Genomic DNA, 96,490 nt, shown 5'->3' with positions numbered 1-96,490 from the left:
AGCATGCCGAGCGACCCGGTCAGCATCGCCGCCACATCCGAGAGCATGTCGCCGAACAGGTTGTCGGTGACGATGACGTCGAACTGCTTGGGCTGGCGCACCAGCTGCATGCCGCCGGCGTCCGCCAGCATGTGCTCGAGCCCAACGTCGGCATATTTCGCCTTGTGGGTTTCGGTGACCACCTGGTTCCACAACACGCCCGATTTCATGACGTTGCGCTTTTCCATCGAGCAGACGCGGTTGTTGCGGCTGCGCGCCAGTTCGAAGGCAACGCCGGCGATGCGCTCGATCTCGTAGGTGTCATAGACTTGGGTGTCGATGCCGCGCTTCTGGCCGTTGCCGAGATCGATGATTTCCTTCGGTTCGCCGAAATAGACGCCGCCGGTCAGCTCGCGCACGATCAGGATGTCGAGGCCCTCGACCAGTTCCGGTTTCAGCGACGAGGCGGCGGAAAGGGCCGGGTAGCAGATCGCCGGGCGCAGGTTGGCGAACAGCTGCAGGTCCTTGCGCAGCCGTAAGAGACCGGCTTCCGGGCGGACGTCATAGGGCACGGCATCCCACTTCGGACCGCCGACGGCGCCAAACAGCACGGCGTCGGCGGTCAGCGCCTTGGCCATGTCCCCTTCCGAAATCGCCTGGCCGTGGGCGTCATAGGCCGAGCCGCCGACAAGGCCTTCGTCCGTCACGAAGCCGCTGCCAAGCTCGGCATTCATGTAGGCGATGATTTTGCGGACTTCCGCCATGGCTTCCGGGCCGATGCCGTCGCCGGGAAGGATGAAAAGCTTACGATCGGCCATTTCGGCGCTCCTGTTGTTTCAGACTTGAGATTTGATTCATGCCGCGAGCTTGGGCCAGGGCCGCTGCTGCGGGCGCAGGGTTTCGAAGGACCGCGCGAGGCGCAGGACGCCGATATCGTCAAACTGCTGGCCGATGATCTGCAGCCCGATCGGCAAACCGCCGGCCGTATAGCCGCAATTGATCGAGATTGCAGGCTGTCCGCCCATGTTCACGGCGACCGTAAACGCGATGTGCTCGAACGGTTTCTGCGGGTCATTGATCGGCGAGGCCCATTCGGCGGGATAGGAAGCCGCCGGTGCCGTCGGCGAGAGGATGAAATCAAAGCCGGTCAGCGCCGCGTGGATGGCATTGCGCATGGCGTCGATCTGGGCGAAGCCGGTATAGACGTCGCGACCGGAAAAATCCTTGGCCGTCTCGATCCAGTTGAAGATGTAGGGCAGTATCTGCGCCTGCTGTTCCGGCGCCAGGCGCGACACGTCTTCCCAACCGCGCGCCCGCCAGAAGCGATCGAGACCGTCGATCATCTCGCGGGTCAGGAAAGGCGCGACAGGCTCGATGATCGCACCGGCGTCGGCGAAGAGCTTTGCCGCGTGGCTGACTGCCTGCGCTGTTTCCTCGCAGACCGCCTGGCCGAAGCCGGCATCGAGCCAGAGGCCGATCTTCAAGCCCTTCACGTCGCCGTCGAGATCGAGCCAGGGAATATCGGCATAGGGCAAGGACATCGTGTCGCGCGCATCCGGCTTCGACAGCACCGACATGTAAAGCGCCGTGTCGGCCACGGTGCGGGTCATCGGGCCGGCCACGCGGCCGATGAAGGGCGGATTGATCGGGATCCGGCCCGCCGACGGTTTCAGACCAACGACGCCGCACCAGCCGGCCGGCAGACGAACGGAACCGCCGATATCGGTGCCGATATGCAGCGGGCCGTAACCGGCGGCCGCAGCGGCCCCTGCACCGGCGCTCGAGCCGCCTGGATTGGTCGACAGGTCCCATGGATTGCGGGCCAGCTTGTGGAAGCTGGAAAGGCCGGACGAGAGCATGCCGTAGTCCGGCATGGTGGTTTTGGCCAGGATGATACCGCCCGCCTCGCGGGTGCGCGCCGCCGGCGGCGCGTCTTCGGAGGCCGGTACCAGCGGCACGGCGGCGCAGCCGAGCGGCACGGCTGTTCCCTTCGTCGCGATGTTCTCCTTGATCGTCACCGGCACGCCATCGATCGCGCCCAGAGGTTCGTTTTTGGCCCAACGCGCTTCCGATGCTTTTGCGCCTTCACGCGCCTCGTCCGGATCGTAGGCCCACAGCGCATTGAGCTTCGGCTCTAAGGCATCGATGCGCGCGATGACGGCATCAACGACATCAACGGGAGAGAGCTTTCTGAGGCGGTAAGCCTCGACAAGATCGACGGCGGAGAAATCGGCGAGATCGGACATGGGGAAAAATTCCTGCAACAAGAGCAATTCGAGGGAATTGCAGAATTTCAAAGAGTTCTAGGCAAAGTGACAACGGGCAGACCAAGTCGGCGTCACCGGCTTGGCCTCAGGCGTTTGGGCCAGACAGAGATCCTGCCTGCGCGGACAGACGGCGGCATAGGCGCAGCCGGCTGCGGTCGTTGCGGTATGGACCGGCGTTTGCGGTGGCGTATTCGACCGGACCCGCTTGCGGCGTCCGGAGAAGGGCTTCGGCACGGCGGCCACCAGCGCCTGCGTATAGGGGTGACGCGGGTTGTCGAACACCTCGCTTGTCGGTCCCTCTTCGACGATCCGGCCGAGATGCATGACCGCGACCCGGTCGGTGATGGCGCGGACCACGCCCAGATCGTGGCTGATGAACAGATAGGAGAGGCCGAGCCTCTCCTGCAGATCCATCATCAGGTTCAGGACCTGCGCCTGGATCGAGACGTCGAGCGCCGAAACCGGTTCGTCGGCAACGATCAACGCCGGCCGGGTGATGAGCGCGCGCGCAATGGCGATGCGCTGGCGCTGGCCGCCGGAGAACTCATGCGGATATTTGTCGGCCGACGCCAGTGGCAAGCCAACCGCTTCGAGCACCTCCGCGACGCGACGGTTGCGCTCGGCGGCGCTGGTTCCCCGCTCCAGCGAAACGATCGGCTCGGAAATGATCGTCCGGACCGTATGGCGCGGATCAAGCGAGCCGTAGGGGTCCTGGAAGATCGCCTGAAATCCCCTGCGCGCCTCGCGCAGTCCCGCCCGATCCAGCGCGTAAATATCCTTGCCGGCAATGGCAACCTCGCCCGACTGCGGGCGCTCCAGACCCATGACGGCACGCGCAAGGGTTGATTTGCCGGAACCGCTTTCCCCGACGATGCCGAGGCTCTTGCCGGCGGCAAGCTCGATGCTGACGCCGTGCAGGACGCGCAAGCTGGCCTGTTTCGAAAAGATCGAAGGGCGCGGCAACGGGTATTCGCGCACCAGGTCGGTGGTCCTCAGGATGACATCGCTCATGGTGCCACCATCCTTTCGCGTGGATGAAAGCAGGCGGCGCGATGCTCCACATTCCTGTCGGTGTCGATCAGGTCCAGCGGCGGTATCGCCCGCTGACAGTCCGGCTGGACAAAGGCGCAGCGCTCGGCAAAAGAGCAATGGGCCGGCCGCGCAAAGGGATCGGGAACGATGCCCGGGATGGCGTTCAGCCTTGGTCGTCCTTCCACCTGGCGCGGCGCGAGCGCGGCTCCATGCGGCGAGGCGGCAAAAAGGCCCCGCGCATAGGGATGCGCCATCCGCGCGAACACGTCATCGGTGCGGCCGGTCTCGATGATGCGTCCGGCATACATGACCGCAATGCGCTCGGTCATTTCGGAGACGACGCCGAGATCGTGGGTGATCAGCATAAGCGCCGTGCCGGTGTCTTCGATCAGGTCGTCGAGCAGATCGAGGATCTGCGCCTGCACCGTCACGTCGAGCGCGGTCGTCGGCTCGTCGGCAATCAACAGGTCCGGTTGGCAGGCGATCGCCATGGCGATCATCACGCGCTGCCTCTGGCCGCCGGAGAGCTGGTGCGGGTAAAGATCCAGATTGAAGCGCGGCGCCGGCAGACCGACCCGGTCCAGAAGCGCACGCGCCCTCTTCTCGGCATCGGCCCTGGTTTCGCCGAGATGAAGGCGCCGGCCTTCGGCGATCTGCGCACCGATCGACTTGACCGGATTGAGCGCCGTCATCGGCTCCTGAAAGATCATCGCGATGCGCCGGCCGCGATAGCTGCAGTACTCGGCTTCCGGCAGGCCCGCGAGGTTCCGGCCGTCGAACAGCAACTCGCCGCGAACCCGCATGCGTTGCGGCAGAAGGCCCATCACGGCAAGCGCCGTCATGGATTTGCCGCTGCCGGATTCTCCGACGATACCGAGGCGTTCGCCGCGATCGAGCTCGAGATCGACATCGCAAACGATATCGACCTGGCTCGTGCCCGCTGACAGCTCGACCGACATTCCGGCCATTCGTAGCAATGGTGCTGTCATCTTTGTCGCCTCACGCGCGGGTCGAGAATGTCGCGCAGGCCATCGCCGAGAAGGTTGAGGCCGAGCACGGCGAAGGTGATTGCAAGTCCCGGGAAGATGGCAAGCCACGGCGCCTGATAGATGAAGGTCTGGGCGTCGCTCAGCATCTTGCCCCAGCTCGGCATCGGCGGCTGGGTGCCGAGGCCGACATAGGAGAGCCCGGCTTCGGCAACGATTGCCAGCGCGAACTGGATCGTCACCTGAACCAGCAGCACGTGGTTGATATTGGGCAGGATGTGCAGAAACGTGATCGCCACGTCGCCGCGGCCGGCGCAGCGGGCCGCCTGCACATATTCGCGTTTCCACAGCCCCATCGACGCGCCGCGCGTCACGCGGGCAAAAACCGGAATATTGAAGATGCCGATGGCAATCATGGCATTGGTCGCGCCGGGGCCGAAGATGGCGGTGATGATGACCGCCGTCAGCAGCGCCGGAAAGGCGAAGGCAAGGTCGCTCATGCGCATCACCAGGCCGTCGACCCAGCCGCCGCGCGCCGCAGCCCAGGCACCGAGCGGTACGCCGATGCCGGCGCCGACCAGCACCGCGACGATCGAAACTGCGATCGAGTTGCGCGCGCCGACCATGATCATCGAAAGGATATCGCGCCCGAAATTGTCGGTGCCGAACCAATGGGCAAGGCTCGGCCCCTGAAGCTTGTCGCGGAAATTCATCGCCGTCGGCGAGAAGGGCGTCCAGACCAAGGAAACCAGGGCCATCGCCACGAGGATGGCGGTGACCGTCACGCCGAACATCAGGCTTCGGCTGCCAAGCAGTTTCGAGAAAAGACCGGGCTCTGAAGCGATCGCTGGGTTGCTCATCAGTGGCCTCCCCGCGACAGGCGCGGATCCAGATAGCCGTATACCAGATCGACGAGGAAATTGATGGTTATCACGGAGGCAGCCAGCAGCGTCACCAGCGTCTGGACCGTCACCAGGTCGCGCTGAGCGATCGCCTGGAAGACCAGCCGGCCGATGCCCGGCAGGTTGAAGACGTTCTCGATGATGATCGTGCCGGCAAGCAGGAAGGAAAACTGCAGGCCGATGATCGTGACGACGGGGATGAGCGCGTTCGGCACCGCATGCTTCCAGAGAGCGCCGGCGCGGGTGAGGCCCTTGGCGCGGGCGGTGCGGATGAAATCCTCCCCGAGCGTTTCGATCACCGCGGAACGGGTGACGCGCCCGAGAATGGCGGCGAGCGGCAGGCCGAGCGCAAAGGCTGGAAGGATGAGGGAGTGCAGGCCGCTCCAGATGCCGCCTTCCCAGCCGGCAAAGCCGGAGGCCGGGAACCAGGCGAGTTTCAGCGCGAAAAGCAGAATGAAGAGCAGGGCAAGCCAGAAATTCGGGATGGCGACGCCCACCTGGGCGATACCCATGACGACGGTGTCGCCAGCCTTGCCGCGATTGGCCGCGGCATAGACGCCGATCGCGATGGCGACGACGACGGAGATCGCCATGGAGAGCAGAGCGAGAGGCAACGTCACCAGGATGCGTGGCCCGAGCAGTTCGCGGATCGGTACCGAATAGGTAAGGCTCATGCCGAAATCGCCGACGACGAAGCCGCCGATCCAGTGGAGATAGCGAATCCAGATCGGTTGATCGAGGCCGAGTTGCCGGTGCAGTGCCGCAATCGCGTCCGGGTCGGCATTCATGCCGAGCATCAGCACCGCCGGGTCTCCGGGCAGCACCTGCATCAGCAGAAAGACGATGACTGAGGCGACCAGTGTCGTCAGAACGAGCGACACGAGGCGACCGCCAATAAAGGAAATCACATCAACCTCCCGGAATGAGCGAGCGCTGACCGCCACCGGGTGCGGCGATCAACGGCAGATCTGCCTCCGCCCCTACGGCAAGGGGGCGGAGGCCAGAGCGGGATGAGGAAAAGTGTATGCGGTTTTCCGCCCGCATCCCGCTCCAACGAATTGATCAATTTTCCCAGTAGGTCTGGGTCTGGTCGTCGGCCGGCACCGGCATGTTCTTCCAGAGGCCCTTCACCTTCTTGTTCCAGACGCCGATCTTCGGCAGCGCATAGAGGAAGACGTTCGGCTCGTCGGCCGCCAGCTTGCGCTGGAGTTGGCCAGCGAGGTCCGTCTGCTCGGCTTCCGTCGAGGCGAGCGTGAAGGACTTGTAGAGCGCCTTGTATTCCGGGTTCTGGTAGTTGAAGTAGTATTTGTCGCGAGCATAGATATCGAGGTCGCGAGCCTCGGCGTGAGCGATGATCGTCGCGTCGAAATCCGAGTTCTTGAACACCTGGTCGAGCCATTGCGCGAATTCGATCGGAACAAGGTTCACCTTGATGCCGACTTCGCTGAGCATGGCGGCGATGATCTCGCCACCGCGGCGCGCATAGGCCGGCGGCGGCAGCATGATGGTCATCTCCATGCCTTCGGCACCCGCCTCCTGCAGCAATTGCTGCGCCTTGCCCGGGTCATAGGGATAGGTTTCGTTCAGATCGACATAACCGGGCTCCACCGGCGAATAGTGCGAGCCGATCGTCGTGCCGAAACCCGAATAGGTGCCTTCGACCAGAGCCTTCCGGTCGATCGCATGGGCGAGCGCCTGGCGGACCCTGACGTCGTTAAATGGCTTGCGGGCATTGTTGAGGGAGAGCACCACCTTGCCGGAGGTGCTGCCGACCTCGACCTGAAGGTTGGGATCGCTCTGGAACTGGCTGACGAGTTCGGCGGCCTGGAACATCGGGAACGCATCGACGTTGCCGGCGAGAACGGCCGCAGCGGCAGCGGACGGATCGCTGATGAACTTGAAGGTGACTTCGGTGAGCTTGGCCGGTTCGCCCCAGTAGTCGGCGTTCTTTTCCAGCACGACCTTGTCGCCCTTCGCCCACTCCTTGAACGTGAAGGGGCCGGTACCAACAGGCTTGGTCTTGTTGTTGGCCGCCGATGACGGCGCGATCATGACCGCGTCACCCCAGGCCATGTTGAACAGGAAGTTGGATGCTGGGCGCTTCAGGGTCACGACCGCGGTGGCCGGATCCGGGCACTCGGTCTTTTCGATCGGCTCGAAGAGGCCCTTCTGCGCATTGGTCGAGTCGGCCGATACGGCGCGTTCATAGGAGAACTTGACGATCGAGCAGTCGAAGGGCGTGCCGTCGTGGAACTTGACGCCCTGACGAAGCTTGAAGCTGTAAGTCTTCTGGTCGCCGGAGACGGTCCAGCTCTCGGCCAAGAGTGGCTTCACGGTGCCATCCTCCACCACGCGCACCAGACCTTCGAACAGGTTCCCATAGGTGATGTAGCGGATCGGCGCGGCGGCACCCGCGGTTGGATCGAGGCCCGGCGGCTCCAGCACCTGGCCGACGGTAATCGTATCCTTGGCCATGGCCGTCGTCAGCGATGCGGCAATGAAGCACGAGGCAAGCGCCCATTTCGTCAAGTTAAGCATGGTTCCCCCGCTTTGCGGTTTGGTTGTTTATGGTCCTGCTGCATGTTTCCTTTAATCGTATTCGATTGGAGGACAAAAACATGCAGCACTTCAAAGTGTTACAGCGACCTTAGCGCGTCTTAAAAGACGCGCGGCGCTGTCGTCATCAGATCGAACGTCCGCCGTCGACGTCCAGTGCAACGCCGGTGATCATCGACGCCTGCGGCGATGCGACGAAGGCCGCCGCCTCGGCGAGATCCTCGGGCTTCAGCAAACGTCCCAAGGGAATGGAGTCGCGGAACTTCTTGCGAATTTCCTCGCTGTCCTCACCCATGAAGGTCGCCAAAAGCGGCGTTTCGCCGGCCACCGGATTGAGCGCGACGACGCGAATGTTGAAGGGCGCGAGTTCGATCGCCAGCGCCTTGGTCGCGGAGACGACCCAGCCCTTGGTCGCATTGTACCAGGCGAGGTTCGGCCGCGGCCGGTTGGCGCCGGTGGACGCGATGTTGACGATCACGCCGGACTTGTTCTCCTTCATGTGCGGCAGCAGCGCGCGCGTCATGAGATAGACGCCGCGCACATTGACGCCGAGGATCCGGTCGAACTCGTCCGGCTCGACAAGTTCGGCGTTCTGCGGCTTGTGGCCGATGCCGGCATTGTTGATCAGGACATCGATGCGCCCGAATTTTTTCAGGCCGGCCGCGACGGCGGCTTCCACATCCGCCTGCTTGGCGATATCGGCGACGACGGCAAACGCATTGCTGCCGAGTTCCTTGGCCACCCGCTCCGCCCCGGCGACATCGCGGTCGACGACGACCACCTTTGCACCGCCGTCGATGAAACGCTTCGCAATACCCTCGCCGAAGCCGGAGCCCGCGCCGGTGATGAGAGCGATCTTACCTTCTAGTGACATTTGTTCCTCCCGACGCTGAACTAGCCGTGGTAGACAGAAATGGTTTTCATGCTGGCGAAGCCGTAGAGGGCCTCGAAACCCTTCTCACGACCATGGCCCGATTTCTTGACGCCGCCGAAGGGCAGCTCGACGCCGCCGCCGGCGCCATAGTTGTTGACGAAAACCTGACCGGCGTGGATGGCGCGCGCCATGCGCAGCTGCCTGCCGCCGTCGTTGGTCCAGACGCCGCAAACGAGACCATAGGCGGTGCCGTTTGCGAGACGAACGGCCTCTTCCTCGCCGTCGAACGGCATGATCACCTGAACCGGGCCGAAGATTTCTTCCTGAACCGTCCGATGCTCGTGCGGCACGTCGCGCAGCAGCGTCGGCGCGACATAGGCGCCCGCGGCGGGTGCGTCGGCGACGATCTCACCCTGCGCCGCAATCTTCAAGCCATCCTTCGCCGCATCAGCAAGGAAGCCCTCGACGATCGCCTTTTGCCTGTGCGAGACGACGGGGCCGAGCGACAGATCGGCATCGGCCGGACCGACCTTGAGCGCACGGTATTTTTCGCTCATTCGCGCCACGACCTCTTCGTAGATGGCGCGCTCGATGAGGATTCGCGACGAGGCCGAACAGGTCTGGCCGGCGTTCTGGATCCCGGCGTTCACCAGGAAGGGAACGGCCCGGTCGAGGTCCGCATCGGCAAAGACGATCTGCGCCGACTTGCCGCCGAGCTCAAGCGTCACCGGCACCGCATTCTTCGCCGCCGCCGCCTGCACCATTTCTCCGGTTCGAACCGAGCCGGTGAACGAGATGTGGTTGACATCAGGGTGTTCGGAAAGTGCGGCACCCGCTTCCGAGCCAAATCCGGTGACGACGTTCAACGCACCGGGCGGCAGGCCCTCTTCTTCGGCGATACGCGCAAACTCCAGGATGGTCAGGCACGCCTCTTCGGCCGGCTTGACCACCGCCGCATTGCCCATCGCGAGCGCCGCGCCGAGGCTGCGGCCAAGGATCTGCATCGGATAGTTCCACGGGATGATATGCCCCGTGACCCCATGCGGCTCGTAGACCGTCAGCACGGTGAAGCCGTTCTGGTAGGGGATGGTGTCGCCATGCACCTTGTCGGCGGCGCCGCCATAGAATTCGAGATAGCGGGCAAGCGCGACGACGTCGGCCCGCGCCTGCGTCAGGGGTTTGCCGACGTCCTGCGCTTCGAGTTCCGTCAAGAGGTCGATGTTGCGCAGCACTGCCCCCGAGATCCGGCTCAGCACCCGCCCGCGCTCGGTTGCGGTCATCTGCCCCCAGTCGCCGGAGAGTGCCGAACGTGCCGAGCGCACGGCCAGATCGATGTCGTCCCGGGTACCCCGGGCAATGCGCGCGAATACCTCGCCGTTGGAGGGGTCCCGCACGGCGATGTGCTCGCCGCCGACTGCGTCCTGCCATTTGTTCGCGATGAAATTGCCGTAGGTCTTCACATCATGCCTCATTGTCGGTCTGGCGCTGCGGGATCAGCGTTTTCAATCTCATTGCCGTCGCGTGGATATGCGCACGCGCCAGCTTCTCGGCCTGATCAAGGTCCCTGGCCGCAATCGCCTCGACAATCATCCGGTGTTCGGCAACCGCGGCGCTGGCGCGTTCGCTGGAAAGCGAAAAGGCCGGAGCAAAGACCTGCGAGGTCATCCGCAGAAGCGGCCCGAGCGACGCCAGCGAGGCATTGCGCGAGGCACTGACGATTGCCTCGTGAAAGATGACGTTCGACTGGGTGTAGGCGCCGGGATCCCAGCGCTCGACGATCTTTTGCTGCCGCTCGATCTGTTTTGCGAGTTCCTTGATTTCGGATGCGGTTGCGCGCTCGGCGGCGTTGCGTGCCGCCACGCCGTCCATCGCCTCGCGCACGGCATAGGCGTCCAGAAGCTTCGGCAGGTCGGCGGTGGCCACCCTGACGCCGCTGCCGGGCTTGTTGACAACGAGCCCGTCGCGCTCCAGCACCCGCAAGGCTTCGCGAAGCGGCGTGCGACTGATGCCGAACTCTGCGGCGATCCGCTCCTGGCGCAACGTTGCCCCAGGCGCATAGACGCCGGCATAGATGCGCTCGCGAAGCGCCTGGGCAACTTCGTCAAGAAGGCGCGATTGACTTCGCCATTCGAAGGTCTGGTTCATTGATCCCTCCCAAGATCGACGCAAATTGTATCCAGGATACAGGCGATGTCAATTGCATTGATGCGCCGGCACACCGCACCGCGTGATCGAGGCCGGAAGAGAAGAGTCCGACTGCGACATCGCCGCCGGCCGGACCAAGACCGGCACCGGTCATCCGACGGGTTGGCAAGAAATCAATCTAGGGAGCGGTCGATGCGTCCTGGAGATCTTGCCGGAAGATCTCATCAATCCTCTGCCGGTCTGCGCGTGGCTCCGAACGAGCTGTGCGGTCGAGGTCGACGCCCATGACGGCTGGCGAGACATTTCACTGGTGCTTGAAGACTGCGCTCCGGAGCGCCTGACTGCGCAGGCGCTCGCACCTTTCGATCTCGGCGATGGTGACCTCGCGCCCTATCCAAACGAGGCATGGACGGGCATGCTGAGGACACCGCCCATCAAAGTGAAAACGCCATCGAAGATGGTTTGCGCGTTGTCTCAGCAGGGCGTCCAGCAAGATGCTCCACACCTATTCGACAAATCAGGACAACCAGTCGTCCATCGGCTGCGCTTCGCCACTCGCCGACTGCGTTTGATCCAGAGAGTAAGCATGAATGTAGTCGATCCGCATTTCCGCCCCATCGCCGAAGTCTGCGTTCGGCGCCCCCGCCGTTCCTCCCACGGCGAGATTGACCACCATGTACATGGGTCCGTGCATGTCGGCGGGCGTATCGGCCCGCGCCACGGCGACGTCGTCGAAATACCAGACGATCTCATCCTCTTCCCATAGTACGCCGTAGGTGTGAAACCCTTCGGTATTGGCTACCTTGACTGCGGTCGTCTCGCTTGTCTGTTCGCCCGTCTCATTGCTGTGCACCGTCACGTTGACCGTGTTCGGCTGCTGCCCCCGCATCTCGACAACATCGAGTTCGGGGGGCCAGGTGCCATCTGCCGGCAACAGCCAGAACGCCGGCCAGGTGCCCGTTTCGGCCGGCATGTCCGCTCTGATTTCGAAATAGCCGTAAGTCTGCGCAAAGGTCGAGAAAGTCGTCAGCATGCCGGACGTGTATTCGTACCCGTCGATCTCTGGTTTCAGTGCATCCGGCGTCGGCTCTGCCTTGATCGTCAGCACGCCATCTTCGACCGAAAACGGATTGATTGCGGCTGTCCCCGCATGGGCGGGATTGATGTACCACTGCAGTTCGCCGTTGCTGGCCAAGGTTCCGCCCCTTTCAGGCGCCCACCAGAACTTCGCATCCCATACGCCCTGATCGCCATCATGAAGGGAGAGGCTGTCAAACTCGTCGGCAAAACTCAGCGCAAGGCTGGAGCGATCGAGACTAAGCTGGAATTGCTCGGGTGCCAGATCAGCTACGGTCGTGTTTGCAAACAACAGGCTCTCGCCATCGCCGAGGTTCAGCCTCAAATCCGCGCCTTCCTGTGTCGCAAGGCTGGTGACCTGCTGGAAGCTCGTCAGATCGTAACCATTCAGCCGGACCGTATCGGAACCGTCGAAGTCGACGATCAGATCGCTGCCGCCACCTCGCCCGACGACGAAGATGTCCGCGCCGCCGCCACCGACCAGAATGTCGTTGCCGCCGCGACCGTCGATCGTCTGGCTACCTGAAGCGCCCGAGATAATGTTGTCGGCATTGTTGCCGAAAGCGTGTCGGCCGCTGCCGGTGACCGTCAAGTTCTCAAAATTCTCGGGTAGGGTATAGCTCATCCAGGTGTTGATGGTGTCGACACCTGCTCCAGCCGTCTCCATGGCGCGGTTGATGCTCGAATAGAGATAGTAAACGTCATCACCTCTACCGCCCGCCATGGTGACATTGACGGAGCTATCGCCCCATATCGAGTCGTTTGCCTGAGTGCCGTAAAGCACTGGCCCCGAACCCGTCGCGGAGAACCACGCCGTAGATGCTCCACTGTAAAAAAGCGGGGTGCCCACGGCGTTGACAATCGATTTTGGCATGGTCAGCTCCTTCGGTTTCCTCCCGAAGGCAAGCTAACATCGTCCGGCAGACGCTGGCACCGCCTCGATTTATGGGTTTTTGATGTGACTTGCGGTGCTGAAGAAAGCAGGCGATGTGGCGACTATCTCAACGGTTTGCCGGCGGCAAATGATACGATCCCGGCCGCGTCGTTGCCTGCCAATCTGTCATTCAGCTCCGACGTTCGTCCATTTTTCCAACCAATCGAGGAAAATTCCTGCCATTCCGAATTCGACAGGCTTTGAAATGTCGTAAGCGCCGACGACGGGTGCCACGGACGCCGCCAAGGCGACAAGCTGACCCGATCTCAGTTCGTGTTCGATAAACAGCGGGCTCGCCTGCCCCACTCCCAATCCCGAAATACAGGCGTCAATCGACGCCTCGTCGGTGTCGAATGCGATGCTGCCGCCTCGCGGCTCGAACGTGAGGCCCGCGGAATTGCACCAGCACCGCCAAGACCATGCGTCTGCCGTGTCCAGCAGGATGGGCAATTCGAGGATGTCACTGGCCTCGAGCTGGCCCCTGCTTCCGGCTATCAATTTCGGCGAGCAAACCGCCATCGTCCTGTCCAGCAAGAACGCCGACGCCACGTCCGCAGCATCAGCGCTTCGTCGATATGTTATCGTTAGGTCGGGTCTCTCAAGCGAGCCAAGCGCCAGCGATTGGAGAACAAGATCGGCGGTCGGGTTCTCCTGCCGGAATGAGCCGATGCGCGGGATCAACCATCGACGGGCGAGCGTTATTGGAGCCTGGATAACGAGCCGCGACCGTTGCGTGTTCAAACCACGCGCGCCCGTCTCGAGCATCGCGAGAGCCGCATTCACGTACGTTAGGAAACGCTGCCCGGCATCCGTCAGCGTGATGGCGTTGTGGGACCGGTGAAACAAGCTCACCCCAAGCGTATCTTCCAATTGCTTCACTTGCCGGCTCACGGCCCCGGGAGTGAAGTGCATTTCCGCAGCCGCCAATGTCAGGCTGCCGCGCCTGCTTGCGGTTGAGAACGCGACGAGGGTGTTCAACGGAGGGTTTTTCAGGCTTTCGGCTTGCGTTTTTTTCATGCTCGCTTGAGAAACTTTCGATTGCTTTAAAGTGGACTATTAATATCAACAATCGCATAAAGCAAAGCGCTGTAAAGGCTGAGATCCCCGACTTGGGAATCGAGCCGGTCCCGCAACGGCTTGCTGAGATGATCATTATTCATGCCTGGCATATGCCGGGACCACACATCGATGGAGACCCTGATGCTACACGCCAGCTTGTGCCGCGCCGCGGCCGCAGGACATGCCATAGCTGCCTTCCTTGCCTGGAATGCATGCGTGCTGCCTGCCTACGCCCAATCGCCTTCAACGCTGAACGTCATTGACGACCGTGGCGTGATCGTTGCGGTGCCGGCCGACGCGAAGCGGGTGGCGTCGGTATCATATTTCGCTGCGGATGTGGCGCTCGCTCTTGGCATCAAGCCAGTCGCCGCCACCTACATGGTCGAGGGCCGCAATCCTGACTTCCTGGGCGGCTACCTGGAGGGCGTCAAACAGATTGGTCAGCGCGCCGCTCCAAATCTCGAGCTGCTCGCAGAGGCCAAGCCCGACATAACCGTTGCCATCCGGCGCTACACGGAAGGCAATGCCGTCCAGTATCAGAAAGTAGCACCGTATCTGGCCTACAACCTCGAACTATACGCTGACAGCGACCGCACGATCGGCCAATTGGCAACGATCCTTGGCAAGCCGGAACGCGGTCAGGAACTGAACATGCAGTTCAAGGCAGACCTTGAAGCCTACGCAGCGAAAGCTCCAAAGGATGTGCATCCGCGTTTCGTCGTGATGTGGGGTGGAGAGACGCCGTGGGTCTTTCGTTCGGAGAACATGACAGCCGCCATTCTCGTTGCGCTCGGAGGTGACAACATCGGCGGCCAGAATCCGACACCATCGGTACCCGACAACTGGGGCCTGGAAATGAGCCTCGAAACGATGCTGGAAAAGGATCCCGAGGTTATCTTCGTCTACGACTATGGTCCGGACCGTCCTCAGGAGAACAATCCGATCTGGCAACAGCTGAGCGCCGTAAAGAACGGCCGCGTCCACTATGTCGGCGATCATTGGGTTGAAGCGCATGGGCCGATCGCCCGCGAACTCGTGCTGAAGGAAGCCGCACATCTGCTTCATCCCGACACGTTCCCGGCAGTGGACGTCAAGGCCGAGGCCCGCAAGCTGATACCGGAATCGGTCAAGTAGCACCAAGTTGCCGGCCTCCCGGGGGGCCGGCCCAATCCGGACCATCGAAGTGTCAGACAGCACCCCTACCCTTCACGAAGCGCGGCGCATCGCCGAGTTGGCGCTACCACTTTCATTCATCCAACTCGCTCAGGTCGCCATTTCGACGACCGACATGGTGATGCTCGGCTGGTCCGGTGGCACTGCGATTGCGGTCGGCGCGCTCGGCTATACCTTGTTCAACCTGCTGCGGACCATGGGGTTCGGGATGCTCATCGGAGCATCCAACCTGGTGGCACAAGACAGGAGCGAGGAGGTGAGCGGGGAGCATCTTGCCGCCGCCCTGATCATGGCGTCGATCGCGGCCGTTGCTGCAGCGGTCGTGCTCGCCTTGGCAGGGTCCACGCTGGAATGGTTCGGGCAAGACCCGGACATTTCGGCGCAAGTCCGCGATTACCTGATTTTCATTGCGCCCGGCTACATCCCTTTGTTCTGGTTCTACGCCTACCGGGGTGTGGTGGTGGGACGGCGCAAAGCCAACGTCCTGCTCGCGATTACATTGGGAACCGTCGTCATCAATGCGGTCTTCGACTACGGCTTCCTGTTCGGTGCTTTCGGTCTGCCTATGCTTGGCATACCCGGCGTTGCTGCCTCCAGCTCAATTTCCTTCCTTCTGCAATTTGCCGCGGTCGCAGTCGCGACGCATCGAACGACCCGGTTTGCGCCGGTGAAGTCGCGTGCCGAGGTTGTCGGGTCTTTCCGCAGGTTGCTCGCGATCGGCTTGCCGACCGCCGGGTCTTACGGATCGGAAGCGGGCTTTACACTTGCGATCGCGCTGATGATGGGCGCATTTGGCGCTTCAGCACTTGCGGCGCACGCGGTGGTCAATCAGATCATGTATGTCGTCTTCATGCTGTCGATCGGGATGTCGCATGCGACATCCGTGGGCGTCAGCGAGGCGCTCGGCAGCAAGGACAGGAATGGAACCCTGCGCGTTGGGCGTAGCGGCTTCTGCCTTGGACTGGCTGTCGTCGGCCTCTTCTCGGTGCTGTTCTGCCTGTTTCCCGAGCCGATCCTGCGAATGTTTTCACTCGATCCGGCGTCAGCCGCCCAAACTTATGGAATAGCCCTTATCCTCATAGCGATGGCCGCGGTCATTCAAGTGTTCGATTTCGTCCAGAATATCGGCGTTGGCGCGGTGCGCAGCGTCGGCCGAGCGGGCCATGGGTTCTGGATAACGATTGCCTGCTATTGGTCGTTCGGCCTGCCGCTGGCCTGGGTGCTTGGCACGCAGACGGAGCTTGGCGCCTATGGCGTCTGGCTCGGGATGGGCGCAGGCTTGATCGCCGCCGGGGTCGGCATGGTTTTTCTCTTCGAGCAGACGGCTGCCAGGCTCGAATTTTCCCGGTCCATGTCATGAGACGGCACTCGCGTTCCGCGTCGATACTTCTATCCATTCTGGCAGGCGCACTCGTCATATTCGTTCTCGGGCTGCTCTACGGGGCCAAGCCCATGACCCTTGCCAAGGCTGTCGGCGCGCTCCTGTCTCCAAATCAGGGCACCGACGGAATCATCGTCTGGACGCTTCGGATGCCACGCAGCCTGGCGGCTTTCCTCGCGGGGGCGGCACTGGCGACCGCCGGCTTCCTGCTTCAATCGGCGACGCGAAACCCGCTTGCAGCGCCTGACCTGACGGGTGTCTCGGCTGGAGCCGTCACCGCGATCGTTACAACCTTCATATTCTTTCCCGCCGTATCGTCGGCCTACTATCCGCCAATCGGCATGGCAGGCGGCATCGGTGCGGCAGCACTGACGCTTTTTGCATCGAACGGCGGACGGGGCTCGCCACTCCACCTTGCACTTTCCGGCGTTACGGTCGCGCTTTTCCTGAGCGCAATCACGACCTATGTGCTGCTCCGCGGCGGCCCGCAATCCCCATCGGTGCTGTTCTGGCTTTCCGGCGGGTTCCAGGGTCGCTCCTGGCCACAGGTCGTTTACATGCTGCCCTGGATCGTCATCGGCCTCCTCGGCGCGCTTGTCAGCCACCGGGTGATCGGCCTGTTCGGTCTTGGCGACGAGGCGGCGGCAGGCATGGGCGTCAACACCGCCGTCTGGAAACCGATCGTGCTGATCTGCGCCATCATTCTGGTTGCCGGCGTAACGCCTGTCGCCGGCCCGATCGCATTCATCGGCCTCGCTGCTCCCCACCTCGTTCGTCTTCTGCGACCGGCAGACACGCTCTGGGCGATCCTGCTCAACATCGCACTCGGTGGAACCCTGCTGGTGACGGCGGACGCATTGGCACGCTCCGTCGCGGCTCCGCGCGAAATCCCGGTGGGCATCTTCACGGCGTTGATCGGCGGCCCGGTGTTCATCTATCTGATCCAGCGACGGCGTCTGGGAATGGCGCCGGGGCCACGCCGATGACCTCAAGCACCAACAATGCAACACGGGCGACGCCAACGCGCGCCATCCTCGCCCTTACACTTCTGGCCATGGGCCTGATATTGGTCGCGGTGCTCCTGGGCGTCGTTGATATCCCGATGACCGAGGTGATTGCGGCACTGACCGGCAACGGCTCCGAGCAGTCAGACCTGATCATCCTGACGATCCGCCTTCCCCGCATTCTGACAGGAATACTGGCCGGCATTCATTTCGCGGTCGCCGGGACGCTGCTGCAGTCCATCACCCGCAACCCGCTCGCCGACCCAACGATCATCGGCATATCGCAGGGCGCTACCCTTGCGGTGACCGTGTTCCTGTTCTTTGCCGTCTATCGCTTCAACTCAGATGCCAACACGCTTTACACACTGCCCGTTTCCTGGCTGCCATTCGTAGGCTGTGTCGGCGGGCTGATGAGCGGCCTTGTCATCTACAGTCTTGCAATCGCCAAACGCATGGCCGCGCTGCAACTGACGCTGTGCGGAATCGCCATTGGCGCATTCCTGCATGCCATTGCCATGGGCATCGTCGTCGGCTGGGGCAGCTCGCGTTTCGAGATCGTCATGCAGTGGCTTTCAGGCAGTCTCTATGCGCGCGGCTGGGAACACGTGCTCTTCCTGCTGCCGTTTACTGTGGCCGGCCTTGCCGTCCTGCCGGCGCTCTATCGGCCGGTGCTGATGTTGCGTTTCGATGAGGATGTCGCGCGATCCTTCGGTCTTTCGTACCGGCTGTACTTCAGCCTGACGCTTGGCGTCGCCTCGATCCTGGCCGCCAGCGCCGTGGGTGCCGTTGGGCCGCTGATCTTCGTCGGCCTCGTCGTGCCGCACCTGGCGCGCTTCGTCGCCGGCAGACATTTCGCACTGGTCATTCCGTTTGCCGCGCTGATCGGAGCGGCGCTTGTGACTGGAGCGGATCTGGCGGGCCGACTGGTCGGCGGCCCCGAAGAAATCCCGATCGGAGTGGTCACAGCCTTTGCTGGTGCGCCGTTCCTGTTTTTCCTGCTCCGCCGATATCGATGAGGCCGCCATGCCGTTGAGAGCCGACGAGATTACAATCAAATACGGAGCGATGACCGCGCTGGACGGATTATCGATCGAGGTGCGCCCGGGCGAGATAACGTCGCTGATCGGTCCGAACGGCTCCGGCAAGAGTACGGCGCTGCATGCTTTGGCCGGCCTTGCGCGCTGTACGCGCGGCACAGTCAGCCTTGATACCAGGCCGATCGAAACCTGGAGGCGGCGCGACCTTGCCAAGCGGCTCTCCTTCCTGCCGCAGAACCCGACATCTCCCGAGAACATGTCCGTCGAGCAGCTCGTTCGCCAGGGCCGGTTCGCGCATCTCGGTTTGTTCCAGAGCTTTTCGCGGAAGGATCTCGCAGTCGTCGACTGGGCGCTTGAACAGACCGGTCTCGTCGCGCTCTCCGACCGTGATCTCGCCAGTCTTTCGGGAGGAGAACGTCAACGGGCCTGGATCGCAGCTGCATTGGCGCAGGAGGCGGAAATCCTCCTGCTGGACGAACCGACGTCATTCCTCGATATCGGCCATCAGGTCGAAGTCCTGGAACTGCTTGATCGGCTGAGCACCGAGCGGGGCATCGCGGTCGTGCTTGCTATCCACGACCTGAATCATGCGATGGCCGTTGCCGACAACGTCATATTGCTCTCCAAGGGCAAGCTCATTTTTGAAGGTCGGAGCCAGGAACTGGCCAACACCAGCTACCTTCAGACAACCTTCGCGGTTCACGGAAATTTCGAAGCCAGCGCCTCGGGCGAGCCATATTTCCGAGTACCGCTCGCCAGCACGCCGACGTGACCACCCGGTCATGGAATGATGTTGTGGCACGGACGGTCGCTTTTTGCGACCGACCGATCGAGTACAGTGCCCCTTGTTGCCGGGCCTGTTGAGCGTGGCGATGCCGCAAACGGAGAACGTCACACGCCTCTGCCGGCGAAGGCCGAAAACTCGGCCTTGCCTTTGCCCGTCAGGCTGGCTCCTCGGTCTCCAGCCCAATCAGGTCACATTGACCCCGCTCTAAGACTTGACCCTGAGGGCTTTCGGATCGTAGGCCGGTAAGAGGTGCGGGGTCACAGAAAACCGGTCGCCTGCAAGCTCGACTTCGAACCGACCGGCCTCCATGAACGCCTTGTCAACGCCCGTGGAATGTTCGATGAGGCCAAGGGCGACGGCGCGGCCGAGCGTGTGACCGTAGGCGGCCGAGCGGACTTCGCCGACCGGCTTGCCGTCGCGAAGAACCAGCTCACCGCCCCATAGCATGGGCGATGGATCATCCACCGTGAACTGCACGATGCGCCGCGTGGGCGCTCCGTTCTCCCTGGCGGCGATCAATGCGTCGCGGCCGATGAAACCGCCCGGCTTGTCGAGGGAGAGCGCGAAGGCAAGGCCCGCCTCGTAAGGGGTGATATCCGGTGTCAGCTCGCGGCTCCAGGCGCGATAGCCCTTTTCGAGCCGGAGCGCCTCGAGCGCGTAGTAGCCGCAATCGGTCAGCCCGAAATCACGCCCGGCCTCGTGCAGCGCCTCATAGACGCCAACGGCGAACTCCGTCGGCACGATCAGTTCCCAGCCGAGTTCGCCGACATAGGTCATGCGGTTGGCATAGGCCGTGGCATAGCCTATATCGATCTCCCTGATCGTCGCGAAGGGAAAGGCCGCATTGGAGAGATCGGCCGACGTCAGCCGGGAGAGGATATCCCGTGAACTCGGCCCCATGAGCGCCAGAACCGCGTAGGCCGACGTGACGTCGGTGAGCGTCACATGCGCTTCGGCCGGCAGGTTCTTGCGGATCCAGTCGGCGTCGTGCACCGGCTGCGCCGAACCGGTGATGAGGAGGAAGCGATCCACGGCAAGCCGCAGCACGGTGAGGTCGCTTTCATAACCACCGCGGGCATTGAGCAGGCCGGTATAGACGGAACGACCGATGGCAACGTCGATATCGGCGGCGCAGATACGGTTGAGCGCGGCTGCGGCATCGCGCCCCTGGACGAGAAGCTTGGCAAAGGAGGTCTGGTCGAAGATGCCGGCCGCCTCGCGCGTTGCCTTCATCTCGCGTTTTACCGCCTCGTGCCAGTTCTGCCGGCCAAAGGCATAGTCCGTGACCGGCTTCTCTCCCTCGGCCGCAAACCAGTTGGCACGCTCCCAGCCCATTTTCGAGCCGAAGCAGGCGCCCTTTGCGGCCAGCCGATCATAGAGCGGCGAGCGGCGGAACGGCCGCGCCGTATCCAGCTCGCGGTTTGGCCAGGGCATGGCATAGTGCAGCCCCAGCGTCTCCTTGACGCGGTCATGCAGCCAGCGCGGATTGTTGTTGAAGTTTGCGAAGCGACGGATATCGACCGGCCAGAGGTCCATGGTCGGCGCGCCGTTGACGATCCATTCCGCCAGTGCGCGCCCGGCGCCGCCGGCGCTGGCGATGCCCATCGAATTGAAACCGGCGCCGACGTAGAAATTCTTCAGTTCCGGTGCCTCGCCGAGCATGAAGTTGTTGTCGGGCGTGAAGCTTTCAGGGCCGTTATAAAACTTCTTCACCTCGGCCGTCGCCAGTTGTGGCACCCGCTGCAGGGCACTCTGCATCAGGACTTCGAACTGGTCCCAGTCATCGGGCAGCAAGGCGAATTCGAAATCATCGGGAATGCCCGCCATGCCCCACGGTTTTGCCTCCGGTTCGAAGCCGCCCATGACGAGGCCACCGACCTCTTCCTTGAAGTAGATGTAGCCGTCCGGATCGCGCATGACCGGTAGGTCAGGATGCACGCCTTCGATCCTGCCGGTCACGATGTACATATGCTCCGCCGAATGCAGCGGCACCGACACGCCGCACATCAGCCCGACCTTGCGCGCCCATTGGCCGGCGCAATTGACGACGATCTCGGCGGCGATTGTCCCTTGATCCGTTTCCACGCCGGTAACCGCGCCATCGGCAACGGTGATGCCGGTGACGCGCACGCGTTCGATGATGCGCGCACCGCGGCTGCGCGCGCCCTTTGCCAATGATTGCGTCAGATCGGTCGGGTTGGCCTTGCCGTCACCGGGCAGCCAGACGGCGCCCACCAGGTCATCGATCGCCATCACCGGCCAGAGGTCCTGGGCCTCCTTCGGCGAAATCACCTCGATGGCAACGCCCTGCGCGCGGGCGGACGCCGCCGTGCGCTTCAGCACCGTCATGCGATCGACCGATCGCGCCACGGAAACGGAGCCGCAGTTCTTCCAGCCGGTGGCGAGCCCGGTTTCGGCCTCCAGTTCGCTGTAGAGCTGCGTCGAATATTTGATGAGGCTGGTCATGTTCGCGTGGCTGCGCAGCTGGCCGACAAGACCGGCTGCGTGCCAGGTGGTGCCGCCGCTCAATTGCCCCTGCTCCAAAAGCACGACGTCCGTCCAGCCGAGCCTGGTCAGGTGATAGGCGACCGAACAGCCGATAATGCCGCCGCCGACGATGACGACCTGTGCCTGCGTTGGAAAATTCTGAGCCATGAAACAACCTCCCGAAGCCATGGAAGGCCACACCATAGCAAGGGAAGAGCAAATAACAAGACAAAAAGTTACAAAATATTACATTACGCCGCAACGATCAGGCCGGGACCTCTGCGCTCCAGCGCCTCGCAGATCGCCTGCGGCGGTCGCGCATCGACGATTACCCCCGTTGCCAATTCGAAACGCGGAATGCGCAGCGGCGTCAGCCGGCCGAATTTCGAGCTATCGAGAATGAAGTAGGTCTTGGCCGCCATCGCGATCATGCGGGAGCGCTGCTCGGCCCCGTTGCGGGTAAAGTCCGTCACCTCGCCGTCTGGCGACAATCCGCCACCGCCGAGGAAGGCCACATCCACCCGGAAATGGCCGATCGCCTCGAGCGCATCAATGCCGACGGCCGCCTCTTCCGCCGGATCGATCTCGCCACCAAGCATATGCACGCGGACGAGCGGCTGGCGGCACATCTGCAGCGCGATGGAGAGGGAAGTCGTACAAATCGTTAGGTTTTTCCGCTCCACCAGCGCATGAGCCACCGCAAGCGTCGTCGTGCCGGAATCGAGAAAGACGACCATGCCGTCGCGCACGAGACCGGCTGCAGCCCTGCCGATCGACGCCTTCGCCGCCGCATTCTCCCCACGCCTCTCTGTGAAGGCGGCTTCGGTCGCCTCGAACAGCGTCGCGCCGCCGTGAACGAGATCGAGCTGGCCGCGCTCCGCCAGATGCTTCAAGTCGCGGCGGATCGTCTGCCGCGACACATCGAAGAAATCCGCAAGCTCGGTGATGCTGACCGTACCGTCTGCGGCCAGACGGCGAAGGATCTCGCCATGACGGCGGGGGGCAAGGGCTCGGGCGTTTTGAGTATCTGACATGCGGATATCTGCGTTCATTTTTGGCATTTTGACAAGACACGCCGCAAAACGCGCCGCCGCAATCCAATTTCGTCTTCATTTTCCCGACTTGAAGCGCATCAATTCACCGATGCGCGCACAATGACATACCGATGGATGTCTATTTATGTTGCATAATGTAACTATTCTTTGCATCATGTTTCGAGCAATCATTGACGCAAAAGGAGGCAGAGCAGTGCAACAGGCATGCACACAAGGCCGCCGCTTCACATTCTACCTGCTCGACGGCTTCACGCAGCACGCATTCACTGCCGCGCTCGAGGCGCTTCGCCTTGCCAACGATGTCCTGGGCAGGCCGCACTATAGCTGGCTTATCCTCACGCGCGATGGCCAACCTGCGCGGTCGAGCTGCGGAATGCGCATGGTGGCAGACGCAGCACTCACCTCGGAGCAGGACGGACTGCATCAACCGGGGCGTCCTCACATGATCGTGGTCTGCGGCGGCCGTGCCGTCCCTCCCGCCGACGGAAAGGCCGAAGGCTGGCTGCGGCTGTCCCGGCGGAGCCGGGTTCCCGTCGCCGGGCTCGCAGGCGGCCTCTACAGCCTGGCGCGGGCCGGCGTGCTCGATGGGCGTCGTTGCGCCGTGCATTGGGAACACTTTCCAGATTTCTCCGAGCGGTTCTTCGCGACGAAAGCCCGTCAGACGGCATTCGAGATCGACGGCGAGCTTTTTACCTGCGCCGGCGGCAATGCACCATTCGACATGTTCCTGCGCGTTGTCGAAGACGATCTCGGCCGGGACGTGGCAAATCGCGTTTGCGAAGTGGCTCTGTCGGAACGGGTCCGCAAGGCCGGAGAGCGCCAGCGGCTGCCCCTTCAGACCCGCGTCGGCATCGACAACCGGTTGCTGATCGGCATCATCGAGCAGATGGAGGCGAACCTCACCGAACCGTTGAAACTTGCCGACATGTCTACCCCGACAGGATTGTCGCGTCGTCAAATCGAGCGCCTATTCCGCCGCGAGATGGGGCGGTCCCCCAAGCGCTACTATCTCCAGATGCGGCTGGAACGGGCGCACCTGCTTCTCGTCAATTCGTCGCTTCCCGTCTTCGAGATCGCCGTGGCATGCGGATTTTCCTCGGCTTCCCATTTCTCCCGGACCTACCGGGACACCTACGGCTGTACGCCGCAGCGCACGCGCCTGGCGGAACACGAGCACCGCCAGCCTCCGCGCTCGATCTCGACAGAAGGTGATAGCGTATTGCCAGACAGGAAGGTCGCCTAGGCGACCTTCCTGGTTTCCATCTCAAGACGGCCGGGCGTGAAGGATTGCACGCTGACTGCCACCCTGTGCCGATGCCGGTGGGGCTACCGCCACGCCTGCGTGCGCGCGAGCAGTCCGCGGGAGACCACCGCGTGGATGAGTTTGGCGACGACATTGGTGTAGAAGATCATCATGCCCATGGCGGCAGCCGGTGCGATGTCGCCCGCGTCGTCCATGTTGAGCACGGCAACCGAGGCAAGCTTGGTGTCCGCGGCATAGAGAAAGACCACGGCGGAAACCGTCGTCATGGCGTTGACGAAGAGATAGATCCCGATGTTGAGGATCGCCGGCAGGCAGACCGGCAAAGTGACGCGGAAGAACAGCCGGTGAAAGGGTTGCTTGAGCGATGCCCCAACGGATTCGAATTCCGGATCCATCTGCTTCAGCGCGGTCAGGGCCGTCAGGTGCGCAACCGTATAGAAGTGTGTCACCGTGCAGACGACGAGGATCGTCATCGTGCCGTAGATGGAGTTGAGCGGATTGGCTGGGTTGTTGAAGAAGAAGATATAGGCAAGGCCGAGCACCATGCCCGGCACGGCCATCGGCATCATGGCGAGGAAATGAAAGACGCTCCGGCCGAAGCGGAACCCATCGGCCTTCTCGACCATATAGGCGCCGGCAAAGACGATCACCGAGCCGAAGAATGCGGTCAGCAAGGCGAGCTTGATCGAGTTGGCATAGGCCGCCCACCCGCCGCCATCCATCAGATCGAAGGCAAAATTCTTCGTCGTCAGCGTCAGGTCGTATGGCCAGAACTTCACCAGCGCCGCGATCTGGCACATGGCGATCATGCCGAGAATGAACAGGCTGACGAGGCATGCGAAGGCAAAGCAGAAGCCGTCCATGCGCACATTGCGCTTGGGCGCATAAGGCACCGCGCGCGCCGAGAGCAGCGCCACCTGGCGCTTCTGCATCCGGCGGTCGACGGCGAAGGCAAGCACCGCCGGCACCAGGAGAATGACGGAGACGACCGCTCCCATCTCGAAATTCTGCTGGCCGATCACCTGCTTGTAGATATCGACGGCCAGCATGCCGTATTGGCCGCCGATCACCTTGGGCAATCCAAAATCGGTGATGACCAAGGTGAAGACGACGAAGGCGGCCGACACGAGGCCGTAACGCGCGCCCGGCACCGTCACGGTGGTGAAGGTGCGCCATTTGCTGGCCCTCAGCGACGCCGCGGCCTCGTAGTGGCGCGCATCGGCGACGGACAGGGCCGTCAAGATGATGAGGAAGGCATGCGGCAGCGTGAAGAACACCGAGCCGATGACGATGCCGATCGGACCGTAGATGGAGTAGCCCATCAGCCAATCCCTAAAGACACCCTGATTGCCGAAGAGATAGACGAGCGCAATACCGGGCAAGAGCGACGGCACGAGGATCGGTATCGTGAGGATACCCCGGAAGAGCCCCTTGAGCGGCATGCAACTGCGCGTCAAGGCATAGGCGAGCGCAAAAGCGATCGAGACCGTCACCACGGTGCTGATCGACGCCATCAGCACTGAATTGTAGATCGAGCGGGCGAGCGCCGGCGTCGAGAAATAGGTCTTGAAGTTTTCGATGCCGAGGCTGCTTGCCGGGCGCAGCACGACCCGCCGAAATGCGGCGGAATCGTATTCGCGCCAGGCCGTGCCCTTCTCCAGAGTGGAGCCGACGAGAAACGCGGCATCGTCCGTGACGCCACGAATGCGATAATGGACGGGGCTGCGGAAATTGAACTGCGGGAAGAATTTCGTAACGGCCAGGCGTCCGTCCGAATTGGTGGCGAGATCCTTTTTCGCGACGACGCCGAGTTCTTTGTTGAGCGCATCCGCCGTGACGGCCGTTGCCCAGTTCGCGCCCGTCTCGTCGCTCACCTGAAACTCGAAGGCGCTCAGATCGAAGCGGTAAGTCGAAAGCGACTTGGACAGCATGACGAAGAGCGGCGCGCCCAAAGCGACGATCAGGTAAAGCCCGATAACGGCCATGAAACCGAGTTTGACGAGATCGTCTCGGGAAGCCTGCTGCCGCAGCCTTCTTGCCGGTGGTGCATAGTCGATCGCGATGCTCATCGTCAGATACCCCTCGGATAGAGCAACAGGCGCTCGCGCGGTATCTCGACCTGGATGACGCCGCCTGTTTCGATGCGCAGCCGGCGCACTGCATTAACTGAAAAGTCGGCGACGAGCGTCCGGTCACCGAGCCGCGGCGCGGTCAGTCGCGTACGCCAGAACATGCCGAGGAACTCCATCACATGCACTTCGGCATCGATCAGGTTCTGCGGCGTTGCCGGCCGGTCTAGCGAGTGGACCGCATGCGCCTCGGCACCGTGCGGAATGATGTCGACGGGACGGACGACGGCCGTGGTCGCGGCCCCCGCCGCGAAGCCGTCCGTTGGGCAACAGAAGGCAGAATGGCCGATCTCGACCTGACCGTCCGGCAGAACCCTTGCCGGAAACTGGTTGGTCTCGCCGATGAAGTCGGCAACGAACAAGGTCTTCGGATGACGGTAGATTTCGGTGGGCGATCCGACCTGTTCGATGACGCCGTGATTCATCACGACGATCCGGTCCGCCATGGCGAGCGCCTCCTCCTGATCGTGCGTCACCATGATGGTGGTGACGCCAAGCTTCCGTTGCAGCGCCTTGATCTCATGGCGGAGATGGACGCGCACCTTGGCATCAAGGGCAGACAGCGGTTCGTCGAGCAGAAGCAGGCCGGGGGAGATCGCAATGGCGCGGGCGAGAGCGATACGCTGCTGCTGTCCGCCGGAAAGCTGGGCGGGGTATTTCTTGCCGTGCGCCGAAAGTCCGACCGTCTCCAGAAGTTCGGCGACGCGCGCTGCGACCTCTGCCTTCGAACGGCCGGTGTTTTCCAGGCCGAAGGCAATGTTCTGCTCGATGGTGAGATTGGGAAAGAGCGCGTAGGACTGGAAGACGATGCCGTAGTCACGCTTCGATGCAGGCAAGATCGAAATATCGCGGCCACCTTGCCAGATAACGCCCCGTGTCTGCAGATCAAGGCCGGCGATCGCCCGCAAAAGGGTCGTCTTGCCGCAGCCCGAGGGGCCGAGAAAACAGACGAACTCCCCCTTGCCGATGCCGAGCGAAATGTCGCGCAACGCAACGAAATCGCCATAGCTCTTCCAGAGATCGCGGATTTCGAGATAGGGGGATGACGGGGTGGTCCCCTGGTCAGCGGCGCGGTGAATGCTCGTGGGTGTCGGTTCGATCGACATGGCATGTCTCATCTGCAAGCTCCGCTGGCTGTCAGGGATTTCTACAGCGCCGCGCGTCCTATCAGACGCGCAAAGGTCGCTGTAGCACTTTGAATTTCCGCATGTTTTCATCCTTAAATCGGATAGGATTTCATGAAACATGCGGGAGAGAACGCGACGGGCGGAGCGCGCATGCGCCCCGCCCAGGCCGATCGGAGGTCAGCTCTTCGGTTCCGACTTCGCGTCGTAACGCTTCTGCCATTCCTTCAGGATGGTCGCGCGATTGTTCGCGGCCCATTCGAAGTCGTTGTCGATCATCTTTGCGGCAATGTCAGAGGGCAGATGCTGAACGGTCTTGGCGATGCCGGGATAGGCCACCACGGCATAGCCGACATTGTACATTTCGTTGGCTTCCCTGGTGACCGACCAGTCGACCAGGGTCTTGGCGGCCTCGAGGTTGGCCGTGCCGGCAATGATCGCCGTCGCCTCGGCCTCCCAGCCCGACCCTTCGGCAGGGAAGATGATGTCGATCGGCGCGCCGGCGCTCTTGGCCTTGGCGCCTGGAAATTCGAATGACACGCCGATGACGGCCTCGCCGGCGCCGGCCATCTTGCAGGGCTTCGAGCCGGAATGCGTATAGGCGGAGATGTTCTCGTGAAGCCTGTCCATGAAGGACCAGGCCTTCTCTTCGCCCCACATCTGCATCCAGCCGGATACGTCGAGGAATCCGGTGCCCGACGAGCTCGGGTTCGGCATGACGATGTGGCCCTTGTATTCGGGCTTCGTCAGGTCTTCCCAGGTTTGAGGGGCCGTCAGCCCGAGCTTTGCGGCCTCGACCGTGTTGTAGCAGAGTGCTGCCACATAGGCGTCCATGCCGACCCAGCTCGGCGGCGTGTCACGGTCGACGAATTTCTTGTCGAGCGCCTCGACGCCCTTCGGCTGATAGGCTTCCAGCATGCCCTCCGTTTTCAGGAGAAGCAGGGACGTGGCAGCGAGCCCCCAGACAACGTCCGCCTGCGGGTTGTCCTTTTCGGCAAGCAGTTTCGCCGTCATGACGCCGGTTGAATCGCGGACCCAATTGATCGTGATATCGGGATGCGCCTTCTCGAAGGTCGCCTTGTAACGATCAAGGTCGACAGCCTCGACGGCAGTGTAAACGGTGAGCTCGGTCTGTGCGGATGCGATGACGGGAAGAGCCACGGACATGGCGCCGGCAAGCATAAAAAACATGTGTCTGTTCATGCTGAATATCTCCTCTGGAGGCCTGGAAAAAATCCGGGAAGCAAGGCTGGCAATCTGTCGCTGCCCTTGTCTCGCATGCTTCAGGAGGCATTCTGCGTGGACGTATTCAATTAGTAAAATTTATTATTCTTATCATTGTCAAAGTAAAAACTATGGGTCTGGCGAAGCCTCACCGGGACGCAAGTCGCCCACACCGCTACAGCGCCGCGCGTCAAATATGACGCGCAAAGGACGCTGTACCGCTTTAAACTTGCCGCATAATTTCCTCCTTAAATCGATTCCGATTTAAGGAATTATGCAGTAGCGTTCCCCTCCACTTGAGACGTCCGGATGGAGGCTGTACTCGAAATAATCCATGGGGAGCAGCGTCTCACAGCCGTCAAGCCAGCGTTCCCTGCGTGCAACGCGGCAAATGCCCAGTTCAAGCAACTGTCCTTCGCTCAAGTCGTCGTTCTCTCCCCGAGTTGCCAGGCTACCTCCCCATATTTTCCAATGGGTGGCCAAAATGCCCAGCCTTCCGAGAAGCCGTAGCAGACCGTTGGTTGTGGTGTGTTCGCCTAGGGGCTTGGCGATCTCTGCCTCGAACTGCCGTCTCGTCAGACCGATGTCGGCGATCAAATGGGGATCTTGCTTCAGCTTTCGCTCAAGGTCGCAGCGAACGCGTTTCCGCTCGTCCCAGGTGGCGATAATGCTCCGCAGGGTCGCCAGGCTGCAGTGCCGACGCGACACTTCCGCCGGGCCTACGAGCGTTCCCGGCCGCGATGCCTGATGCGGCGCCGACGCAAGGGTAGGAGTATCGTCCATGGCAACCTCCATAGGGTTTGAGGGGCCCGGGGGCCCCGACCTGAAAGAGGATGAAGTCTGGAGGATACGAACGGCGTCGTACTTAAGCCCTCCCAAAAAGTTCTCAAAAACTTCCAAAGGGTCTATAGATGCGCCGTATGCAGGGATCGCGCTTTGCCTTTGGTCCGTTCGTGCTTGATCCGGATGCGGGAACGCTCCTTCGGAACGATGATCCCGTTGCCATCGGCCACCGCGGGCTGAGGCTGCTTGCGGCATTCGTCGGACGGCCCGGCGAAATCCTTGGAAAGGCCGAATTGATGGACGCGGCGTGGCCGGGCACGGCCGTCGAGGAAGGCAACCTCACCGTCCAAATCGCGCAGCTGCGCAAGCTGCTTGGCCCGGCCGCCGACGGCGGTGAATGGATCTCCACGGTTCCGCGCGTCGGCTACCGCTTCACCAGGGCCATCGAACAGCTCGGGGGTGCGAAGCGAAAACCTCTGCCGCTGCCCAGCAAACCATCGATAGCCGTGCTGCCCTTCGTGAATGTCAGCAATGATCCCGAGCAGGAATCCTTCGCGGATGGGTTGACCGAAGACCTGATCACCGACCTGTCCAGGATCTCCGGCGTGTTCGTCATCGCCCGCAACTCGGCCTTTGCCTACAAGGGAAAGCCAATGGACGTGCGCGGGATCGCTGAGGACCTTGGCGTGCGCTACCTGCTGGAGGGCAGCGCGCGCCGCGCCGCGGGGCGCGTGCGCATCAACGCCCAACTGGTCGACGCCGTGAGTGGCGATCATCTATGGACGGAACGCTTCGATCGCAGCCTGGAAGATATCTTTGCCGTGCAGGACGAAGTCACCGGCAAGATCGTGGAGGCACTGCTCGGCCGGCTGCGCGCGCCGCCGCCGCGCCATCGGCCCAAAAATCTCGAGGCCTACGATCTCTGCGTGCGGGCGCGCAAGCTGATGGATGATACGCCGCAGGCGGCGCGGGAAGCGCATCTGATGCTCACGCGCGCAGTTTCGCTCGATCCTGATTACGCCGAGGCCTATCGCTGGCTTGCGATGAACCACTGGATGGGATGGGTCCATTCCGGCGGGCCGACGGAACCTGGCCGCAGTGCTGCTCTGGAGCTGGCGCGCAAGGCTGTCGCGATCGATCCCCACGATGCCGGCAGTCGCTGGATCCTGGCGTACCTGCTTGCCTATGAGCGCAGCTTCGTCGAGGCGGATCAGGAATTTGCCACGGCGATCGAGCTCGACCCGAACGAGGCCGACACCTGGGCGGCACTATCCGACATCGCAGTCCTGGCCGGGCGGGTCGAGGAAGGCCTCGAGCACATTTGCAAGGCGTTCCGGCTGAACCCGTTTCCAGCAAGTTGGTACTATCTGACGCTCGGCCAGGCGCAATATGCGGCCGGCCAATACGAAGCCGCTGTCGAGACACTGCGCAGGGACGAGACTTATCGCACAAGCTCGAGGCGTTTCCTCGCGGCAAGCCTTGCCCAACTGGGCCGGCTCGACGAGGCGCACGCAGAGGTCGAACTGTTTCTCGTCGGCAACCCGAATTTCACAATCCACCACTGGGCAACGACCGAGCCATTCCGCGACGCTGCGACCCTTGCGCATTTCGTTGATGGCTACCGCAAGGCCGGTCTGCCGGAGTGACGCCCCGGCGTGACACGTAACTTCGGCCTCGCACCGGTCGCGACCTACTCCTCAAAGCGGCTCGTGGCGTCACGGTCGCGGTCGTATCGTCTCGTGATCGGAAACGGCGGCAACCAGGACTCGCGGCGCACGATCCAGCTTTCGTAGGTTGGCACCAGTTGGTCGGGGGCATCCAGGGAGCCCACATTCACTTCGATTTCGTCTGCGGTGCGTGCGAAAATGGACGAGCCGCAGCGGGGACAGAAAAACCGCCCGGCGTAGTCGCGTGTTTCGCCGTCGATCGTCACCGCATCCTGAGGGAATATCGCGGAAGCGTGAAAAAGCGCCCCGTGATGCTTGCGGCAGTCGAGACAGTGGCAAAGGCCGACCCGGTATGGGCGTCCCGACGCCACAATTCGGACATTGCCGCACAGGCAACCGCCAGTGAATCGGTCCATGCCGTGGCTCCTTCAAAATCAAGCGGACGGAATGTTTACAACCAACAACATTCTCATCGCAATTGCCGCTGCCGGCAGGAATGGACGTCTCCCGCGACGGGCGTTGGTGATCATCCCTTCCGGGCGAACAGAGCCTATCAGATGATACTCCTGCAACATCGCTTGCGTAGCACATAAGGCTCCCACTTCCGCACGCATGGATATGCCCGCATCGAACGCGCCGTCTGTAGGCTTAAACGCTTCAGACGCGTCACTCCTCGGCGCAATTGATGACGAAACGAACAGGGCCTGCATCCGCGGGCCACAGATGCTGACAAAGCGTCTTGCAGCTTGCGTCAAGAAAAAGGGAGCTGCCGATCGACAGCTCCCAGGAAGGGTGATTTGGCAGGGGATGCTCAGATCACCAGGGCCCAGATCACCAGGGCAGGGAAAACGTCTTGACGTTGGTGAAGCTTTTCATCGCCTCGATCACGCCCTCCTTGTAGCCATTGCCCGAATCCTTGATGCCGCCAAAGGGGGACATTTCGATGCGATAGCCGGGCACCTCCCAGATGTTCACCGTACCGACCCTGAGGCCGGCGATGTATTTCTGCATGCGGCGGAAGTCGTTGGTGCAGACCCCGGACGACAGGCCGAAGGCGGTCGAGTTGGAGAGCGCGATCAGAGCATCGTCATCGTCGGGTGCCCGCACGATCGGAATGATCGGCGCGAAGGTTTCCTCCATCACCAGTTCGCTCGAATGCGGCACACGATCGACCACGATCGGCGGGAGAAGAGCGCCGCGGCGGCCCGGATCGTAGAGGATGTCCGCCCCCTGCTCGGCCGCCTGATGCACCCGACGCTCGAAGGTTTCGGCAGCACGGGCATGCACGACCGTGCCCAGTTCCGTCGCGCGATCCATCGGGTCGCCGAAGCGCAGCTTCCTGGCCCGTTCCAGCACGAGCGGCACGAAACGATCGGCGACGCTCTCCTGGCACAGAATGCGCTTGACCGCCGTGCAGCGCTGGCCCGAGTTCTTCGTTGCGCCTGCGACCGCGAGGTCGGCCGCCTTTGCCAGGTCGTCGTCCGACAGGTCGTTGAGGATGATCAGCGGGTCGTTGCCGCCGAGTTCGAGGATCTGGCGCTTGTAGTGCGCGTTCGCCGCGATCAGCTTGCCCACCGGCACGCTGCCGGTAAAGGTGATGAGGTCGAAGTTCGGATTGGTCATCATTTCCATGCCGATATCCGCCGGCCAGCCGGTCACCACCGACAGCATTTCCGGCGGCAATCCCGCCTCGTAGAGAATGTCGGCGAAGACGAGCGCCGTCATCGGCGTCAGCTCCGTCGGCTTCAGCACCACGCAGTTGTTGGTCGCAATGGCCGGCGCCACCTTGTGTGCCACCATATTGAGCGGGTGGTTGAAGGGTGTGATCGCCGAGATGGCGGTCAGCGGCTCGCGCATCGTGAAGATCTTGCGCGCCTTGCCGTGCGGGGTGAGGTCGCAGGAGAAGATCTCGCCGTCATCGCGAATGCACATCTGGCCCGACAGCGTCAGCACGTCGAAGGCGCGGCCGACCTCGTAGAGCGAGTCCTGCTTCGATATGCCGAGCTCCAGCGTGATGATATCGGAGATCTCCTCCTTGCGGGCGACCAGCATCTCGGCCGCCTTCAGCAGGATGCGCTGGCGCTCGTATCGCGTCAGCTTCGGCTGATAGGCCGCTGCGATCTCGAAGGCTGTGCGGGCGTGCTCGGCATTGCCGGCTGGAACGGTACCGATGACGGCATCGTTCCAGGGGTAGTGCACCTCGATCACCCCCTCGGCATCGACCTTCCTGCCGGCAATGCGCATGGGCTCATGGCGCAGTGCGAATGTCGTTTCCACCTTGGTCATCGTCCGTTCCTTAATTTACCGGCTGCGCCGCCGCGACGAGCGCATAGTAGAAGGCGTCGAAGTTGCGCAGCGTGGCGGCGGAACCGAGCTCGGGCAGCTTGCGGTTCGCGATGAAGGGCACCTGCTGCTCCGTGAGGCCGCCGTGCGAGCGCAAGGGCTCGTTCAGCGCGGCAAGATCGTGGCGATGCTCGCTTGTGCCGAGCGTCTTGTTCTCCGAGGAGATGAGGACGATATCGCCGATGCGGTCATCCGGCAGTTCGAAACGAATGCAGGCCTCGGGCCGCGAAAGAACAAGGTCGATGCCGTCGATCGCCGCCAGCCGTTCGATGATATCCTCCTTGTCGGCGCGCTCCGGAAGGTAAGCCGTCGCGAACGATCCAAGCGCGCCGTGGTGGACGACGTAGGGGTCGGTGATCGGCAGGATGACGCGCGCCGCGTCCTTTCCGAGCCATTCATCGAGCACGTCCTGCACGTAGATCACATCCGGCGAACCGTCAGCCTTGTGCTTCGGCTTCATGCCGTGATCGGCCGTCACGATGATCGCAGCACCAAGCGCATCGAGTTCGGTCAGGTACTTGTCGAACATCTCGTAGAAGGCGTTCGCTGCTGGAACGCCCGGGGCATATTTGTGCTGCACGTAGTCCGTGGTCGTCAGGTACATGACGTCAGGAGCGAACTCCTTCAGCAGTTTCACGCCGGCTGCAAAGACGAATTCCGAGAGTTCCGCCGAATAGACTTCCGGTACCGGCAGGCCAAGCCACTCCGAAGCGTTCTCGATACCGTTCTCCGCCTTGGTCGACTTGTCGGACTTTTCGGACGAGAAGCAGACCGCCCTGCCCTCATCGAACTTGAGGCCGTGACCGAGAAGTGCGCGGAGCTTGTCCTTGGCGGTGACGACCGCGACCTTTGCGCCGGCATCGTAGAAGGCCTTGAAGATGGTCGGCGCGCGCAGGAAGCGGGGGTCGTTCATCATCACTTCGTTGCCGGTCTGCGGTTCGTAGAGGTAGTTGCCGCAGATGCCGTGAATGGCCGGCGGACGGCCGGTCGCGATGGAAAGGTTGTTGGGGTTCGTGAAGCTCGGGATGACGCTGAGCGCCGTGCGCTCCGTCCCGGTCTGGCGAATGCGGGCAAGCGTCGGCATCAGCCCGGCCTTGATGGCCTCGTCGAGATAGGCCGGCTCGCAGCCGTCGAGGCAGATGGCGATGGCGGTGACGTTCGGCCAGGGATAGGTGCGCCGATTGGCGGTGACGGCGACGTTGATCTTGGACATCTGGTTCATCGGAAAAATCCTATCGTTCGTTCAAGCGGCGAGACGGCTGCGTTCGGCAAGGGCGATCGCTGGAGGGGCGGCATTGGCGACCCCCATTTCGGTCAGAGAACTGCGGGCGGCTTCGACCACGCGGCGCATCACATGTTCATCCATGCGGCCGATGCAGCCGACGCGGAAGCTGTCGACGACCGTCAGCTTGCCGGGGTAGATGATGAAACCCTTCTCCTTCATCAGCTCGTAGAAGCGGTCGAAGGCGAAGGCCGGATCGGCGGGGCTGAAGAAGGTGACGATGATCGGCGACAACCAGCGGTCGGCAAGCAGCGTCTCGAAGCCTGCCTCTCGCATGCCGGCGACCATGACGTCCCGGTTGCGCGCATACCGCGCCCCGCGGGCGGCAACGCCGCCTTCCTCGCGATGCAGTCGAAGCGCCTCCAGGAACGCGGCGACGACATGGGTCGGCGGCGTGAAACGCCACTGGCCGGTCTTGTTCATGTAGTCCCACTGCGCGTGCACGTCGAGGCTGAGCGAATGGCTGCGACCCTTGGCGGCCTCCAGTTCGCTTCTGCGGGCGATGACGAAGCCGAAGCCAGGCACGCCTTCTATGCATTTGTTGGCGGAGGAAACGATCGCCTCGTAACGGAAGTCGGCGAGCCCGGCCGCAACGGCACCGAAGGCACTCATCGAGTCGACCAGCAGCTTGCGACCGCTGTTATAGACGACCTCGGAGATTTCCTTGAGCGGATTGAGGATGCCGGAACTGGTCTCGCAGTGAACGACGACGACATGGGTGATGGCCGGGTCTGCGTCGAGCGCGGCGGCGACCTCGGGGCCGCGCGGCGGCATGTAATCGCCCTTGTCGATCGTCACGTGGTCGCGTCCGAGGTAGGCGAGCGTCTGAGCGATACGCTTGCCATAGGCGCCGTTGATCAGCACCAGCACTTTGCCGTCGCGGGGAACGAAGCTGCCGAGCATCGCCTCGACCGAGAACGAACCGCTGCCCTGCATCGGGACGCAATCGAACTCGCCCTTGGCATCGCCGGCAATGTCGAGAAGCTGGCGACGCAGTTGCGCCGTCATCGCACGGAAATCACCATCCCACGATCCCCAGTCCCTCAGCATGGCTTCCTTGACTTCGTAGGCCGTCGTCAGCGGGCCGGGCGTCAGCAGATAGGGCTCGCCAAGTCTCGGCGATTCCAGCGGTGCGATGGTTCTGTCAGAAGCGGTATTTGGCATTGTCCGTCCTCACGTTGGCGTCTCCGGGACTGACAATGCGGCGGGCAGACATATATGTAAAATCGTTCTTTTGTATAAATCTATAAATTACACTTATATATCTACGCCGCGGGAACGAGGCGGCTTTCGAGCAGGTCTCCGGTCTCGCGAAGACGGGGATAAGCCATCGTCGTGACCAGCGAATTGAGTTCCTTCAGCGCACGCATGATCTCCAAGTGCATGTCGCTCGACTGGATGCTGGCGGCAATGCCTTGCCTCAGCCGCTCGAGATGGCTTTGACTGCTTTCCTGCACCAGCCGGCGGACATGTTCCTTCTGGCGCACCATCTCGCGGGCAATCACCGGTTCGGGCGAGACGAGCAGATTGGCGGCAAGTTTGACGTTCGAAAACACCGCGGCGTGCAGCGTCGTCAGCTCGTGCCAGCCCGCCGTCGAAAAGGCGCCGGCGCCTTCAAGCCGCTCCTCCGCCATCCGCAACAGGCTCTTCGACACGACGTCACCGGCATATTCCAGATGAATGGCCGCCTCGGTGAGTTCGATGCCGCGCCGGGATTGCTCCTCCGTCAGCACGCCCCGATTGACCGCGGCGATAAAAAGCTTGATCTCGCTATGGGCGCGATGGATGTCCCCATCGATGCGGCGCAGCGCATTGACCGTCTCCGGCGTCGGCGACGCGATCACCCCCATGACCGGTTCGAGCAAACGCGTGATCAGGTTGCCCATATGCAGGACTTCGCGTGCGGCGGCCGCCAATGCCTGCGCCGGCTTGTCGATCAGAGACCGCTCGAGCGCACTCACATGGGCTGCAAGACTGGCTTCCTTGTCCCCGACGTTTTCGGGGGTGAGAAGGCGAATGAAGCGCGCCATCAGGCCACACGACACCAGACCCAAGAGCGCCAATGCCGCATTGAACAGCACATGCAGATTGACGAGCTTGGCGGCGACCGTCGCGCCAGGCAGCCATGCAAAAGAGACCTGCATGGAAAACAGCGCAAAGACAGCAGCACTGAACAGCGTCCGAAAGTGAAGATTGCCGAGCGGCAGGCGCCTGCCCTCCACCGGCAGGCCACGGGTCAGCCACAGGGCGATCAGCCCGCCACCAAGATTGACGCCGAGGATCAAGGGAATGCCGACGTCGAGCGGCAGCAGACCCTTTGCGGCAAAGGTCAGGATCAAAAGGATGGCCGCAACGCTGGAATGCAGCCCCCAGGTGAAGACGGCAGCAACGATCATCACCGTCAGAGGGTCCTTGCTGAGCATGTCGATCGCTGCCGGCAGCAGCGGGCTTTGACCAAGCGGCAGCGTCGCATGGCCGATCATCTGCAGCGATAGAAGCAATAGGCCGATCCCGAGAACGGCACGCCCGGCCTCGACCGGCTTGCGAGCGCGCGCCTTGAGGTGCAGGAGGCCGCCTGCAGCAATCAGCAGCGGCGCCAGCCAGTGCAAATCGAAACTCAAGATCTTGACGACGAGGGCCGAACCCAGGTCCGCGCCGAGAAGGACCGCCAGGCCGACATCCAGCGCCAGCGCTCCGCTCACGGCAAAGCTCGCGGCCAGCATGGCGACCGCCGTCGAACTCTGAAGGGCAATCGCAATCAAACAGCCATAGGCAGCCGCGCGCGGCCTGCCACCAGCGCCGCCGACGGCACGCGTGACCACATCGCCGCAGGCAGCTTCGACGCCCTTCTTGACCAGGCTGACGGCGTAAAGCAGCAGGACTGTTGCAGCAGTGAGTTCGAGGGCGACGACCGAAAGATTCATAGGCGCGCTCCGGAAAGGTTTGGCTCCGGAAACTATCTTTTGCCCCTTTACATAAATCAAATCGTTCGTTCTGATGGTTTCATCGACAGAACTTATCTGTGGGGATGTTACCGTGCGCTATGTCCAGCTCCGCGCCTTTCACAATGTGGCCATCCATGGCGGCTTTTCACGGGCAGCCGAAGCCCTCTTCCTGACGCAGCCCGCTGTCTCCGACCAGGTGCGCAAACTCGAGGAGGAATATGACGTCCTGCTCTTCAATCGGAACAAGAAACAGGTCACGCTGACCCAGGCCGGCCAGCAGCTTCTGGAAGTCACCCGGCGCATGTTCGACGTCGAGCAGCAGGCACTCGATCTTCTCTCTGAATCGCGCGCATTGAGGGCCGGAAAGCTTAGGATCGTCGCGGATGCTGCGCACCATCTGCTGCACATTCTTGCCGCCTTCCGACGGACCTACCCGACGGTGCAGGTGTCGATCGACGCGGGCAACACGGAGACGGTCATCACCAGCCTGCACGCCTATGAGGCGGATATCGGCGTTCTCGGTGAAATCCCGCAGGTGGGCGACTTCGACGTCCTGAAGTTGAATTCCACGCCGATCGTCGCTTTCGCAAGCCGCGACTATCCCCTGGCGACGTGTCAGAGCGTCACCTTCGCCGAGCTTGCAAAACACCCGCTCGTCATGCGCGAGCGAGGCTCCAAAACCCGCCAGAAGCTCGAGGCGATGGCCGAGCAGTGCGGCGTCACGCTGACGCCGCTCATCGAGGCCGAGGGCCGCGAGGCCGTTCGCGAGATCGTCGCCGCCGGCGGCGGCGTCGGTTTCGTCTCCTCCGCGGAGTTCGGCCAGGACACCCGCCTCGTTCCGATCAAGATCGACGCCCCGGAAATGCTGATGGACGAGGCGCTCATCTGCCTGCGCGAACGCAGCAACGGCAAACTCGTCCATGCATTCTATGAAATAGCGCGCAAACTCACGCAAAGCGCGGCCGGTGATGTCAAGCCTACGGGAGACGCAGCCCTTGGTTGACACTCGGTGCGTACCGGCACGGTCGCTGCCGATTCTATGCCGACCTTGCTGCACGCAAGCGGCGCGCTCGTCTTTTCCACCGCCGGCAGATAGCGCTCTTGCCCAATCGAGGAGAAGTTCAACGAGCCGATGTTTTCGACCGGGCGGATGAAACCGAGGTTGATCTGGCCGTTCTCCACTCACTGGCGGCTAACACGCCGGGAACGACATCGACCGGAATGCCGTCCGCCTGCAACCGGGCGATCTCTTCGCCGGCGCATCCGGAAATCATCGCATCGCCGGATTTAAGCCGGACGACCCGTTTTCCGGCGCGCGCCAACGACACCATCATGTCGTTGATGTCCTCCTGTCGGCAGCTCGTGCGGTCGCCGACGAGAAGACGCTTGGCCTCGCGCCGGGCAAGCTCCAGGACTTCATCGGAGACCAAGTCGTCGAAAAGGATGACGTCAGCTGCCTGCATGGCCCGCACCGCCTTCAGCGTCAGATGCTCCGCCTCGCCGGGGCCGGCGCCGACGAGCGTGACGCGGCCGGTGGCAGTCCGGTTCGCCGCAAGGCGATCCATTTCCGCCACCAGCCGCGTCTCTACACCCTCCTCCGGTGTCTCCCGAAAGGCATGATCGACAAAGCGCTCCCAAAAAGCGCGCCGCCCGACACCGGGCTTGAGGCTTGCATTGACCTTGTCGCGGATCGCCTGCGCCAGCGACGCCCAATCCTTCAGAGCCGGTGGCAGCAGCGTCTCGATGCGGCGACGGATCGCCTGGGCCAGGATGGGAGCGGCGCCATCGGTCGATATGGACACGACGACAGGCGAGCGATTGACGATCGAGCCGAACTGAAACTGGCAATAGGCCGGTTTGTCGATGACGTTGACCGGCACGCCGGCCTTTTGGGCTGCCTCGAAGAAGGCTTGGGCATCGCTCTCAGCCTCGCAATCGGCGATCGCAAGCGCCGCGCCGATGAGCGTGTTCTTGGTCCAGGCTTCGCCGTGATGCACGAACCTGCCGCCCGGGTGACAGGAGCCGCCCTCGAGCAGGCGGGTGCAGACCTCTCCGAGTTCCTCAAACGGCGCATAGACATGCACCTCGGCGCCGCAGGCCGCCAACAGTTCCGCCTTCCAGGCAGCGGCGTCGGAGCCACCGGCCACGACGACGCGGCGGCCGTCGAGCGCCCAGAACACTGGCAGCTTTGCCAGTGGCATCATGCGCGGCGGCTCCGCGCGTAGGCGCCTTTCATTCCGCGGCGGCAGCAAGGCATCCATCGACGATCCCCCTGATCTCGGCGCGGCAGGAGCCGCAATTGGTTCCGGCATTGAGTGCCTGGCCGACCGCCTCGACCGTGCGGCAGCCGTTGCGCACGGCAGCAACGATCTGGTTGATCCCGACATTGAAGCAGGAGCAGACGGTTGCGCCCGGATCAGGCTTATCCGCTCCCGGCCGGCCGGCCACGAGCGCGAAGCGCAGACGCAGATCCGATTGCGAGATATCGAGCTGCTCGACCGCCCAGTTGCGGGCGACCGCGACGGGCTCCGGCGCGAGATACAGGGCCAGCAGAAGCCGATCGCTGTCGAAGAATGCAAGCCGGCGATGGCCCGATGGCCCGTCCGCGTAGCCGATCGGGTCGATATCGCCAGGCAGGTCGAAGGTGCGCCGGCACCAGGTGACCCAATCCTCAGGTGCCCTCTCCGCCGCCAGCTCGAGCCGCCAACCTCCCCGTGCCTTGGCGAGCGCCCAATAGGTGCAATCGAGGGCTTTAGGCTTTGCGGCACTCACCGCAAATCCATAGGTGGTGGCTGCGAAGCGGCGGGCGGAAACAGCAACGTTCTTGGAGGCCGGCTGCCCCGAAACGGGATCGGTGATCGGCGGCACCAAAGCATCGATGCGCGCCTTGGCCGCGAACTGGTCGTTCCAGTGCATCGGCACGAAGAGGTTGCCGCGCGCCTGGCGTTCGGTAATCAGTGCCCGAACGATCGCCTCCCCATAAGGGCTTTCCAATACCACGAGATCGGCGGGCGATAGATCAAGCTCCATCGCATCGCGCGGGTGGATCTCGACGAAGGGCTCGCCGATATGGGCGGAGAGCCGCGCGCTCTTTCCCGTCCGGGTCATCGTGTGCCAGTGGTCGCGGACACGCCCGGTGTTGAGGGTGAAAGGGAAGGCGTCGCTGACGCGGTCGTCAACGCGACTGGTGGTCGCGATGAAGCGTGCGCGCCCGTCCGCATGGAAGAAGCTGCCGTCAGCGAAGAAGCGTGTCGTCGCGCTCGCCGCACCCCGCGGCTGCGGCCATTGGAACGGTATCAGCGCATCATAGCCGGCATTATCGATCGAGGCATGGGCACCGATATCGAAATCGCGCCGCCCATCGTTCTCGAAGCCGGAAAGACCGGCATGTTCGGCAAAGATTTCGGATGCCGACGCATAGGCAAATGCGCCGGCAAAACCCATGCGGCGGCCGACTTCGGCAAGCTGCCACCAATCCGCTCTGGCGTCCCCAGGTGCCGAGAGAAAACCACGCTGGCGAGAAATGCGGCGCTCGGAGTTGGTGACCGTGCCATCCTTTTCACCCCAGCCGAGCGAAGGCAGCAGCACATGCGCATGGCGCGTCGTATCGGTCTTCTTCAGGACATCGGAGACGACGACGAAGGGACAGGCCTTGAGCGCTGCCTCGACGGCATCGGCATCCGGCATCGACACCACCGGATTGGTCGCCATGATCCAGATCGCCTTGATGCGCCCGTCGGCAACGGCGCGAAACATGTCGACGGCCTTGAGGCCCGGCTTGGCGGCGAGCGACGGCGCGCCCCAGAAGCGCCGGACCTGATCGCGGTGCCCGGCCTTTTCGATATCCATATGGGCGGCGAGCATATTGGCAAGCCCGCCTACCTCGCGACCGCCCATGGCGTTGGGCTGGCCGGTCAGCGAGAACGGCCCCATGCCGGGACGACCGATGCGGCCGGTGGCCAGATGGCAATTGATGATGGCATTGACCTTGTCGGTCCCGGCCACCGACTGGTTGACCCCCTGGCTGTAGCAGGTGACGACCTTTTCCGTCGTTTCGAACAGTCGAAAGAAGGCCGCTATTTCCGTCGCCTCGAGCCCCGTCGCCTGCGCCAAAGCGGTCTCATCGAGCGCACTTGCTGCGGCGAAGGCTTCGGCGAAGCCGCTGGTATGGGCGGAAATATAGCCCTGATCGACGGCCGGGCTCGCGGCCAGGTGCGCGAACAGCCCATTGAACAGCGCAACATCACCATCCGGTCGGATCGCCAGATGCAGATCGGCGATGTCGGCGGTCATTGTCCGGCGCGGATCGATGACGACGACCCGCATCTGCGGCCGAGCTGCCTTAGCCGCAGCCAGACGCTGGTAGAGAATCGGATGGCACCAGGCGAGGTTGGAGCCGGTCAGGATGACGAGATCCGCCAACTCCAGATCCTCGTAGCAGCCGGGCACGGTATCGGCACCGAAGGCGCGGCGATGACCGGCCACGGAAGAGGACATGCACAGGCGCGAGTTCGTGTCGATGTTGGCCGAGCCGATGAAGCCCTTCATCAGCTTGTTGGCGACGTAGTAATCCTCGGTCAGCAACTGGCCGGAGACGTAGAAGGCAACAGAATCGGGCCCATGTTGGGCGATCGCGCTTGAGAAACGCTCGGCAACATGATCGAGCGCCTCATCCCAATCCGCCCGTTCGCCGGCGATCTCGGGATAGAGCAGCCGTCCGTCGAGATCGAGCGTCTCTGCAAGCGCCGACCCCTTGGAGCAAAGCCGGCCGAAGTTGGCGGGGTGATCCGGATCGCCTTTCACGCCGACGCCGCCGTCATCGCCAACCGTCGCGATCACGCCGCAGCCGACACCGCAATAGGGACAGGTGGTTTTGACTTCGGTTGCCATGACTATTCCGCCGCGATCATCAGGCTTTCAAGCGCGATGAAGAGTGCGCCGCCGTCGTTGCGCACGGGGATCGTGCGCACGGCGCCCTCGTCCGCGCCCAGCGCCTTGCCGGTTTCGAGCGAGATCACCCAGTTGTGCAGCGGGCAGGTGACGGCCGTGCCGTGGACGATGCCCTGTGACAGCGGCCCGCCCTTGTGCGGGCAGTGATCCTCGATGGCGAAAACCTCGTTTTCGGCCGTGCGGAAGACGGCGATCTTGCCTTGAGGCGTTCGCACGCAGCGTGCGCCGCGGAGCGGAATGTCCGAAATGTCACCGATTGTGATCCAGTTCATGTCCATCATCTCACTCCGCTGCCTGGGAAAAACCGACCGTCGCCATTGGTCGGAACTCGTGCTTGTCCTTGCCGGAGACACGCTCCGACCAGGGGTCGACCTGGGCGAATTTCTGGCTGAAGACGAAGCGATCGAAGAACGCCTTGCGACGTCCCGCATCGTCCATGATCTGGCGGCGGATTTCCTCGAGGCCGACGCGCTTGGCCCACTTGTAGATCCGCTCGAGATAGCGGGCCTGCTCGCGATACATCTGCGTCAGCGCGACGATATGCTCGAGCGCCTCGTCCTCGGTCCTGACCAGACCGAGAACCTCGGTGCCCTTGATGTCGAGCCCGGCGGCACCGGCAAAGTGGATCTCGAAGCCGCTATCGACGCAGATGACGCCGATATCCTTGCAGGTGGCCTCGGCGCAGTTTCTGGGACAGCCGGAGACGGCCATTTTCAGTTTGGCCGGGGTCCAGGAACCCCACATGAACTTCTCGATGCGGATGCCGAGCCCGGTCGAATCCTGCGTGCCGAAGCGGCACCAGTCGGAACCGACGCAGGTCTTCACCGTACGCAGACCCTTGGCGTAGGCCTGGCCCGACACGAAGCCGGCCTTGCCGAGATCGGCCCAGACGGCGGGCAGGTCTTCCTTCTCGATGCCGAGCAGGTCGATGCGCTGACCGCCCGTAACCTTGACCATCGGGATTTCGAACTTGTCGACCACGTCAGCGATCGCGCGCAATTCCCCGGAGTTGGTGACCCCACCCCACATGCGCGGGACGACGGAATAGGTACCGTCCTTCTGGATATTGGCGTGCACACGCTCGTTGATGAAGCGCGACTGGTAGTCGTCGGCATATTCGTCCGGCCAATCGCAGACGAGATAATAGTTGAGCGCCGGGCGGCACTTGGCGCAGCCGCAAGAAGTCTTCCATTCCAGCTCCTGCATCACGGCGGGAATGGTCTTCAGCCCCTTGGCCTTGATCAGTCGGCGGACGTCGTCGTGGCCGAGTTCGGTACAGTTGCACATCGGCTGGACGGCAGCGGGATTGTAGGCTTCGCCGAGCGTCAAGGACATCACCTGCTCAACGAGACCCGTGCAGGATCCGCAGGAGGCGGATGCCTTGGTATGGGCGCGCACCTCGTCGAGCGATGTCAGTCCCTTGCCCGTGATCGTCGCGACGATCTTGCCCTTGCATACGCCGTTGCAGCCGCAGATTTCCGCATCATCCGGCAAGGCTGCAACGGCCGCCGTAGGGTCCAGCGGGGATCCTCCCTGATAGGCCTGGCCGAAGATCAGGGTTTCGCGCATGGCGGTGATATCTGCCCCCCTCTTCATCAGATCGAAGAACCAGGAGCCGTCCGATGTTTCGCCGTAGAGGACGGCGCCGATGATGCGGTTTTCCCTCAGCACCAGGCGCTTGTAGACGCCGGCGGTCGCATCGCGGAGCACGATTTCCTCGCGACCTTCGCCATCGGCAAAGTCGCCGGCGGAGAAGAGATTGATGCCGGTGACCTTGAGCTTTGTATTGGTGACCGAGCCATGATATTCCGCATCACCGCCGGCCAGCCGGTCGGCAAGCACCCTGGCGCTTTCATAGAGCGGCGCCACCAGGCCGTAGCAGGTGCCGCGATGTTCGGCGCATTCGCCGAGCGCATAGACCGCCGCATCCGACGTCATCATGCCGTCGTCGACGACGATGCCGCGGTTGACCGCGATACCGGCTTCCTTCGCCAGGCCTGACGCCGGACGAATGCCGACGGCCATGACGACCATCGACCCCTCGATGATCCGGCCGTCTTCGAGCTCGATGCCCTCGACCTTCGTTTCGCCGAGGATCCGTTTGGTGTTGGCCTTGGTGACGATCTCGATGCCACGTTCGGTCAGCGCTTTTTCCAGGAGATAGGCGGCGGCCGGATCGAGCTGACGCTCCATGATCGTCGGCATCAGGTGGATGACGGTGACCTCCATGCCCTGGCGCTTGAGGCCATAGGCCGCCTCGAGCCCGAGCAGGCCGGCGCCGATGACGATGGCACGGCCGCCGCCCCTGCTGCCGGTAAGCATTTTTTCGACGTCGTCGAGGTCGCGGTAGGCAAGCACGCCGGGTAGCTGATGGCCGGGCACGGGAATGATGAAGGGACTGGAGCCGGTGGCGATCACCAGCTTGTCGTAGCTGGCGGTGATGCCGTTTTCCGAGGTTACCGTGCAGGCCGTCCGGTCGATCTGAGCGACCTTGGCGCCCTTGTGCAAGGTGACGCCATTTGCGGCGTACCAGGCGTCGTCATGGATGACGATGTCCGCGTATTCCTTCTCGCCAGACAGCACCGGCGACAGCATGATGCGGTCGTAATTGACGCGCGGCTCGGCGTTGAAGATCGTGACCTCATAGCGACCCGGGGCCTTTTCGAACAGCTCTTCGAGCATGCGCCCCGGCGCCATGCCATTGCCGATGATGACCAGTTTTTCGCTTGTGCTTTGAGCCATGGGGATCACTCCGCAGCTTCGACGAAACGGTGGCGCTCGTAGAGGAACTTGAGCACCGCTTCGCGGCATTTGAGGTAGGTTCGGTCGGCCGCAAGCTCGATGCGCCGGCGCGGGCGGGCAAGCGGCACGTCGAGGATCTCGCCGATGCGCGCCGAAGGCCCGTTGGTCATCATGACGATGCGGTCGGAAAGCAGCACCGCCTCGTCGACATCATGGGTGATCATCAGCACCGTGTTGCCGAGCTCGGCGTGGATCTGCATCACCTGGTCCTGCAGATGGGCGCGGGTCAGCGCATCGAGTGCGCCGAACGGCTCGTCGAGCAGCAGCACCTTCGGTTCCATGGCCAACGCCCGGGCGATGCCGACGCGCTGCTTCATGCCGCCGGAAACCTCGGACGGACGCTTGTCGGCGGCATGGGCCATCTGCACCAGCTCGAGATTGCGCATGGTCCAGTCATGGCGCTCAGGCTTACCCTTGGTCGCGCCGAACACCTTGTCGACGCCGAGGCGAACGTTCTCGTAGACCGTCAGCCAGGGCAGCAGCGAATGGTTCTGGAAGACGACGGCGCGGTCCGGTCCCGGCTCGTCGGCAACCCTGCCATCGAGCAGGACCACGCCGGTGGTGGCCGGCGTCAGGCCAGCGACAATATTGAGCAGCGTCGACTTTCCGCAGCCGGAATGGCCGATGATCGAGATGAATTCGCCCTTGTCGACGGAAAGCGAGACCTGCTTCAGGACCTCCGTCCTGACGCCGCCGCGTTCAAAACTCTTGTCGATAAGCTCAAGCGAAAGATAGCTCTTGGTCATGATCTTTGCCTTTCTCACGCGGTTGCCGTGCCGCGGGTGACGATGCGGCCGATGAGGGCGATGAGACGATCGAGGAGGAAGCCGACGATGCCGACGTAGATCAGCGCGACGATGATGTCGCTGATCAACGAGGAGTTCCATGCGTCCCAGATGAAGAAGCCGATGCCGACGCCACCGATCAGCATTTCGGCGGCAACGATGGCGAGCCATGAGAGGCCGATGCCGATGCGAAGGCCGGTGAAGATGTAAGGGGCCGCCGCCGGCAGCATGATCTTGCCGAAATATTCGAAGGCATTGAGCCGCAGCACCTTGGCGACGTTCTGGTAGTCCTGCGGAATGTTGCGGATGCCGACGGCGGTGTTGATGATGATCGGCCAGATCGCGGTGATGAAGATCACGAAGATCGCCGAGGGGGTGCCGTCCTGGAAGGCGGCAAGCGACAGCGGCAACCAGGCGAGTGGCGGCACCGTGCGCAGCACCTGGAAGATCGGATCGAGCCCGCGCATGGCAAGGGCGCTCTGGCCGACGAGTGCGCCAAGCGCGATACCGACGACGGCAGCAAGCGCATAGCCGATCGCAACACGCTGCAGGCTGGCCGAGATATGCCAGAACAGACCCTGATCGACCCCTTGTCCGACATAGAATGGGTGCGCAATGAGCTCCCAGCTTTCTTCGAGAACGCTTGTCGGCGCCGGCAAGCTCGAGTCTGGCGCCGAACAGATCACCTGCCAGGCGACCAGGATGAAGCTCAGGGTGACCACGAGCGGGACGAGATTGATCAAAGCCGTCGCGAGCGCCGCCGGCAGCCGGCCACTGGCGCCGGGTCTGGCGGCGCGGGTAAAGGCGATGACACGGGCCGCGTGCCGTGGGGCAGCATCCTGCGGAAGCTTGAGGTTGGTGACGGACATACCGTTCTCCTAAAGGTTCAAGTCGGGCGGCGGCGGGGTTCGGCCGCCGCCACGAAGGCTCAGGCGACGCGCGAGATGCTCAGGCTCTTCAGGTAAGCCTGCGGATCTGCCGGGTCGAACACCTTGCCGTCGAAGAATTTTTCGATGCCGCGCGAGGTCGAGGACGGGATGTCGGAGACGCCGAGCTCCTTGGCCGCCTCGCGCCAGATGTCTTCGCGATTGACCGTGGCAACGAGCGCCTTGATGTCGGTGTCGGGCGCAAACTTGCCCCAGCGGATGTTCTCCGTCAGGAACCAGCTGTCATGGCTCTGGAAGGGATAGGAGGCGTGGTCGCGCCAGAACTTCATGAAATGCGGGCTGGCCTCGACGATCTTGCCGTTGCCGTAGTCGTATTCACCCTTCAGCCGGTCGACGATGTCCTTCGGCGGTACGTTGAACCAGCTGCGCTTGCCGACGATCTTCGCCAACTCTTCCTTGTTGGCCATGTCGTCGCACCATTGCGCCGCTTCCTGGATGGCCATGGTGAGCGCCTTGGCGGCGCGCGGGTTTTTCTCCACCCAGTCGGCACGCATTGCGAAGGATTTTTCCGGATGCTCGTTCCAGATCTCGGCGGTGTTGACGGCGGTGTAGCCGATCTTCTGGTTGACGAGCTGCTCGTTCCAAGGCTCGCCGACGCAGAAACAGTCCATGGTGCCGACCTTCATGTTGGCGACCATCTGCGGCGGCGGAACAACAATCGTCTCGACATCCGAGTCCGGATCAATGCCGCCCGCGGCAAGCCAGTAACGCAGCCAGAGGTCGTGTGTGCCACCGGGGAAGGTCATCGCCACCTTGGCCGCAGCGCCTTCCGCCTTCTTCCTCGCAAAGGCCTCCTTCAACGCGGAAGCATCGAGCCCGACTTTCAGATCGGCATAGGCGCCACCGACCGAGATCGCCTGCGCGTCGAGATTGAGGCGCGCAAGGATCGCCATCGGCAGCGGCTGGTTGTTCTGCGTCACCTTGCCGGTCGAGATCAGGTAGGGCATCGGCGTGAGAATATGGGCGCCATCGATGCCGGCACCGGCCGAACCGAGCACGAGGTTGTCGCGTGTCGTGCCCCAGGAAGCCTGCTTGACCACATCGACTTCGGTCATGCCGTACTTGTCGAACAGGCCCTTCTCCTTGGCGACGATCAGTGGTGCGGAATCGGTGAGCGCGATAAAGCCGAGCACGGCCTTGGTCGTTTCCGGACCCGCAGCCTGAGCGAACGCGCCGGAAGGGAATGCCGCCTTGACCGCACCGAACAGGGCGGCCGTGGCTGTGGTCTTCAGCAGGCTGCGGCGGGTCAGGCCGCCGGTCGAAAACTTGGTCATGCGCAGGTTCCTCTGCTGCTGCCGGGCAAAGCCGGACATAAAAAAACGCCGCTTGGAGATTGCGTCCGGGATCAGGAGGAATCCTCGGGAAACAAAAACCTTGCGACGTCAGTGTCTCTGGCAAACGCGATCTGGCGTTTGAACTCGCTTCAATCGCCGTTGATCGAAGCGATTTCTTAGAAGCAAGGGTCGTGCCAGTTTCAGAGGAGTAGCTTTAATATATTGAGATTAAAGGATAAAAATACAACTTGATGAAGCCGCCCATAAAAATGGCTATTATAGAATCTGCTGAATTATTGTGCGCCGCACACAATCGGCCTGGCGACTCTGCCCAAACAAGCAGCGGCCGACGCCTTCAGTTGTCGGCGTCAAAAGCGACTGCACCGCCCGTCGCACGCACGGGAAACGCCTCGACATAGGCCTTGATGGCGGCAGGGTCGAAAACATGCCCGTCCACGAAGCCATCGTCGGCAGATGCGCCCTCGATCCTGATGTCAGCACCCACTGGAGCCACGCCATTCCCGAGCGCGAGCCGATAGAGGTCCGGGCGATAGGCCGAAGCCGCGGTCGTCATCCCGTCCGGGCTGAGGCCAACCTGCCCCCAGCGCGCCATCTGGCTGTAGATCCACAGTGCGTGGCTGGGTCGGGGATAGTTGGCGAAACGGCGATGGAAGACAAAGTAATCGTCGATGACCCGGCGCTGCCCGTGAGCGTCGATGGTGAACTCGCCGGAAAGCACGCGGCGGATGATTTCGACCGGGGCGCCGACATAGCGCTGGTCGGCGAGCGCGTCGGACAGGGCAGCACGGTTCTGCGGATCGTCGCACCACTGCGCTGCCGCATCCAACGCCACGATCAATCGTGAAACGGTTTCCGGATTGGCCTCGGCCCATTCAGGGCGCATGCCGACGACCTTTTCGGGCGCCGACGGCCAGATATCCTGCTTGGCGGCCACGATACGCCCGACGCCGCGCTCGGATGCAACCATGTTCCAGGGCGCACCGACGCAGAAACCATCGATCGCGCCGGCGGCGAGCGCGTCGGAGGTCATCGGCGGCGGCACCACCACAAGCTTGACGTTGCGGTCGGGATCGATGCCGCCAGCCGCCAGCCAATAGCGGAATTCGTAATTGTGCGAGGAGAAAGGATAGGTCACGCCCAAGGTCGGCGGCCCTTCGCCGTGTGCCTTCATGCGCCGAAGCACGGCAGCAAGCACTCGGGCGTTGGCAAGCGCGTCCTCAGCGCCCCCGAGCGCCCCTTCCTCGGCCATGCGGGCATAGAGCCGGTTGGACAGCGTGATGGCATTGCCGCCGCGCCCGAGCGAGAAGGGCGTAATTGCAGGCGAAGGGTTGGAGCCGAGACCGAGCATCGCCGCAACGGGCATGGGCGCGAGCATATGGGCAATATCGAACTGACGGAAAGCCAACCGATCGCGAACATTGGCCCAGGAAACATCCTTGACCAGATCGAGTGTCAGGCCTTCCTTGCGAGCAAAGCCGAACTCGCAAGCGGCCACCAGCACCGATGCGTCCACCAGCGGGATAAAGCCGGCGCGCAGCGTGCGGGCATCCTCGCTGCGCAGCTTTTGCGGCGCCGGCAAGCCGTCACCGGTCGAAGCCTGGCCGCTGCCGATATCGCCGAAATTGGCCATGATGTTCACTCCGCTCACTCCTTGCGACAAGGCCGATGCACCGCGCGCGCCATCACATCAGCAGGCCGGCAGCCGTCACCACGCTTTGCGCGATTTCAGACATCTTCTTCTTTTCGTTCATCGCCGTCTGGCGCAGCAGGGCAAAGGCTTCCTCTTCCGAGAGACCGCGGATCTTCATCAGGATACCCTTGGCGCGCTCGACGACCTTGCGCTCCTCGAGCGCGGACCTGGCGTCGGCCAGTTCTCTTTGCAGCCGGCTGAAGGCGTTGAACCGACTGACGGCCATGTCGAGGATCGGCTTGACGCGCTCCTTCTTCAGGCCGTCAACGATATAGGCCGACACGCCCGCTTCCACCGCCGCCTCGATCGACGCCGTGTCGGACCGATCCACGAACATCGCGATCGGCCGGCCGACAGTGCGCGTCAACTGGAAGAGATGCTCCATCATGTCGCGATTGGGGTTTTCGATATCGATGACAATGACATCGGGCCTGAGGCTGTCGATGATGCGCGCGACGCCCTGCACCTCATGAATGACCGTGACCTTGCGATGCCCGGCCTCATGCAATCCTTCCTCGATGATCGAGGCACGGATGGCGTTCTCGTCGATAACGAGAATGGTAAGGTCGCGGTTTGTCATGGCGCGATCATGATGCAGCGCAGCAAGTTTCGCAACAGAATTGCCTATTTTCTTGACAAATTTGTTGATGCCTAATTTTTAGGCTGACTGCCCATCACGTTAGCGCTACTTAGCGCGTCATATTTGACGTGCAGCGCTGTAGCCGGGTCATCGAGATGCTGCACCAATCGAAGCGGCGCAATCCGGCCAAGCTGCCGACCGGGAGACGGCCGTGCGAAAACCTGACGGATTGTTTGGCGCCCGCCCAGATTCAGGCGTGAAGCGCCCCATGGCCGGAGCCGTGAACCTAGTTTTTCTCGACCTGCTCCGCCAGCCGGCGCAGCCCGGCCAAGTCACAGAGAAGCAGCTTTTGACGTCCGCCCTGGACGAGGCCCCGCCCCTCCCACGCACTGAGGATGCGCGAGACCGTGTGAAGGGTGGTGCCGGTCATTTCGGCAATGTCCTGACGGGAAATGGGAAAATCGATACGCACGCCGAGCTCTTCGCGCTTGCCCGCCTGTTCGGCAAGGCGCAGAACCGCGTGCGCGACCCGGCGCTCGACCTCCTCGGTCGACATCTCGCGGATGCGGGTATGGGCCTCGTCAAGCCGCTGACCGATCGTGTGCATCGCGTTCACGGCCAGATGCGGATTGCTCTCGACGAACACGTTCCAGAGCTCGGTCGGCCAGGCGAGAACAAGGCTTTCCGTCGCTGTCATCGCCGTGCCCGGATAGTCGCTGCGCTGCAGCGCGCGGGCAAAGCCGAACAGATCGCCCGGATTGACGACACGGACGATGATCTGTTGGCCGTCGCGGGTGACTTGGGTGACCTTAAGTCGTCCATGCAGAAGCAGGTAGAACGAATCCGCCGCAGCCCCCTGTTCGAAGACGGCCTCATTCTGCGGGACGCGCCTGACGGTCGCATGCGCCAGGAGCTTGTCCAGTTCCTGATCGCTCATCTTTTGAAAAAGCGGGAGCGATTTGACGAGTGTTCGGTCCAGTGCAGCCACGTCGTTTCCTGTCTCCTGCGGATCGGCGATGCCGGCTGCTATATCATGTGCGATCGGGCGGAAGAAGCGGACAGCACCCAGTCGTAGCCCCAAGGCAGCGATAATGAGGGCCTGCGCTGTTACACCGCACCGGGAAAACGGCGCTCGAAGGCATACAGCATGTTCGCATACCAGCGATCGTCGCGAACCAGGCGGAAGCCGAGATTGTCCGGCGGCACGCCGACGGCGCAACCACCGCTCTTCGGATCGCGAATGAAGAAGCTCATCGACGCGCGGTGCTTGCCGTCGACGACGTAGATGCCGCAGGCGGGCGATTCCTTCAGCACCTCGCCGTCCTCGCCGATCGTCACCCGACGGTGGCAGGTTTGCGTCCATTCCCAGACATTGCCGTCGAGATCGGCAACGCCGAATTCGTTCTCGCCGAATGTGCCGGACGGTTGCGGCATCGGGTTCTTCGACTTCTGCCGGGTGGATTCGCGCTCGTAGTCGGCAAGCCATCTCAGCGCCGGGTTGTCCTTGCTGCCGTCGATGCCAAGCGCGTCATCGGGAAATTTCCTGCCTGCCGCAAAGGCCCATTGCCGATCGGTCGGCAGCCGCCAGACCTGCCCTGTCCTTTCGGTCAGCCAGGCGGCATAGTTGCTGGCATCGGTGTAGTTGACGCCCGTCATCGGCGTACCATTGCCGAGGCTTGCCGCCGGCTCGCCCCCCTCGCAGGCGCCGTCTTCGACGCAGCGCTGATAGTCCCTGCGGCTGACCTGATACTTCATGATCCTGAATGGTGTCGCGAGCGTCGCATCGACAAGCGGCGCGTCGACGGCAAAGCCGTTCTTGATGAAGTGGCCTTCGGCCCGGTACTCCATGCGGCGTGGCTCGATGGTCACCGTCACCGGCGCTTCGATGCGGGTATCGACCGATGCGTCCATATCGTCCAACAGCCCGACCTTGGCCGAAAGCACGCCGCCAATGGCAACCAACAGCATCGCAGGAACGGCGATCGAAAAGACCGAAACCGAATTCTTGTGACGTTTGTCGCGCATGACCTTCCCCTTCTATTGGCAGGCGCCGACGGCTGCGGCGCATGCCCTTGTCGCTCCTGTCGCCGCCCGAGGATTTCCCCGGGGCGGCGTAGCCGATTGTCATGCCTGGGTTACATCGACGCCGGCTTGACGACCGAGGTCATCAGATCGTCGTTCCACTCGCCGGTGACCTTGAAGTGTCCCGCCGCGCCCAGCTCAAAAGCCTCGATCAGGTTGTGGTTGACGTAGGCGTAAACACCCGGCTGCCGGAATGTGTAGAAAGCCGCACCGGCGGTGCCGCCCGGAATGAACCAGGTTTCCTGGTCGAGTTCCGGCGGGTTGCGGAACTTGCCGGTCGCCCAGACATAGTCACCGTGTCCACCGATCAGGTGTGGCCGCGTATCGCGGTTTGCCTGCGAATGGATGACGAGCACATGCTCGCCCACGGCTGCCGTCAACGCCTTCTCACCGGTCAGCGCTCCGACCGCGCCATTGAAGACGACATGCGTCGGCGTCAGCGTGCGCATGGCCTTGACGGTGTCCTCGTAGGCTTCGCCGGGCGTTTCGTATTTCTTGTAGTTGCCGGCCTCGTCGCGCGGGATGTAGAAGTCCTGCTCGCCCACGTAGTAGACCTTGTCATAGGTCAGCGGCTGTCCCTTCTCGTCCTTCAGCCCGTCGCGCGGCAGTACCATGATGGCGCCGTTCATGCCCGAGGTGACGTGCCAGGGCACCATGCCTTCCGGCGCGCAATGGTAGACGAAGACGCCGGCCTTTGTGGCCTTGAAGCGCAATGTCGTCTCTTCGCCGGGATTGACCTGCGTCAGGGCGCCGCCACCCAGGGCCCCAGTTGCTGCGTGAAAGTCGATATTGTGCAGCAGCGTGTTGGTGGCGGGGTTGATCAATCTGAGTTCGACATAGTCGTTCTCGTGGACGACCATCAGCGGACCGGGAACCGAGCCGTTGAAGGTCATGGCATGCACCTCGGCGCCGTCGCCATCGATCACCAGCTTCTTTTCTTCGATGGTCATGGTGAATTCGACCACGCGCGGACCGGTCTTGGCGACCTGATCATGGGCATGAACGAAGGGCGGCGCGACGAGGTCGACCTTGACCCGCTCCAGTGTCGCAATGTCGACCGGTGCCGCGCCCGCTGCCGCGGGAGCGGCGGCCGTTGCGGCCTGGGTCGAGGTCGCCGTCAGGATCGGCGTCAGCGCGCCAGCGAAGGCGGCGCCGGCCAGAATCGTCCGGCGAGTCATCTGCAGCTGTTCTGTCATCATTGCTCTCCTTGTGCACGACCGCGCGACCGGAATGGTCGTCCGAAAATCATGCCGATATTCAACGTGTTACGGTGTCCTCCGCCGTCCCTGGCGAGCTCACCTCAGGTTTTGACCACCGGTTTTCCAGCAGTCATGTGTCAAGTAGAACCGAGAGCGAATGACGTCTTTGTCTTGGAACAAATCGGCCCGGGAAGCAGATATTTTTCTGCGAATCTTCGCGCGGGGCGGCATTGGCCGGGCTCTGTAATTGCGTTTTCGCAAAGAGGCCTCGGCAGGGCGTTGATAAATCGATCCGATCCGGAAGTCCGCTGGACGAAAGAACAGGATCGAACAATGCTTAATCTACTTAGAAAACCACGGCCCCGCGGCGGAATCCCGCGAGGGCTCGCCACCACTGGCCCCGTTCTCTTCTCCTATGGCTTCAGGCCATTTTTCCTCGGAGCCAGCCTCTGGGCGATCTTCGCCATGGCCGCATGGATCGCAGCCCTTGTCAGGGGTATCGACATCGCCGGCGATTATGGCCCTGCCCATTGGCACGCGCACGAGATGCTCTTCGGTTTTTCATCGGCCGTGCTCGCAGGCTTCCTTTTGACTGCGGTTCCGAACTGGACCGGAAGACTGCCTGTTTCCGGAAGGCCGCTCGCCTACCTATTCGCTCTGTGGGTTGCCGGGCGGCTGGCGCTGCTGGCGACGGATGTGATCGGACTGACACCGGCGGTCATCATCGAAGCGGCGTTCATGCCGGCATTGCTCACGATCTGCGCGCGCGAAGTCATCGTCGGGCGGAAGTGGAAGGATCTGAAGGTCGTCGGCGGATTGGTCCTCCTTTCGGCCGCCAATGCGTGGTTCCACATCTCCGTCGTCCGGCAACTCGACGTCGATGCGGCAGCACGGCTGGCGATCGGCGCCTATGTCATGTTGATCATGATTGTCGGCGGCAGAATTCTGCCGAGTTTCACCCGCAACTGGCTGAACAAATTCGGCCGGACCGACTTTCCGGTTCCTTATAATCGCTTCGATACTGCGAGCATTCTCGTCGGCGTGGCGGCCCTCACCTGCTGGACCTTCGCACCACAGCAAATCGTCACGGCCGCCATCGCAGCCGCAGCCTCGTTGCTGCAGGCCGCACGGCTTGTCCGCTGGCGTGGCTGGACCACCTGGCCGGACAAGATCGTATTCATCCTGCACGCGGCCTATGCCTTCGTTCCGCTCGGCTTCGCCGCGGTTGCGGTAGGTGCCGTCGGCGCCCTCGACGGGTATCCCGTCATGCATGTGATGACCGTGGGTGTCATGGCCTCGATGATGCTGGCCGTCATGACGCGCGCAAGCCGAGGGCACACTGGCAGGCCGCTGGCCGCATCGAACCTCAGCTGCGCGTCCTACATCGCCATTATCGGCGCGGCGCTGGCGCGCCCCTTCGCCGAAATCCTGCCGGTTCACTATCATCATCTGATCGCGCTGTCGGGAGCGCTCTGGATCGCTGCCTTTGCGCTGTTCTGCATCGAATACGGTCCGATGCTGGTTCGCGATCGGCGCTCGCCACGTGGGGCCGCCTAGCGGCCGTACCGGCTAATTCATCCTGCAAGAAAGAATGAAGGTTGCCGCATCTGCGGCAACCTTCATAAGGCGTTATCCAATTACCGCGCTACGGCTGCGTCGAGCATCATCTCCGGGGTCCACGGCGGCTCATATGTCAGCCGCACCTCGGCATATTCGACGCCCGGCACGTACCAGACGCAGTTCTGCACCGCCTCCTTGAGAAAGGCCGTCGCCGGGCAGGCCTTTATCGTCGTCGTCATCGTCACCCGGACAAGACCGCCGTCCTGGACGGAAATGTCGTAGATCAGTCCGAGGTCGACGACGTTGGAGCCCATTTCCGGATCGACGATCATCCGCAGGGCGGCGCGGATGCTTTCGACCAGTTCATCACTTTCAGTCGGCTGCATTTGCTTGCCCCTTGCGTCCACCGACGCGGATCAGGATGCGATAGGTCTCGCCGGCCGCGTCGAAATTGCCGGCCCATTTGTGGCCGCGCTTGGCAAGCTCGGGATAGAGAAACAGCGGCTCGCGCGCGAGCAAGGCGAAGAGCACCTCGCCGGCCTGCATCTTTTCCACCACGGCGAGGATGCGCACCATCGGTTCGGGAGGGTCCAGATCCGTCAGGTCGAGTTGGCGGGCAGGGTCCGGCCAAGCATCCAGATCTGTGTCGCCGGCCGAGACCCGTATTCCGTCCACCTGTCCCTCTGGCGTGAACAGTACCTCCCAATCACCGTCGGCGAGCGGTTGGTCCTGATGGGCAAAACCGCGGCCGGCCATGACGCTGAAGAGGGGCACCGGCCTGAACGTCGCAATCAGCTTGAGCGGTTGCCCGGGTGCCAGGCCGTCGACGGCGCTCATGATGGCCTGGAACGGATCGTTGCCGCCTCGCAGAAGTGGCCTGACGTCTAGCTCGTAGGGATCTTTTGTCATGGTTGTCTCCGTGACTGGAACGGTGGGAAGATAAGGTGTGGATGGGCGAAGCCGCCAGAAAGCCGAAGATTGTCGGGCACGTTGCTGAGCCGTCGTGTTGCCGCGAATTCCCAAAGCAACGCATTGACCGCAATCAACTGGCCAAGGCTGCTCGCCCGAAACAGCAGTGCCTTGTCGAAAGACAGCGCTATCGAAGCCACGATCACGGTGAAGTAAAAGAGCCGGAACCAGTGAGCGGCGCGCGCCTCGACGACCAGATCCTGAACCCGCGGCGTCGGCATGCGCCCGAGCAGCGGGCCGTAACATTCGAGCCAGGTGATGAAGGGAACGATCTTGTAAAGCTGTGCCAGTCCCATGCCCGTCAGCCAGCCGAAGGTGACGAGATAGACCAGCGGACCGATGCTCCTTTCGATCTGGCCGACCGCAGCCAAAACCACGAAGAATAAGGTCGCGACAGTCAGCGCCGAAAAAGCGCCGATGCCGGCGCGGCTGTTCAGTTCGATGTGCTTGCGTTTGCGTTCACGGTAGATCCGCACGATGTCGGCCATGTAAATTCCGATGGCGATCACACCGGCCAGCGCGGCGATGAAAAGCACTGCCGCTTTCCCGGCTAAGCCGGAGAGGATCATCGGCACGACGCAGGCGACCATGACGAGAGCAGCGGCGCCGAGTACCCAGACAACCCTGCTGCCAAGCCGCTCCCGATCGGGCGACAGCATGAACATGGTCAAAAGCCGGTAGCTGACTCCCATGGTCGTAAAGCTCAGCCAGCCGCCCAGTCCCAGCACGGCATGAAGTGAAACGCCTTCAAGCGTCAGATCGATGGCGCCCGGCGCATCAGCAAGCCCGGCAAGGACAAATGCATAGGTACCGCCAAGGGAAATGGTCATGACAAGGGTGCCGAGACCGACGGCGACGAACCGCGCAGGCAGCGGCAACGGTCGAGCGCGCCATAGGGTAGCGGCGAACACGGTGATGAGCAGACCGAATCCGGCGATCGTCACGGTCGCGCCGAAGGGCAGGAGGAGCGGCGACAGGTTGTCGGCACCGGCAAGGCCGATAAAGCCAAGGACAAGGCTGGTTATGCCGACCACCAGCAGCACCAGGGCCGGAAAAGCCAGGTGCGACAGCGAAAGTGGCCGGCCAACGAGGACCGGCACGAACTGCAACAGGGCTCCCGCCATCAGCAGGCTGAGCCAGCCAAGCGCAATGGTGTGAACGAGCGCCAGCGTCTCAGGGGCTTCGATGGATGAACCCGGATACCCGAAGCCGAAGACCATCATCATCTCGCCGATGGCAAGAAAGATCAGCGCGGCCGCGAAATAGGACATCGTCCAGCGGGAAAGCGTGGCTCCGAACATCGCGGTTCATCCTGACGACAGCATTTCCAGGAAAAGTGTGAAGCGGCTTTCCGTCAGGAAATGCGTATAAACAAAGAGATAGAGCGCTTCTGCGGTTCCGCCTGAACCGGAAGCGCTCTAGCCGGGGGCATTCTTCTCAGTGGCCGCTGCTGCTGCCGCAGCAGCAGTCGCAGCCGGAGGCCTGTTGCCGGCCAATCTCGACCCGCCAGACAGCGGGTCCCTGCTCAAGGTACTCCCAAGTGAATTCACCGGGATAACGGCTTTCCAACTGGTAGTGCAGCGGGCGCGGATCGTGGTCGTTGACGATGATGAAGGAGCCGCCTTCGGCCAGCGCATTGAGCATTCCGAAAATCTTCGGATGGCGCTCGACCGGCGGGATGGTGCGCACGTCGATGAAAGGCTTCGTTTCTGTTTCTGCAGTTGTCATCTCTGTCCGTTCAGGGCGCCGTTGTTGCCTCAGTTCCCGGGAAACGCCGACGCAAACGGCCCGGATATGCAAAGCCTAGTCCCGGCCGCATCGCGACATTTTGTCGAAGCGCAAACAAATCCCGCTTTGCCCCTTGTTGCTCGCCTGCTTGGCTTTTCGCAAAGAACGACGGTGTGCATCCGGCCTAGAAACGGATCGATTGTTTCGACACGCCGATAGGAAGAGCCATGCAGTCCACCGCCCTTATGAACTATGCCGAGATGCGCTTGCCGCGTTACACCAGCTACCCGACCGCGCCACGCTTTTGCGCCGGCATCGATCGCGAGACGTACGCCGACTGGCTGGGCACGATCCCAACGGACTGGGATGTCTCACTCTACCTGCACATCCCCTTCTGCCGCTCGATGTGCTGGTATTGCGGATGTCACACCACGATCACCCGACAGAACGAACCGATCCTCGATTACCTCAACGTGCTCAGGCAGGAGATCAACATGGTGGCCGATCATGTGTCCGCGCCACTGCCGGTCGGCGAGGTCCATTTCGGCGGCGGGACGCCGACGATCATCGAGCCGGAAGAATTCCTGGCGTTGATGGCGCTCCTGCGCGAGCGCTATCGGTTCGGTCCGAAGACAGGTGTAGCTGTCGAAATCGATCCTCGGCGCTTGACCGCCGCCATGGCGCAAGCGCTCGGCGCAGGTGGGGTGAGACGGGCCAGCCTCGGCGTTCAGAGCTTCGACCCGGTCGTCCAGAAGGCCGTCAACCGCATTCAGAGCGAACGGCAGACTGCGGATGCGGTGGCGCATCTTCGCAAGGCCGGTGTCGGCAGCATCAACTTCGATCTGATCTATGGATTGCCGCACCAGACGGTTCGCTCCTGCGTCGAGACGGTCAAGGCCGCCACGGCGATGCGGCCGGAGCGCTTTGCCGTCTTCGGTTACGCGCACGTGCCGTCGTTCAAGAAACACCAGCGCATGATTGACGAGAACGTGCTGCCCGGCGCTTCCGCCCGCACCGACCAGGCGCTCGCCATCAGCGAAGCGCTTTGCGAAGCGGGTTACCGCCAGATCGGGCTCGACCACTTCGCCCTGCCCGACGACGATCTCGTGCTCGCGCAGACCTCCGGCATGCTTCGGCGAAATTTTCAGGGCTATACGACGGACAATTGCGAAACGCTGATCGGTTTCGGCGCCTCGGCGATCGGCCGCTCACAAGACGGCTATGTGCAGAACGAAGTGCCTCCCGGGCTTTATGCAAGCCATATCGCGTCCGGCCGACTGGCAACGACGAAGGGCTATCGTTTGACCGACGAGGATCGCCTGCGTGCCGCGATCATCGAAAGGCTGATGTGCGATTTCACGGCCGACATCAAGGCAATCGCCACTGCACACGGACGGGATCCGGATTTCCTCCTCGGCGGCAATGAGCGTCTGGCAAGGATGGCCGACGACCATGTGCTGGATATCGCCGACGGCGTCATAACGGTAAGGCAGGATCATCGCTTCGTGATCCGCGCCGTGGCAGCCGCTTTCGATGCCTATATCGACGACGCGCAGCGCACGCACAGCAAGGCGGCCTGAATCGCTGCCAACGTCAAATGCAAAGAGGCCCGGTCGCGACTGGGCCTCTTTGCATTTCATCTGATCGTGCCTATCCCGCCAGGCTTCGGTAGATCGCCGGCAACGCCGCCGGCAACCGGGCGATGTTGCCGACGACGGCATAGCCGTTCTGGCCGAACATGGCAGGTACGTAGGACCGCGCCTCGCGGTCGACGGTGACGGCAAAAGCACTGACGCCGCTGCGGCGTGCCTCCGTGACCGCCTTGCGGCTATCCTCCAGTGCGAAGCGTCCTTCATAATGGTCGACGTCGTTCGGCTTGCCGTCGGTCAGGACCAGTAGCAGCTTCTTGCGGTTGGGCTGCCTCTGCAGCTCTGATGTGGCATGGCGGACGGCGGCGCCGATGCGGGTGTAATAGCCCGGCTTCAAGGCGGCGATGCGGGATTCGACGAGCGGGCTCATCGGCTCTTCGAAAGCCTTGACGCTTTCCACCTTCACCCAGTCGCGCCGCCGCGAGGTGAAGGTGAGGATCGAATGATTGTCGCCGCAGGCCGAAAGGCCGTGGGCGAGAATGAGCAGCGCCTCCTTTTCGACATCGAGCACGCGGCGATTATCGGACCAGGCATCGGTCGAAAGCGAGACGTCGACCAGGATTGTCACGGCGAGGTCGTGAACCTGCGGGCGGCTCATCAGATGGATGCGGTCGCTCCCCTGGCCGCCGGCAGCCAGATCGGTGCGGGCGCGCACCACCGCATCGAGATCGAGATCGGCGCCGTCTATCTGCGCGCGCAGGATCTCGTTGCGTGGCCGCAGCACTTCGAACTGCCGTCGCACCCGCCGGATCAGGCTTTTCGTTTCCGGCGTGAGTTCGGCCCGGTCTTCCACGCCAGATGCCGGGCCCGCCAGCACCCGGCAATGATCTTTGAGATAACTCGACGTCCTGTAGTTCCATTCGGGATAGGTGAGTTCTGATGTCAGCGGCGTCGGATCGACGGCTTCCGGCGGCAGGTCGAGATCGAAGCGGAAACGGGCAGACGGTCTGCCCTTCCGCTCGCCAAGCGTCATCTCGTCAAGATCCTGCGCAGCCTTGTTGTCATGTTCGTCGCTGTCGTCGGACGGCCGATCGACATTGACCATCTCGGCCATCGCCAGGATCTTCTCGAAGCGATTGAGGATGAAGGGGCTGCGATCCCCCTTGCGGTTCTCGGGGTTCTCCCTGACCGCTATATGGCGTTCGGTCTCAGCGATCTGACTGGAGGCGGCGCCCGTTGCCGCGACATCGTCATCGCGCTCTCTAGCAGTCTCCGGCCGCAGCAAAGTATCCGGCCACAGCGGCACCGGCAGCAGCGGCAGATATCCCGGCGGAGCGCGATGCGGGAAGATGACCGGCAAGGTCGCACCCGGTTGGCCGGCCGCCTTGTGCAGCAGCCGCAAGACACGGTTCTCGACATGCTGCTCCACCGAAGGGAGAGAACCGCGCTGGCGCTCGACGAGAACGGCTTCAGCCAGGTGGCAGTATTTGCGGCGCATGCCCGGAAACCGCTGGAAGACCTCGGCCACGGTTTCCTGCGCCCGCGACAGATAGGCCAGATCGGACAGCAAGGGATCCGTTTCTGCAGCCGGATCGAGCGGCATGGTCGCCATATAGGCGGCCAACCAGAAATAAAGGTCGATGTTGAGTTTCCTGTCGGGAAAAATGTCGATCTCGCCGGGCAGCATCAAAGACGCGTGATCCCGGCCGGGCTGCACGAGCTTTTCCTCGCCGAGCCCCATTTTCTGCCGCCACTTCAGACGGTGGCCGGACGTGCGGCCGCGCGCAGGCACAATCTGGACCGCGGCCTCGCCGCCGTGTCCTCGAAAGCAGATCGCCAGCATCGGCATCATATCGGCCAGTTTGACAGCCTGTTCGGGATAACGCCGCCAGGTGCCGGTATTGCCGATGAAACGGTGCCAGGCACGGCCGACGGTTTCTTCCAGTTCGAGGAAATCCAGCATGACCTGTTCCTCAAGCGATCAAGGAGGCGGCGACTTCGAGAAGCGCTGCCCGCACGTCGGGCTCGTCGGTCAGCGGCTCGATCATTGCCGCCCGCACCGCGTCTTTGACAGGCATTCCGGCATCGATCAGGCAGGCGCAATAGACCAGCAGGCGGGTCGAGACACCCTCCTCGAGATCATGCCCTTTGAGTGCGCGCAGGCGTGCCGCGAGATTGACGAGCGGCGCCACCTGGCTTGCGGCCAGCCCGCTTTCGCGGGAGACCACCTCGATCTCCTCGTTGCGTGGCAGGAAATCGAACTCGATCGCGACGAAACGTTGCCGAGTGCTGGGCTTCAGGCTCTTGAGCAGGTTCTGGTAGCCGGGATTGTAGGAGACGACCAGCATGAACGCTGGAGGCGCTTCGAGCAGTTCGCCGGTCCGCTCCAGGGGCAACATGCGGCGGTCGTCGGTCAGCGGATGCAGCACGACAGTCACATCCTTGCGTGCTTCGACGATCTCGTCGAGGTAGCAGATCCCGCCCTCGCGCACGGCGCGTGTCAGGGGGCCATCGACCCAGACGGTATCGCCGCCCCTCAACAGGTAGCGCCCGGTCAGATCCGCTGCGGCCAGGTCGTCATGGCAGGAGACGGTGGAAAGCGGCAGGCCGAGCTTTGCCGCCATGTGGCTGACGAAACGGGTCTTGCCGCAGCCGGTCGGGCCCTTGAGCAGGAGCGGCAATTGCCGGACCCAGGCATTCTCGAACAGCGCGCACTCGTTGCCGGAGGGGCTATAGGCGGGAATGTCGATCGATACCGGAACCAGGCTTGGTTGAACAATGCTCATGGCATGTCTCCGTGAAAGAGGAGGGAGGAGATGGCCGGTCCGGGCAACCCGGACCGGCGCGTTCATTCATTCTGCAGGCTGCATCGATGCACTCAGCGTCTTGCTGCGTTCCCGACCGGGGACGAGGATCGCCCAGACGAACATCAGCGCCGAGATCAGCACAAAGACGCCCGAGCCGAGGCGGATCCAGTAGAACAGCGCGAGCTGGTCCTGGACGTCCATGTAGCTCTCACCCAGGACGCGCTGCAGATGAGACTGCAGCACGCCGGCGAAGGTGAGTGCGAAGGTCATCACCGACATTGCCGTGCACATGATCCAGAAGCTGACCATGGAAAGCATCTGGTTGTAGGGCGCCCGACCGCGGATTTCGGGGATGGCATAGGCCATGACGGCGAGGTTGAGCATCACATAGGCGCCGAAGAAGGCGAGATGTCCGTGCGCTGCAGTCACCTGGGTACCGTGGGTGTAGTAGTTCACCGACGACAGCGTGTGCAGGAAGCCCCAGACACCGGCGCCGAAGAAGGCCATCACCGAGCAGCCGATCGACCAAAGCAGCGCCGCCCTGTTCGGGTGCTTGCGGCCAGCCTTCCAGGTCATCACGAAAGTGAAGATCACCATGGTGAAGAACGGCGCGACCTCGAGCGTCGAGAACAGCGACCCAATCCACTGCCAGTAGCCCGGCGCGCCGATCCAGTAGTAATGGTGGCCGGTGCCGAGGATGCCCGAGAACAGCGCCAGGCCGACGATGACGTAGAGCCATTTCTCGACCACTTCCCGGTCGATACCGTTGAGCTTGATCATCAGGAAGGCGAGCACCGACGCCATGATCAATTCCCAGACGCCTTCGACCCACAGGTGGACGACGTACCACCAGTACATCTTGTCGAGCGCGAGATTGATCGGATTGTAGAAGGCGAAGAGGAAGAAGATCGCAACGCCCCAGAGCCCGAAGATCAGGATGTTGGTGACGGTGGTCTTGCGGCCTTTGAGCACCGTCAGCGTGATGTTGTAGAGGAACATCAGCGCGACGATGACGATGCCGACCTTGATTGCGAAGGGTTGCTCGAGAAACTCTCGCCCCTCGTGGATACGCAGGAGGTAGCCGACGACGGCGATGGCAGCGGCGATCAGGAAGATCCAGAACTGCGCGATCGCGATCTTGGTGCTGTAAAGCTCGGTCTCCGCCTCTTCCGGCAGGAGGTAATAGGTGGCTCCCATGAAGCCCATCAGCAGCCAGACGATAAGGGCGTTGGTATGCACCATGCGAACGATGTTGAAAGGCAGCAGTTCGGACAAGGTATTGGGAAGGACATAGATGGTGCCGGCAAGCACGCCGAACAGCACCTGGGCGAGGAACAGGCCGATCGCTCCGTAAAAATAGAGCATCGCGACCTTCTGGGTCTGGTATTTCATGATTTCACACTCCAATCGCGGCGCAGAGCATCCCGCCGAAGGGCGGATAAGATGCTCTGGTTTCAAAGAGTTAGGGCGTCGTTCACGCGTTCACCCGAACGCGCGGCGCCCTAGCCGGCCTCGTTCGGCGGCCAGTTCTGGGTCTTGATACGGCTTGTCCACTCCAAGAAATCGGCGAGGTCGTTGAGTTCCTGTTCGGTGAGGTTGAACTGCGGCATCTGCCGGCGCCCTTCGATGCCGCTCGGCTGGGCAGCCATCCAGGCCTTCATCGTTTCACGCGCGCCGTCCGGATCGGTCTCGCCGCCCCAGCGCTTCCAGACATTGCCGAGCTCGGGCGCGAAATAGGCGCCTTCACCGAGAAGCGTGTGGCAGTTGATACAGGCGTTCTTCTCCCAGACGTGCTTGCCGCGCGCGACCGCGTCCGTCAGCGTCGACTCATCCGTCGAGACCGTGCGCATGTAGTAATGGCTGTGGGCGGTCAGCCCGACAAAGATTGCAAAAAAGAAAAAGGACCCGCCGTAAAAGACGTTTCGGGCCCCGGTCTTGGTGAGGCGTTCTGCCATCACGTGATCCTTTCGACTTCGGCCGACCTTGAACACCGTGGCCGGCTGATCTGATCCCCTCCCCGGTTGGCGCCGCGACCTGCGGCACCGACGAACTATCGGGGCGCGGACCATGTCTAGGGATTTCCGAAAGGCCTTCTTTGCGTTTTGGCAAACAAGCGGAAGAGTGGTTTCAAGCGGATGGCACCGCGCCGATCACAAGCTTTGCCAGAGCCAGAAGCGCGAGGATGACGGGCCAGGCCAGCAGGCCAAACCGCAGACCAGCCGGGGCGTGACGCAGGCCCATGAAATCCAGAGCCACGAGCCGGCACTTGATGACCGCCAGCGACAGCAGCGCCACGGTCACTGCCGTCGTGCCGCCCCAGAACGTCATCATGACCATGCCCGAAAGCACGATCGCGACCAGAACGGCCCAGATATTGTGAAGTCGGCGCGCATTGTGATGGGTCATGGCAATCACACGAGATAGACGAGCGGGAACATCACGATCCAGACAAGGTCGATGACGTGCCAGAGGGTGGCGATCAGCGCAATGTTTCCGGGGCTCGGGCGCCAGGCGACCAAGAGCAGGACAGCGCTGCCGAAGGCGACGTGCAGCAGGTGGAAGCCGGTGATGAGGAAATAGAGCTCGAAGAAGGCACCGAACTGCGGCACCCCGGCGACGGCGACCTCGGTGGAATATTCGAAAAGCTTGATGACGACGAAGGCAAAACCGAAAAGGGCAGCGAGAACCAGCGCACGCCGGCGCGTGGGCGTCGAAGCGGCCGGACGCGCCGCCGAAGCCGCCTGCCAGCCGCTGGTCAGAAGAACGAGCGTATCGATGCCCGCGAGCAGCGAATTGAGATGTGAACGGGCCGCGGCAAACGCATCTGCCTGTATGACGCCGACCACGAGAAAGCCGGCCAGCAGGATGCCGAAGGCTGAAAGTTCGCTCCACACGAGCACCCAGAGCAGCAGATCGTCTACGGATGCATGTTCTTCTGTTTGTTCTGTCTCGACAACCGGAAGGGCGTGCCCGTCCATGCGCCAACTCCTTTGCTGGAACCGGCCGTCAGCTAGGCAGGCGGGCATCCCTTGTCTTTGCGATTGCGCAAAGAGGCGGGGCAACGGGGCTGATAGCAGCAAGCTCATTCCAGGAGTTTTCCGATGACAGACGCTCAAATCGGCCTTTCCGTCGCAACCCCGATCATTGTCGGGTTCGCCCTTGCTCTGTATCGCATGGGCGTGCTGCAGCGCGGCGCGACACTATCGGCCATCTTGTCCTCCGTTGCGATCGCGATCGTTCTCTTCCTCGACCGGTAAGACACCGGTCCCGCGCGTGGCCATTTGCTGTATGGCATGAACTCGTATGCACGCTCGCGGACGGCTTGCCAGGGTCCACCCTGGAGCCGTCAGCGGCCTCCTTCGCGGCAGCAGGCCACTTCCGCATAACTGGACGTCCGAGCATCCCGGTTGAAGCCACATGTCAACACTGGTAAGCTTCCGATCCTTCCGCATCCAAAGTAGGAGCGCGTCCCGTGAGTGAAGCGGGCATGGAGCGTCGGGTGCCGCCATTCTCGCCGCAGACGTCGTCGGTTAGCGCCTGCCCACTCGAGAGGATGAGGCAACCACGATCGCGACATAGAAGCGCGCATCGTCAGGCGCTGCCCTCCCGAAGAGAAAAAACGCGACGGATTAGGGGAGGATCGGAGGGATGTCTGATCAATGGCTATTCAAGAGCGAGACTTACGATAACTGCAATTGCGCCATGAATTGTGGTTGCCAGTTCAACTTGCCAAGTACCCACGGCTATTGTCAGTCGGCTTTCGTCGGCAACATCGTTGAAGGCCATTTCGACGATACGCCGATCGCAGGCCTGAACTGGGCGGCACTTTACAAGTGGCCCGGCGAAATCAAGGACGGAAACGGCCGGCGCCAGATCGTTATCGACGAGCGGGCGAATGAAGCTCAACGGATCGCGCTTGAATCGATCATCTCAGGCGAGGCAGGCGAACCATTGAGCAATCTTTTCTCCGTATTCGCGTCCACATGCTCGGAATCTTGCGAGACATTGTTCCTGCCGATTCATCTTGAGGCGGACTTGGAACGCAGAACCGCCAGAGTAGAGATACCCGGTGTCATGCGCAGCAGCGGCAGGCCGATGATCAATGAGTTTAATGGTCAACCGTTCCACATTGCTATGGCGCGTCCCAGCGGCAGTTTCGAGTTTACCTATGCAGAGATCGGGCTAGGCACGACCTCGGTCACCGGGGATATGGAGATGGCGTTCGAAGAGTCATGGGCGCATTTCTGTGTTCACCACTTCAATCAGCATGGTTTGGTCCGAGAAAGATCAAGGCTCACCGCATGGCTTGAGCGGATGAGCCCGCGTCCGTGAATGACGACGATGGGTTGAACCCGGCCCAAAGGCCGTGCCCCCGCAGGTTCTGGACTCGTAAACTCTGGGCCCGAGCGGCTCAATCAGCCGCCACTCCGTCTCACTCAGATCGTACCGCGCCATCCAAAGCTCCTTTCAAAGAGCTTTGGACCGCATCAAGTTGAATCCGGCGACCCCTTATGCGTTCACGACGTAGCACCGCGAGCGGCGAACGGTCGCGCCGGGGACTTTGCGAAATGTCAAAGAGGACGGTCGCCATCGGGTGTAGTTCAGACGCGAAACATCCCAATGGAGCAGGTTCGATGCGACAGCGCTTTACCGGACACCAGGAACTGGGCGAGGCCTACCGCGGACTTCTCGACCTGTGCGATCGCCTCGAAGCCCTCGCCGACTCGATTCCACATCGCATTGACGGTGCGAGCTGCCGCATGATTCTGGCGGAACTGCCCGAAAGGCTCAAACAGGTCCATGCGCTCGAGGAGTCAATCCTGTTTCCAGCCGTTGAAGACCAAAGGACAGCCAAAGATCGCGACGCGTTGATCGAACGACTACGCGCCGAGCACGACCACGATGACCAGGCGGCCGCCGAGCTGGGGCGCGTGCTGCAGGCTGTGTTGGATGACCGGGCGTCGCTAGGCTGGGACGCGATCGGCTATATGTTGCGGGCCTTCTTCGAAACCGTCCGCCGCCACGTGGCGACGGAGCGCCTGCTGCTCGCAGCCTGTGCATGAGACCCTCGACATGACCTATTTCCTCCTCGCCTTTGCCGCCTTCCTGCTGCTCCATCTCGTGCCGGCCTGGCCGTCACTGCGCCAGGGCCTGATCGACCGGCTCGGTCGCCGAACCTATTTCGCTGCCTACTCGCTGCTGTCGCTGGTTGCGCTGGGTTTCGTCTTTCATGCGGCGCTTCAGCTCGATTTCGTGCCGATCTGGGATCCGGCGCCGTGGCAGGCCTGGGTAACGTTCATTCTGGCTCCGCTCGGCATTTTCTTCGTGCTCGCGGGCCTCTTCAGCGAAAACCCACTGTCGATCTCGATCTTCGAAAATCGCGATCAGACAGGCGCAATCGTCGCCATCACACGTCATCCGGTCCTGTGGGGTTTCCTGTTGTGGGCGATCGCTCATGTCGTGCCCAATGGCGACCTACGATCGCTGGTGCTCTTCGGTGGTTTCGCGCTCTTCGCCCTGGGCGGGTTCTTCATGGTGGAGAAGCGAGCGCGGCGACGCCTGAATGAACGCTGGTCCGTCACAAGCAGCCGCACTTCCATCTGGCCCTTTGTCGCGATCCTCAAGGGCCGGACGCCGTTTCGCGCGGATCCGGTGATGATCCTGTCGGCCTTCGCGACCGCTGCAATCACCCTCTGGCTGCTTGCAGGCGGCCACTATGCGATGTTCGATGCCGATCCGCTGCTGCAAGCCCTTCCGTTCAACTGATCTTCTCCCCCTGCCAGGCCCTTGCAAGCGGCGCGATCGGCAGCGCCAGCAGATCGATTGCCCTTGCGGCGAGATGGTCGATGATCGCCTCGACGCTTGCCGGCCGGTGGTAAAAGGCCGGCACCGGCGGCATGATGATGGCGCCCATTTCCGTGGCGGCGCACATATTGCGCAGGTGCCCCAGATGAAGCGGCGTCTCGCGCGTCATCAGGACGAGACGGCGACGCTCTTTCAGGTGTACGTCCGCAGCCCGGACAAGCAGATTGTCGGCCAGCCCGTTGGCGATCGCGGCAAGCGTGCGCATGGAACAGGGCGACACGATCATCCCGGCCGTCGGAAACGAACCGCTGGCGATCGCCGCGCCGATATCGCTATTGTCGTAGGTCCGATCAACCTTTTCCAGAAGCCGCAGCAGCGCGTGCGCTCCGACCTCATGGGCAAGCGTGCGATGCGCTGCCGGCGACATCACCAGATGCATCTCGACCTCGTCGATCTCAGCTAGCCGTTCGGCGATGCGCAAAGGAATGGCGGCACCGGATGCGCCGGTCACACCGACGACAATTTTCAACCTGCTCATCGCGCTCCGCCTCCAAGGCCAAGATCGGCCCAGATGGTATCAACCTGCTCGACGACATCCGGCGTCATGTCGAGCACCCGCCCCCATTCCCGATCCGTCTCCGAGCCGATCTTCGTCGTTGCATCCAGCCCGAGCTTGCCGCCGAGGCCGGAGCGCGGCGAGGCGAAATCGAGATAGTCGATCGGCGTGTCGGCAATCACGGTGACATCGCGGCTCGCATCGAAGCGGGTGGCCAGCGCCCACATGACATCGGGCCAATGGCGGACATTGATATCCGGGTCGACCGCGATGATCAGCTTGGTGTAGCTGAACTGCGGCAGCATCGACCATAGACCCATCATCAGTCGTTTCGCCTGTCCGGGGTAACGCTTGTCGATCGAGACGACCATGGCGCGATAGGAACAGGCCTCCGGCGGCAACCAGAGATCGGTGATCTCCGGGAACTGCTTCTTGGCCAGCGGAACGAACAGCATGTTCATCGCCTCGCCCAGGCGCGAAGGCTCGTCCGGCGGCCGGCCGGTATAGGTGGAGAGATAATAGGGGGCACGGCGCGTGGTGATGGCGGAAAGTGTCATGACCGGAAACGGTTCGACAGAATTGTAGTAGCCGGTGTGGTCGCCATAGGGCCCTTCCTCGGCCGTCTCAGTCGCCGATACCGTTCCTTCGAGGACGATCTCGGCATTTGCCGGAACGGCCAGCGGCACCGACGTAGCCGCCGTGAGCTGCGTTCGGCTGCGCCGCAACAGTCCGGCGAAGTTGAGTTCGCTCAGCCCCTCCGGCAGCGGCATGACGGAGGCAAGGATCGTGGCGGGATCGGCGCCGATTGCCACGGCAACCGGCATGTCGCGCCCCTGGCGCTGCCACAGGCGATGGTGTCGGGCGCCACCGCGATGGGCAAGCCAACGTAGGATCACCCGGTCCCGGCCCAGCACCTGCATGCGATAGATGCCGACATTGACATCGAGCGGATCGTCCGGTGCGCGCGTGATCACCAGCGGCCAGGTGATCAGCGGTGCCGGTTCGCCCGGCCAGCACCATTGGATCGGCAAGCGGCCAAGGTCGAGGTCCGCGCCACGCCAGACGATGTCCTGGCAAGGTGCGGACGCCACATGTTTCGGCCGCATGAAGAGTGCAGACCGCAACAGCGGCAGCCGGTCCCAGGCATCGCGCAGCGACCCGGGCGCGCGCGGATCCCGCAGCTCGGCCAGCTCGCGTGCAAGCTCGACAAGTCCGCCGGTGCGTAAACCGAAACCACGTTCGATCCGGCGCTCGGTGCCAAAGAGATTGGCAAGCAGAGGGATGTCGTGGACGCGCCCGGAAGCATCGACCGGCCGCTCGAACAGCAAGGCCGGTCCCTCATCCGCCAGAACGCGTCGGTGGATTTCGGTCACCTCATGCACCAGCGAGACGGGACGGGAGATGCGTTTCAGCTCCCCGTCACGCTCCAGCGCGCCGGCAAAATCCTGAAGCGAGACAAAACCCTTGGCGGAACGGAAGTTCTTGTTCATGCCGCCTCTTAGGCTCGGCAAATGCCCGATGTCTTTGACGTGGGACAAACAGCCGGCGCGGTGCGGCGACTAGCATGCAAACCATTCTTTGCTCCATCTTTATGCAGGCAGCCCATGACCCTACCCTTTGCGATGACCGTGCCTTTCCGGATCGCCCCGCTCTCCGTCATCGAACACGCCACGCGGCTCGTCTTTGCCCAGGTCGTTGCCCAGCATCCGGATCTTTTCGACCGGCTCGGGGAGCACGCCGACAAGCGGTACGCCTTTGTCCCCACGGATCTTCCCGTGGGCTTTCTGGTAGAGCCGGCGGCCCGCCGCATCTCCGTTCACCGCAAGCCGCATCTGCCGGTCGCTCACGCCTGCATGGGCGGCAGGTTCGTGTTGCTTCTGGCGCTGCTCGAAGGCCAGATCGACGGCGATGCCGTGTTCTTCTCCAGAAGCCTGACGATCACGGGCGACATGGAAGCCATGTTGGCGCTGCGCAACGCGCTCGACGACTGCGACATCGACCTGCCGGCAGATATCGCCCGCATGAGCGGGCCGTTCGCACCCTTGGTCCGGCGCGCAGCGGCTGAAATCAGGACACGCGCATTGTCCGGGGAGGCAGCCACATGGAACTGATCTGTCCGGCGGGCACGCCCGCCGCCTTTCGCGAGGCCGTGGATGCCGGCGCCGATGCCGTCTATTGCGGCTTTCGCGACGAGACCAATGCACGCAACTTTCCCGGCCTCAACTTCTCACGCGACGAACTGAAGACCGCGATTGCCTACGCCCGCCGGCACAAGGTGATGACCTTCGTCGCCATCAACACCTTCATGCGGGCGGGTCAAGAAAAGCTCTGGCATGACGCGGTCGACGATGCCGTGCGCCTTGGGGCCGACGCCCTTATCCTCGCCGACTTCGGATTGATGGCCTACACGGCCGAGCGCCATCCGGAGCAACGGCTGCACGTCTCGGTCCAGGCCTCCGCCTCCAACGCCGACGCCGTCAAATTCCTTGTCGAAACCTTCGGTGCGAAGCGCGTCGTGCTTCCGCGCATTCTCACGATTCCCGATATCGCCCGCCTTGCGCGCCAGATCAGCTGCGAGATCGAGGTCTTCGTTTTCGGCGGGCTCTGCGTGATGGCCGAGGGGCGCTGCTCGCTCTCGTCCTACGCCACCGGCAAGTCTCCCAACATGAACGGCGTCTGTTCGCCGGCAAGTCACGTGCGTTACCGCGAGGATGGCAGCGAACTGGTATCGGAACTGGGCGACTACACCATCAACCGCTTTCCGGCCGGCGAAGCCGCCGGTTATCCCACGCTCTGCAAGGGACGCTTCGACATTGCCGAGGAGCGTGGGTACGCCTTCGAGGATCCGGTTTCGCTCGACGTCATGGATCACATCGATGCCCTGCGCGATGCGGGTGTCGGCGCGTTGAAGATCGAGGGACGCCAGCGCGGCAAGGCCTATGTCGCCGAGGTCGTGTCCATCATGCGTCGCGCCGTCGCTGCCAATGCGGACGAGAGGCCCGCCTTGCTGTCGCGTCTCCGGCGGCTTAGCGAGGGACAGAAGACGACATCAGGCGCCTACGAGAAGCGGTGGAGGTAACGACATGCCCGCATCAACACACCCCTCGCTCAGCCTCGGCCCGGTACTTTACCTCTGGGACGGACCCAAATGGCGCGACTTCTATTTCCGCATTGCCGACGAAGCCCCGGTCGAACATGTCACCCTCGGCGAGGCAGTCTGCTCGAAGCGTCTGCATTTCATCGAACCGCATGTCGCCGAGGTGATCGAACGCCTGGAGGGCGCCGGCAAAAAGGTCAGCCTTGCCTCGCTTGCGCTGGTTACTTTGGAACGTGAAAGCCAACTCGTGCGCGGCCTTGTGCGCGACAGCGTCCATCCGATCGAGGCCAACGATCTGTCCGCTCTCGGGCTGCTTGCCGGCAAGCCGCATTCGGTCGGCCCTTTAATCAACGTCTACAACGGCGCGACCGCCCGTCTGCTGGCGTCGCGCGGTGCGACCAGCATTTGTCTGCCGCCGGAGTTGCCCATGGCGTCGGTGCGCGACATCGCTCGCGATGCGCCTGATGTCGTGTTTGAAATCTTCGGTTTCGGACGCGTGCCGTTGGCGATCTCGGCGCGCTGCGCCCACGCCCGTTCCAAGGGTCTGGTGAAGGACAATTGCCAATTCATCTGCGGCGAAGACAGCGACGGGCTCATCGTCGACACACTCGACCGCCAGCCGTTCCTTGCCCTCAACGGGGTGCAGACCATGTCGCACACATGCCAGAGCCTGTTGCAGGAGCTTGGCGAACTGACCGCCGCCGGCATCGGCCGCATCCGGTTGTCGCCGCAGGACTGCGACATGGTGATGGCCGCCCGGATCTATGACGATGTTGCAACCGGACGATGCTCGCCCGCCGAGGGCCTTGGTCGCCTGACGCTCGCCTACCCGGGCGTGCCGCTGTCGAACGGTTTTCACCATGGCCAGACCGGCGCGTCATGGATCGCAGCGCCCGCCGGCTCGCCCCCATGGAGGTGAACGATCGCAGATGAGTTGATCCTTTCGGCCAAGGAGACGACGGATGATGCCAATCTCGCCGATGTCGTCGGCAGCATTCGTTGGCTGATCGATGGCGCGACGCTCGATTGCGCCTGCCGGACCGAGATCGATCAGTTGCTCTTCCAGTTCGAAGCACTGGCTGCCGGGCGGCTTCGCCGGGCGCGACCCGGTGCGGGCCGGTCATTACTCGCCCCGTCTCGTATCGATCTCCCTCTGCGGCGGCACGGCCGCATCGTCCTGCAGACCGCGCTTGAAATTGCGAATGCCCTTTGCGACATCCCCCATCAGTTCCGGGATCTTGCCGCGTCCGAACAGGACCAACACCACCGCAAGCACGATCAACCAATGCCAAATACTCAAGGAACCCATGTCTTCGCTTCCCTAAAACTGTACCGATGCCGCCGGGCGGCGACTGGGTCGCCGGCTGCGACATAGGATTAGCGTCCGTTGGGCGGGAAATCCTTGTCGGGTGACAAACGGCGGGCCGCTATGTCCCCAAACCGCCTGGACCCTGTCGCCATGCGCGATACTGCGCCTTGTCGGGGAGCGATGGTCAGGCGTTGGTCCATCAACGCGCGGCAAGGATTAAACCCTGCCGCCGGCGCTCGTGACTTCGATCGTGGCATCGCCGGACGTATTTCGCTGAACCAGTCAAGATCGATCGCCCAACCGTCATCGGCGAGTTCGGCACTGATCCGAGGCCTCCACCGTGACCTTCGTGTGCACCCGTTCCGCCATCCCGACTTATCGACAGCAAGTTTGCGAAGGTCGTGCCTGTTCTGGACTTGTGGCCCCCGGAAACCTCGATGCACCGAGCGGATAAAAAGTTGCCGGCGCCGCCGAGCGAGACAGCGGCACCGGCAAGCATGAGGCGGACTACTCCTTTGCCAACCGCTCGCCGATCCTCGAAGCGAAGTTCATCACGTGGAAGATGTAGTTCTCCTCGACGGTGCCCTGGAACAGATGAGCCCATGGTCCGGCTGCATAGATGCCAAGGTCCTCGCCGCCATGGGTTTCGCTGTTGAGCGGCACCAGCGAGTGCTGAACAAAATCAGGCTTGGTCGTCTCTTCGGAAGTCAGCATCGGCCGCTCCTGCGGCTTTTCATAACCGCCTGGACCGTTGGCGAAACCGATCGTGGTATAGGTCTTGCCGTCCTTGCCGTAGATTGGTTCACCGTCGACGCCGACAGAGATCCCCAGAATTGGATTGCCTCGCTTGGCATAGCCCGCAATCGTCAATGTGTGGCTATGATCACCGGTGACAACGATCAGCGTCTCGTTGAGATCGACCTTGCGCAGAACAGCCTTTACCGCCTCGTTCATGGCAGCGGCGTCAGACAGGGTGCGGTAGGCATTGGACTCGTGGCTGGCATGATCGATGCGCCCGCCTTCGACCAGCAGCACATATCCCTCCGGGTTGCGCGACAGAATGTCGATCGACTTTTCAGCCATCTCGGCGAGCGACGGCTCGCCGGCCTTATCGGCGGGGCGGTCGACGTCGTACTGCATATGTGATGGTTCGAACAGGCCAAGAAGGTGATCCGTGCGAGCGGTGTCGACCGCGTCAAACTGGGCTTTGTTCCAGACATAGGCGCCTTTGTCGCCGTAACGGTCCGTCCATGCCTTGGTGAGATCCATGCCATCCTTGCGCTTGCCGCTCTTTTTCGCGTTCCCGGGGTACTCGGGATCTTCCATCGACGCCGGCAGGAAATTGCTGCGGCCGCCTCCAAGGGCCACTTCCAGACCATCGCCATAGCCCATCTCGACGAGCTGGCGTGCAATGTCGAGGCAACCGGCGCGCAGCGCTTCTTCCGGCATATGGGAATCGGACTCCCAGTCGCGATTGGCGATGTGGGCGTAGGTGGCTCCCGGTGTCGCATGGGTCATTCGGGTCGTTGTGACCGCACCGGTCGACATGCCGATCGTCTCGGCCATTTCCCAGAGGGTGGTCACCTGCTTAGTCTTCTGATCCTCGCACGAGTCCAGCTTGGCCGTGTGATCAAGCCCCATGGCGTCGTTGATCGACTTCACGCCGGTGGTCATGGCCACGGCACTGGGAGCAGAGTCGGTGATCTGGGCATCCGAGGAGTAGGTCTTCGACGCGGCGAGGTAGGGAAAGGCTTCCCAGGCAAGCACGTTGGATTCGCCATCAACGCCGCGCTGCTGCCCCTCGAAGATGCGGGCTGCGGTGACCGTAGAAAATCCCATACCGTCACCGACAAACAGGATAACGTTCTTCGCCTTGTTCGTGTTCTTCTGCAGCTTCAGGATGTTGGCCAGCGTGGTGTCGGCCTGCTTGAAGTAGGGGTCGTCCGCCTGGACCAGCGTGGCGTCAGCGGCTGCCGCTTGCGCCGCTCCAAACAGGCCCAAAAGCGCCAAGTGCAGAACCGTGCTTCGCAATCTAGCCGTTTTGATTGTCGTCATTCTCATTTCTCTCCTCCGTGTTGGCCCTTTTTCAAGGGTGGTTTGTGTTCCGGTGCCCTGCAATGCCGGGCGGCTCCAGCAAGACGACCGTCCTTCCGGTGGCACCGCACCGATACGAGCGTTCTCCCAACGCGCGTTCATGTGTGTCAGGGCGCTGTGCGCCAGCCGACCAAGAGCATTTCCGGTTCAGATGGAGTCACGGAAACGCTCTATCTCCTTGTTTTTGCACAATTCCTGGACGGAAAACCGCTTCGGACTTTTCCTGGAAATGCTCTATGCTGAAACCAATCGGGCCTCTGTGGGTTCGAAGCTGACGAACACGGATGATCCGACCTGCGGGGCGCCAGCGATCGGAGGCGCCACGGCGAAGAGAGAACCAAGCTCTCCCTGCAACGTGTATTGGATCTGGTTTCCCAGATAGGCGGCATAGGTGATCTCAGCCGGAAAGGTCGATTGGCCCGGCATCCGGTCGAGCTTGATCTGATGGGGCCGCAAGACGAGCTTGGCGGGGCCGGTTGGCGCAGCGGCTGAGGGCAACGTCAGCTTCCTGCCGCACAGAGCGATTTCAGCCCCAGACGATGACGCTGCCGTGACTTCAACATCCACGAGGTTCGCATCGCCGATGAAGTCGGCAATAAAGGCCGAGGCGGGGCGCTCGTAGAGATCGTGAGGCGATCCTTCCTGGGCGATCTCGGCGTTTCGCATGACGATGATGCGATCCGAAACGGCCATCGCCTCTTCCTGGTCATGGGTCACGTAGACCGCCGTCAGGCCAAGCCGCTGCTGTATCTGGCGAATTTCTTCGCGAACGTGACGGCGCAGCTTCGCGTCAAGGTTCGACAGCGGCTCGTCCAATAGCAGCACTTCCGGTTCGAGCACGATTGCGCGAGCGACGGCGACGCGTTGCTGCTGACCGCCCGACAGTTCCGAAGGCAGGCGGTTGCCGAACCCCTTGAGGCCGACGAGCTCAAGACCCATCTCCGCCCGTTGCTTGGCTTCGGCCTTGCGCATCCGCTTCACGGTCAGGCCGTATGCGACGTTCTCGAGAACAGTCATATGCGGGAAGAGCGCATAGGACTGAAACACCATCGAGACCTTCCGATAGGTGGCCGATAGGTGAGTAACGTCCTGACCGCCGATGAAGATGCTGCCTTCACTGGCGCTTTCCAGCCCGGCGATCAGACGCAGCGTCGTCGTCTTGCCGCAGCCGGAAGGGCCGAGAAGCGTCACGAGTGTTCCGGGCTCGATCTCCAGCGACAATTCCTTGAGAGCGGTCACGTTGCCGTAGCGCTTTGCGACCCGGTCGAAACGGACGGATCCTTTCGGCAGTGTGTTGGTCATGGGTGGTCCTTTCGTTCAGGCTGCTTCGAGGCGGTTGGTCCGCCGCAGGCGCCTTTGGCCGATAGTGAATTGAAGGGTGAGGATGGCGGCGAGCATCGTCAGGATCAGCACGGCGGAATAGGCGATGGCGACGCCGAAATCGCCATTCTCGACGCGGCCGACGATGAAGGAGGTCGCCATGTTGTGGCGGGCACTGACCAGAAAGATGACCGCCGAGACCGATGTGATGGAACGCACGAAGCTGTAGGTCACGGCGGCAAGAATAGCGGGTCCGAGCAGTGGTGCCAGAACGCGACGCGCTGTCGTGAAGCTGTTGGCGCCGAGCATCGTCGAGGCCTCGTCAAGGCTCTTGTCGAGCTGGGACATCGCGGCAATCCCACCACGCACGCCAACGGGCATGTTGCGGAAGATGAAGACGATCACCAGGATTATGGCCGTGCCCGTCAGCTCGATCGGCGGGAAGTTGAAGGCCATGACATAGGCCACACCGATAACCGTTCCGGGGATGGCGAAGGAAAGCATCGTCGAGAATTCGAATGCCGCCTTGCCGAAGAACCGCTGTCGAACCAGCAGATATGCGGTGGCCAATCCGATCAGGGCCGTGAGTGGCGCCGATATGGCGGCGATACCCAGCGTCGTGAAGAAGCTGTCCCAGGCCGAGCCGGTGAAGCGCAGACCATGACCGATATCGATGGCGAAGGCGCGTGCATAATGAGCAAGGGTAAATGTATGATCATAACCCCAAAGCTTCACCAGGCTGCCAAACGCAATCATCGAATAGACGACGGCCGTGAAGGCAGCCCAGGGCAGTGCGAGCGCGTAACAGGCCGCTCTGAGGCCGGGGTTGAGCGCCGCGTGCCGACCGGAATCGGCCTTTCCGGTCACTGTCGTATAGGACTTCTTGCCGACCCAACGTCGCTGGATCAGAAAGACGCCCAGCGTCAGGAACAAGAGGGCTATCGACAGGATGGCGGCACGCGCCGGATCGGCGACGGCGCCGACGATCGCAAAATAGATCTCGGTCGACAGCACGTTGAAGTTGCCGCCGAGCACGAGCGGGTTGCCGAAGTCAGCGAGGCTTTCGATGAAGCCGAGCAGAAAGGCATTGGCAAGCCCGGGCCGCATCAGCGGAAGCGAGACATAGCGAAACGTCTGCCAACGGTCCGCATCGAGCGTCTGCGAGGCCTCTTCCATCGAGGGGCTGACACCCTCGACAACACCGATCAGCACCAGAAAGGCAATTGGCGTGAAGCTCAGCACTTGCGCCAGATAGACACCCCAGAAGCCGTAGAGCCAGCGTGTCCGTTCGAGCTCGAAGACGTCGGCGAGCAAATTCGTCACCGTGCCGGAGCGGCCGAAAAGCAGGATGAGCGCCAGGCCGATCACGAATGGGGGGGTGATGATGGGGATAATCGTCAGCACCCGCAAAAGCCCCTTGGCCCTGAAGTTCGTGCGCGTGAAGATCAGCGCGAAAGCAAGGCCGAGTACGGTCGTGCCCAAGCCGGTCATGAGGGCAAGGATCAGCGAATTGGTTCCCGAGCCGCAAGGCCCCGCAAAGACCAGGCACTTCGCGCCCCAGATGTCGGCCGAAAGAAGCCTCGGCAGGAACTCGCCGAAACCGTAGCCCGTCTTGTCGCGCAGTTCGAAAGCGCGCAGCAATACATGCAAGACAGGATAGAAGACGAAGACGCCGACGGAAGCGACGATGGCGCCGATCAGCCCGCAAACGAACGCATCGCCCCGACCTTTGCCAAGACCGGAAATGCCCGTAGTCAGCGTGAACAGCAGGCCGCAGAACGTCAGCAAGGCGCCAATACCCATGCTGCCCTGGCCGACTTCGGTGCCGGGAAATGAAAGAAGGCGCGCGCCCGACGGGATGATCAGCAGGCCCTGCATCGCTGAAAGCGCGAGACCTGCCGCGGTGAAGGTGACAAGGCCGATCGCCGCCTGCCGTTGTGCCTTGACGACGAGAAGGACAGCAAGCGAGCCGGCAAAACCGATAAGCGGAGCCGCGAGCCACCAGCGCCCATGAAACAGCATTTGGGCCAGGCCGGACGGCACTTCGCCTCTGATATAGGCCGCCAGAACAGCAGGATCGAGCAGGCCCGCATCCGTCTCGTACCATGGCAACAGGACATAGCCCGCCAGCCCCAGCGCTAGCCAAAGCGCAGTGGTCTTTTTCATTGGAGATGTTCCCTAACTAAGGCCAATGGCGCAGCAGCGGCGCAAATGGCATCGTTGCCGCATCGCGAGCGGCGTCAGCCTGTGCTGGTGACGGTAACGGCGTGCCGGAGGCATGCCGTTACCGCTCGCTGTTACTGTTCGATGGCACCGCCGGCTGATTTTACTTCGGCGTCCCAGCGGGCAAGGAGCTTCTCGCGCGTCTTCGACGAACCGTAGGTCGCAAAGTCGTAGTCGATCAGCTTGACCGAAGAGAGGTTCCCCACTTCAGGCGGCACTGGCGTGTTCAGGTTGGAGGGCGTCTGGTACGACTGTGCCTGGGCACCGAGCTTCTGGCCGTCCGGAGACAGCACGAAGTCGATGAACTGTTTGGCGGTTGCAGTGTTCTTGGTGCCCTTGATCATCGAGACCGCGCCGACTTCATAGCCCGTACCTTCGCACGGAGCGACGATCTCGAGCGGAAAGCCCGCATTCTTCTGCTGCACCATGTTGGCCATGAAACCGATGGCGAAGACGGATTCGCCGCGTGCGGCGGCCTTTACGGGCGCCGAGCCGGACTTGGTATACTGGTTGACGTTCTTGCCGATTTCGGCGAGCAGGCGGAAAGCCTCATCCTCACCGAAAAGCTGCACCAGTGTTGCAATCTCGGTATAGGCCGTGCCGGAGCTGTTGGGATTGGAAACCTGAATTTCGCCCCGATACGCTGGGTCTGCAAGATCCTTCCAGCAGGCCGGCGCCTTCAAGCCCTTTTCCTTGAGCAGTTCGGCGTTGTAGGCGATACCGAGCGCGCCGGCATAGACGCCGATGGCTTTGCCGTCGGTGATCTCGGCCATGTTCTTCGCCCAGCCGAGCAAATTCGTCGTGTTCGCGCCAGAGGCCTCGGTCAGGTTCTCCTCGGCGGCGATCATATGCGGGTCACCGGTTCCCGCAAACCACACATCGATCTTGGGATTGCCGGACTCGGCCCGGATCTGTGCGAGCGTCTCGCCGGTGCTTTTGCGGATCAAGGAAATGTCCGCACCGCTGGCGGCGCGGAACTCGTTCGCGACCAGGTCGCAATGGTCTTGTTCCGAGCTGCAGACGACGCTGAGCTGCTGGGCAGCCGCAGTTGTCGCGGTTGCCGCGATCAGCGCGGAACTCATGAATAGTGTCTTCAACATCATTGGCCGTTGCTCCTCCCTGCAATGGCTATTCGACAAACCGTTGCCGAACAACCGGTTCTACTATGTCAGCTGGGCAGGCGATTTCGCCACGATCATCGCATTAACAATCCTGCGCTGTACCGGCTTATTGATTGGGATTGTTTCAAAAGTTACAGCCTTGCCAACTTTGGCAATCAAACGCGTCGTGCAGACTTGTCCGCTTCAATATATGGTCGCTGCATGCCGCCATGTGCGGCATGGGAGGAGCTTTAGAGGTGAGGGGATTATCAGACAGACGGAGCGTTATCGCTATCGTCGATGACGATCGCGAGCATCGCGATATGGTGGCAAGTCTCCTTGCGGAGAACGGGTTTTCAGCGATTACGCTTGCCAGCATCGCCGAGTTTATCGCGCTCGGTGAGCGGCCCGAGGTCGATCTCGCGCTCATCGACCTGAAACTCAAGGGCGAGTCCGGTCACTCGCTCGCCATGCATATCCGGGCGCGCATGGACATGCCTATCGTCATGCTGACGGGCCGGGGCGATGAGATCGATCGCATCATTGGCTTGGAAACGGCGGCGGATGACTTCATCACCAAGCCCTTCAATCCGCGCGAGCTGCTGGCGCGCATCCGGGCCGTGCTGCGCCGATACGGCCGGCCGGCCGCCGGGATCGTGACCGCCGACACGACGGCACCGTCGTTGATCGCGTTCGGCGAGCTGCGTGTAGACAAGTCCAGGCGCCAGTTGCTGGGTTCCGACGGCAATGAGGTCGCGCTCACGAATTCGGAGTATCGTCTGCTTGAATACTTCCTCGACAATCCAAATCGCGTCATTCCCCGAACGGAATTGCTGACCGACCTTGGTAGCGACCTCTCGAATTACGGGGATCGAACGATTGACGTTCTGATATTGCGGCTGAGACGCAAGATCGAGCGTGTCCCTTCGAAACCGGTGCATCTTCAGACGCGGCGAACGCAGGGATATGTCTTCGTCACATCGTTGGCGCCGCACGAATGACGGTGCGCCTCCGCCATCTGAGCGTGCAGCAGAAGTTGTTGGGTTCGCTGGTGCTGTTGTCGGCAGCGACAGTGTTGATCGGCGCCGTGGCGTGGGTCGCGCTCGACCGTTCGGAGAAGCGCCTCAGCGCGTTGCATTCCGCCACGGTCCAGGATGTCGGTGATGCTCTTGCCATTTCGCGTCTTGTCTCGCAACTCTCGAGTACGGCTCCATTCCTGCTCACCTTGCAATCGTCGTACTTGATCGAGAAGGAGGCCGCCGCCGTGCTCGATACGGCGGGCCGGATCGAGGAACAGGTCGGGGCGCTCTCCAGCTCCCATCCGCGGCTCGCGGTGCAATTCGATATGCCGCTCGGTGCGCTTAGAATAGCGGTCGCGGACCTGGTCGCCGCGACGCAGCAACAGTCGGTCATTCGCGATGCGAAGTTGCGCCTCGACCGGGAACTCCTTCTGTTGGATTCTGCCATTCTTCCCGGGCAGGACACATCCGCCCTTGCCAATCCCCAGCAGCAATTTGCTGTCAGGCAGTTGATCGATCTGCTCGCGGCCGCACGCCGCACGGATAATCTGTTCCACCTCGGCGAACTTGATCGCGAGTACCATGCCGTACGGCGGCAGGTCTCGCAGACCATGCCCGGTCAGTTGTCGAAGCTGACCGGCGATGGCGAAGGACCGGCCCGAATCTTTGAATTGCGCCGGATGGAGTTCGCGTTTCTGGCAAAGGCGAGAAACGCTCTTGCGCGCATTCGTGAGCAAACAGAGAATATCAATCAGCTGAGCGCGACGGTCATCGCGCAAGCCGATGTAAAACTTTATGCCGTGCGGCTCGATACACGCTCATCCATCGACTACGCCAAGGTCGTTATCCTCGTCGTCGGGACGATCAGCGCGGTGGTCACCATTCTCGCCGCCCTTTTCGTCGTTCGATATGTCGCCGCCAATCTCAGGGCAATTTCCGAAGCAATGGTGCGACTGGCCCTCGGCGATCGAGGCAGCCGGCTGGCGCGAACCCGGCAACCCGACGATGAGATAGGCAAGTTGTTCCACGCGTTTCGGATGTTCCGCGCGACGGTTCTGAGACTGGATCGCTTGAACCGGCAGCTTCGCCGCAAGAACCTGCTCTTCGAGACGGTCGTTGCTGGAATGAGCGACGGCGTGGCGATAATTGCACCACAGGGCACGATTGCTGCCGTGAGCCCGAACCTGCCGAAAGTGCTGCGGATCGGGGCGGGTGCCGTGGCTGTCAACCGGACACTTTCCGGCGTGTTCGAGGCCTCCCCGTTCGCACGCGCCAACATCCGCCACGACACCGCACCAGAAAACCACGAGCTTAAAAGTGCCGACGGTGGCGTGATCGAGTGCAGGGTGGCCCCTCTTCCTGATGGCGGTGTCGTTTGGTTGTTTTCCGATGTCACTGAGCGGCGGCGCGTCGAGGCCCGCTTGAACGAGATCCGACGGATCGAAAGCCTCGGAAAGATCGCCGGCGAAGTCGCGCACGATTTTGGCAACATCCTATCCACCTTGTCGGGCAACCTTCACCTGCTGGAGACGGCGACAGCCGACGCCGCGGCAAAGTTGCGCCAGCGTATGGGCGCCACCGTCGAGCTTGGCGCCACGTTGGTGCAGCGCCTGCTTGCCTTTGCGCGAAAGCAACATCTGGAGCCCGAGGTCATCGACCTCAACCTCCTGGTTTCCGGCATGGGAGATCTGGTCGAGATCGCGCTGAATGGGGAGGTCGATCTCGTCATCGCGCCTCACGGCCAGCCGCTGCTTGCCAAAATGGACCCTGGCCAACTCGAGAGCGCGATTCTCAACCTGTGCATCAATGCGCGACAGGCCATGGATGAACGAGGGCGGATCGAAATTACCCTTCGCACGCGCGGGGATCAGGCAGCAGAGATTGAAATCACCGACACGGGCTGTGGCATGTCGCCCGAGATACGCAGGCAATGTCTTGAGCCCTTCTTTACCGCGCGACGCGACGGACAGGGAACCGGGCTCGGCCTTTCGATGGTCTATGGGTTCATCCGCCAGTCGGGCGGTGACCTATCTATTCAGTCCGAACCTGGGCGCGGGACGACTGTTACCCTGGCAATCCCGCTTGCCGCCGTCTCCGAAGAGGCATCTGTCAGCACAAGCTCGTCCCGGCGCTGCCTGCTCGTGGACGACGATCCAGTGGCGCTGGCGAATGGCGAAGGCATACTCAGGGCCGCGGGTTTCGAGGTCGTGACCGCAAACTCGCTCTCCACCGCCGTAAGCCTGTTGCAGACGTTCTCGCCATCCGATCTGCTGGTAACCGATCTGCATCTGGAGGACCTGCCTCGCGGGTGGGAATTGGCCAGAATATGGCTTGAGACCTCACCGGAGGCGCACGCGCTTGTGGTTTCCGGTCGATTTCCCCAGACAAATCCATTGGCTGAGCGATATGCGGAGCGGCTGGCCTGCATTGAAAAGCCATTGACCGCCAGCAAGCTCGCGACACTTGGCCTTTAGCAGGCGTGACCGAACTCCCTTTCGCACCTCTGGCATATTGCTCATTCAGATGAGCTCGCAGGGCAACCAGGCTGAAAACGTGCAGACCGCAGCCGTGCTTACCGCGGGGCAGCCAGCTTCGGTCCGTCGCGAACAATGGCATGATCGTCGGTGAGAATAGCGGTGAGCTGACGATCAATCTGATCACCCTCCACGAAGGGATCGACGTAATACCAACCCATGGGAAACAACTTTCTGATAAATCACTCGTCCTGGGGCGGACCGCCGGATGAGTTTCCCCCGGCATCTGGGGAGGAATAATGCACGAGGACAAGATTCGTCAGGCTCTCATCGAGCTTCTGTATCGCAACTCCTATGGCGTGGTCATCTCCAACATCGTCATTTCTCTCGCCGCCGTGTCCGTCCTTCGGCATGTCGTATCGGCGAGCTGGCTGGCCGGATGGGTTGGCGCGCTCTATCTGCTCATCGTCATCCGTGTCGTTGCCTCCCGCCGGTTCTTCCGCCGTCCAAGAGATCCCCGGTCCATCATGCGATGGGCCTGGCTCGCAGCGGCATTCACCTGGGTGTCCGGCCTCATGTGGGGCACGCTCGGCTGGGTCGGCTTCCTTCCCGATGAGCCCATTGTGCTTTCCTTCACGGTTATCGTGCTGACCGGCCTCGTCTGCGGCACGGTACCGTCTCTTTCGGCTTTTCCACCCGCGCTCATCGGCTCAATTCTTGTAACGGTCCTGCCGATTGCCGCGCGCTGCATTCTGACGGACAGCGATATTTCCGGCGCTTTCCTGTTCCTGCTCGCCTCCCTTGTGGCGATCAATTTCTACTATTGTCGCATCACCTACCGGATGTTGCGCGAAACCGTCAGCCTGCGACTGGAGAACGAGAGCCTCGTCGGCCACTTGCAAGAGGAACGTGACCGGGCGCAGGCAGCAGACCGCGCCAAGACGCGCTTTCTGGCAGCCGCCAGTCACGATCTGCGCCAGCCGATCCATGCGTTGAGTCTGCTGGTTTCCACACTTGCGATCCTGGGGCAACGCGGAAACGTCTCCTCCGGCGATGCTCGCGATCTGGCAACGAGGGCGAAGTCCGCCGTCGGCAATCTCAGCGGACTGCTGAATGCGCTGCTCGATATCTCCCGGCTTGACGCCGGCATCGTCACGGTTGCCAACGAGACGGTGGCGTTGCGCGACCTTTTTCGCGATCTTCGTGACGAGTTCGCCGCGGAAGCACCGCAGCGCGGCCTTAAACTGCGGATCGTCGACAGCGACCTGCTGGTCGACAGTGACCCGATGATGCTCCGGCGGATCCTTAACAACCTGTTGTCGAACGCCTTCCGCTACACGAAAGCGGGCAGCATCCTGCTTGGCTGCCGCAGGCGCGGCAATACGGTCGAAATCCAGGTTCTGGACACGGGCTCCGGCATCCCTGCCGATCAGCAAGCGATGATCTTCGAGGAATTCGTGCAGTTGCAGAACCCGGCAAGGGACCGCACGCAAGGTCTGGGCCTGGGTCTTGCCATCGTTCGCCGGACGGCCGAGTTGCTGCAACACCCCCTAAGATTGGTTTCCGTGCCTGGGCGCGGCTCCATGTTCTCGATCACGGTTCCGAGAGCCCATCCGGTGAGATCCATTCCGCAACGCGGTCAGCCGTCTCCCGCGGCGGACATCACGGCCGGCATCATGCTGGTGGAGGACGAGAAGGACGTCTTCGACGCTATGGTTCGGCTACTTACGCTGGAGGGGCATCGCGTCTATGCCGGCCGATCAGTTGGGGAGGTGCTAAAAATCCATACGGAAGCCCTGGTGGCCGGCGACGCGCCTGTCGATCTTATCGTTGCCGATTACCGCCTTGAGCATGGCACCACAGGCTTGGACGCGATCCAGGCCCTCAGCGCCCACATCGGTCACCGCGTTCCGGCAATCATCGTCACCGGCGACACCTCGCCGTCACGTCTCAAGGAGGTTAGCGCAAGTAGCGTTCGTATCCTGCACAAGCCCATCACCGGAGAGGAACTACGGGAAGCGATCCACACCACCTTGAGGGGGATAGAGCCGTAGATCCGCCCGCCACAAGCGGTTGTCACATCCCGGCAGGCCGGCTCGCCATACAACGAGCGCAGATTGCCCCCAACCGTGACGCTACGAGTTGCGCTGCGAACGTGTCGCCGGCTCTTGGCGGCCGGTAGCGATCGGTCTTTGGTCAACCCGCCTGACGGGGATTGGAAACCGGCCTAAACCAAGACCTGCTGAATCGTCTGGCTCGGATGAATGCAGACGATTTCCAGCTGGTCGGCGCCGACATTTTCGAAACGATGGGGAATATTGGCGGGCCCGACAATGATATCGCCGGCGGAGCCGCGTGTTTTTTGATTGCCTATCGTGAATTCTGCCTTGCCTTTGCGGATCACCCAAGTCTCCGCATAGGGATGCATGTGCAGTGCGGAACCGCGCCCGGGATCCGCGTCGACGACAAAAAGCGATACGTCGCTGCCAAACTCACGGCCTTCGAAGCGAACGGTGCGGCTCGCGCCGGGTTCGACTTCTTGATGACGGCGGACTGAAATCATTCCGAACTCCTCCACGTCGCAGAGATCTGAAATTTATCTTTGCGAGAAGATATATTCTCAAGACTCTCTTCTCGTCAAGATATTTATCTTTGCACAAAGATATCTTTGCCATTGAGCTGGTGCGGTGTATGTCTCGAAGGCTTGAGACCGTTGAAATCGACTATGAGGGACGCCAAACAAGTGCAGTCGGAACAAGATGAAAACCGCCGCTTGGAACGCGGTTCTGCCGAAGACCATGTTGATCGGCTTCGTGCGCAATGGGCGCGCGAACTGCCGGATCTGGACACGGAGCCGATGGCTATCCTCGGCCGCGCGAAGCGCCTTGCCAATTTGGTTGGCCCATCCATCGAGGACACTTTTGCAAAATTCGGCCTCGACCGAGGCGAATTCGACGTAATCGCGACCTTGCGGAGATCCGGGCCGCCCTACCAGCTCACACCGACGGAAATGTACACGACGCTGATGCTGTCTTCCGGCGGACTGACGCACCGCCTCGTTCGGTTGGAAAAAGCGGGGTTGATTGTGCGCGAAAAATCGACCCGCGACGGCCGAAGCGTCGTCGTTTGCCTGACACCGACTGGCGCAACACTTGCCGAGAAGGCATTTCGCGTGGATATGGAGAACGAACTGGTCTTTCTTCAGGGGCTTGATGCGGAAGAACGCACCACTTTGGCAGACCTGCTGCGCAAGCTCGTCGCGAGCCTCGAGGAGCCGCGCGAAAGCTGAGAGTGCAGCGGCAGCTTATGCACCAACTCAAAGTGTTACAGCGACCTTTGCGCGTCTAAATAGACGCGCGGCGCTGTAAAGCGCTCGGCCTGTTGCCGCTCAACTCAATGGAAAGCCCATTGCCGAGACCAGCCTGAGCCACGGCTTGCGCCATCCGCCCTTCCGGTCGGCGGTATCGAGCGCGTACATCGTCACTTGTGCCCCAAGCCAGCGGAAAGGTTCCGGCGGCACGACGTTGGGCAATTGCGTGGCAAAATCCAGCCTGCTCTCCGAAGTCTTCGACCCGTCGAGAATGTCGAGCGCAATGCGTGCGCCGAACCTCGACGCGGAGACACCAAAACCCGAATAGCCGCCGGCATAAACGACCTTGCCTGCGTGGTATCTCTGGAAATGCACCGCCATGCGTGTGCTGAGATCGATCGGGCCGCTCCAGGCGTGCGTGAAACGGAGGCCGCGCAACTGCGGAAACGTGTCGAAGAACGCGGCGGCAAGCGGCTCGTAGGTCTGGACATCGCTGTCCACGCCTGGCGACGTCGTGCCCGCGAAGGCATAGCCCAGTCTTCCCCCGAAGATGATGCGATTGTCTTTCGTCAGGCGCATATAGTTCATCTGGGTTCGGGTGTCGTAGACACCCTGCCGGTTTTTCCAACCGATCGACGCCATCTGCTGTTCAGACAACGGCTCGGTGGCGAGCACACGATCTCGGACGGCGACGACGCGGCGCTTGATGCCGGGGTGGCCGGAGGCAAACGCGTTGGTTGCCAGCAGCACCTTCGGCGCGGTTACCGAGCCGAACGGCGTCTTAACCTCGATCCTGGCCCCAGCCTCGTCGAGCGCCAGCAACTCGGTACCCTCGAAAATCTCGACGCCGAGAGAAAGCGCAGTTCGCTTCAACCCCCAGGCAAGCAAGGCGGGATGGACCGTCCCGCTGATATCCTTTGACCAGATCCCGGCCTTGTATCGCGGCGACCCGATTTGCGCCTGGACCGCGTCTTGATCCAGAAACACGGCCTGATGGCCATATTGAAGGTGCAGTTCGTGCTCTCGGTGAAGGGCTTCGATATGGTCTGCATCCACCGCGACGGTCAGCTCACCGCCCCACTCCGCGTGGCAGTCGATGCCATGGGCCGAAATGGTCTGCATGAAGCCATGCATGTTCTCCTTGCCCAGTCGCTCCAGCTCGGCGATGTCGTTGGGGAACACGCGCACTGCATTGGACAGACCGTGCATCACCGACGTGGAGACGACCCCCCCCGGGCGACCGGAGGCACCGTTGGCGACGCTGCTCTTTTCGATCAACACCACATCGAGATCGGGCTGCGCCTGCTTGGCCTGGATCGCGCCCCAGAGGCCGGTGAAACCGCCCCCGACGATCAGCAGATCAGCCTTTCGATGGGCCGTCAGCGGCGGCAGCGCTTCGGGAGCATCCGGCCGATCCAGCCAGAACGGCGACATCTTCACGTCGGCAAGCGACGCCGCCGACGATCGTTGCGTTGCGTGCGCCATGGGTCACCCGTCGGTCTTGGCGGTGTGCAGGACATAGACTTTGCGCATCGTCTCCAGCACCTCGAACCGGACCTCCACCCCCTGTGGCAGCAGATAGCTTTCGCCGGCTTGAAACGTCTCCACCGATCCGTCCGGGTTGGTGATCGAGACTTTGCCTGAAAGGATGACGCTGTACTCCACCCCGTTGGGGTAGGAGAGCATTTCGGCATAGGGCGTCGATTGCCATGTGCCGACGACGACCGAACCGTCGGCGCTCTCGAAGTGGACATCGCCCATCTCGTCGGCAAAACCCGACAGGATCGCCTCGACGGGCACGACGCTGCATTTTTCCAGCTCGCGCAGGCCGACGCCATTGCGATCGATTTTCATGACCTTGGACATTTATGCTCCTGAATGCATGGACAATTGTTGGCGGGACACGAGAAAACCCGGTCCCGCCGGATGCGGTTGGTCGCCGTTACTTCGCCCGATAGACTTCCGTTCCGGCGACATAGGTCGCCTCGACATGCCGCTTTCGGATTGACCGGTCGACGGGATCGGGAAGCTTGGCGTCGAGCACGACGAAATCAGCCCATTTACCGGTCGAAATCGAACCGATCTCATTGGCCCATGGCGTCATATTGGCGCCGGCCTGAGTGTAGGCGAACAGCGCCTCGTCAAACGTGACGGCCTGCTCGGGATGCCATGGGCCGTCGCCGAGCCCGAACGGACTTTCGCGGAAAACGGCATCGTTGATCTGGGTCAGCGGGCTGAGCGGCGATGTCGCCCAGTCGGATCCGAATACGACCGGAACCTTGTACTGAAGCATCGACTTCCAGACATAGGCATGGCTTTCGCGCTCATGGCCAACCCGTTCGGTGATGTATTTTCCGATCGTGCCGGTCGCGTGGTTCGGCTGCATCGATGCCACGATGCCGAGCGTCTTGAACCGCTCGATATCGGCGGGATTGATGATCTCGATATGCTCGACGCGATTGGGGTATTTGCCGGGAGACTGCCCCTTTTCGAATGCGTTCAGCGTCATCTGGACGCCGGCATCGCCGATCGCGTGAACGGCAGTCGGGAAGCCGTTGTCGTTGGCCGCCTTGATCAGAGCGCTCAGATCCCCTTCCGACTGGAAGGGCTCCCCCTTCCATCCCGTGCGATCCGAGTAATTTTCGAGCAGGTAGGCGGTATGGGTCGAAAGCACCCCGTCGACGACCGATTTGGCGTAGCCGACCGTCAGGAGCGGACCCTTGACCTTTGTCTCGCCGCTGGCAGCCACACGGCTGTCGACGGCTTCACGATCCTTTGCCGCTGCCGGAATATTTGCGGCCTTGTCTTCGAAGAAGCCGTACCAAACCCGCAACGACAGGGTCTTGTCCTCGACGAGCTTCAGATAATCGTAGGCGGCAGCGATGGACGACATGTCGTGAACGCCGGTCAGGCCGACGCTGTTGGCAAACTTCACGGTCTGCAGCAGCGCTTCGGCGCGCTCCTTGTCGGAATAGGCCGGCTTCTTGTTGGTGACGAGATCGCCCGCCCCTTCGAGCAGGATCCCGGTCGGTTCTCCGGTCTTGGGGTCGACGACGATCTCGCCACCGGCAGGCACCTCGGATTTCGCCGTGACGCCGCTGATTTCCAAGGCCTTGCTGTTCACCCAGATCGAGTGGAAATCGATATCGCGCAGAACGACCGGGCGATCCTTGACCACGGCGTCGATGTCTTCCTTCGTCGGAAGCTTGCCCTCCTTCAGCGTATAGTCCCAGCCGCCCCCGGTGATCCACACGCCTGGCGGCAGGCGTTCATCCGCCTCCTTGATCTTCTTCAGCCACGTTTCCTTGTCAGGGATGTAGGAGAGATCGACGCCGGTGACGTAGTCCGTGCCGCTTGTCAGATGCGTATGTCCGTCGATGAAGCCGGGCGTGACCGTCTTGCCGCCGAGATCGAGCACGGTGGTCTTGCCGTCGGCGAGCGACCGGATCTCGGCGCTGGTGCCGACTGCCACGAACTTTCCGCCTTCGACGGCAAAGGCTTCGGCTCGCGGCGCATTGGGGTCAACGGTCCGCACGTCGCCATTGACCGCGATAAGATCGGCGGCCGCATTCGCAACCGTAAAAGATGATCCGGCCGCAAGCGCGGCGAGCATGGTGCCAGCCAGAAGCTGGTGCAGCAGAACACGTGTTTTCTTGGTGCGCACGTCTTTCCCTCCCGAGGTCAGAACCGATGAACCTGATGCATGGAGTAAGCGGCAATGCGGCCGGAAGCGGAATACTCCAAAGGGCTAGGTCCGCGCGATCGGCGACCGCCGCAAGCATCCTTGCCCCGTCAGCAACAGGCTGCGGCCGTCCCTTGCGGCCGTTTTGAAACTGACCTACGCTCGCGCGAGGGAGGATGCTGGCATGAATGTGAGTATCGCGACGAGCGAGCCAGGCACGGTGACGCAGTCGCCTGCAATCAATGAACTGGCGATGTCACTGATCGGCAATATCGGTCGAATGGATTTCCAGGAGCGTTTGACTGAGGCATTGAAGCAGCATGTTTCCGTGGATGCAGGGCTGATCCTGCTCTATCGGGGCGACAGCGCGCCGAAGATACTCTTCAACGATTGGCAGACGCATCGCGGCCTGTCCGACATCCGGCACTATCTTCAGGGACCTTACCGGCTCGATCCGTTCTATCAACTCGCGGTCGAGAACGAGGATGACGGGCTTTATCGCCTAAGCCAGATCGCGCCATCGTTCGATCGAACCCAGTATTACCGCGAATACTATCAGCACTCCGGACTTCACGACGAGTTCAACTTCATCGTCAGCCTCGGCGACGCCTCGAAGATTGCGATCTCCCTCGGCCGCAAGCGGTCGAGCATAGCCTTCAGCGAGCAGGAAGTGGCGTTGCTCGAGAGCCTGGCTCCGATCCTGCGGACGGCAGTCATCCGCCATTTCCGCGACCTGAGACCCGAGACGCTCGATGGCGAGGGCTCCGCGTTGCAGAAGGCGCTTGCCCAGGCGATCGGCAATTTCGGCCGCAGCATCCTGACGGAGCGCGAATGCCAGGTCGCCCAACTCGTGCTGCGCGGCTATTCCGTCAAAGGGGCTGCGACGCGGCTCGGCATCTCGCCGGCAACAGTGAAGCTGCACCGGCGTAATCTCTATTCGAAGCTGGATATCACGTCGCAGACGGCGCTGTTCGCGCTGTTCATAGACTCCGTTTCTTCGGCCAGAAACGTCTACGAGGACCCGCTGTTGGGCTACCTCGCCAAGCGCGGGCAGTTGACGGGCGAGCTTGCCTGCAACTGACGGGCGTCCGTCGCAGGCAACCGAAGCCTGATCATCGACATGGGCTCCGCCGCTTGACCGAGCTCCTATACGGCAAGATTGCTCTTTGCCGATGGCCTGGAGACGATGCGTGACGTCACCAGGCCGAAGACGACAACGCCAAGGATGATCGTCGAGATGGCATTGACCTCAGGGGTCACGCCGAACTTGATCTGCGAATAGACCTTCATGGGCAGGGTCGAGGCGCCTGGACCTGTCGTGAAGCTCGATAGCACAAGATCGTCGAGCGACAGCGTGAACGACAACAGCCAGGCTGACACGAAAGCCGGAGCCATGTTCGGCACCGCCACCTTGATGAACGCCAGGAATGGCGGGCAGCCGAGGTCTCTTGCCGCTTCCTCCAGCGACGGGTCGAGTTCGGCCAGACGGGATTGCATCACCACTGCCGCAAAACACATGGTGAAGGTGGCGTGGGCAAGCGTGATCGTCACCGGTCCGCGATCGATGCCCAACGTCACGAACATCAACAGCATCGACACGCCCATGACCACCTCCGGCATCACCATCGGTGCCACCAGCATGCCGTTGAAGATATGATGTCCGCGAAAGCGCCGAATTCTCACAGCCACGATCGCCGCCAGCGATCCGAGCGCGGTCGCGAATGTTGCCGAGATCGCCGCCACGAGAAAACTGACCTTCGCCCCCTCGACCATCGACTGGTTGCTGATCGCAGCCGTGTACCACTGGGCGGAGAACCCTCCCCAGACCGTGACCAGTCGCGAGGCGTTGAAGCTGTAGACGACCAGAACCACGATCGGCAGGTAGAGAAAGGTAAGTCCAGCAAAGATGGAAAGCCGGTTGAACAGGGATGGCTGGGGCATAGTCGCTCCTCACTTACAGCGCCGCGCGTCAAATATGACGCGCAAAGGACGCTGTAGCACTTTGAACTTGCTGCATAATTTTATCCTTAAATCGATTCCGATTTAAGGAATTATGCAGTAGAGGTTCGAGACAAACGTGTCTGAAAAAGGACGATCGGTATCACCAAGATGACGAGAAGCAGCACGGTGACGGCGGAGGCTACCGGCCAGTCCCGGTTGTTGAAGAACTCGATCCAGATCGTCCTGCCGATCATCTGAGTGTCCGCACCTCCCAAGAGATCGGGCACGACGAACTCGCCGATGACCGGGATGAACACCAGCGCACACCCCGCGGCAACGCCCCTGAGGCTGAGCGGAAACGTGACGCGCCAGAACGCCGCCATGCGCGAGCATCCGAGGTCGCGTGCCGCCTCGATCAGGGTGCGGTCGCTGGCACTGAGATTGGCGTAGATCGGCAGCACCATGAACGGCAGATAGGTATAAACGATGCCGATATAGATCGCGGTCTCGGTGTTCATGATCCGCAGCGGTTCGGAAATGACGCCGAGGTGCAGGAGCAGCGAATTCAAGAGCCCGTCGTTGCGCAGAATGCTCATCCAGGCGTAGACGCGGATCAGCATCGAGCTCCAGAACGGCACGATTACGAGGAAGATGAGGAAGGAGCGCGACCCAGGCGAGCAACTTGCGATGCCGTAGGCCAGTGGATAGGCGATCGCCAGCATCAGCACCGTCGAAATCGCGGCCACCTTCAAGCTGGTGAGATAGGCAAGCAGATAGGTATTCTCGCCCAGGACGAAGACGAAGTTCTCAAGATTGAGGCGAATGCTGAGCAGCGATCCCTGCCATGCATAGAGCGGCTCATAGGGTGGCATGCCGAGGCGAACGGACGAGAGGCTGATCGCCAGCACGAGCAGAAACGGCATGAGAAAGAAGACCGCCAGCCAGCCATAGGGGACGAGCACCAGCGCGTGCCGGCCCAGATTAGGTTTTGATTGCATCATGTCGTTCTCCTAGTCAGCCAGCAGACGGGCGGCCTGCGGCATCCATGACGCAAACACAGTGTCACCGACCGACAGGTCGTCCTGAGCGCCTAAGTTGACGCGCAGCGCGTCCAGCGTTGCTCCGCTCTTCAGGCGCACCCGATAATGCCGCCCGGATCCGGCATAGCTGAACTGTTCGACAACGCCCTCGAGACCGCTGCCCTGTTTGTTGAGTTCCACTCGTTCGGGGCGCACCGACACCCAGTAGCGACCACTGGTCGAAATATGGTCCGTGGCAGTGGCAAGCACCGAACCGCCGGCCTCGGCACTTTCGATTTTCAGCTCGTTGCCGGAGCGCCTGGCGGTGCCGCCTTCGAACACGTTCGCCTCGCCCAGGAATTTCGCGACGTAGCGGGAGACCGGTGTTTCATAGACTTCGGCAGGCGAACCGATCTGCAACACCTTGCCCTGCCGCATGATCGCGATGCGCGACGATACGGTCATGGCCTCATGCTGGTCGTGGGTGACGATGATGAACGTCAACCCCAGCTCCCGCTGGAGCCTGACCAGTTCGTGCTGGGTTTCCGCGCGCAGGTTCTTGTCGAGCGCGCCGAGTGGCTCGTCCAGCAACAGCACCTTCGGCCGCTTGACCAGTGCCCGCGCCAATGCGACGCGTTGCCGTTGCCCCCCGGACAGCTGCTGCGGCTTTCGATCCAGCAACGCGGTCAGTTGCAGCTTTTCGGCCACCTCGCTGACGCGCTGCCGGATCTCGCTCCGTGCCAGCCGGTCCTGCTGCAGCCCAAATGCAATGTTCTTGCCCACCGACAGATGGGGAAAGAGCGCGTAGGACTGGAACATCATGTTCGTTGCCCGGCGATGGGCCGGAACATCCGTGACCTCTTCCCCGTCGAGCCGGACGACACCCGACGTCGGCGTTTCGAAGCCGGCGATCATACGCAGCAGGGTCGACTTGCCGCATCCGGATGGACCAAGAAGCGAGAAGAATTCCCCCTTCCCGATGCCGATCGAAATGTCGTCGACGGCGGTGAAGAGGCCGAAGGATTTGGAGAGGCTCTCGATGGAGACGTAGGATTGCAATGCGAATGTCCTTCTGCTTGTCGGCGCGCTCAGTTGCCGGCCCTGAAGGCGGTCCAAACCCGGGTGCGCTCGCGGGCCTGGCGCGGGGGCAGCGACTTGTCGACGAAGAGCTTGGAGCGAACCTCCGCGGGCGGATAGACGTTCGGGTCCGTGCGGATCGCCTCGTCGACCAGCGGCGTGGCTGCAGCATTGGCATTGGCGTAGAACACGTGATTGCTGATGTCGGCGACGGTCTTCGGCTCGAGAACGTAGTCGATGAAGGCCAAGGCCTGCTCCGGGTCAGGCGCATCGCTAGGGACGGCCATCGTATCGAAGGAGATGATGGTGCCCTCCTTCGGGATCGAATAGCCGACCGCGATGCCGTTGTTGGCTTCTTCCGCGCGCGCCGCGGCAACGCCCGCATCCCCGCTCCACATCATCGCCAGGCACAGCTGGCCGGAGGCCATGTCCGCCACCAGTTGGCCGCTCTGCATGTGCCGGATGTACGGGCGCAGCTTGAGGAGCAGGTCCTTGGCCTTGTCGAGATCTTCCTGTTTTGTCGAATAGGGATCGAGCCCGAGATAGTTCAGGGCGATCGGCACCACCTCGTTCGGCGCATCGACGATGCCGATGCCGCAGTCCTGGAACTTTTGCGCCAGTTCCGGCTTGAAGAACATGTCCAGGCTGTTCGTCGGGGCGCCGCCAACCCGCTCCTCGACGAGCCTGGGATTGTAGGCAATCCCTGTCGTCAGCCACATGTACGGGACGAGGTACTGATTGCCGGGGTCATGTTCGGCAACGAGCTTCAGGAGATCCTTGTCCAGGTTCTTATAGTTTTTGAGACCGGAAGCATCGATCGGCTTCAGCGCACCCGATTGGATGAGCCGCTCGCCGACGGTCGCGCTTGGAAAGGTCACGTCGAATCCGCTTCCCCCTGCCAGCAGGCGCGTTTCCAGAACTTCGAGCGAGTCAAAGAAATCGACACGGGCATCCACGCCCGTGCGCTTGGCGAAGTTCGAAATGGTATCCTCCGCGAAATAGTCGGAGAAATTGTAGATAAAGAGCTTCTCATCGGCCCTCGCTCCCCCCTGTCCATAGAGCAAGGCGATCGAGGTGATGGCAACAGAGTGCATAAGCGACCGGCACGAACCAGACATGTTCCCTCCCAAGGAATGACCTTTGTTTGCGAAAAAACTGCTGGCGTAACGGGGAAGGGTCAACACTCCCTTTGGCTAGGCCAGTCGTTGGCTCGCCGGCACCGCACATGGCTCTTGGTTCTGAGAAATCCCATATTTCCAATGACTTGAACGCAACAAAGTCGCGTCGGATCCTGGTGCAGTTTAGCGACCAAAGGCAGTGGTTTCAGTCGAAACACAGATTGCCTGAGGTTCAGATCAACCTGCCGACGCAATCGAGAACGGGCAAAGGTCCGCTCGGCAACAGGCTGGGGGTGCCAATGACGTCACATTTGGCAATGTAAGTAATGGCCTACACAAATCAGACCAAGGACGATTTCCGACGAGGAAGCTTCGCCTGATTGTTTCTCTGGCATTCACGACTGCGCCGCTGGCGGCGTCTTCAGAAGCCGCATCTTGCCCGCCACAAGGGCGCTTCGAACGCTTCCGGGCGAACAGAGAAGTACTTTGTGCTGCCAGCCTATGTTCGGTTTGAATCCTGCAAGGATTGAGGCTTGACGCGTTACGGTCGTTCCAGCTCTTCCCTCAAGCCGGCTTTCTCAGGCCTATTGCCGTTGTCGGCACCAATCAGCGCCATAACCTCCGCCAGCGCGGGCATCGACGTTCCGGCCCCCTGCCGGGTCACCGCAACGGCCCCGAACGCATTTGCAAGCCGGCAGCATTCAGCTCCGGGCAATCCGGACAGCCGCCCGATAATGTGTCCGGCCGCGAAGGCATCGCCAGCCCCGGTCGTGTCGACGGCAGCGACGAAAAACCACGGCGCGCTTTCAACCCCGGCATTTTGGTAGAGAGACGACCCCGCGGCATCATGCTTGAGGGCGATCCTTT

General features: G+C 62.1%; 81 protein-coding genes and 4 pseudogenes (1 of these 85 only partly in view). 23 read left to right on the top strand and 62 right to left on the bottom strand.

The window, feature by feature from the left end:
• From leuB to BC360_RS07990, 12 genes are all read right to left on the bottom strand, one after another.
• Nucleotides 1-797, bottom strand: a 797-nt coding sequence (gene leuB / locus BC360_RS08045; protein ID WP_065794848.1) for a 3-isopropylmalate dehydrogenase, incomplete at its 3' end; no start/stop codon positions are given.
• 36 nt (nt 798-833) lie between these two features.
• Nucleotides 834-2,225, bottom strand: a complete 1,392-nt coding sequence (locus tag BC360_RS08040; protein ID WP_065781649.1) for an amidase — start codon at nt 2,223-2,225, stop codon at nt 834-836.
• Nucleotides 2,226-2,282: 57 nt separating this feature from the next.
• Nucleotides 2,283-3,257, bottom strand: coding sequence for an ABC transporter ATP-binding protein (locus BC360_RS08035; protein ID WP_083222479.1), 975 nt, complete (start codon nt 3,255-3,257; stop codon nt 2,283-2,285).
• Nucleotides 3,254-4,267, bottom strand: coding sequence for an ABC transporter ATP-binding protein (locus tag BC360_RS08030; RefSeq protein WP_065794847.1), 1,014 nt, complete (start codon nt 4,265-4,267; stop codon nt 3,254-3,256). The genes BC360_RS08035 and BC360_RS08030 overlap by 4 nt, the downstream gene beginning before the upstream one ends.
• Nucleotides 4,264-5,124 carry an ABC transporter permease gene (locus BC360_RS08025; protein ID WP_065794846.1) on the bottom strand — a complete coding sequence of 287 codons (861 nt, stop codon included), beginning with the start codon at nt 5,122-5,124 and terminating at the stop codon, nt 4,264-4,266. Before BC360_RS08025 ends, BC360_RS08030 begins: the two co-directional genes overlap by 4 nt.
• Nucleotides 5,124-6,074, bottom strand: a complete 951-nt coding sequence (locus BC360_RS08020; protein WP_065781652.1) for an ABC transporter permease — start codon at nt 6,072-6,074, stop codon at nt 5,124-5,126. The genes BC360_RS08025 and BC360_RS08020 overlap by 1 nt, the downstream gene beginning before the upstream one ends.
• Before the next feature lie 154 nt (nt 6,075-6,228).
• A complete protein-coding gene (locus tag BC360_RS08015) occupies nt 6,229-7,704 on the bottom strand; it encodes an ABC transporter substrate-binding protein (RefSeq protein WP_065794845.1) in 1,476 nt (491 codons plus the stop codon).
• 145 nt (nt 7,705-7,849) lie between these two features.
• Entirely contained in the window at nt 7,850-8,596 is a 747-nt protein-coding gene (locus BC360_RS08010) for a glucose 1-dehydrogenase (RefSeq protein ID WP_065794844.1), read from the bottom strand.
• Between the two features lie 20 nt (nt 8,597-8,616).
• Entirely contained in the window at nt 8,617-10,068 is a 1,452-nt protein-coding gene (locus tag BC360_RS08005; RefSeq protein WP_065794843.1) for an aldehyde dehydrogenase family protein, read from the bottom strand.
• Entirely contained in the window at nt 10,058-10,741 is a 684-nt protein-coding gene (locus tag BC360_RS08000; protein ID WP_065794842.1) for a GntR family transcriptional regulator, read from the bottom strand. The genes BC360_RS08005 and BC360_RS08000 overlap by 11 nt, the downstream gene beginning before the upstream one ends.
• 517 nt (nt 10,742-11,258) lie before the next feature.
• The gene (locus tag BC360_RS07995; protein ID WP_065794841.1) at nt 11,259-12,692 is read right to left on the bottom strand and encodes a family 16 glycosylhydrolase; all 1,434 of its coding nucleotides are present in this window, start codon (nt 12,690-12,692) and stop codon (nt 11,259-11,261) included.
• Nucleotides 12,693-12,878: 186 nt separating this feature from the next.
• Nucleotides 12,879-13,769 (bottom strand): LysR substrate-binding domain-containing protein, encoded by an 891-nt coding sequence (locus tag BC360_RS07990; RefSeq protein WP_065794840.1) that lies wholly within the window; start codon nt 13,767-13,769, stop codon nt 12,879-12,881.
• Nucleotides 13,770-13,952: 183 nt separating this feature from the next.
• Here BC360_RS07990 and BC360_RS07985 point away from each other — a divergent pair, with 183 nt between their 5' ends.
• From BC360_RS07985 to BC360_RS07965, 5 genes are read left to right on the top strand one after another with little or no spacing between them, the layout of a single operon-like run.
• Nucleotides 13,953-14,945, top strand: coding sequence for an ABC transporter substrate-binding protein (locus tag BC360_RS07985; protein ID WP_083222478.1), 993 nt, complete (start codon nt 13,953-13,955; stop codon nt 14,943-14,945).
• A gap of 49 nt (nt 14,946-14,994) precedes the next feature.
• On the top strand, nt 14,995-16,344 hold the full coding sequence (locus BC360_RS07980; protein WP_065794839.1) for an MATE family efflux transporter: 1,350 nt from the start codon (nt 14,995-14,997) through the stop codon (nt 16,342-16,344).
• On the top strand, nt 16,341-17,351 hold the full coding sequence (locus BC360_RS07975; RefSeq protein WP_065794838.1) for a FecCD family ABC transporter permease: 1,011 nt from the start codon (nt 16,341-16,343) through the stop codon (nt 17,349-17,351). Before BC360_RS07980 ends, BC360_RS07975 begins: the two co-directional genes overlap by 4 nt.
• The gene (locus BC360_RS07970) at nt 17,348-18,385 is read left to right on the top strand and encodes a FecCD family ABC transporter permease (RefSeq protein WP_065794837.1); all 1,038 of its coding nucleotides are present in this window, start codon (nt 17,348-17,350) and stop codon (nt 18,383-18,385) included. Before BC360_RS07975 ends, BC360_RS07970 begins: the two co-directional genes overlap by 4 nt.
• A 7-nt stretch (nt 18,386-18,392) precedes the next feature.
• Nucleotides 18,393-19,178, top strand: coding sequence for an ABC transporter ATP-binding protein (locus BC360_RS07965; protein WP_065794836.1), 786 nt, complete (start codon nt 18,393-18,395; stop codon nt 19,176-19,178).
• Nucleotides 19,179-19,397: 219 nt separating this feature from the next.
• On the opposite strand, the gene BC360_RS07960 is transcribed toward BC360_RS07965, so the two are convergent.
• Nucleotides 19,398-21,848: a GcvT family protein gene (locus tag BC360_RS07960; RefSeq protein WP_065794835.1), complete on the bottom strand. Its 2,451-nt coding sequence runs from the start codon at nt 21,846-21,848 to the stop codon at nt 19,398-19,400.
• An 83-nt stretch (nt 21,849-21,931) separates the two neighbouring features.
• Nucleotides 21,932-22,714, bottom strand: coding sequence for a DeoR/GlpR family DNA-binding transcription regulator (locus BC360_RS07955; protein ID WP_065781834.1), 783 nt, complete (start codon nt 22,712-22,714; stop codon nt 21,932-21,934).
• Nucleotides 22,715-22,928: 214 nt separating this feature from the next.
• Here BC360_RS07955 and BC360_RS07950 point away from each other — a divergent pair, with 214 nt between their 5' ends.
• Complete coding sequence (locus BC360_RS07950) at nt 22,929-23,978, top strand: GlxA family transcriptional regulator (protein WP_065781664.1); 1,050 nt, start codon at nt 22,929-22,931, stop codon at nt 23,976-23,978.
• An 83-nt stretch (nt 23,979-24,061) separates the two neighbouring features.
• Here BC360_RS07950 and BC360_RS07945 read toward each other — a convergent pair whose 3' ends face one another.
• From BC360_RS07945 to BC360_RS31380, 4 genes and pseudogenes are all read right to left on the bottom strand, one after another.
• Entirely contained in the window at nt 24,062-26,068 is a 2,007-nt protein-coding gene (locus BC360_RS07945) for a putative 2-aminoethylphosphonate ABC transporter permease subunit (RefSeq protein ID WP_065794834.1), read from the bottom strand.
• A 2-nt stretch (nt 26,069-26,070) separates the two neighbouring features.
• Entirely contained in the window at nt 26,071-27,246 is a 1,176-nt protein-coding gene (locus BC360_RS07940; protein WP_065794833.1) for a putative 2-aminoethylphosphonate ABC transporter ATP-binding protein, read from the bottom strand.
• A gap of 186 nt (nt 27,247-27,432) precedes the next feature.
• Entirely contained in the window at nt 27,433-28,455 is a 1,023-nt protein-coding gene (locus BC360_RS07935) for a putative 2-aminoethylphosphonate ABC transporter substrate-binding protein (protein ID WP_065794832.1), read from the bottom strand.
• A gap of 549 nt (nt 28,456-29,004) precedes the next feature.
• A pseudogene (locus BC360_RS31380) lies at nt 29,005-29,259 on the bottom strand (DUF1127 domain-containing protein); the annotation flags it as partial.
• A 137-nt stretch (nt 29,260-29,396) separates the two neighbouring features.
• Between BC360_RS31380 and BC360_RS07925 the strand changes: the two are divergent.
• On the top strand, nt 29,397-30,905 hold the full coding sequence (locus BC360_RS07925) for a winged helix-turn-helix domain-containing tetratricopeptide repeat protein (RefSeq protein ID WP_065794830.1): 1,509 nt from the start codon (nt 29,397-29,399) through the stop codon (nt 30,903-30,905).
• A gap of 44 nt (nt 30,906-30,949) precedes the next feature.
• On the opposite strand, the gene BC360_RS07920 is transcribed toward BC360_RS07925, so the two are convergent.
• From BC360_RS07920 to BC360_RS07895, 5 genes are all read right to left on the bottom strand, one after another.
• The gene (locus BC360_RS07920; RefSeq protein ID WP_065781669.1) at nt 30,950-31,342 is read right to left on the bottom strand and encodes a GFA family protein; all 393 of its coding nucleotides are present in this window, start codon (nt 31,340-31,342) and stop codon (nt 30,950-30,952) included.
• Between the two features lie 415 nt (nt 31,343-31,757).
• On the bottom strand, nt 31,758-33,212 hold the full coding sequence (gene phnY / locus BC360_RS07910) for a phosphonoacetaldehyde dehydrogenase (protein WP_065794828.1): 1,455 nt from the start codon (nt 33,210-33,212) through the stop codon (nt 31,758-31,760).
• A 10-nt stretch (nt 33,213-33,222) separates the two neighbouring features.
• Complete coding sequence (phnA, locus tag BC360_RS07905) at nt 33,223-34,491, bottom strand: phosphonoacetate hydrolase (RefSeq protein WP_065794827.1); 1,269 nt, start codon at nt 34,489-34,491, stop codon at nt 33,223-33,225.
• A 21-nt stretch (nt 34,492-34,512) separates the two neighbouring features.
• On the bottom strand, nt 34,513-35,715 hold the full coding sequence (locus BC360_RS07900) for a 2-aminoethylphosphonate--pyruvate transaminase (protein WP_065794826.1): 1,203 nt from the start codon (nt 35,713-35,715) through the stop codon (nt 34,513-34,515).
• Nucleotides 35,716-35,816: 101 nt separating this feature from the next.
• Nucleotides 35,817-37,475, bottom strand: coding sequence for a Na/Pi cotransporter family protein (locus BC360_RS07895; RefSeq protein ID WP_065794825.1), 1,659 nt, complete (start codon nt 37,473-37,475; stop codon nt 35,817-35,819).
• Between the two features lie 112 nt (nt 37,476-37,587).
• Here BC360_RS07895 and BC360_RS07890 point away from each other — a divergent pair, with 112 nt between their 5' ends.
• Nucleotides 37,588-38,499: a LysR substrate-binding domain-containing protein gene (locus BC360_RS07890; RefSeq protein ID WP_065794824.1), complete on the top strand. Its 912-nt coding sequence runs from the start codon at nt 37,588-37,590 to the stop codon at nt 38,497-38,499.
• Between the two features lie 32 nt (nt 38,500-38,531).
• Here BC360_RS07890 and BC360_RS32650 read toward each other — a convergent pair.
• From BC360_RS32650 to BC360_RS07850, 9 genes and pseudogenes are all read right to left on the bottom strand, one after another.
• Nucleotides 38,532-38,678 (bottom strand): annotated as a pseudogene (locus BC360_RS32650) (LysR family transcriptional regulator); the annotation flags it as partial.
• Nucleotides 38,621-39,757, bottom strand: a pseudogene (locus BC360_RS07885) (siroheme synthase); the annotation flags it as partial. The pseudogenes BC360_RS32650 and BC360_RS07885, both read right to left, overlap by 58 nt.
• Complete coding sequence (locus BC360_RS07880) at nt 39,729-42,386, bottom strand: nitrate reductase (RefSeq protein WP_065794823.1); 2,658 nt, start codon at nt 42,384-42,386, stop codon at nt 39,729-39,731. The gene BC360_RS07880 and the pseudogene BC360_RS07885, both read right to left, overlap by 29 nt.
• 2 nt (nt 42,387-42,388) lie before the next feature.
• Nucleotides 42,389-42,724, bottom strand: coding sequence for a nitrite reductase small subunit NirD (gene nirD, locus BC360_RS07875; protein ID WP_053248710.1), 336 nt, complete (start codon nt 42,722-42,724; stop codon nt 42,389-42,391).
• A gap of 4 nt (nt 42,725-42,728) precedes the next feature.
• Nucleotides 42,729-45,188: a nitrite reductase large subunit NirB gene (gene nirB / locus BC360_RS07870; RefSeq protein ID WP_065794822.1), complete on the bottom strand. Its 2,460-nt coding sequence runs from the start codon at nt 45,186-45,188 to the stop codon at nt 42,729-42,731.
• A gap of 5 nt (nt 45,189-45,193) precedes the next feature.
• A complete protein-coding gene (locus BC360_RS07865; protein ID WP_065794821.1) occupies nt 45,194-45,994 on the bottom strand; it encodes an ABC transporter ATP-binding protein in 801 nt (266 codons plus the stop codon).
• Between the two features lie 14 nt (nt 45,995-46,008).
• Nucleotides 46,009-46,902, bottom strand: coding sequence for a nitrate ABC transporter permease (ntrB, locus tag BC360_RS07860; protein WP_065794820.1), 894 nt, complete (start codon nt 46,900-46,902; stop codon nt 46,009-46,011).
• 59 nt (nt 46,903-46,961) lie between these two features.
• Nucleotides 46,962-48,254: a CmpA/NrtA family ABC transporter substrate-binding protein gene (locus BC360_RS07855; RefSeq protein WP_065794863.1), complete on the bottom strand. Its 1,293-nt coding sequence runs from the start codon at nt 48,252-48,254 to the stop codon at nt 46,962-46,964.
• Nucleotides 48,255-48,609: 355 nt separating this feature from the next.
• Nucleotides 48,610-49,854 carry a CmpA/NrtA family ABC transporter substrate-binding protein gene (locus BC360_RS07850; protein WP_413813729.1) on the bottom strand — a complete coding sequence of 415 codons (1,245 nt, stop codon included), beginning with the start codon at nt 49,852-49,854 and terminating at the stop codon, nt 48,610-48,612.
• On the opposite strand from BC360_RS07850, the pseudogene BC360_RS33105 reads away from it, so the two are divergent.
• Nucleotides 49,845-49,907: pseudogene (locus BC360_RS33105) on the top strand (hypothetical protein); the annotation flags it as partial. The gene BC360_RS07850 and the pseudogene BC360_RS33105 overlap by 10 nt on opposite strands.
• Nucleotides 49,908-49,957: 50 nt before the next feature.
• On the opposite strand, the gene BC360_RS07845 reads toward BC360_RS33105, so the two are convergent.
• From BC360_RS07845 to nirK, 4 genes are all read right to left on the bottom strand, one after another.
• Nucleotides 49,958-50,545 (bottom strand): ANTAR domain-containing response regulator, encoded by a 588-nt coding sequence (locus BC360_RS07845; protein ID WP_053248712.1) that lies wholly within the window; start codon nt 50,543-50,545, stop codon nt 49,958-49,960.
• Between the two features lie 286 nt (nt 50,546-50,831).
• Entirely contained in the window at nt 50,832-51,533 is a 702-nt protein-coding gene (locus BC360_RS07840) for a Crp/Fnr family transcriptional regulator (protein WP_053248632.1), read from the bottom strand.
• A 119-nt stretch (nt 51,534-51,652) separates the two neighbouring features.
• On the bottom strand, nt 51,653-52,570 hold the full coding sequence (locus tag BC360_RS07835) for an SUMF1/EgtB/PvdO family nonheme iron enzyme (protein ID WP_065794818.1): 918 nt from the start codon (nt 52,568-52,570) through the stop codon (nt 51,653-51,655).
• 110 nt (nt 52,571-52,680) lie between these two features.
• Entirely contained in the window at nt 52,681-53,823 is a 1,143-nt protein-coding gene (nirK, locus tag BC360_RS07830; RefSeq protein WP_065794861.1) for a copper-containing nitrite reductase, read from the bottom strand.
• A 336-nt stretch (nt 53,824-54,159) separates the two neighbouring features.
• On the opposite strand from nirK, the gene BC360_RS07825 reads away from it, so the two are divergent.
• Nucleotides 54,160-55,383, top strand: coding sequence for an NnrS family protein (locus tag BC360_RS07825; protein ID WP_065794817.1), 1,224 nt, complete (start codon nt 54,160-54,162; stop codon nt 55,381-55,383).
• 80 nt (nt 55,384-55,463) lie between these two features.
• On the opposite strand, the gene BC360_RS07820 is transcribed toward BC360_RS07825, so the two are convergent.
• The 4 genes from BC360_RS07820 to BC360_RS07805 all read right to left on the bottom strand — a co-directional run bounded on the left by BC360_RS07820 (nt 55,464) and on the right by BC360_RS07805 (nt 58,083).
• Nucleotides 55,464-55,772, bottom strand: coding sequence for a metal-sulfur cluster assembly factor (locus tag BC360_RS07820; protein ID WP_065781684.1), 309 nt, complete (start codon nt 55,770-55,772; stop codon nt 55,464-55,466).
• On the bottom strand, nt 55,759-56,295 hold the full coding sequence (locus BC360_RS07815; RefSeq protein WP_065794816.1) for a DUF2249 domain-containing protein: 537 nt from the start codon (nt 56,293-56,295) through the stop codon (nt 55,759-55,761). The genes BC360_RS07820 and BC360_RS07815 overlap by 14 nt, the downstream gene beginning before the upstream one ends.
• The gene (locus BC360_RS07810) at nt 56,292-57,656 is read right to left on the bottom strand and encodes a hypothetical protein (RefSeq protein ID WP_065794815.1); all 1,365 of its coding nucleotides are present in this window, start codon (nt 57,654-57,656) and stop codon (nt 56,292-56,294) included. The genes BC360_RS07815 and BC360_RS07810 overlap by 4 nt, the downstream gene beginning before the upstream one ends.
• Before the next feature lie 136 nt (nt 57,657-57,792).
• Nucleotides 57,793-58,083, bottom strand: coding sequence for a DUF2249 domain-containing protein (locus tag BC360_RS07805; RefSeq protein WP_065794814.1), 291 nt, complete (start codon nt 58,081-58,083; stop codon nt 57,793-57,795).
• Between the two features lie 227 nt (nt 58,084-58,310).
• On the opposite strand from BC360_RS07805, the gene hemN reads away from it, so the two are divergent.
• Nucleotides 58,311-59,663 carry an oxygen-independent coproporphyrinogen III oxidase gene (gene hemN, locus BC360_RS07800; protein WP_065794813.1) on the top strand — a complete coding sequence of 451 codons (1,353 nt, stop codon included), beginning with the start codon at nt 58,311-58,313 and terminating at the stop codon, nt 59,661-59,663.
• A gap of 70 nt (nt 59,664-59,733) precedes the next feature.
• Here the strand turns inward: hemN and BC360_RS07795 are convergent, their stop codons facing one another.
• The 6 genes from BC360_RS07795 to BC360_RS07770 all read right to left on the bottom strand — a co-directional run bounded on the left by BC360_RS07795 (nt 59,734) and on the right by BC360_RS07770 (nt 65,457).
• Nucleotides 59,734-61,635: a nitric oxide reductase activation protein NorD gene (locus BC360_RS07795; protein WP_065794812.1), complete on the bottom strand. Its 1,902-nt coding sequence runs from the start codon at nt 61,633-61,635 to the stop codon at nt 59,734-59,736.
• A gap of 10 nt (nt 61,636-61,645) precedes the next feature.
• A complete protein-coding gene (locus tag BC360_RS07790) occupies nt 61,646-62,458 on the bottom strand; it encodes a CbbQ/NirQ/NorQ/GpvN family protein (protein WP_065794811.1) in 813 nt (270 codons plus the stop codon).
• A gap of 66 nt (nt 62,459-62,524) precedes the next feature.
• Nucleotides 62,525-63,871, bottom strand: coding sequence for a nitric-oxide reductase large subunit (locus BC360_RS07785; protein ID WP_065794810.1), 1,347 nt, complete (start codon nt 63,869-63,871; stop codon nt 62,525-62,527).
• A 110-nt stretch (nt 63,872-63,981) separates the two neighbouring features.
• Entirely contained in the window at nt 63,982-64,434 is a 453-nt protein-coding gene (locus tag BC360_RS07780) for a c-type cytochrome (protein WP_065794809.1), read from the bottom strand.
• Nucleotides 64,435-64,606: 172 nt separating this feature from the next.
• A complete protein-coding gene (locus tag BC360_RS07775; RefSeq protein WP_065794860.1) occupies nt 64,607-64,885 on the bottom strand; it encodes a cytochrome C oxidase subunit IV family protein in 279 nt (92 codons plus the stop codon).
• A 5-nt stretch (nt 64,886-64,890) separates the two neighbouring features.
• Nucleotides 64,891-65,457, bottom strand: a complete 567-nt coding sequence (locus tag BC360_RS07770; protein ID WP_065794808.1) for a cytochrome c oxidase subunit 3 — start codon at nt 65,455-65,457, stop codon at nt 64,891-64,893.
• 123 nt (nt 65,458-65,580) lie between these two features.
• Here BC360_RS07770 and BC360_RS32315 point away from each other — a divergent pair, with 123 nt between their 5' ends.
• From BC360_RS32315 to BC360_RS07755, 4 genes are all read left to right on the top strand, one after another.
• Nucleotides 65,581-65,736, top strand: coding sequence for a hypothetical protein (locus tag BC360_RS32315; protein ID WP_167590811.1), 156 nt, complete (start codon nt 65,581-65,583; stop codon nt 65,734-65,736).
• Nucleotides 65,737-66,127: 391 nt separating this feature from the next.
• A complete protein-coding gene (locus BC360_RS07765) occupies nt 66,128-66,811 on the top strand; it encodes a DUF1326 domain-containing protein (protein WP_065781694.1) in 684 nt (227 codons plus the stop codon).
• Nucleotides 66,812-67,113: 302 nt separating this feature from the next.
• A complete protein-coding gene (locus tag BC360_RS07760; RefSeq protein WP_065794807.1) occupies nt 67,114-67,542 on the top strand; it encodes a hemerythrin domain-containing protein in 429 nt (142 codons plus the stop codon).
• Between the two features lie 10 nt (nt 67,543-67,552).
• Nucleotides 67,553-68,245 carry an NnrU family protein gene (locus tag BC360_RS07755; RefSeq protein ID WP_065781696.1) on the top strand — a complete coding sequence of 231 codons (693 nt, stop codon included), beginning with the start codon at nt 67,553-67,555 and terminating at the stop codon, nt 68,243-68,245.
• Here BC360_RS07755 and BC360_RS07750 read toward each other — a convergent pair.
• Together BC360_RS07750 and BC360_RS07745 are read right to left on the bottom strand one after the other, a co-directional pair.
• Nucleotides 68,238-68,822, bottom strand: a complete 585-nt coding sequence (locus BC360_RS07750; RefSeq protein WP_065794806.1) for a UbiX family flavin prenyltransferase — start codon at nt 68,820-68,822, stop codon at nt 68,238-68,240. The genes BC360_RS07755 and BC360_RS07750 overlap by 8 nt on opposite strands.
• Nucleotides 68,819-70,330 (bottom strand): UbiD family decarboxylase, encoded by a 1,512-nt coding sequence (locus BC360_RS07745; protein ID WP_065794805.1) that lies wholly within the window; start codon nt 70,328-70,330, stop codon nt 68,819-68,821. The genes BC360_RS07750 and BC360_RS07745 overlap by 4 nt, the downstream gene beginning before the upstream one ends.
• A gap of 114 nt (nt 70,331-70,444) precedes the next feature.
• On the opposite strand from BC360_RS07745, the gene ubiT reads away from it, so the two are divergent.
• Genes ubiT through ubiV form a run of 3 tightly spaced genes read left to right on the top strand, consistent with a single transcriptional unit; the run spans nt 70,445 to nt 72,856 of the window.
• Entirely contained in the window at nt 70,445-70,951 is a 507-nt protein-coding gene (gene ubiT, locus BC360_RS07740; RefSeq protein WP_065794804.1) for a ubiquinone anaerobic biosynthesis accessory factor UbiT, read from the top strand.
• Nucleotides 70,942-71,919 (top strand): ubiquinone anaerobic biosynthesis protein UbiU, encoded by a 978-nt coding sequence (gene ubiU / locus BC360_RS07735; RefSeq protein WP_065794803.1) that lies wholly within the window; start codon nt 70,942-70,944, stop codon nt 71,917-71,919. The genes ubiT and ubiU overlap by 10 nt, the downstream gene beginning before the upstream one ends.
• 4 nt (nt 71,920-71,923) lie before the next feature.
• The gene (gene ubiV, locus BC360_RS07730) at nt 71,924-72,856 is read left to right on the top strand and encodes a ubiquinone anaerobic biosynthesis protein UbiV (RefSeq protein WP_065794802.1); all 933 of its coding nucleotides are present in this window, start codon (nt 71,924-71,926) and stop codon (nt 72,854-72,856) included.
• Nucleotides 72,857-73,060: 204 nt separating this feature from the next.
• On the opposite strand, the gene BC360_RS07725 is transcribed toward ubiV, so the two are convergent.
• The 5 genes from BC360_RS07725 to BC360_RS07705 all read right to left on the bottom strand — a co-directional run bounded on the left by BC360_RS07725 (nt 73,061) and on the right by BC360_RS07705 (nt 79,983).
• A complete protein-coding gene (locus BC360_RS07725) occupies nt 73,061-73,246 on the bottom strand; it encodes a twin-arginine translocase TatA/TatE family subunit (RefSeq protein ID WP_065794801.1) in 186 nt (61 codons plus the stop codon).
• A gap of 507 nt (nt 73,247-73,753) precedes the next feature.
• A complete protein-coding gene (locus BC360_RS07720) occupies nt 73,754-75,301 on the bottom strand; it encodes an alkaline phosphatase (RefSeq protein ID WP_244512688.1) in 1,548 nt (515 codons plus the stop codon).
• Nucleotides 75,302-75,574: 273 nt separating this feature from the next.
• Complete coding sequence (locus tag BC360_RS07715; RefSeq protein WP_065794799.1) at nt 75,575-76,642, bottom strand: ABC transporter ATP-binding protein; 1,068 nt, start codon at nt 76,640-76,642, stop codon at nt 75,575-75,577.
• A gap of 15 nt (nt 76,643-76,657) precedes the next feature.
• The gene (locus tag BC360_RS07710) at nt 76,658-78,826 is read right to left on the bottom strand and encodes an ABC transporter permease (RefSeq protein WP_065794798.1); all 2,169 of its coding nucleotides are present in this window, start codon (nt 78,824-78,826) and stop codon (nt 76,658-76,660) included.
• A gap of 131 nt (nt 78,827-78,957) precedes the next feature.
• Nucleotides 78,958-79,983 carry an ABC transporter substrate-binding protein gene (locus BC360_RS07705; protein WP_202618559.1) on the bottom strand — a complete coding sequence of 342 codons (1,026 nt, stop codon included), beginning with the start codon at nt 79,981-79,983 and terminating at the stop codon, nt 78,958-78,960.
• Nucleotides 79,984-80,213: 230 nt separating this feature from the next.
• Here BC360_RS07705 and BC360_RS07700 point away from each other — a divergent pair, with 230 nt between their 5' ends.
• The 3 genes from BC360_RS07700 (at nt 80,214) to BC360_RS07690 (ending at nt 85,530) form a co-directional block, all read left to right on the top strand.
• Nucleotides 80,214-80,984 carry a response regulator gene (locus tag BC360_RS07700; RefSeq protein ID WP_244512687.1) on the top strand — a complete coding sequence of 257 codons (771 nt, stop codon included), beginning with the start codon at nt 80,214-80,216 and terminating at the stop codon, nt 80,982-80,984.
• Nucleotides 80,981-83,476: an ATP-binding protein gene (locus tag BC360_RS07695; protein ID WP_065794797.1), complete on the top strand. Its 2,496-nt coding sequence runs from the start codon at nt 80,981-80,983 to the stop codon at nt 83,474-83,476. The genes BC360_RS07700 and BC360_RS07695 overlap by 4 nt, the downstream gene beginning before the upstream one ends.
• 299 nt (nt 83,477-83,775) lie before the next feature.
• Nucleotides 83,776-85,530, top strand: coding sequence for a hybrid sensor histidine kinase/response regulator (locus tag BC360_RS07690; RefSeq protein ID WP_065794796.1), 1,755 nt, complete (start codon nt 83,776-83,778; stop codon nt 85,528-85,530).
• 173 nt (nt 85,531-85,703) lie between these two features.
• On the opposite strand, the gene BC360_RS07685 is transcribed toward BC360_RS07690, so the two are convergent.
• Nucleotides 85,704-86,039 carry a cupin domain-containing protein gene (locus BC360_RS07685; protein ID WP_065781709.1) on the bottom strand — a complete coding sequence of 112 codons (336 nt, stop codon included), beginning with the start codon at nt 86,037-86,039 and terminating at the stop codon, nt 85,704-85,706.
• A 162-nt stretch (nt 86,040-86,201) separates the two neighbouring features.
• Between BC360_RS07685 and BC360_RS07680 the strand changes: the two genes are divergently transcribed.
• Nucleotides 86,202-86,765, top strand: a complete 564-nt coding sequence (locus BC360_RS07680; RefSeq protein ID WP_065794795.1) for a MarR family winged helix-turn-helix transcriptional regulator — start codon at nt 86,202-86,204, stop codon at nt 86,763-86,765.
• 99 nt (nt 86,766-86,864) lie between these two features.
• On the opposite strand, the gene BC360_RS07675 is transcribed toward BC360_RS07680, so the two are convergent.
• The 3 genes from BC360_RS07675 to BC360_RS07670 form a co-directional block, all read right to left on the bottom strand.
• Nucleotides 86,865-88,271, bottom strand: coding sequence for an NAD(P)/FAD-dependent oxidoreductase (locus tag BC360_RS07675; RefSeq protein ID WP_083222474.1), 1,407 nt, complete (start codon nt 88,269-88,271; stop codon nt 86,865-86,867).
• 3 nt (nt 88,272-88,274) lie between these two features.
• A complete protein-coding gene (locus BC360_RS30610) occupies nt 88,275-88,652 on the bottom strand; it encodes a cupin domain-containing protein (protein WP_083222473.1) in 378 nt (125 codons plus the stop codon).
• A gap of 76 nt (nt 88,653-88,728) precedes the next feature.
• Nucleotides 88,729-90,450, bottom strand: coding sequence for an amidohydrolase (locus tag BC360_RS07670; RefSeq protein ID WP_208858161.1), 1,722 nt, complete (start codon nt 90,448-90,450; stop codon nt 88,729-88,731).
• A gap of 202 nt (nt 90,451-90,652) precedes the next feature.
• Here BC360_RS07670 and BC360_RS07665 point away from each other — a divergent pair, with 202 nt between their 5' ends.
• Nucleotides 90,653-91,549 carry a helix-turn-helix transcriptional regulator gene (locus BC360_RS07665; protein ID WP_065794794.1) on the top strand — a complete coding sequence of 299 codons (897 nt, stop codon included), beginning with the start codon at nt 90,653-90,655 and terminating at the stop codon, nt 91,547-91,549.
• Nucleotides 91,550-91,614: 65 nt separating this feature from the next.
• Here the strand turns inward: BC360_RS07665 and BC360_RS07660 are convergent, their stop codons facing one another.
• The 5 genes from BC360_RS07660 to BC360_RS07640 all read right to left on the bottom strand — a co-directional run.
• Nucleotides 91,615-92,409, bottom strand: coding sequence for an ABC transporter permease (locus BC360_RS07660; protein WP_065794793.1), 795 nt, complete (start codon nt 92,407-92,409; stop codon nt 91,615-91,617).
• A 110-nt stretch (nt 92,410-92,519) separates the two neighbouring features.
• Nucleotides 92,520-93,410 carry an ABC transporter permease subunit gene (locus BC360_RS07655; protein WP_083222472.1) on the bottom strand — a complete coding sequence of 297 codons (891 nt, stop codon included), beginning with the start codon at nt 93,408-93,410 and terminating at the stop codon, nt 92,520-92,522.
• Nucleotides 93,411-93,419: 9 nt separating this feature from the next.
• Nucleotides 93,420-94,487 (bottom strand): ABC transporter ATP-binding protein, encoded by a 1,068-nt coding sequence (locus BC360_RS07650; RefSeq protein ID WP_244512686.1) that lies wholly within the window; start codon nt 94,485-94,487, stop codon nt 93,420-93,422.
• A 29-nt stretch (nt 94,488-94,516) separates the two neighbouring features.
• Nucleotides 94,517-95,623, bottom strand: a complete 1,107-nt coding sequence (locus tag BC360_RS07645) for a polyamine ABC transporter substrate-binding protein (protein ID WP_065794792.1) — start codon at nt 95,621-95,623, stop codon at nt 94,517-94,519.
• Nucleotides 95,624-96,164: 541 nt separating this feature from the next.
• A protein-coding gene (locus BC360_RS07640; RefSeq protein ID WP_065794791.1) for a carbohydrate kinase family protein crosses the window boundary here: on the bottom strand, nt 96,165-96,490 show its end. Its footprint extends 661 nt past the window's final position; the window shows 326 of its 987 coding nt (coding positions 662-987); its start codon lies beyond the right edge, outside the window; its stop codon occupies nt 96,165-96,167.

It is taken from the genome of Ensifer sp. LC163 (genome assembly GCF_001695855.1).
Taxonomy (GTDB): Bacteria; Pseudomonadota; Alphaproteobacteria; order Rhizobiales; family Rhizobiaceae; genus Ensifer.
The sequence above is the reverse complement of the archived record's forward strand: the minus strand, read 5'-3'. Positions and strand labels throughout refer to the sequence as shown.

Excerpts from the sequence above, each read along its gene's own strand:
- BC360_RS07655 (WP_083222472.1), bottom strand. The coding sequence starts at position 93,410 with ATGATGCAATCAAAACCTAATCTGGGCCGGCACGCGCTGGTGCTCGTC.
- BC360_RS07960 (WP_065794835.1), bottom strand. The coding sequence starts at position 21,848 with ATGGCTCAGAATTTTCCAACGCAGGCACAGGTCGTCATCGTCGGCGGC.
- BC360_RS07855 (WP_065794863.1), bottom strand. The coding sequence starts at position 48,254 with ATGACCAAGTTTTCGACCGGCGGCCTGACCCGCCGCAGCCTGCTGAAG.
- BC360_RS07880 (WP_065794823.1), bottom strand. The coding sequence starts at position 42,386 with ATGGCAACCGAAGTCAAAACCACCTGTCCCTATTGCGGTGTCGGCTGC.
- BC360_RS07780 (WP_065794809.1), bottom strand. The coding sequence starts at position 64,434 with ATGGCAGAACGCCTCACCAAGACCGGGGCCCGAAACGTCTTTTACGGC.
- BC360_RS07945 (WP_065794834.1), bottom strand. The coding sequence starts at position 26,068 with ATGAGCATCGCGATCGACTATGCACCACCGGCAAGAAGGCTGCGGCAG.
- BC360_RS07795 (WP_065794812.1), bottom strand. The coding sequence starts at position 61,635 with ATGCTGGATTTCCTCGAACTGGAAGAAACCGTCGGCCGTGCCTGGCAC.
- BC360_RS07965 (WP_065794836.1), top strand. The coding sequence starts at position 18,393 with ATGCCGTTGAGAGCCGACGAGATTACAATCAAATACGGAGCGATGACC.
- BC360_RS07665 (WP_065794794.1), top strand. The coding sequence starts at position 90,653 with ATGAATGTGAGTATCGCGACGAGCGAGCCAGGCACGGTGACGCAGTCG.
- BC360_RS08025 (WP_065794846.1), bottom strand. The coding sequence starts at position 5,124 with ATGAGCAACCCAGCGATCGCTTCAGAGCCCGGTCTTTTCTCGAAACTG.
- BC360_RS07725 (WP_065794801.1), bottom strand. The coding sequence starts at position 73,246 with ATGGGTTCCTTGAGTATTTGGCATTGGTTGATCGTGCTTGCGGTGGTG.
- BC360_RS07760 (WP_065794807.1), top strand. The coding sequence starts at position 67,114 with ATGCGACAGCGCTTTACCGGACACCAGGAACTGGGCGAGGCCTACCGC.
- BC360_RS07720 (WP_244512688.1), bottom strand. The coding sequence starts at position 75,301 with ATGACGACAATCAAAACGGCTAGATTGCGAAGCACGGTTCTGCACTTG.
- BC360_RS07775 (WP_065794860.1), bottom strand. The coding sequence starts at position 64,885 with ATGACCCATCACAATGCGCGCCGACTTCACAATATCTGGGCCGTTCTG.
- BC360_RS07715 (WP_065794799.1), bottom strand. The coding sequence starts at position 76,642 with ATGACCAACACACTGCCGAAAGGATCCGTCCGTTTCGACCGGGTCGCA.
- BC360_RS07705 (WP_202618559.1), bottom strand. The coding sequence starts at position 79,983 with ATGTTGAAGACACTATTCATGAGTTCCGCGCTGATCGCGGCAACCGCG.
- BC360_RS07995 (WP_065794841.1), bottom strand. The coding sequence starts at position 12,692 with ATGCCAAAATCGATTGTCAACGCCGTGGGCACCCCGCTTTTTTACAGT.
- nirD (WP_053248710.1), bottom strand. The coding sequence starts at position 42,724 with ATGGACATGAACTGGATCACAATCGGTGACATTTCGGACATTCCGCTC.
- BC360_RS07975 (WP_065794838.1), top strand. The coding sequence starts at position 16,341 with ATGAGACGGCACTCGCGTTCCGCGTCGATACTTCTATCCATTCTGGCA.
- BC360_RS07895 (WP_065794825.1), bottom strand. The coding sequence starts at position 37,475 with ATGAATCTTTCGGTCGTCGCCCTCGAACTCACTGCTGCAACAGTCCTG.
- BC360_RS08005 (WP_065794843.1), bottom strand. The coding sequence starts at position 10,068 with ATGAGGCATGATGTGAAGACCTACGGCAATTTCATCGCGAACAAATGG.
- BC360_RS07970 (WP_065794837.1), top strand. The coding sequence starts at position 17,348 with ATGACCTCAAGCACCAACAATGCAACACGGGCGACGCCAACGCGCGCC.
- nirK (WP_065794861.1), bottom strand. The coding sequence starts at position 53,823 with ATGACAGAACAGCTGCAGATGACTCGCCGGACGATTCTGGCCGGCGCC.
- BC360_RS07660 (WP_065794793.1), bottom strand. The coding sequence starts at position 92,409 with ATGCCCCAGCCATCCCTGTTCAACCGGCTTTCCATCTTTGCTGGACTT.
- BC360_RS08015 (WP_065794845.1), bottom strand. The coding sequence starts at position 7,704 with ATGCTTAACTTGACGAAATGGGCGCTTGCCTCGTGCTTCATTGCCGCA.
- BC360_RS07805 (WP_065794814.1), bottom strand. The coding sequence starts at position 58,083 with ATGACAACTGCAGAAACAGAAACGAAGCCTTTCATCGACGTGCGCACC.
- BC360_RS07925 (WP_065794830.1), top strand. The coding sequence starts at position 29,397 with ATGCAGGGATCGCGCTTTGCCTTTGGTCCGTTCGTGCTTGATCCGGAT.
- BC360_RS07835 (WP_065794818.1), bottom strand. The coding sequence starts at position 52,570 with ATGCGCGACAAACGTCACAAGAATTCGGTTTCGGTCTTTTCGATCGCC.
- BC360_RS08010 (WP_065794844.1), bottom strand. The coding sequence starts at position 8,596 with ATGTCACTAGAAGGTAAGATCGCTCTCATCACCGGCGCGGGCTCCGGC.
- BC360_RS07695 (WP_065794797.1), top strand. The coding sequence starts at position 80,981 with ATGACGGTGCGCCTCCGCCATCTGAGCGTGCAGCAGAAGTTGTTGGGT.
- BC360_RS08000 (WP_065794842.1), bottom strand. The coding sequence starts at position 10,741 with ATGAACCAGACCTTCGAATGGCGAAGTCAATCGCGCCTTCTTGACGAA.
- BC360_RS07955 (WP_065781834.1), bottom strand. The coding sequence starts at position 22,714 with ATGTCAGATACTCAAAACGCCCGAGCCCTTGCCCCCCGCCGTCATGGC.
- BC360_RS07755 (WP_065781696.1), top strand. The coding sequence starts at position 67,553 with ATGACCTATTTCCTCCTCGCCTTTGCCGCCTTCCTGCTGCTCCATCTC.
- phnY (WP_065794828.1), bottom strand. The coding sequence starts at position 33,212 with ATGACCAAGGTGGAAACGACATTCGCACTGCGCCATGAGCCCATGCGC.
- BC360_RS07645 (WP_065794792.1), bottom strand. The coding sequence starts at position 95,623 with ATGTCTGGTTCGTGCCGGTCGCTTATGCACTCTGTTGCCATCACCTCG.
- BC360_RS08040 (WP_065781649.1), bottom strand. The coding sequence starts at position 2,225 with ATGTCCGATCTCGCCGATTTCTCCGCCGTCGATCTTGTCGAGGCTTAC.
- BC360_RS07675 (WP_083222474.1), bottom strand. The coding sequence starts at position 88,271 with ATGGCGCACGCAACGCAACGATCGTCGGCGGCGTCGCTTGCCGACGTG.
- BC360_RS07745 (WP_065794805.1), bottom strand. The coding sequence starts at position 70,330 with ATGAACAAGAACTTCCGTTCCGCCAAGGGTTTTGTCTCGCTTCAGGAT.
- phnA (WP_065794827.1), bottom strand. The coding sequence starts at position 34,491 with ATGAACCAGATGTCCAAGATCAACGTCGCCGTCACCGCCAATCGGCGC.
- BC360_RS07700 (WP_244512687.1), top strand. The coding sequence starts at position 80,214 with ATGTGCGGCATGGGAGGAGCTTTAGAGGTGAGGGGATTATCAGACAGA.
- BC360_RS07815 (WP_065794816.1), bottom strand. The coding sequence starts at position 56,295 with ATGACAAAAGATCCCTACGAGCTAGACGTCAGGCCACTTCTGCGAGGC.
- BC360_RS07685 (WP_065781709.1), bottom strand. The coding sequence starts at position 86,039 with ATGATTTCAGTCCGCCGTCATCAAGAAGTCGAACCCGGCGCGAGCCGC.
- BC360_RS07770 (WP_065794808.1), bottom strand. The coding sequence starts at position 65,457 with ATGGACGGGCACGCCCTTCCGGTTGTCGAGACAGAACAAACAGAAGAA.
- ubiU (WP_065794803.1), top strand. The coding sequence starts at position 70,942 with ATGGAACTGATCTGTCCGGCGGGCACGCCCGCCGCCTTTCGCGAGGCC.
- ubiV (WP_065794802.1), top strand. The coding sequence starts at position 71,924 with ATGCCCGCATCAACACACCCCTCGCTCAGCCTCGGCCCGGTACTTTAC.
- BC360_RS07985 (WP_083222478.1), top strand. The coding sequence starts at position 13,953 with ATGCTACACGCCAGCTTGTGCCGCGCCGCGGCCGCAGGACATGCCATA.
- BC360_RS07750 (WP_065794806.1), bottom strand. The coding sequence starts at position 68,822 with ATGAGCAGGTTGAAAATTGTCGTCGGTGTGACCGGCGCATCCGGTGCC.
- BC360_RS07785 (WP_065794810.1), bottom strand. The coding sequence starts at position 63,871 with ATGAAATACCAGACCCAGAAGGTCGCGATGCTCTATTTTTACGGAGCG.
- BC360_RS08030 (WP_065794847.1), bottom strand. The coding sequence starts at position 4,267 with ATGACAGCACCATTGCTACGAATGGCCGGAATGTCGGTCGAGCTGTCA.
- BC360_RS08035 (WP_083222479.1), bottom strand. The coding sequence starts at position 3,257 with ATGAGCGATGTCATCCTGAGGACCACCGACCTGGTGCGCGAATACCCG.
- BC360_RS07820 (WP_065781684.1), bottom strand. The coding sequence starts at position 55,772 with ATGCAGCCGACTGAAAGTGATGAACTGGTCGAAAGCATCCGCGCCGCC.
- BC360_RS32315 (WP_167590811.1), top strand. The coding sequence starts at position 65,581 with ATGACAGACGCTCAAATCGGCCTTTCCGTCGCAACCCCGATCATTGTC.
- BC360_RS07935 (WP_065794832.1), bottom strand. The coding sequence starts at position 28,455 with ATGAACAGACACATGTTTTTTATGCTTGCCGGCGCCATGTCCGTGGCT.
- BC360_RS07710 (WP_065794798.1), bottom strand. The coding sequence starts at position 78,826 with ATGAAAAAGACCACTGCGCTTTGGCTAGCGCTGGGGCTGGCGGGCTAT.
- BC360_RS07790 (WP_065794811.1), bottom strand. The coding sequence starts at position 62,458 with ATGAGCATTGTTCAACCAAGCCTGGTTCCGGTATCGATCGACATTCCC.
- BC360_RS07865 (WP_065794821.1), bottom strand. The coding sequence starts at position 45,994 with ATGACCAAGAGCTATCTTTCGCTTGAGCTTATCGACAAGAGTTTTGAA.
- BC360_RS07845 (WP_053248712.1), bottom strand. The coding sequence starts at position 50,545 with ATGACAAACCGCGACCTTACCATTCTCGTTATCGACGAGAACGCCATC.
- nirB (WP_065794822.1), bottom strand. The coding sequence starts at position 45,188 with ATGGCTCAAAGCACAAGCGAAAAACTGGTCATCATCGGCAATGGCATG.
- BC360_RS30610 (WP_083222473.1), bottom strand. The coding sequence starts at position 88,652 with ATGTCCAAGGTCATGAAAATCGATCGCAATGGCGTCGGCCTGCGCGAG.
- BC360_RS07680 (WP_065794795.1), top strand. The coding sequence starts at position 86,202 with ATGAGGGACGCCAAACAAGTGCAGTCGGAACAAGATGAAAACCGCCGC.
- BC360_RS07765 (WP_065781694.1), top strand. The coding sequence starts at position 66,128 with ATGTCTGATCAATGGCTATTCAAGAGCGAGACTTACGATAACTGCAAT.
- BC360_RS07810 (WP_065794815.1), bottom strand. The coding sequence starts at position 57,656 with ATGTTCGGAGCCACGCTTTCCCGCTGGACGATGTCCTATTTCGCGGCC.
- BC360_RS07940 (WP_065794833.1), bottom strand. The coding sequence starts at position 27,246 with ATGAGACATGCCATGTCGATCGAACCGACACCCACGAGCATTCACCGC.
- ntrB (WP_065794820.1), bottom strand. The coding sequence starts at position 46,902 with ATGTCCGTCACCAACCTCAAGCTTCCGCAGGATGCTGCCCCACGGCAC.
- BC360_RS07920 (WP_065781669.1), bottom strand. The coding sequence starts at position 31,342 with ATGGACCGATTCACTGGCGGTTGCCTGTGCGGCAATGTCCGAATTGTG.
- BC360_RS07690 (WP_065794796.1), top strand. The coding sequence starts at position 83,776 with ATGCACGAGGACAAGATTCGTCAGGCTCTCATCGAGCTTCTGTATCGC.
- BC360_RS07825 (WP_065794817.1), top strand. The coding sequence starts at position 54,160 with ATGCTTAATCTACTTAGAAAACCACGGCCCCGCGGCGGAATCCCGCGA.
- BC360_RS07900 (WP_065794826.1), bottom strand. The coding sequence starts at position 35,715 with ATGCCAAATACCGCTTCTGACAGAACCATCGCACCGCTGGAATCGCCG.
- hemN (WP_065794813.1), top strand. The coding sequence starts at position 58,311 with ATGCAGTCCACCGCCCTTATGAACTATGCCGAGATGCGCTTGCCGCGT.
- BC360_RS07990 (WP_065794840.1), bottom strand. The coding sequence starts at position 13,769 with ATGAAAAAAACGCAAGCCGAAAGCCTGAAAAACCCTCCGTTGAACACC.
- ubiT (WP_065794804.1), top strand. The coding sequence starts at position 70,445 with ATGACCCTACCCTTTGCGATGACCGTGCCTTTCCGGATCGCCCCGCTC.